The organism is Rhizobium sp. BK008 (assembly GCF_014197345.1).
Lineage (GTDB): Bacteria > Pseudomonadota > Alphaproteobacteria > Rhizobiales > Rhizobiaceae > Rhizobium > Rhizobium anhuiense.
The window spans coordinates 57672-150131 of the sequence record NZ_JACIFK010000012.1 but is presented as its reverse complement, the minus strand read 5'-3'; the positions used below and the strand labels follow the sequence as shown (position 1 = coordinate 150131).

The 92460-nt window shown below is 59.5% G+C and carries 78 protein-coding genes, 7 pseudogenes and 1 riboswitch; of the genes and pseudogenes, 67 read left to right on the top strand and 18 right to left on the bottom strand.

The genetic code is table 11. From position 1 onward, the window contains the following. Window positions 1–137: 137 nt before the first annotated feature. The 3 genes from FHT69_RS34610 to istA form a co-directional block, all read right to left on the bottom strand. Complete coding sequence (locus FHT69_RS34610; protein WP_281413890.1) at window positions 138–1028, bottom strand: LysR family transcriptional regulator; 891 nt, start codon at window positions 1026–1028, stop codon at window positions 138–140. Window positions 1029–1194: 166 nt separating this feature from the next. Continuing rightward, window positions 1195–1932: an IS21-like element helper ATPase IstB gene (gene istB / locus FHT69_RS32080; RefSeq protein ID WP_183845825.1), complete on the bottom strand. Its 738-nt coding sequence runs from the start codon at window positions 1930–1932 to the stop codon at window positions 1195–1197. 12 nt (window positions 1933–1944) lie between these two features. After that, window positions 1945–3474, bottom strand: coding sequence for an IS21 family transposase (istA, locus tag FHT69_RS32075; protein WP_107010529.1), 1530 nt, complete (start codon window positions 3472–3474; stop codon window positions 1945–1947). 289 nt (window positions 3475–3763) lie between these two features. Between istA and FHT69_RS32070 the strand changes: the two genes are divergently transcribed. The 9 genes from FHT69_RS32070 (at window position 3764) to FHT69_RS32030 (ending at window position 11422) form a co-directional block, all read left to right on the top strand. After that, window positions 3764–4612, top strand: coding sequence for a transporter substrate-binding domain-containing protein (locus FHT69_RS32070; protein ID WP_183845306.1), 849 nt, complete (start codon window positions 3764–3766; stop codon window positions 4610–4612). 101 nt (window positions 4613–4713) lie between these two features. Continuing rightward, a complete protein-coding gene (locus tag FHT69_RS32065; RefSeq protein WP_183845307.1) occupies window positions 4714–5019 on the top strand; it encodes a (2Fe-2S)-binding protein in 306 nt (101 codons plus the stop codon). Continuing rightward, window positions 5016–6563 carry an NAD(P)/FAD-dependent oxidoreductase gene (locus FHT69_RS32060; protein WP_183845308.1) on the top strand — a complete coding sequence of 516 codons (1548 nt, stop codon included), beginning with the start codon at window positions 5016–5018 and terminating at the stop codon, window positions 6561–6563. The genes FHT69_RS32065 and FHT69_RS32060 overlap by 4 nt, the downstream gene beginning before the upstream one ends. Next, complete coding sequence (locus FHT69_RS32055; RefSeq protein WP_183845309.1) at window positions 6556–7719, top strand: FAD-binding oxidoreductase; 1164 nt, start codon at window positions 6556–6558, stop codon at window positions 7717–7719. The genes FHT69_RS32060 and FHT69_RS32055 overlap by 8 nt, the downstream gene beginning before the upstream one ends. Then, entirely contained in the window at window positions 7716–8429 is a 714-nt protein-coding gene (locus FHT69_RS32050; protein ID WP_183845310.1) for an ABC transporter permease, read from the top strand. Before FHT69_RS32055 ends, FHT69_RS32050 begins: the two co-directional genes overlap by 4 nt. Before the next feature lie 2 nt (window positions 8430–8431). Beyond that, window positions 8432–9124, top strand: a complete 693-nt coding sequence (locus tag FHT69_RS32045) for an ABC transporter permease (protein WP_183845311.1) — start codon at window positions 8432–8434, stop codon at window positions 9122–9124. Window positions 9125–9147: 23 nt separating this feature from the next. Further along, a complete protein-coding gene (locus FHT69_RS32040; RefSeq protein WP_183845312.1) occupies window positions 9148–9957 on the top strand; it encodes an ABC transporter ATP-binding protein in 810 nt (269 codons plus the stop codon). 49 nt (window positions 9958–10006) lie between these two features. Next, a complete protein-coding gene (gene ocd, locus FHT69_RS32035) occupies window positions 10007–11068 on the top strand; it encodes an ornithine cyclodeaminase (protein ID WP_183845313.1) in 1062 nt (353 codons plus the stop codon). 162 nt (window positions 11069–11230) lie between these two features. Continuing rightward, the gene (locus tag FHT69_RS32030) at window positions 11231–11422 is read left to right on the top strand and encodes a hypothetical protein (RefSeq protein ID WP_183845314.1); all 192 of its coding nucleotides are present in this window, start codon (window positions 11231–11233) and stop codon (window positions 11420–11422) included. A 145-nt stretch (window positions 11423–11567) separates the two neighbouring features. Here the strand turns inward: FHT69_RS32030 and FHT69_RS32025 are convergent, their stop codons facing one another. Further along, window positions 11568–12728, bottom strand: coding sequence for an ROK family transcriptional regulator (locus tag FHT69_RS32025; RefSeq protein ID WP_183845315.1), 1161 nt, complete (start codon window positions 12726–12728; stop codon window positions 11568–11570). Between the two features lie 176 nt (window positions 12729–12904). Between FHT69_RS32025 and FHT69_RS32020 the strand changes: the two genes are divergently transcribed. From FHT69_RS32020 to FHT69_RS31985, 8 genes are read left to right on the top strand one after another with little or no spacing between them, the layout of a single operon-like run. Continuing rightward, window positions 12905–13978, top strand: a complete 1074-nt coding sequence (locus tag FHT69_RS32020; RefSeq protein ID WP_183845316.1) for an ABC transporter ATP-binding protein — start codon at window positions 12905–12907, stop codon at window positions 13976–13978. Beyond that, the gene (locus FHT69_RS32015; protein ID WP_183845317.1) at window positions 13975–14838 is read left to right on the top strand and encodes an ABC transporter permease; all 864 of its coding nucleotides are present in this window, start codon (window positions 13975–13977) and stop codon (window positions 14836–14838) included. Before FHT69_RS32020 ends, FHT69_RS32015 begins: the two co-directional genes overlap by 4 nt. Then, the gene (locus FHT69_RS32010; protein WP_183845318.1) at window positions 14838–15680 is read left to right on the top strand and encodes an ABC transporter permease; all 843 of its coding nucleotides are present in this window, start codon (window positions 14838–14840) and stop codon (window positions 15678–15680) included. Before FHT69_RS32015 ends, FHT69_RS32010 begins: the two co-directional genes overlap by 1 nt. After that, window positions 15677–16846, top strand: coding sequence for an extracellular solute-binding protein (locus FHT69_RS32005; protein WP_246780782.1), 1170 nt, complete (start codon window positions 15677–15679; stop codon window positions 16844–16846). The genes FHT69_RS32010 and FHT69_RS32005 overlap by 4 nt, the downstream gene beginning before the upstream one ends. Window positions 16847–16866: 20 nt before the next feature. Beyond that, window positions 16867–17688 carry a glycerophosphodiester phosphodiesterase family protein gene (locus tag FHT69_RS32000; protein WP_312865385.1) on the top strand — a complete coding sequence of 274 codons (822 nt, stop codon included), beginning with the start codon at window positions 16867–16869 and terminating at the stop codon, window positions 17686–17688. Window positions 17689–17697: 9 nt separating this feature from the next. Further along, window positions 17698–18456: an inositol monophosphatase family protein gene (locus FHT69_RS31995; protein WP_183845320.1), complete on the top strand. Its 759-nt coding sequence runs from the start codon at window positions 17698–17700 to the stop codon at window positions 18454–18456. Then, window positions 18440–18655 carry a hypothetical protein gene (locus tag FHT69_RS31990; protein WP_183845421.1) on the top strand — a complete coding sequence of 72 codons (216 nt, stop codon included), beginning with the start codon at window positions 18440–18442 and terminating at the stop codon, window positions 18653–18655. The genes FHT69_RS31995 and FHT69_RS31990 overlap by 17 nt, the downstream gene beginning before the upstream one ends. Before the next feature lie 57 nt (window positions 18656–18712). Next, window positions 18713–19264, top strand: coding sequence for an NUDIX hydrolase (locus FHT69_RS31985; protein ID WP_183845321.1), 552 nt, complete (start codon window positions 18713–18715; stop codon window positions 19262–19264). A 369-nt stretch (window positions 19265–19633) separates the two neighbouring features. Here FHT69_RS31985 and FHT69_RS31980 read toward each other — a convergent pair. From FHT69_RS31980 to FHT69_RS31970, 3 genes and pseudogenes are all read right to left on the bottom strand, one after another. Then, window positions 19634–19816 (bottom strand): annotated as a pseudogene (locus FHT69_RS31980) (Tn3 family transposase); the annotation flags it as partial. A 179-nt stretch (window positions 19817–19995) separates the two neighbouring features. Next, window positions 19996–20311, bottom strand: a pseudogene (locus FHT69_RS31975) (Tn3 family transposase); the annotation flags it as partial. A gap of 630 nt (window positions 20312–20941) precedes the next feature. After that, entirely contained in the window at window positions 20942–21880 is a 939-nt protein-coding gene (locus FHT69_RS31970; RefSeq protein WP_183845322.1) for a LysR family transcriptional regulator, read from the bottom strand. 95 nt (window positions 21881–21975) lie between these two features. Here FHT69_RS31970 and FHT69_RS31965 point away from each other — a divergent pair, with 95 nt between their 5' ends. The 12 genes from FHT69_RS31965 to FHT69_RS34415 all read left to right on the top strand — a co-directional run bounded on the left by FHT69_RS31965 (window position 21976) and on the right by FHT69_RS34415 (window position 33669). Next, window positions 21976–23436, top strand: coding sequence for an amidase (locus FHT69_RS31965; RefSeq protein ID WP_210299129.1), 1461 nt, complete (start codon window positions 21976–21978; stop codon window positions 23434–23436). Next, window positions 23436–24284, top strand: coding sequence for a branched-chain amino acid ABC transporter permease (locus tag FHT69_RS31960; RefSeq protein WP_183845323.1), 849 nt, complete (start codon window positions 23436–23438; stop codon window positions 24282–24284). Before FHT69_RS31965 ends, FHT69_RS31960 begins: the two co-directional genes overlap by 1 nt. Next, a complete protein-coding gene (locus tag FHT69_RS31955) occupies window positions 24281–25303 on the top strand; it encodes a branched-chain amino acid ABC transporter permease (RefSeq protein ID WP_246712984.1) in 1023 nt (340 codons plus the stop codon). The genes FHT69_RS31960 and FHT69_RS31955 overlap by 4 nt, the downstream gene beginning before the upstream one ends. Further along, on the top strand, window positions 25300–26010 hold the full coding sequence (locus FHT69_RS31950) for an ATP-binding cassette domain-containing protein (protein ID WP_183845324.1): 711 nt from the start codon (window positions 25300–25302) through the stop codon (window positions 26008–26010). The genes FHT69_RS31955 and FHT69_RS31950 overlap by 4 nt, the downstream gene beginning before the upstream one ends. Beyond that, complete coding sequence (locus tag FHT69_RS31945) at window positions 26010–26708, top strand: ABC transporter ATP-binding protein (RefSeq protein WP_183845325.1); 699 nt, start codon at window positions 26010–26012, stop codon at window positions 26706–26708. Before FHT69_RS31950 ends, FHT69_RS31945 begins: the two co-directional genes overlap by 1 nt. A gap of 37 nt (window positions 26709–26745) precedes the next feature. Continuing rightward, a complete protein-coding gene (locus FHT69_RS31940; protein ID WP_183845326.1) occupies window positions 26746–27930 on the top strand; it encodes a substrate-binding protein in 1185 nt (394 codons plus the stop codon). An 18-nt stretch (window positions 27931–27948) separates the two neighbouring features. Beyond that, the gene (locus FHT69_RS31935) at window positions 27949–29256 is read left to right on the top strand and encodes an amidase (protein ID WP_183845327.1); all 1308 of its coding nucleotides are present in this window, start codon (window positions 27949–27951) and stop codon (window positions 29254–29256) included. Window positions 29257–29300: 44 nt separating this feature from the next. Beyond that, complete coding sequence (locus tag FHT69_RS31930) at window positions 29301–31445, top strand: methyl-accepting chemotaxis protein (protein ID WP_183845328.1); 2145 nt, start codon at window positions 29301–29303, stop codon at window positions 31443–31445. Window positions 31446–31672: 227 nt separating this feature from the next. Continuing rightward, window positions 31673–31861: a LuxR family transcriptional regulator gene (locus tag FHT69_RS31925; protein ID WP_183906456.1), complete on the top strand. Its 189-nt coding sequence runs from the start codon at window positions 31673–31675 to the stop codon at window positions 31859–31861. Between the two features lie 415 nt (window positions 31862–32276). Further along, window positions 32277–32474: a hypothetical protein gene (locus FHT69_RS31920; protein ID WP_183845329.1), complete on the top strand. Its 198-nt coding sequence runs from the start codon at window positions 32277–32279 to the stop codon at window positions 32472–32474. A 210-nt stretch (window positions 32475–32684) separates the two neighbouring features. Continuing rightward, the gene (locus FHT69_RS34420) at window positions 32685–33341 is read left to right on the top strand and encodes a substrate-binding domain-containing protein (protein ID WP_246780781.1); all 657 of its coding nucleotides are present in this window, start codon (window positions 32685–32687) and stop codon (window positions 33339–33341) included. Window positions 33342–33348: 7 nt separating this feature from the next. Further along, window positions 33349–33669 (top strand): hypothetical protein, encoded by a 321-nt coding sequence (locus FHT69_RS34415; protein ID WP_246712986.1) that lies wholly within the window; start codon window positions 33349–33351, stop codon window positions 33667–33669. A gap of 292 nt (window positions 33670–33961) precedes the next feature. Here the strand turns inward: FHT69_RS34415 and FHT69_RS31910 are convergent, their stop codons facing one another. The 6 genes from FHT69_RS31910 to FHT69_RS31885 form a co-directional block, all read right to left on the bottom strand. After that, window positions 33962–35200 carry a D-amino acid dehydrogenase gene (locus tag FHT69_RS31910; RefSeq protein ID WP_183845330.1) on the bottom strand — a complete coding sequence of 413 codons (1239 nt, stop codon included), beginning with the start codon at window positions 35198–35200 and terminating at the stop codon, window positions 33962–33964. Between the two features lie 132 nt (window positions 35201–35332). Beyond that, window positions 35333–35422, bottom strand: a riboswitch (glycine riboswitch). A gap of 159 nt (window positions 35423–35581) precedes the next feature. Beyond that, entirely contained in the window at window positions 35582–36091 is a 510-nt protein-coding gene (locus tag FHT69_RS31905) for a heme-binding protein (protein ID WP_312865386.1), read from the bottom strand. Window positions 36092–36161: 70 nt separating this feature from the next. Then, window positions 36162–37316: an iron-containing alcohol dehydrogenase gene (locus FHT69_RS31900; RefSeq protein ID WP_183845331.1), complete on the bottom strand. Its 1155-nt coding sequence runs from the start codon at window positions 37314–37316 to the stop codon at window positions 36162–36164. Continuing rightward, window positions 37313–38698 (bottom strand): aldehyde dehydrogenase family protein, encoded by a 1386-nt coding sequence (locus FHT69_RS31895; protein WP_183845332.1) that lies wholly within the window; start codon window positions 38696–38698, stop codon window positions 37313–37315. The genes FHT69_RS31900 and FHT69_RS31895 overlap by 4 nt, the downstream gene beginning before the upstream one ends. A gap of 72 nt (window positions 38699–38770) precedes the next feature. Continuing rightward, the gene (locus FHT69_RS31890; protein WP_183845333.1) at window positions 38771–40141 is read right to left on the bottom strand and encodes a glutamine synthetase family protein; all 1371 of its coding nucleotides are present in this window, start codon (window positions 40139–40141) and stop codon (window positions 38771–38773) included. Between the two features lie 57 nt (window positions 40142–40198). Continuing rightward, window positions 40199–41035: an N-formylglutamate amidohydrolase gene (locus FHT69_RS31885; protein ID WP_183845334.1), complete on the bottom strand. Its 837-nt coding sequence runs from the start codon at window positions 41033–41035 to the stop codon at window positions 40199–40201. 358 nt (window positions 41036–41393) lie between these two features. On the opposite strand from FHT69_RS31885, the gene FHT69_RS31880 reads away from it, so the two are divergent. From FHT69_RS31880 to hisN, 10 genes are read left to right on the top strand one after another with little or no spacing between them, the layout of a single operon-like run. Further along, window positions 41394–42863, top strand: a complete 1470-nt coding sequence (locus tag FHT69_RS31880) for an amidase (protein ID WP_210299130.1) — start codon at window positions 41394–41396, stop codon at window positions 42861–42863. After that, the gene (locus tag FHT69_RS31875) at window positions 42836–44401 is read left to right on the top strand and encodes an ABC transporter substrate-binding protein (RefSeq protein WP_183845335.1); all 1566 of its coding nucleotides are present in this window, start codon (window positions 42836–42838) and stop codon (window positions 44399–44401) included. Before FHT69_RS31880 ends, FHT69_RS31875 begins: the two co-directional genes overlap by 28 nt. A gap of 60 nt (window positions 44402–44461) precedes the next feature. Next, window positions 44462–45442 carry an ABC transporter permease gene (locus FHT69_RS31870; protein WP_183845336.1) on the top strand — a complete coding sequence of 327 codons (981 nt, stop codon included), beginning with the start codon at window positions 44462–44464 and terminating at the stop codon, window positions 45440–45442. A 1-nt stretch (window position 45443) separates the two neighbouring features. Continuing rightward, the gene (locus FHT69_RS31865) at window positions 45444–46361 is read left to right on the top strand and encodes an ABC transporter permease (protein WP_183845337.1); all 918 of its coding nucleotides are present in this window, start codon (window positions 45444–45446) and stop codon (window positions 46359–46361) included. After that, window positions 46361–48172, top strand: a complete 1812-nt coding sequence (locus FHT69_RS31860) for an ABC transporter ATP-binding protein (protein WP_246712992.1) — start codon at window positions 46361–46363, stop codon at window positions 48170–48172. The genes FHT69_RS31865 and FHT69_RS31860 overlap by 1 nt, the downstream gene beginning before the upstream one ends. Beyond that, window positions 48162–48920: a DeoR/GlpR family DNA-binding transcription regulator gene (locus FHT69_RS31855; RefSeq protein ID WP_183845339.1), complete on the top strand. Its 759-nt coding sequence runs from the start codon at window positions 48162–48164 to the stop codon at window positions 48918–48920. The genes FHT69_RS31860 and FHT69_RS31855 overlap by 11 nt, the downstream gene beginning before the upstream one ends. Further along, on the top strand, window positions 48913–50178 hold the full coding sequence (locus tag FHT69_RS31850) for a Zn-dependent hydrolase (protein WP_183845340.1): 1266 nt from the start codon (window positions 48913–48915) through the stop codon (window positions 50176–50178). The genes FHT69_RS31855 and FHT69_RS31850 overlap by 8 nt, the downstream gene beginning before the upstream one ends. Further along, entirely contained in the window at window positions 50168–51097 is a 930-nt protein-coding gene (locus tag FHT69_RS31845) for a phosphotransferase (RefSeq protein WP_183845341.1), read from the top strand. The genes FHT69_RS31850 and FHT69_RS31845 overlap by 11 nt, the downstream gene beginning before the upstream one ends. An 11-nt stretch (window positions 51098–51108) precedes the next feature. Continuing rightward, a complete protein-coding gene (locus tag FHT69_RS31840; protein ID WP_183845342.1) occupies window positions 51109–52047 on the top strand; it encodes a choline kinase family protein in 939 nt (312 codons plus the stop codon). A gap of 3 nt (window positions 52048–52050) precedes the next feature. Next, a complete protein-coding gene (hisN, locus tag FHT69_RS31835; RefSeq protein WP_183845343.1) occupies window positions 52051–52848 on the top strand; it encodes a histidinol-phosphatase in 798 nt (265 codons plus the stop codon). A gap of 55 nt (window positions 52849–52903) precedes the next feature. Here the strand turns inward: hisN and FHT69_RS31830 are convergent, their stop codons facing one another. Next, window positions 52904–53662, bottom strand: coding sequence for a DeoR/GlpR family DNA-binding transcription regulator (locus FHT69_RS31830; protein WP_183845344.1), 759 nt, complete (start codon window positions 53660–53662; stop codon window positions 52904–52906). 1556 nt (window positions 53663–55218) lie between these two features. Between FHT69_RS31830 and FHT69_RS34410 the strand changes: the two are divergent. Then, a pseudogene (locus tag FHT69_RS34410) lies at window positions 55219–56454 on the top strand (methyl-accepting chemotaxis protein); the annotation flags it as partial. A 259-nt stretch (window positions 56455–56713) separates the two neighbouring features. On the opposite strand, the gene FHT69_RS31820 reads toward FHT69_RS34410, so the two are convergent. Together FHT69_RS31820 and FHT69_RS31815 are read right to left on the bottom strand one after the other, a co-directional pair. Beyond that, the gene (locus FHT69_RS31820) at window positions 56714–57802 is read right to left on the bottom strand and encodes an ROK family transcriptional regulator (RefSeq protein ID WP_183845413.1); all 1089 of its coding nucleotides are present in this window, start codon (window positions 57800–57802) and stop codon (window positions 56714–56716) included. An 81-nt stretch (window positions 57803–57883) separates the two neighbouring features. Next, the gene (locus tag FHT69_RS31815) at window positions 57884–58525 is read right to left on the bottom strand and encodes an SGNH/GDSL hydrolase family protein (protein WP_183845414.1); all 642 of its coding nucleotides are present in this window, start codon (window positions 58523–58525) and stop codon (window positions 57884–57886) included. Between the two features lie 313 nt (window positions 58526–58838). Here FHT69_RS31815 and FHT69_RS31810 point away from each other — a divergent pair, with 313 nt between their 5' ends. The 17 genes and pseudogenes from FHT69_RS31810 to FHT69_RS31735 all read left to right on the top strand — a co-directional run bounded on the left by FHT69_RS31810 (window position 58839) and on the right by FHT69_RS31735 (window position 81129). Further along, window positions 58839–59909: an ABC transporter substrate-binding protein gene (locus tag FHT69_RS31810; RefSeq protein WP_312865388.1), complete on the top strand. Its 1071-nt coding sequence runs from the start codon at window positions 58839–58841 to the stop codon at window positions 59907–59909. A gap of 85 nt (window positions 59910–59994) precedes the next feature. Beyond that, window positions 59995–61491 (top strand): sugar ABC transporter ATP-binding protein, encoded by a 1497-nt coding sequence (locus FHT69_RS31805; RefSeq protein ID WP_183845346.1) that lies wholly within the window; start codon window positions 59995–59997, stop codon window positions 61489–61491. A gap of 90 nt (window positions 61492–61581) precedes the next feature. Next, complete coding sequence (locus FHT69_RS31800; RefSeq protein ID WP_246712988.1) at window positions 61582–62478, top strand: ABC transporter permease; 897 nt, start codon at window positions 61582–61584, stop codon at window positions 62476–62478. 1 nt (window position 62479) lies between these two features. Further along, window positions 62480–63433 (top strand): ABC transporter permease, encoded by a 954-nt coding sequence (locus FHT69_RS31795; protein ID WP_183845348.1) that lies wholly within the window; start codon window positions 62480–62482, stop codon window positions 63431–63433. 19 nt (window positions 63434–63452) lie between these two features. Next, the gene (locus FHT69_RS31790; RefSeq protein ID WP_183845349.1) at window positions 63453–64136 is read left to right on the top strand and encodes an SGNH/GDSL hydrolase family protein; all 684 of its coding nucleotides are present in this window, start codon (window positions 63453–63455) and stop codon (window positions 64134–64136) included. Between the two features lie 80 nt (window positions 64137–64216). Beyond that, the gene (gene glpK, locus FHT69_RS31785; protein ID WP_183845350.1) at window positions 64217–65719 is read left to right on the top strand and encodes a glycerol kinase GlpK; all 1503 of its coding nucleotides are present in this window, start codon (window positions 64217–64219) and stop codon (window positions 65717–65719) included. A 17-nt stretch (window positions 65720–65736) separates the two neighbouring features. Then, a complete protein-coding gene (glpD, locus tag FHT69_RS31780) occupies window positions 65737–67272 on the top strand; it encodes a glycerol-3-phosphate dehydrogenase (protein WP_183845351.1) in 1536 nt (511 codons plus the stop codon). 65 nt (window positions 67273–67337) lie between these two features. Next, window positions 67338–69296, top strand: a complete 1959-nt coding sequence (acs, locus tag FHT69_RS31775; protein WP_183845352.1) for an acetate--CoA ligase — start codon at window positions 67338–67340, stop codon at window positions 69294–69296. A 23-nt stretch (window positions 69297–69319) separates the two neighbouring features. Then, window positions 69320–69904 carry an adenylate kinase gene (locus FHT69_RS31770; RefSeq protein WP_183845353.1) on the top strand — a complete coding sequence of 195 codons (585 nt, stop codon included), beginning with the start codon at window positions 69320–69322 and terminating at the stop codon, window positions 69902–69904. Window positions 69905–70548: 644 nt separating this feature from the next. Then, window positions 70549–72090 (top strand): annotated as a pseudogene (locus FHT69_RS31765) (methyl-accepting chemotaxis protein); the annotation flags it as partial. A 213-nt stretch (window positions 72091–72303) separates the two neighbouring features. Beyond that, window positions 72304–72849 (top strand): annotated as a pseudogene (locus FHT69_RS34405) (hypothetical protein); the annotation flags it as partial. 25 nt (window positions 72850–72874) lie between these two features. After that, a pseudogene (locus tag FHT69_RS31760) lies at window positions 72875–72982 on the top strand (ornithine cyclodeaminase); the annotation flags it as partial. A 49-nt stretch (window positions 72983–73031) separates the two neighbouring features. Continuing rightward, window positions 73032–73220 (top strand): LuxR C-terminal-related transcriptional regulator, encoded by a 189-nt coding sequence (locus FHT69_RS31755; RefSeq protein WP_246712989.1) that lies wholly within the window; start codon window positions 73032–73034, stop codon window positions 73218–73220. Window positions 73221–73807: 587 nt separating this feature from the next. Further along, window positions 73808–73984: a hypothetical protein gene (locus FHT69_RS31750; RefSeq protein ID WP_042119556.1), complete on the top strand. Its 177-nt coding sequence runs from the start codon at window positions 73808–73810 to the stop codon at window positions 73982–73984. A gap of 198 nt (window positions 73985–74182) precedes the next feature. Then, window positions 74183–75214, top strand: coding sequence for a DUF3991 and toprim domain-containing protein (locus FHT69_RS31745; RefSeq protein ID WP_183845355.1), 1032 nt, complete (start codon window positions 74183–74185; stop codon window positions 75212–75214). Window positions 75215–75277: 63 nt separating this feature from the next. Further along, window positions 75278–75883 carry a DUF1419 domain-containing protein gene (locus tag FHT69_RS31740; RefSeq protein ID WP_183845356.1) on the top strand — a complete coding sequence of 202 codons (606 nt, stop codon included), beginning with the start codon at window positions 75278–75280 and terminating at the stop codon, window positions 75881–75883. A gap of 146 nt (window positions 75884–76029) precedes the next feature. Then, window positions 76030–81129 (top strand): helicase-related protein, encoded by a 5100-nt coding sequence (locus FHT69_RS31735; RefSeq protein ID WP_183845357.1) that lies wholly within the window; start codon window positions 76030–76032, stop codon window positions 81127–81129. A 267-nt stretch (window positions 81130–81396) separates the two neighbouring features. Here FHT69_RS31735 and FHT69_RS31730 read toward each other — a convergent pair whose 3' ends face one another. After that, window positions 81397–83100, bottom strand: a complete 1704-nt coding sequence (locus tag FHT69_RS31730; protein WP_183845358.1) for a phospholipase D-like domain-containing protein — start codon at window positions 83098–83100, stop codon at window positions 81397–81399. A 395-nt stretch (window positions 83101–83495) separates the two neighbouring features. On the opposite strand from FHT69_RS31730, the gene FHT69_RS31725 reads away from it, so the two are divergent. From FHT69_RS31725 to FHT69_RS31695, 7 genes are all read left to right on the top strand, one after another. After that, complete coding sequence (locus FHT69_RS31725) at window positions 83496–85235, top strand: ParB/RepB/Spo0J family partition protein (protein WP_183845359.1); 1740 nt, start codon at window positions 83496–83498, stop codon at window positions 85233–85235. Window positions 85236–85333: 98 nt separating this feature from the next. After that, on the top strand, window positions 85334–85810 hold the full coding sequence (locus FHT69_RS31720) for a hypothetical protein (RefSeq protein WP_183845360.1): 477 nt from the start codon (window positions 85334–85336) through the stop codon (window positions 85808–85810). Further along, window positions 85807–86691 (top strand): DUF7007 domain-containing protein, encoded by an 885-nt coding sequence (locus tag FHT69_RS31715; RefSeq protein ID WP_183845361.1) that lies wholly within the window; start codon window positions 85807–85809, stop codon window positions 86689–86691. Before FHT69_RS31720 ends, FHT69_RS31715 begins: the two co-directional genes overlap by 4 nt. Continuing rightward, window positions 86688–87041: a hypothetical protein gene (locus tag FHT69_RS31710; protein WP_183845362.1), complete on the top strand. Its 354-nt coding sequence runs from the start codon at window positions 86688–86690 to the stop codon at window positions 87039–87041. The genes FHT69_RS31715 and FHT69_RS31710 overlap by 4 nt, the downstream gene beginning before the upstream one ends. After that, window positions 87038–87445 (top strand): hypothetical protein, encoded by a 408-nt coding sequence (locus tag FHT69_RS31705; RefSeq protein ID WP_183845363.1) that lies wholly within the window; start codon window positions 87038–87040, stop codon window positions 87443–87445. The genes FHT69_RS31710 and FHT69_RS31705 overlap by 4 nt, the downstream gene beginning before the upstream one ends. Before the next feature lie 362 nt (window positions 87446–87807). Further along, entirely contained in the window at window positions 87808–88395 is a 588-nt protein-coding gene (locus FHT69_RS31700; RefSeq protein ID WP_183845364.1) for a hypothetical protein, read from the top strand. A gap of 307 nt (window positions 88396–88702) precedes the next feature. Continuing rightward, complete coding sequence (locus FHT69_RS31695; RefSeq protein WP_183845365.1) at window positions 88703–89626, top strand: ArdC family protein; 924 nt, start codon at window positions 88703–88705, stop codon at window positions 89624–89626. A 6-nt stretch (window positions 89627–89632) separates the two neighbouring features. Here the strand turns inward: FHT69_RS31695 and FHT69_RS31690 are convergent, their stop codons facing one another. Continuing rightward, on the bottom strand, window positions 89633–89809 hold the full coding sequence (locus tag FHT69_RS31690) for a hypothetical protein (RefSeq protein ID WP_183845366.1): 177 nt from the start codon (window positions 89807–89809) through the stop codon (window positions 89633–89635). 418 nt (window positions 89810–90227) lie between these two features. Here FHT69_RS31690 and FHT69_RS31685 point away from each other — a divergent pair. From FHT69_RS31685 to FHT69_RS31675, 3 genes and pseudogenes are all read left to right on the top strand, one after another. Continuing rightward, window positions 90228–90538 (top strand): annotated as a pseudogene (locus FHT69_RS31685) (DUF736 domain-containing protein). A 194-nt stretch (window positions 90539–90732) separates the two neighbouring features. Then, a complete protein-coding gene (locus FHT69_RS31680; protein WP_246712990.1) occupies window positions 90733–91737 on the top strand; it encodes a Fic family protein in 1005 nt (334 codons plus the stop codon). A gap of 350 nt (window positions 91738–92087) precedes the next feature. Beyond that, complete coding sequence (locus FHT69_RS31675) at window positions 92088–92396, top strand: DUF736 domain-containing protein (protein ID WP_011427400.1); 309 nt, start codon at window positions 92088–92090, stop codon at window positions 92394–92396. Window positions 92397–92460 lie beyond the last annotated feature (64 nt).

Here is a 92460-nt window from a genome sequence, read left to right as displayed (position 1 = left end):
TCCGCTGGAAACCGGTGGCGACGATAGAGAGGATCACGTGCAGAATGCCGACAGATCCCACATCTTCTTCGCTTCGCGGTTAACGTTACAGTACCATCTATAGACCTGAACCCTTGGGCGAGATCGCATGTTGAACGTCATGTGCCACGCAACGATGCCTGGGCGGCGGCTTGAAGTGCGCGTTCGAGTTGGAGTACGGCAGAGCGTTGCGGCCTGTTTACTGGTTGCTCGAGATAGTAGTTCCCCGGCCCCGGAGTTTTGGGGACGAGCGGGCAGATTTCCAATCCCAGCGATGCAGCGAGCGGACCGCATACCGGGATATGGCCTATTGCAAGGCCTAGTCCTTGGCTAACCATGATCAGCGCCAGCGGAGTAGTATCGACGGTCTCAAGTCTGAGATTCCGCCCTCGCATCGGCCCGAAGTTATGATTCATAAGCGCGGTCCATCCCATCACATGCGCTGCTACGTCAAACAATCGAAATGACAACAGATCTTCCAGGCCCTCCATTCTGTCGAGATCTTCCTTCCGACCCATAACGACATGCGACATCCCCATTAGCCAGCTTGGATGGCGCACAAGGTGCGGTTCCTCCCCGAAGCGGATTGCGAGGTCGGGGTCTGCCTTACGCTGCGTGCCCTCCATTAAAAGTTCAACACGGATCAACGGATTCTCGCGCTCAAAGTCAGCCAGCACGCGAGGGAGCCAACTCATTGCCATCAATTGACTGGCAAGCAGGGTGACCCGTTCGACGCGCTGCCGCGCGAAAAGAGATGCGGCCTTGCTCTCGATTGCCCCAAGCGAAACCTGGACCGTGGGAAGGAAATCGCCTCCTTCCGTCGTCAAATTTATCCGGTTTGCAGCACGTTCGAACAGAGGGCGACCCAGATGGGTCTCCAACGCAAGGACTTGCTGACTGACCGCGGCAGCCGACATGTTCAGTTCTTTCCCGGCGCGGGCAAAGCTCTGGTGTCGTGCGGCTGCCTCGAACACGCGCAGCCAGTTTAATGAAGGGATCAGCGCTGACATCATCCTCTCAGCGTAAGTTCAACTTAGCCTAAGGTCAATCTGCCGATTCCGATGAAGCCGCCCCTTTGTTCCGAGATGATTGCGCCCCCGGTTTCCGGGATGATCTCGCCCCCTGTTTAGTGGGGTCTGCAGGCGATGATTGTTGTCAGTTCATTCAGGCGAGGTGTCAAGCTTTGCGCGGTAGATTTCGGCGCAGACTATCACCGCTCAATTCGATGCGGTGGGCATTGTGGACCAACCTGTCGAGTATGGCATCGGCGTAGGTTGGGTCGCCAATGACGCCGTGCCATGCGGACACGGGAAGTTGGCTGGTAATGATCGTTGATCTGCGTCCATAGCGATCTTCGAGGATTTCCAGCAGGTCGTGGCGGGCCTGTTCGTTGAGCGGCTCGAGCCCCCAATCATCCAGTATCAGGAGCTGAACATGGCCTAAGGTCCGTTGCAGCCGGGCATACCTGCCGTCACCGCGCGCGAGCGCAAGCTGGGCAAACAGCCTTGGGACACGCTGATAGAGAACTGAGCGATCGTCTCGGCAAGCCTTGTGGCCGAGAGCGCAAGCCAACCAACTCTTTCCGACACCCGAGGGGCCGCAAATGGCCAGATTGTCATGGGCGTTGATCCAGTCGCCACCGAGCAGCTTCATGAAGAGAGCACGGTCGAGGCCGCGGTCGGCGCGATAGTCGACATCTTCTGGGGTGGCCTGGTGGCGAAGCTTGGCAAACCTGAGGCGTGCCGCAAGCTTCCGATCGTAACGGGAGCTCCATTCCCGTTCGAGCAGCAGTCCGAGCCATTCGGCGTGCGAGAGATGTTCGGCTTCGCCGTTGGCAACAAGTTCGCAAAAGGCCTTTGCCATGCCGGCCAGGCCCATGGCATTCAATTTATCCAGTGTTGGATGGGCAAGCATCTTTCGTTCTCCTTAGTGGTAATAGCGAGGTCCGCGGATGTTGGCGTGATGGATCGGTTCATGCGGCGCCGCTCCATTTGAGGCAGCCGTCCGGTCAAGGTGATTGTCGAGGATGGATCGCACCGAGCCATAGGTTCGTGCGCCAATCTCCAACGCACGGCCGCAAGCGGCATTGACCCTGTCGCGGCCGAAGCTCTTGTTGAGGCGGATGATGCCGAGGCAAGCTCGAAAGCCCTGCTCGGGATGAGGCCTGTCGGCAAGAATGCGCTCGCACAACAGCGCAACATCCGGCCCCATCGCAGAGGCTTCGCGTTGAATCCGTTCAATCGTCCAGTCGGCAAAGCGGCGATGCGCAGAGGGCATATGATCGGGGATCGTCGTGTGCTTGCCGTTGCCGCTGGAGCGCCGGTGAGCGGCAATTCGCTCGCCCTTGTGGAAGATCTCGATCGTATTGGCGGTGATACGAGCCTCGACCTGCTCGCGGGCAAAGCGATAGGGAACGGAATAATAGTGCCGCTCGATCTCGACGTGATAATCCAGCCCGGCGCGCCGGATACGCCATTCGGCAAAGACATAACGTTCGACAGGCAGCGGTCGCAAAGCCGGACGATCAAGCTCCTCGAACAATTGGCGGCGCGTGGCGCCGACACGGCGCAGAACGCGCTTATCATTGAGATCATGGAGCAATTGGCCAATCGCCGCATTGACCTCGGCCAAACTATAGAAGATGCGATGGCGCAGCCGGCCCAACAGCCAACGTTCGACGATACGAACCGCAGCTTCCACTTTCGCCTTGTCCCGCGGGCGTCGCGGCCGCGTCGGCAAGACGGCGCTGCCATAATGGGCCGCCATCCCGCAATACGTCCGGTTTACCTGGGGATCGAAGTGGCAGGCCTTGATGATCGCTACCTTGGCATTGTCGGGAACCAGCAAGGCTGGCGCACCGCCAAAGAACTCCAGCGCCAGGATATGGCATTCAATCCAGTCGGGAAGCGTCTCGCTCCAACGTGCCTGCGCATATGAAAGGCTGGATGCTCCCAGAACCGCCACGAACAGGTGCGCCTGCCGTGTCTTGCCGGACAGCCGATCAACGACAACCGTGACCGTGTCGCCGGCGTAGTCGACGAACAGCTTGTCGCCGGCCGCGTGATCCTGCCGCATCGTCACAGGCAACTTCATCGCCCAGCCGCGGTAGAGGTCACAGAAGCGACTGTAACGATAGCCCTCCGGATAACGGCTGATGTATTCGTCCCAAAGGATCTGCAGCGTCATATGCTTGCGCTTCAGCTCGCGGTGGACCTGCGTCCAGTCCGGCTCAGGGCTCCGACGATGACCCGTCTTCGTCCCGCCTGCCTTGTAAAGCGCCGCTTCCAGGACTGCATCGCTGATGTCGTCACCCAACGGCCACGATAGCTCCGCAATGGCCGCACGCCGAAGCGTCTCGCGCACCGTCGATGGCGCAGCTCCAACCCGAACCGCGATCGACTTGTGGCCAAGTCCTTGTTCGAAGCGATATCTCAATATCTCGCGGACACGCCGCATCTCCAGTCTCTCCGCAGGCATCCCGTTCCTTCCTCGTCACGTCGAAGGAAGAAACTTCACACCAGCAGAACACCCACGCCAGATGCTTTCCGATGGGGGCGGCATCATCTCGGAATCAGGGGGCGACTATTTCTCGGAATTGGGGGGCGAGATCATTTCGGAATCAGGGGGCGGATTGCCTCGGAATTTGCAGTCAATCAGATACTGTATCCAAATAACCCTGGTGCGATGGCATATTAGCCAGCGGGCTTTGGAAAGCCCGTAACAATAAGACAAAGGGAACGAAGAGATGCTTAGACGCAGTATGCTGCTTGCCCTTGCCACAATGCCGCTCCTGGCCTGCGTGGCAGCCGCCCAAAATCTACCGGATCACATCACTATCGCGACCGAAGGTGCGTATCCTCCGTGGAACTTCACTGCCGCTGACGGCTCCCTCAATGGCTACGAAATTGAACTGACTCAACTTCTCTGCGAGCGAATGAAGGTGAAATGCGACCTCATCGCCCAAGAGTGGAATGGCATTATTCCCGGCCTGACCGTTGGGAAATATGATGCGATTATCGCTTCGATGGGTGTGACCGAAGAGCGCAAGAAAGTTGTCGCCTTCTCCAAACCCTATGCGAAGGCGCCGAACGGGTTCCTGACTGGGAGCGACAACACCCTCAAAGACTTGCCAGATGCAGGTCAATCCTTCGATCTGGCGAATTCTCCCAAGGAGTCCGAAGGTGCCATCGAAGCGCTGAAGGCGAAGCTTGCCGGAAAGGTAATCGGCGTACAAACCGGTTCCACAGCGGCGACCTTCACAGGACAATATTTCAAAGGACTGGATATCCGTGAATATCCTTCGTTCGAGCAACTAGGTCTGGAACTGACCGCCGGACGCATCGATCTGGCCGTCGCTAACGTCACGGCTTTCAAGGCTGTCATTGACGCCAACCCTGAGGGAACGCTCGTCTTTACTGGCCCAACCTTTGCTGGGGGCGTTCTTGGCCTCGGCACGACCAACGTTGCCTTGCGCCCCGGTGATGATGCGCTGCGGGCCGCGTTCGATGAGGCGATTACGGCCATCAACAAGGATGGCACAAACAAGACCCTCACCGAAAAGTGGTTCGGGACGGATATCTCCATCCACGAATGATCGGCTCTATCCCCTCCTGTCAGAGAGGAGGGGATCATCAGCGCACGGCCTAGGATGATCGTGTCGAAGCGATCTGGCAAAACAATCGAACAGGGGCTGGCATGTTTACGTCCATCGGGTCAACCGAGGCAACGATCACTGTTTTTCTCGACGACAAGCCCATCCAGGCCCGCGAAGGGGAAACAATAGCGGCGTGCCTTTTGAGGGCGGGCGTTCCCTATTTCCGCACTACACCAGTCAGCGGTGCCGCCAGACTGCCCTATTGCATGATCGGTCATTGTTTCGACTGTCTGATCGAGATCGACGGCATTGGAAGCCGTCAGGCCTGCCTCTCGCAGGTCCGGCACGGCATGAGGCTTCGGACACAAGAAGGTGCCGCGGCCATTGCTGGAGAATATCTGCAATGAACACCCCGACAAATCCGGCACCGCATGGCCAAGGGCGGGACAGGCCTGCGCCCGACGCGGATGTAATCGTTATCGGCGCAGGCCCCGCCGGTATGTCCGCTGCGGTCGAATTGGCTTCCGCAGGTCGCCACGTTATCGTGCTCGACTTGCAGCCTGCACCCGGCGGCCAGATTTTCCGCGCACTCGAAGCGAACCTCGAGGCGCGTCCAGGCACCGACGACCTGCTGGCCGCTCTTGGTTCCACATACAATGCTGGTCGGACACTGATCCAACAATTCCGGGCAACGCCTGGCATCGACTATCGGCCTGAAACCACAGTCTGGGATCTGCGCGCCGACGGCACAGTCGGTTGGCTTAAAGACGAGTCGGCGGGCTATTTGCGTGCCCGGCATGTTGTCGTCGCCAATGGCGCAATGGAGCGGCCGGCGCCATTTCCAGGCTGGACCCTACCAGGCGTGATGACCGCGGGAGCCGTGCAGACGCTCATCAAAGCGGGTCGCCTCCAGCCCGAAGGCCGGATCGTGCTGGCCGGTACTGGTCCGCTGATTTTTCTCCTCGCCGATCAGTTGCGGCGCCTCGGCGTCAAGCCAGCCCTCATTGCCCGCACGGACCAGCTTAAAGACAAATTTCACGCCCTACCTCATCTACGCCCGGCAGGCATACCGGCACTGTTGAAGGGATTGGGCTGGCTTTCCCGACTGCGATTGGCGGGTATCCCGATGCGGACCGGGGTCTCCGACCTTAGGGCACGGGGCCAGAACCGCGTCGAAACCGTAAGCATGAGCATCGCGGGCGGGGAACTGGAACTTCCCTGCGATCTGCTGGTGGTGCATGACGGCATCGTTCCATCCACCGATTTGGCGCATTGCGCAGGCCTCGCGTTGGAATGGCAGCAAGCGGATGCAAGCTGGCGACCAAAAACATCGCAGGACGGTCAGGCACAAATGGCGCCAGGTCCGTCGTTGACGTCGGAGGCTTGCTGCATCCACATCTCGGGCGATGCTCGCCAAATTGGAGGAGCGGACGCCGCCATTGCACATGGTCGCCATGCTGCAAAAGCCATTCTCGCCAAACTTAATCGTGCATCAGATAAGCCCGTGACCGGCGCAGCCGGGCGAACTGCGGCCGCGGTCAAACGCACCATGGCCGGTCGCCCGTTTATCGACGTGGCCTTCGCACCGGGCCTCGCCAAACAACTTCCCGATGACGCGACGATCGTCTGCCGTTGTGAGGAGATCACAGCCGGTTCGCTCCGTAAAAGCATTCGTGGAGGCGCCACCGACATGAATCTGATCCGGGGTCTCCTTCGCTGTGGCATGGGTCCTTGCCAGGGTCGAAGTTGCGCCGTCACGGTGGCCCGCCTGCTTGCGGAAGCAACCACGCAAACACCGACATCGCCAGCCCCCTTTCGTGCGCGGCCGCCGCTGCGACCTCTGCCGCTTGGGGCGCTTGCCAACCTCACCGGCCTTGACCCTGAGTTGGCAAAAGTCGTGTCGCTCGACGATAAGCCCCAAACTGCCGGGGGAGGCGACGATCATGCGTAAGCAGGTTGACGACGTTCTGATCATCGGTGGCGGCTTACAGGGCTGCGCGATCGCAATGTTCCTCGCTCGGGCTGGCTGGCAAGTAACTGTCGTAGAGAAAAACCTTGCCGGTCGACATGCGTCGGGTGTGAACGCCGGTGGGCTTCGCCTTCTGATGCGGGATGTGCGGGAATATCCGCTGTCTCTACGCGCAATGGAGATGTGGGCCAATCTCTCGGACCTGGTGGGGGCAACTGCCGCCGAAGCCTGCGAAGTTGGTTTGGGAACATCGCAGATCGCGCTGGCAATGGATGCGGCGGAACTCGAATGGGCCAGCGCGCGAATCCGGGACATGCAAGGTCGTGGCATCTGTTCGGAAGAGTTGATCGGCCCGGAAGAATTGCACCGGCTATTGCCCGGCCTGGCGAGCTCGGCGCTCGGTGGTCTTATTTCTCGTCGCGATGGTCACGCAAATCCCGCCAACGCTGCTCGCGCCTTCCGCGATGCAGCCGAGGCAGCCGGCGCGCGAATTCTCGAACGCTGTGCCCTGCGTGAGCTAAAACCCAAACCCGTGGGCGGTTGGTGTGCTGACACCGATGCGGGCCTTATCGAAGCCGAATGGGTTGTCAATTGCGCCGGCGCATGGGGCGCGAATGTCGCCGCCCTGCTCGGAGAAACGCTGCCAATCAAGGTTCTGGCATTGACGATGATGGTGACGGCGCGGGTAAAGCCCTTCATCACACCGGTAGTGATCGGCATCGATCAGCCGCTGTCGTTCAAGCAGAGCGCCGTCGGCTCATTGGTCATCGGCGGCGGCATCTCGGGCAAACCGTTCTTGGATCAGGACACCTCTTTCACAGTCATGGACCGCATGGCTTCAAGCGCCGCCGCCACTGTCTCAGCCTTTCCTGCATTGGCCGGAGTGCCCGTCCTGCGGACCTGGACCGGACTGGAAGGTGCGATGCCAGATGGAATTCCGATTATCGGTCCTAGTCGCCAGCATCACGGTCTGTGGCATGTGTTTGGCTTTTGCGGTCACGGCTTCCAGCTTGCCCCGGCAGTAGGAGAGATTGTCGCCCAATCGCTGATCGACGGAATTGTCGATCCAAGGCTTGCACCGTTTGCCGCGGACCGTTTTGCCCCCCGATCACCGCGCAACGATGAGGCCTTACAATGACACCGGGTATCATAGACTTGTTGGGCTTCGGGTCGCAGGGTTGGGGGGTGCCTTTGCTGAAAGCGGCGGGAGTAACCCTTGCAGCCGCGATCTGTGGATTTCTTCTTGGGAGCCTGCTTGGGGTCTGCGGCGCAAACCTGAAGCTCGCACGGTCGCGCCTGCTGCAAGCAATTGGCCAGTTCTACACGACGGTCTTTCGCGGTGTCCCGGAAATCCTGGTCGTCTACCTCTTCTACTTTGGCGGAAGCGTCGTCCTGACAAAAGCAATGAACTCTGGCGGCTTGCCTGGCTTCTATTCGTTGCCAGCCTTCGCGATCGGCGTGATTGCTGTGGGTGTTGTCTCTGGTGCTTACCAAACGGAAGCCTATCGGTCAGCGTTCCTGCGGTTGGACCGCGGGCAGATCGAAGCTGGCGCCGCCCGTGGCATGTCGAAGCTTCTGCTATTGCGGCGGATCATTGCTCCGCAAACGCTGCGTATCGCGTTACCCGCGCTTGGCAACATCTGGCAGTCAGTGCTGAAGGAAACATCCCTTCTGTCAGTCATCGGCCTGACCGAGTTGCTGCGCCAGGCTGGCACTGCAGCCGGTTCGACCCGCCAGCCACTTCTGTTCTACGGCGCCGCCGCTGTGATGTTCCTGATCATCGGACGGACGACAGGCTTTGCCTTAACGCGGATGGAAAACCACCTCGCCAAACCCTGGAGGCGCTGATCATGGATTGGCCTTTTCTTTTGGACGTCCTCCGTCAACTCTTGTCGGGCTTGCCGCTAACGCTGCAACTCGCGGCGCTGTCTCTCACGATGGGCTTTGTTTTGGCGGTGCTAGTAGCCGCCGCCGCTAGTAGCCGGGTTCTTCCATTGCGATGGATCGCACGCGCTCACGTCGAATTGTTTCGCGGGACACCGCTACTGGTGCAGATCTTCCTGATCTACTACGGACTTGGACAGATCACACCGCTGCGGCATTCCTTCCTGTGGCCTTTCCTGCGCGAACCCTATTGGTGTGCGATCCTGGCTCTGGCCCTCAACACGTCCGCTTATACCGCCGAGATCATCCGGGGTGCCGTCCAGGCGGTGCCAGCCGGTGAGATTGAAGCCGGTCGCGCGTGCGGCATGTCGGGTTTCTTGCTTCGTCGCCGGATCGTCTGGCCGATTGCCTTGCGCCAGGGTCTTCCCGTCTACGGCAGCGAAGCGATCCTGATGATCAAGGCAACGTCGCTGGCCAGCATCATCACCCTCACCGAGGTCACCGGTATCGCCTACAAGATGATTTCCTCAACCTATCGCGTACTCGAAATCTTCGTTGTCACCGGCGCGATCTATCTGACGCTGACCTTTCTCCTCAGCTCAGCATTTTCGCTGGCCGAATGGCGGCTCCATGCACACCACGCCCATCGTCGCGCCTGACTGGGCATAAATCGGAGATTCTCATGGCTTCCGCCTCTCACTTCGCTGTCGCGGACAGTATCGCAGCAATTCCTGCCATCTCGACCGAAGGTCTTCACAAGCACTTTGGCAACCTTGAGGTCTTGAAAGGCATCGACTTCCGCGCAAATGACGGGGAGGTGGTCTCAATCCTTGGGGCATCGGGCTCGGGCAAGTCCACATTTCTGCGGTGTTTAAACCTGCTGGAACTGCCTTCGGCCGGACGACTGCGCGTCTTTGACGAAGAGGTGAAGCTGCGGCCGGGCGGCGGCAATCTTCGCATTGCCGATCGGAAACAGGTCGATCGCCTTCGCACGCAAGTTGCGATGGTTTTTCAGAACTTCTGCCTCTGGAACCATATGACCGTTCTCGACAACTTGCTGGAGGCGCCCGTCCACGTGCAGCGCCGAAGCCGGGCAGAGGTGCGAGACGAGGCTGAGACGGTCTTAAAGCGCGTAGGGCTGTTAGACCGAGCCAAATTCTATCCGGCGCAGCTATCGGGTGGCCAGCAGCAGCGTGCAGCAATTGCCCGGGCCTTGGTTATGAAACCGCGTGTTCTTCTTTTCGATGAGCCGACATCTGCCCTCGATCCGGAACTGGTTGGCGAAGTCCTTAAAGTCATGCGGGATTTGGCGGCAGAGGGACGCACGATGTTGATCGTAACCCACGAAATGGCCTTCGCACGTGATGTATCGAGCCGGATCTTGTTTCTGGAAAAGGGGCGGGTCGAGGCTGAAGGTTCGCCGCAACAACTGTTCGGGGGCGGCGTGAACGAACGTTTCGATCAGTTCATCTCCCGATTCAATCAAGGCTGAAATACCGCGTTTGCCATCTCATGAGGGGCTCAATTTGCCTGGAGGAAAGATGCCTGTTGATCCGAAACTGAATGTCGTCCCGTTCATCAGCGTGGACCACATGATGAAGCTGGTACTCGCGGTGGGTATCGACAGGTTCCTGACGGAGCTCGCAGCCGCCATCGAAGAAGACTTTCGGCGTTGGCCGGTGTTCGACAAGACGCCCCGCGTTGCATCCCATTCTAAGGAAGGGGTCATCGAACTGATGCCGACCAGCGACGGTACGCTCTACGGCTTCAAATATGTCAACGGCCATCCGAAGAACACCCATGATGGCCGCCAGACGGTGACTGCGTTCGGTGTGTTGTCGGATGTCGGCAACGGCTATCCGTTGCTGCTATCGGAGATGACGATCCTGACGGCTCTTCGCACGGCAGCGACATCCGCGCTGGCGGCCAAGTATCTGGCTCGACCCAATTCGCGAACGATGGCCATCATCGGCAATGGCGCGCAGAGCGAATTCCAGGCGCGGGCTTTCAAGTCTCTCCTCGGAATCGACGAACTCCGCCTCTTCGACATCGATCCTGCAGCGACCCGGAAATGCACCCGCAATCTCACTGGCCTTGGCTTCAACATCGTTGAGTGCCGTTCGGTTGCGGATGCCATCGAGGGCGCCGACATCATCACGACGGTGACCGCGGACAAGCAATACGCCACCATCCTCTCCGACAACCATGTCGGCCCGGGCGTCCATATCAACGCCGTCGGCGGCGACTGCCCTGGCAAGACCGAGATCAGCAAGGACGTTCTGCTGAGATCCGATATCTTCGTGGAATACCCGCCGCAAACGCGCATCGAAGGCGATATCCAGCAACTGTCGGCGTCTCATCCGGTCACCGAGCTCTGGCAGGTCATGACCGGCGAAGCCCGTGGCCGGATCAACGACACCCAGGTCACGCTCTTCGACAGCGTCGGTTTTGCGATCGAGGACTTCTCCGCCCTTCGCTATATCCGCGACAAAATCGTGGACCTCGGCATGTTCACCGAACTCGATCTGCTGGCGGATCCGGACGATCCCCGCGACCTCTACGGCATGCTTCTGCGCTGCGAAAAGACCTTGGAAGCGGCCTGAAGGATCCATGTTCATGGGCCTGAGACGAGGACGAGGGAAACACTCTTCTCGAGCACCTGAACCGCGGCGGCACCGCTGCCAAACAGCGCGTGCCGCCGTTGGCTCTGAGGGCCGTGATCAACTTTCCTATTGTAAGAACAGGTTGGGACCTGGCACGGCGAAATGAAACTCTCGACGGCCCAAACGATATATCTTCGATGGATTGCTCAGGGCAAAATCCTAGCCGATATCGCTGAGATCGAGAAGAAACATGTGAGCGAGATTCAGAAGCAGTTGGACCTTTCCCTGGTGGCACTCAACGTGACCTCCGTCGCCGCCGCTGTTGAGAAAGCTGAAGTTCGCAAGCTCATTTAGCGGGCTAAAGACACTCTGCTCAGGCTCCGGCTTTGGCCTCAAACAACTGCCGCGTATTGTGCGATGATTTCACGCTCAAGATTTGGGTCGCCTTCGGCAGGTCCAATATTGTGCTTGTTCATCGTAGCCATCGAATGCAGCCAGATCAGAAGTAAGTGGCACGAAACGGAACGACAGCCGCACCCATTGCCGACGCGTCGCTTGCGATTTCGGTGATCATCAGCTTGGGGACGGGCCTTGAAACTCCATAGCGCGAACGTTCGTAGATGCGCGTTTCCGCAATTAACATTTGTGCAAGACCTTCCGGAATCTGACCACCGAATACGATTGCTTGAGGATCGAAGATTGCGCGCAGAGCATTGACAAGCCGATTGTAGCCCGGCGCGATTTCGTCGATCCATTCGCTGACGCCCGGCCAGTTTCGATCGAAGTTTTTTCGCATGTATTCTATCGATGGAACCTCAACTCCCTTCTTATTGACGAGTTCCATCAGGAACTGCAGCGCAGGCCGGCGTTTCGACTCGTCATCGTCGTACATCTGCGAAAATGAGCCAGCATTGCCGTTGCCGCCAAGCAACAACTCGCCATCGCTGATCAGGCCGCCGCCAAATCCATAGTTAAAACTGAGATAGGCAAAGTTCCGCACATGCCGGCCGACCCCGAACATGGATTCCGCGACAGCGGCGGTGTTCGCATTGTTGTTGACCCAGACAGGTAACTGGAAGAAGTCCGACAATAGCGGCCCGAGTTCAATCAGGGACCACTCGTGTAGAGGAAGCGGTCCATTGTATCGGGTGCCTCCGACATGGAAGGCGGCAATCGCGAACCCTATCCCGAAGAAGTTCTTGGCGGACAGACCAGCGGTTCCCTGCAATCGGGCGATCTCCCCTCGGACCTGTTCGAGAGCGCGTTGCATATCCTGCCCGCGAAGTAGAACACTCCCTTCGGCGATAACGTCTCCAGCGAGATCGATTAGGCAAATTCCAACGATGTCGGTGTTTAGTGAAATTCCGCACGCATAAGCGAACTCGCCATTTAGTTTCAGAGTTGGGCTTGGTTGGCCGCGCCCTACTCCTGGCTTTGGAGTTCCTATCGACACCAATCCGCGTTCGGCGAGTTGATCGATTATTCTGTAAACTGATTGCTGGGAGAGGTCGGTGAACGACGTGACCTCTGATCTGGCGAGATGCGGCTGATTCCACAGAAGCTTCAAAATGGCCCGTTCACTGGGATGAACGACCTCGCCATCTCCACGCATAAACTGCGAGCCGATCAAAGCTTGGGGGCGATAATTTCCGACATACATGACCAAAATCTACCTTCGGCGAGTATTTTATGCGGAGTCTATCCGACGAGAGGGGACTAGAAAAGGATTTTTGCGGCGACCATCTTGCCAAATGTCATAAATTTGTTACTCATGATGAGTAGTAATCGTCGCGATGCAAACTTCAAGGTTTTCACCGCGGCGACGTGGGAGGGAAAATGAGCGTATTGAATATCGAAGGAGCCAGAATCCGTTTTGGCACCTATGAAGCCCTAAAAGGTATTTCCGTCGCGGTGCAGGAGGGTCAACTGGTTACCCTGCTTGGCCCTTCGGGATGCGGCAAGACCACACTGCTTCGCGCCATCGCGGGCTTCATTTCTCTGGACGAAGGCTCCATCACTATTGATGGAGCCGACATGCGCAACGTCCCACCTGAGCGCCGCAATACGGCAATGTGTTTTCAGTCCTACGCTCTGTTCCCTCACCTGACGGTTTTCGAGAACATCGCTTTCGGGCTTCGCCAGAAGGGGGTTCGCGCAAGCGAGGTCGAAAGCCGTGTGCGGGAAGCGGCGGCGCAGGTTTCCCTCGAGGCCCAGCTTCAAAAGCTCCCGACGCAACTTTCGGGCGGTCAACAGCAACGGGTGGCCCTGGCGCGAGCGCTTGCCGTTCGTCCGGGCGTGATCCTTTTCGACGAGCCCCTGTCGAACCTCGATGCACGGCTGCGCGATCAGGTCCGCTTCGAAATCCGTCAGTTGCAGCGCGCCCATGGCTTCACCGCGGTCTACGTGACGCACGATCAGGCGGAAGCCCTGGCGATGTCGGACTTGGTGGTCGTGATGAATGCCGGCCAGATCGAACAGGCGGGAACGCCGCACGAAGTGTACTACCGACCGGTCAGCCGGTTCGTGGCGGACTTCGTGGGAACCGCGAACATCATGCCGGTCCAGGTCAGACAGCGAGACGCCGGGAAAGACGTCTATCGCGTGGATAGCCCAATGGGCGAAGTGGAAATCCACTCCGATGAACCGCCGGTTTCCGACTACGTTTATGCAATGTGGCGGCCGGAAGACGCCATGGCCTGTGAACAGGATGGATCGGCAAATCGGTTTGATTTCACGATCAAAGCCCAGAGCTTCCTTGGCAATCTGACCGATCTTTCAGTGGCCGCAGCGAACTCCAACACGGCGTTACGGGTGCAGGTTCTCGGCCAGGCGGCCGTCAGCGAGGGCAGCACCCGGACCTTTCGCATTGACCCCAAAAAGATTCGTTTCCTGAAGGAGAGCGTCCAATGAATGCGCGCGCCTCCATGCATGCCTATCTCCTCCTCATCCCCGGCCTTGGATTGATCGTCGCGTTCACAGGCGTGGTGATCGGAATGGCCATCTCGCAGTCCTTCGGCTATCTCAACTTTTCCGGTGAAGGTCGCTTCTCAACGCAGTTCTGGCAGGCGACCACTGCAGACCCACAGCTCTGGAAGGCCTTCCGGTATTCGGCGAGAATCGCTTTGATCAGCACTATTCTCGCGGTCGCGCTCGCCTACCCGCTCGCCCTGTGGCTGCGTAAGCCATTTCCGGGATCGAGCCTGATCAGCGCCGTACTCAAAGCGCCCCTGCTGGTGCATGGCCTCGTTGTGGCGTTCCTGTTCATCAACTTCATATCCTTTCAGGGCTTTTTCAACCTCGCGCTTGTGAAGCTCGGGATCGTGGCACGGCCGTTGAGGTTGCAAAATGATCCCTACGGGATTGGCGTCGTCGTCTTGCAAGTCTGGAAACAGATGCCGTTCGCGCTTCTCATCTTGACGGGAGCGGTTCAGGCGATCGGCGATGACATTCTCAACGCCGCCCGCGATCTGGGCGCTGGATCCTGGTCCCGCTTTAGAAAGGTCATCGTACCGCTCACGCTGCGGTCGCTGCAGGCGGCACTGATCCTCATTTTCATCGGCGCTGCGGGCGACTTCTCGTTTCAGGTGGTCGCCGGTCCCACGAATGTAAATTCCATGGCGCAGTTCATGTTCCAGGTTCAGGAGGCCGGGAATGAAGGCTGGAACACGGCGGCCGTGGTCGCTGTGCTTCTGATGTCTCTTTCGCTATTCGGGTGCGTAATCCTGGCAGGCGTCACCCAGCTTGTGGCTCGGCTCGGGAGGGGCGCTTGATGGGTTACGCAGAATCCACTTCCAGCATATGGACCAATCGGGTCCTGCTCTCCGTTCTGTTCGTCGTCGGCCTATTGTGGCTGGTGATGCCATTTGCGCTGGCAGCGCTATGGTCCCTCGTGGATGTAAACCACCCTTGGGCTTATCCCGCCATGTTCCCGCCGGTTCTCTCATTCTCGAGGTGGATCGAGGTCTGGAACACAACGGCGCTCCCCCAGGCGATGATCAACAGCTACACGCTCGCACCATGCGTTGCCACACTGGCTTTGATCCTCGCAATGCCGACCGCCTATGCCTTCGGGCGGATGGAATTTCCAGGTAAATCCGTCATGCAGGTGTTGACACTGCTTCCTCTCGTTTTGCCCGGCTTTGTTGTCGCGATCTTCTTCTCGTCGCTCCTCATCAAGCTTGGGATCTATTCGAGGTTTCTGGGAATTCTCATCGGCCACACGGTGATGTTCCTGCCGTTCGCAATCAGGCTGCTGACCGTCTCCTTCACACTGATCAGGCAGGATCTCATAGATGCTGCGCGGGACATGGGGGCGTCACCCATTGGTGTATTCCGCGCCGCCTATCTTCCGATCCTCAGGCCGGGCGTGATCGCCGCCTTCATCATCGTGTTCATTCAGTCGATCGAGGAATTCGCCTTGTCCTATGTGATCGGCGCCCCGGACTTCACGACGGTCCCGACGATCCTGTTTTCGTATCTCGGTTACAACTTCATTCGACCGAATGCCGCGGTCGTTTCCCTGATCCTCGTCGTCCCGAACGTGCTGCTGATGCTGCTGGTCGAGCGCTTCCTCGGAAGGGCGAACCCGGCCGCGATCACGGGCAAGGGATGATGGCGATGTTCGCATACTCCAACCACAACGCAATTCGTAGGAAACACCTCATGTTGAAGAAAATCGCGATAATGAGCTTGGCGGCGATTGCTATGGCGCTGCCCGCACACGCCCAGGACCTGACTTCGATGTCCTGGGACCAGATCGTCGCCCAGGCGAAAACAGAAGGGCAGGTGAACTGGTTTCACTGGTACTTTCAAGACCGCTTCCGGGAACAGATAAAGGCGTTCGAGGCCGAAACAGGCATCAAGGTCACCATCCCCGATGGAAGCCACGATGCCAATTTCAACAAGCTACTCGCCGAAAAGGACCGTGCGGAGGGAGACATCGACGTCCTCTCGCTCACCGGCGCCGATCTGAAGAAGCTGGATGTTCAGAACTTCCTTTACGGCCCGATCAAACAAACGCTGCCCGAGGGCGCGAAGCTTCGTTACGAGATCGACGGCGGCGACAGCAAGGGATATGCACCAGCCTTCTGGGGCAACCAGATGTGCATTGCCTACAACCCCGATCGGATCAAGGAATCCGACCTTCCCCGCACGCTGGAGCAGTTCGAAGCCTTCTTCGAGAAGAACCCCGGCGAGTTCGGCTTCAACGCCTCCTCGGCAGGAGGTGGCTCCGGCCCAGGTTTTATCGAGGGTGTCACGCGCGCACTCGTTCCTGGCGTCGACTATACGGACGGAACCGTCAAGCCGGAAGTGCTCGCAAAATTCGGTCCTTCCTGGGAATGGTTCAAGAAGCACAAGGACCAGTACGTCGTCACCGCGTCCAATGCGGACAGCATCACCCGCCTGACGTCAGGCGAGTTCATGATGGTCACCACCTTCGAAGATTTCCTCGCAGGCTTCCAGAAGAAGGGCGAGGTCCCGACGACGTTCAAAGTCTATGTGCCTGACTTTGGGATGCCGCGTGGCGGCAACGTCGTTTCGATCCCTGCCAATGCCAAGCACAAGGCGGCGGCACTGGTTCTCATAAACTGGCTGACCAGTGGCAAGACCCAGACGGCCTTCAGCCGCGACTTCGGCGCTGCCCCGCAAAACCCCGACGCCGACACCAGCGCAACTCTGATATCGGACGCAGATCGTGGCAAGGGCTTCACCCGCGCTGCACGGCCCCTTGGCGACGAGATTCCCAAGGAGTTCATGAAGAACGTTCTCCAGCAATAGCCTCCCAAGGCTCCCGGCGAGTGGCCGCCAGCATTGGCGCGCCCTCGCCCCTTCTATTTCCAGGAACCACAATGCAAGCATCACATGCACTTCGCTCGGCCGCGAACGGCCGCAAACCAGTCGTAACAGAGTCAATCATCGCACATCGCGGGGCACCCCGGCTGGCGCCGGAGAACACGCTCCCCGCAATGCGGGCCGCCGCAGAGCAGGGTGCGAATTGGGTTGAGATCGACGTCAAGATCACCAAGGATTCTCGTCCTGTTATCATCCACGACGACAAGGTTGATCGCACCACGAATGGAACCGGCTACGTGGCCGGACTGACCTTCGATGAGATCCGGGCGCTGGATGCGCGCAACGGTTTCGGCGAGCAGTTCGCGGGAGTCCAGATCCCGACGCTCGAAGAACTGATCGAAACAGTTCTCGCGCTCGACGTGGGCCTCCAGCTCGAATTGAAGCCGACGCGCGGAGATGACATCGAAACCGCCGAAATCGCCTTGAAGGTCCTCAAGGACCTCTGGCCGCGCAACCGGGAACGTCTGTTCATCAGCAGCTTCTCGATCCGTTCGATACATGCGGCTGCCCGCCTGCTGCCGGACGTTCCGCGTGCCTTCGCTGTGGTTGTTCCCCCACGCAATCCGATCGCTCTTCTCGAAGAGTCGAGGTGCCAGGTCCTGCACGTAACGCAGGCGCTTCTCACCGATGTTGCCTCGAAGATCCTGGCAGATAGTGGCGTCGAATATGCGGTTGCTGTCGTCAACGATCCGGATCGTGCGCGTCAGTTCCTCGAAAGCGGCGCCCAGACGATTTCGACAGATATTCCTACCCTTCTGGACGCCTGAGGAAGACCGATGATCACTCCTGAGATTCGCCTGCGCGGCGCTAACGAGCTTATGATTGAGGCTGAGGCCTTGGCGCTAGAATTCTTCAACGAGCGTGATCGCTTCGTCCTGGAAGAGAAGAAGGCCAATGAGTTCGTCTCTGAAGCCGATCGCGAAGTCGAGCAGTTGATCCGCGGCCGGCTGGAAAGTCTGTTCCCCGGCGACCCTGTGATGGGTGAGGAAATGGGCGGCGATGGCGCGGAGGCATTCTGGTCTATCGACCCCATCGATGGCACCGCAAACTTTCTCCGCGGTACGCCACTATGGGGCGTGTCGCTCGGGTTCGTCGAAAACGGCAAGTCGACTGTTGGCGTCATTTCCTATCCCTCGCTCGGTCTCAGGCTTAGCGCCGGCACGGGGCTTGGCGTCTCGAAGAATGGCGAGCGCTTCGATCGCAAGGTCCATTTTCCCTCGGTCCGCGTTGCCGCCGTAGGAGAGAGCCCGCGCTGGTCTGCGGAAGGCATTGCCGAAGTCGAGCTGGCGCTGCGCAAGGCGGGCTGGGGCGTTGCGGAATACCGGTGCGCAACGATCGGGCTGGGCTTCGCCGCCCTCGGCTACACAGATGGTTACGTCGAGAAAAACACGAGCATCTGGGACATTGCCGCTGGCTCTGTGATCTGCGCCGAGGCGGGACTCGAGGTGTTCTCCGAAGGCACCTACGAGGTTGCCAGCCAGAACATCATTGCTGCCACACGAGAGGTCCACGAGGTGGTTGGCCGCTTGTTCTGAACTGCCGTCCTGGGAGCTGCCGCATAAGGCAAGCTCTATCGGGTTGGGGTGTGGTGGAGACAGCCTGCAGACGAGTTCCCTGCATCTCGACATGCTGCGCGACCTGAAGCGCATTAACGCCCACATTGTCTCGGTCGCCCACCCGATCATGGACGAGCATGGCCTGCTGGTCGAAAGCCGCCTGAAGGACGTGAACTGACTAGTCACGAACCCGCAATTTTCACGCAAAGAATCCAAAGGATAGACGGACACCACAATGGGTCACGCGAGAAATTCGAGTCTTTCGGAAAAGAAGAAATCGGGTAATCGGCTGCCGATCGCGGACAACGCCGTGCAGTACGGAGCTATCTGCTTCCGGTTTTCCCCGAACTCCGAGCGTGCAATTGAGGTCTTGCTGATTACCAGCCGTGACACGGGTCGTTGGGTGATTCCAAAGGGATGGGGTATGGCGAAGAAAAGGTCTTTCGAAGTCGCCAAGCAGGAAGCCTGGGAAGAGGCAGGGATGAAGGGGCGCGTATGGAAGAGATCATTGGGTTCCTACAAATACCCGAAAGTCCTGGAGGGCGGCGATGTCGTTCTCGCCTGCGTCCGGGTTCATCTGATTTTGGTCACGCGGATTGAGGAGTTCTTCCCGGAGAAAGGACAACGGACATTGCGTTGGTTTGTGCCGGCGGAGGCTGCGGAGGCAGCCAACGAGCCGGACTTGAAAAACCTACTGGGAAAGGTGCCGGACGAGATAGCGAAGTTGCTGCGACGCGGCTTTAAACACGGTCCAAGCGAGCTGCCTGTCACCCAAGCAGTTCAATAAATCGTCTGATCCGATTTTATCGGTCAATTTCAGTTACTTAACGACGATGAGTTGTGTGTGAAGACATCGGTACTCCCACCGTTTGAAATGACGTGTCTGCGCTGGACTGCACGAGGCAAAACCCTCGCTGAAATCGCCCTGCTGGAGGGTAAGAGCGTCACGGAGATCGAACTTAGCCTGGAGCGTGCCCGCGGCTTGCTCCAGGCAAATTCGAGCCAGGAGGCTATTGCAAAGACGAACGTCTCTCATTCTGATTGATGTTGCGCAGCCAATTTGTCGCGATGTCCGTGCAGCCAATCATGAGCATCCTGATTTAGGATCGACCGTCGCGGCTGTGGGGTCGGTTCCGGCTGGGGGCGAAATGACACTCTAAGCGCTTGCGGCGTCGGGCCAGAGATACTCGCCGGTCAGTAATATATGTGCCCAACCCAGCGGAGAGATATGCGCCAGAAGTTCGGGCGGCACATTAAGTCCTTCATTCCGGCGCTCTGCGACCACGTGGCCGAGATGGAGGGTGTTCCAGTGGATGATGATTGCGGTGAGCAGCTTCAGCGTAAGACCGTATGTCCGTCCTCCTGTGATGAGGATCGGCTCGGCCTATCCGAGCAACCCTCGGAAGAGCAGTGTAGGGCGAGCCACCTCCGCCACGAAGACGGTCATACGGTCTTACGCTGAAGCCCGGCGACGGGGTAATGCTGGCCCTCGGTGGTGCGGTCACGGATTTCACCCTAGCGACCGATACGCAGCGCATTCTTGAGAGCATGGTGGGCCTCGCCCTTGTTGAGGCCGATCTGGGCACGCCGCTGCATGTCCGTGTCGAGGATCCACTCTATAATAAAGAGTGTCCGTTTCACGCGGCCAACCTCCCGCAGCGCAACTGCTAGATCGTTCTGGCGCGGGTAGGAGGCAAGCTTACGGAGCAACTGGCTCGGCTTGATCTTGCCGCCAACCAGTTTGCGCAAAATCCTTCGGCGTACCTGCGGGATTGAACACGTAAAGGCGCTTTGAAGGAAGATCGCGGATGCGCAGAACAAGGTGATATCCGACGAACGTGATTGACTCTCTGACAAGACTCTCGGCGACCGGGTTGGCCGATCGTAGCCGCACTGAGGAGTTGCGCGTTCAAATAGGCAGGCGGGACGATGCCTTGCGCTCAACCAGAACCCTGCTTCCACTGCCACACCCGCTCGAGTTCGAATGGCGGTTTTGTCCAGATACCTCTCAGCACTTGCTTGAACTAGCTTAGATAACGAGTTGGCTCCCGCGAGAACCCCGATCGTGTTGTTTGGCACGCCTGGCATCGCGGTCGAGGCCCTTCATCTGCCTATCGCGCGCAAGCTTACCACACCTGCCGCCGACCGCGGCGCAACTGAGTGCGATTTTTGTCATGAAGGAATGGATACTTTCGCCCCTTGAAAAGACCTGCCTTCGGTGGATATCCCGAGGCAGGACCGTCGGGGAAATTGATTCGATTGAGGGCAAAAGCGTCGCCGATATCGAGAGCTGCCTGCAAAGTGCGTTGGTTGCATTGAAGGCAAAATCGATAAAGGAGGCCCTTCAGAAAGCGGACCTCAGTGAGTCCGATTGACTTGATAGATTTCTACAGGTTCTGAGAGAGTTCCATCTGAACAGTTTCTGCTCCGGTCCTTAAAAAAATTATGGTGTAACAAACTGAGCTTACTTCGATTTGCTCGGCAGGGTGACCGTGAACTGTTTCGGTCCCACACTATCGAAGAACTCGTAAGCCATTTTCGTGAAACGTCTGAGGAATGCCGGCTTTGCATCCCCGTATCGGTCGGCAATCGTCAACTGCGGTGCTGGCAGGTCATCGATCAGCGGTCTACGTACAAGTTCCTCACTATCGGGGCTGCCGCGACCGACCGGTCTCATATTGAGTATCGAGAAGCCGAAGCCACAAGCCACCGCTGCACGCACGGAATCATAGCTGCGTGTGCGGAAGGCGACTTTGGGCCGCTGGCCGGCAATATCGAACAAAGTCAGGAGATACGCGGAAGTTTGTGGGAGGTCGAGCAGAACGAAGGGGATTTTAGCAAGCTCGGCCAGGCTAACAGCGGGCTTCGACGCCAGAGGGTGAGAGGCATGCATGAGCGCGTGTGCCGGCACTCGCGCGAGCACGGCAGCGTCCTCGGGAAGACCTGTCCCGATGTCATAAGTAACAATCGCGTCCACCGTGCTGGCCTCCAGCCAAGCGAGAAGCTGCAGTTGTTCACCTTCATAGAGTTGAACTTCAATGTCCGCACCCTCCGTAAACCGCCGCAAGAGTTCTGGCATGAACAGCGCACCGAACGGCTCGAAACAGCCGATGCGAAGGACAGGAGGCATCAGCTGATTGTGGCGGTCCATAGTCCTCTCGAATTCAGCCTCAGCTACGAGCAGGCGCCGGGCAGACGCGAGGAAGCGGCCGCCGGCGGGCGTCGCGACGACCCCGCGGGATGGCCGACGATCGAAAAGTCGAGCCCCCATCTCCACTTCGGCTTGGTCGAGAGCAGCAAGAATGGAGGATTGGGCGATCCGGCACTCTCTTGCAGCGGCGGCGATCGAGCCGCTTTCCGCGACTGCAGAAATATAGCGAAGCTGACGGAGCGTAAGATTCATTGATCTACTTTATAGACTAATTCTCTTCATATTTTGCATTTTATATAATCCTTGCCGCGGTGCATAGTGTGCAAAACTAAATAAAGGGAACTAAATTGAGTACCGACCGTAATTTCGCTGGATTGGCTTCGGCGGCTTCAGACCTATGTTTTCTCGACTGTCACGCACTGACGGCTGCCTATCAAACCGGCGTCCTGTCGCCAGTCGATGTCGCTCGCGCAGCCCTGGCCCGCGCCGCGGAGATTGAGCCGTTCAACGCATTTACTTTTCTGGACGCTGACGGTGCTTTGGCGGCAGCCGCAGCTTCAGAAGCGCGGTGGCGCGCAGGGGCACCAGCATCACCAGTCGATGGCGTGCCGGCGACTCTCAAAGATATCGTTCTCGTTGAAGGTTGGGCCGTACGATATGGCAGTAGCAGCACCGACGCCGCTGTCGGCAGGCAAGATGCGCCATCGGTTAGCCGGCTTCGTCAGGCCGGCGCAGTGTTCATCGGACAAACCACCACACCAGAATATGGCTGGAAGGCTCTGACCGACAGCCCGTCTTTTGGCATTACTCGGAATCCCTGGGACATTTTGCGAACACCAGGCGGCTCCTCGGGTGGTGCTGCCGTTGCAGCGGCCTGCGGCGCAGGCGTACTGCATCTGGGCACGGATGGCGGCGGTTCGATCCGCATCCCCGCCGCTTTCACCGGCATTGTCGGACACAAGCCGACTTACGGCCGCGTCGCGGCCAACCCACCCAGCTCCTACGGTACGGTCGCGCATATTGGGCCGTTGACGCGGACAGTCGCCGACGCCGCTCTTATGCTCGAGGTCATGTCTGGGCGCGACATCTGCGATTGGACGCAGGCGCCAACACCAGTTTCACCCATCACGGCCTCTCGCATCGAATGGTCCGGCAAGCGGATCGGCTACTGGAAAACGCCGTGCGTCGGTGGCGTTGATGCCCCAGTCCAGGTTGCTGTCGAAAGTGCTCTTTTAGACCTTGAGGCAGCCGGTGCAAGCGTCATGGAAATTCAGCTTCCCCACCAGGACGACCTGTTGGAGATTTTCTATCGCCATTGGTACATTGGCGCTGCCAACCGGCTATCTTTGATCGACGCGGCAAATTATCCGACGCTTGATCCAGGCTTCCTTCAGGCCGCCCGTCTCGGACAGGGCTACAGCGGCGTGGAGCGAATGGCGGCGGAGGTCCAGCGCAGTCGATACGGCGCAGCGATGGATGCGCTTCTTGTCGACTTCGACTTCATTATATCGCCAACAGTTCCCATCTTACCGTTTGAAGCGGGTTACGATGTTCCGCCAGGAAGCGGGCTGGGAAGCTGGGTTGAGTGGTCTTCATTCAGCTTTCCGATCAATCTTAGTCAGCAGCCTGCTTGCTCCGTACCCTGCGGACTGACGCAGGATGGCTTGCCAATTGGTCTGCAGATCATCGGCGCGCGTGGAGCCGACAGCGCGGTTCTCAGTGCAGCCATGACCTATGAGAAGATGTTCCCGGCAAGGTTCCCCATATCTCCAGCGAAGTGGCCAGTCGCATTCGGGGGGAACGCCTGATGCAAACCGCGATTCCCTTCCTGCTCAACATGATGACCCTGGTCGGTATTCTTCTCATCGTATCCATGGGGCTTGCCATCATCTTCGGACTGATGAACGTGATCAACCTCGCGCATGGCGAATTCGTCACAATCGGTGCATTCACGCTCGTGGCAGTCGAGGCGGTGGGCGGCAGTTTCTGGCTAGCTCTTTTTGTCGGGCCGGTCGTCGGATATTGCATCGGGCTTGTGATCGAGCGGGTGTTGATCGCCCGCGTCTATGCCAGCCCGCTGCATGCGATCCTCGTAACCTGGGGTCTCAGTCTGATCATTCAGCAGCTTCTGGTCCTGACGTTTGGGGCAGCCCCCCAGCGGGTCACCGGTCCCTTCGAAGGTGCGATCGATATTTTTGGCGCGACCTATCCGGCCTATCGGTTATTCCTGATCGGTTTCGTCCTGACCGTTTTCATCGCCACAATCGTCGTGTTCAAGACGACCAACTTCGGGCTCAATGTCAGAGCGGCGATCCAGAGCGGTGAGATGGCAGCCGTGATGGGTGTCAATGTCGAGAAGGTCAACGCGCGGGCATTTGCGTCCGGTGCTGCAATGGCCGCTCTGGCAGGCGTCCTTATCGCCCCGATGACGGCGGTGACTGCCTATATGGGCGTTAACTACCTGGCACGCTCCTTCTTCGTGGTTCTGGTCGGAGGTGCGGGCAGTGTGGCCGGCGTTGCAGCTGGAAGCAGCTTCATCGGCGGTCTTGAGACAGCGCTTTCCTACCAGATACCCACCACCGTCGCCCAAGCCCTCGTGCTGGTGCTGGCAATTGTCATCCTGCGTTTCCGTCCAAATGGGGTGCTGCCCGCATGAGTATCAATCAACCGACAGGCGTTGCCATGGTAAGCCGCACGATCAGGGCTTACCGCCCTTCGACGATCATCGCGCTCATCATGCTGGCGATCCTCGTCATTCTTCCCCTCTTCGTCAAGAGCTTTACGCTATCGACATATCGCGACATTATGCTGCTTGGTCTGTTCGCCCTGAGCCTCGACATTTTTTGGGGCCGAACCGGCATCCTGAGCTTCGGCCATGCCACTTTCTTCGGGCTCGGTGCATACGGCATGGCAATCGCCTCGATCCGGTTCGGCCTCGATCCGCAATGGAACAGCTTGGTGGGCCTGCTGTTCGGCGTCGGCCTTGCTATGCTGGTCGCGCTCTGCGTCGGCTATTTCATTCTCTATGGTGGCGTCCGCGGCGCCTACTTCACGATCGTGACGCTGGCCCTAACGCTGATTGCTAACCAAATCGCGATCGGCTGGTCGAGCATGACAGGAGGTGACTCCGGGCTTATCGGCGTTCCGCCCCTGTCGATCTTCATCTTTGATTTCTCCGGCACCCTCGCTTCCTTTTATCTGGCATTTGGCGTTCTTGCCGTCAGCCTGCTCGTCGCATTGCGGCTCATGCACGGCCGTCTCGGACTGCTTCTGACGGCAATCCAGGACAACGAGACGAAAGTCAGGACGCTCGGCTATCCGACGCAGCGCATCTTACTTTTCACATTCGTCGGCTCTGCCGCGATGGCGGGTCTCGCAGGCGCCCTTTACGCAAGCTGCACCGGCTTCGTTGCGCCGGACCAGATCGCGCTTCTGCTGTCGACCGAGGTGATCATCTGGGTCGCCGTTGGCGGCAGCGGGACGCTGACGGGCGCGGTGATCGGCACGTTCGTCGTCTGGCAACTTCAGCAGAAGATCAGTTCCATCAGCGTCGCGGCATGGCCGCTAGCGATCGGCGCCTTCTTCATCCTGCTCGTTCTCGTATTTCCGAAGGGTATTCCAGCTTTCTTTCTCGATCAGGTAAAACGTTGGAAAAATGAGGGAGCTTCCCGATGAGTGCCTCGCCGATCCCTATCCTTACACTCGAAAACGTCAGAAAGCGCTTCGGCATATTCACGGCGATCGATGGCTTCTCCGAAGCATTTGCACCCGGCGAGTTGATCTGTGCGATCGGGCCGAACGGTGCAGGCAAGAGCACGCTTCTCAACATGATCTGCGGAACGCTTCCGGTCAGTGAGGGTAGGATCCTGTTCGGAGACAAAGTGATCAACGGCCTGTCACCGGAAAGGATCGCCAATCTCGGCATTGCCCGCAAGTTTCAGGTGCCTAGCGTCTTCGAAAGCCTGACCGTTGCGGAAAACCTGATGCTGGCCGGCGGACGTACGATGCATAAGGACGAGCGCGAGGCGCTCATCGACAAGATACACCTGACGGCGGAACGAGATGTTCGCGGCGCCAACCTTCCGCATGGCCGCAAGCAATGGCTCGAGATCGGCATGGCATTGGCCATGAAGCCGAAGGTGCTGCTTCTCGACGAACCGACGGCTGGCCTTTCGGTCGATGAGACCCGCGACACCGCCCGGTTCCTAAGACAGTTGCGCGGCGAGGTCACGGTCATTGTGATCGAGCACGACATGGCGTTCGTGCGAGAGCTGAATGCTCGCACCATCGTTCTTCACCATGGTGCACTGATTGCGTCCGGATCCTTCGAGGAAATCGAAAGCAATGAGACAGTTCGCGACGTCTATCTGGGGCGACACTGATGTTGAAGGTTAAAGCACTCAAATCGGCCTACGGCTCGGCGCAGATCCTGAACGGCATCGATCTCGACGTCGGCGAAGGCGAAGTCGTGGCCCTGCTCGGACGCAACGGCGTAGGTAAGACGACGCTGATGAAAACGATCATGAACCTGGTTCCGGCAACAGGAGGCGATGTTCACCTGAAGGATCGCGCCATTACCGGAATGCCGACGTATCATATCGCAAGAAGCGGTATCGGCTATATCCCACAGGGTCGCGGCATCTTCGACAAACTTACCGTCGAGGAAAATCTCCGTATGGGACTGAGAGCGAATACCGCTGCTGCTGCCGCAATACCGGACTTTGTGTTCGAGCGCTTTCCAATCCTTGCCGAACGACGTCGGCAGCTCGCCGGCACCATGTCCGGAGGTCAGAAACAGCAGCTGGCCATTTCGAGGGGCATTTGCGGCGATCCGAGGGTCTTGCTGCTCGATGAGCCCTCGGAAGGCATCCAGCCCAACATCGTTCAGGACATCGGGCTCTTCCTAAAGGAGCTCGTCAAAACCCGAAGGATATCCGTCCTGATGGTCGAGCAAAACCTCGAGCTCGTGAAGGCTGCGGCCGATCGCTTCGTAATCATGGTCAAGGGAGAAATCGTCTACGGCGGCCATCCCGCCGAACTTGAGAGTGAGGAACTTCTTCAGCGGTACCTGTCCGTCTGAAGCCGGAATAAATCAACAACAACGAAAGGGGAATGACATGACTTCAAGATTGATTACACGCCGCGCGACGCTGAAGACCTTTGGTGCGGGCGCAGCCGCGGTCGCCTCGATGTCTCTGGGCTTGCCGAGCATCCTGCGCGCGCAGGAGGGACCGATCAAGCTCGGTTTCCTGTCAGGCTTGACGGGTTTGGAAACCATCCTCGGCGAAACCCAGCTCAACTGCTTCAACCTTGCGATCGCTGAGATCAACAATGCCGGTGGTATTGCCGGACGCCAGATCGATGTCACCGTGGAGGACGACCAGACAACGACCCGCGGTGCTATCGACAAGGCAAGAAAACTCGTCAACGACGACGAGGTCGATGCCATCATCGGCTTGATCGCGAGCCTGACCCATGTCGCCGCGCGTAGCGTCACGACGCCTGCGAAGAAACTTTTGATGTACACGACTTATTACGAGGGAGGCGTCTGCGAGCCCTATTTCTTCTCGACCGGCCAGGTGCCGAACCAGCAGATCGTGCCGTCTGTCGAATGGTTGACCGCCAACGAAGGAAAGACGACCTACATCATCGGCTCGGATTACGTCTGGCCGCGCAAGAGCGCCGAGGAAGTCCAGGTCGCGCTCGAGGCGAAGGGCGGCAAGGTGCTTGGCGCGGAATTCCTGCCGTTCGGTACGCAGGATTTCGGCCCGGTCTTTGACCGGCTGAAGGCGGCAAACCCGGATTTCGTCTGGATCATGGTTGCCGGCAACGATCTGATCACTTGCCTGAAGCAGTACAAGAGCTTCGGCTTTAAGCAGCAGCTGTTTTCCAATGGTCTGGACGAAACCTTTTCCTTCTTCCACCCGGAATTGACGGCCGGAGCGCTCTCGAACCAGGCTTATTTTATGGGTCTCGAAAGCGAACGAAACACCGCATTCAAGAAGGCTTATGCCGACATGTTCGGTGCAGACAAGCCTATCAACGCGATCGGCGAGGCTGCCTACGACGCAGTCTATCTCTACAAGGCTGCCGTCGAGAAGGCCGGGACGACGGAGACGGAAGCCATCAGGGCTGCCTTCCGCGAGGTGGAGTTCGATGCCCCCCAGGGTAAGGTGAACTTTGCGGCGAACAACGTCATGCGGTCGAATAGTCTGCTTGCACGCGGAAACGACAAGGGCCAGTGGGACATTGTCAAGAACTACGGCCAGATCGATCCGGAAATTGCCCAGTGCAGTCTTTGAGCATCGGGCGGAGATGCCATGAATACTCCGCTTTCTAGCATGGCGACGGCAAGCGTCGCTCTTAGTCGTCGCGATGTCAGCTTTGAGGAACTGACGTCGCAGTTCCTGGCGCGTATCACCGAGAGTAATTCCGTGATCGGTGCCGTTCGCTTCGTGACGGCTATGGAAGCGCTGGACACTGCACGGACGTTAGACAGGCGGTTGGAGGCTGGCGGACCATTACCGCCTCTGGCTGGTATGCCGGTCGTAATCAAGGAAAACTGCGATACGACCGGCATTCCTTGTTCGGCCGGCCTTCCGTTCCGGGCAGGATATATTCCCACTAGCGATGCGCCGGTGGTCAAGCGTGTGCGGGATGCAGGCGCCATCATTCTCGGCGTTTCGGTTTCCGATCCGGGGGCTTTTGGCGTCCGGACCGTAGAAGTCACCCATCCACGCGACCCGGCGCTGACTGTTGGGGGATCGAGCGGCGGCTCGGCGGCAGCACTTGCCGCCGGCTACTGCCTTGGAGCTATCGGAACAGATACGGGAGGATCGGTCCGGATTCCATCGGCCTGTTGCGGGACGGTCGGACTGAAGCCGAGTTTTGGCGCCTGGTCGAAAGACGGCGTCTATCCTCTGGTTCCGTCGCTTGATCATATCGGTCCTATGGCAACGACCGTGGAAGACGTGCGTCTCATGTGGAACGCACTTTCCGAAAGAGGCACCAAAATTGGCTATGTACGATCCGTCGGTTTCGATCGGCGCTGGATAAGTGACGCAGATTGCGTCATTGCCGATGATTTCGCCGCTGTATTGGATCGTCTTGCCCGGACCGGAACAACCGTCAGGGAAATTCAGCTTCCGCATCTGGATGAGATACTGGAGATGCATGGGCGCATCTTTTTCGTGGAAGGTGCAGCGTATCACCGGGCTCATTTCGGCAAGGACATTTCGAACTACCCCATCATGGCCCAGGAATGGTTCGAAGCCGCGGGTAGAATGCAAGTTGGCAGCTATATCAGTGCCTGCGAGCAACGTACCTTCTTCACCCGCTCGATCGATCACATTCTTGACGACGTCGATCTCATTTTGACGCCCACATTATCGGTCCTGCATCCGCGCAAGGACGCGGCCAAATTGTGCGTGTCAGGTGAGGAACTCGATTTCACGCTCGCATTGGTCCGCCAGACCTGCCTGTTCAATCATACAGGTCACCCAGCCCTGACAATGCCGATGAAGAAGCAATCTGCGATGCCGCCGCCGAGCCTGCAGATCGTCGGTCGCCGCGGATACGAAGCCACCATGCTCGATTTTGCGACGTCGCTCGAACAACGCCTGATCTAGCGGTTCCAAAAGGCGCGAGCCAATACTTTTGTTAGGAAAAGAATATGGCCTTTGGCAATCTCTTGGAAAAAGGTCGAATTCAGACCAAAATCGTCCTGATTGTCATGCCGCTGCTCCTGGGCATGATTTCGCTCGCCGTCGTCAATGCCGTCGCGGGATCCATGTTGAACGATCGTCTGCACGGGACGAATGCCGGTATCGTCACGCTCGGTGGCTATAAGCAGACCTATGAAAAAATGGCGGGATTTCTCGAAAAATCCGATCATGTCAATCGCGATGCGGTGAAGCGGTTGCTTGGAGAACAAATTCTCCAGCTCGAAAAGAACATGATGCTCGCCTCTCTGCCGCAAGAGATGGCCGATCTGCGTGAAGCCAGAACCATCACCATCTTCATGCAGGCCAAGATTTACCAGCTTTGGGTGTTGCAGCTTGGTGAAGAAAGTGCGCGTCGCACGATTATCGACGGATTGAGGACGCTCCTCCAAATCAGGGCCAATATGTTGGGCCAGGTTACGATGATCGGCGAGACAAGTCCCACCGATGTGAAGAAAACCGCTCAACTGAGCCAGAAAATGGAGGGCGCACTTCTCGAATTACGTCTATCAGCCGCTGACTTTCTTGCGCAGCCAGATGACGCAAGTTTGCAGAAGTTCCAAGGCAGAATCAAAGGTGCGGGCTTTTACCTTTCGCAGTACCGGCCATTGTCGGCTTTGAGGCCCGGCATCACTGGACTTGTGACGCAGTCGAGTGTGCTGATGCGGGATTTCGACCATCAGGCAAGCGCTCTGGTCAGGGTCGCTGAAGACAGGCGTCGGTCCTATGGAGCCATCGCTGCGGACATAAATAAGGCCTGGGAAAGCATCGTTCGTTTTGCAGACCAGCAACGGGAAGGTGCCGCAGCCGTTCAGGCACAAGCGCAGACACTGTCGATCGTTGCGTCGATCACCGCTCTTCTCGTCGGTATGGCGGCAGGAATCCTGCTCATCTTTGCGCTCAAGACCCCAATCCAGGCGCTGACGCAACTGATGATGAAGCTCGCGGGTGGGGACTTATCGATCGACGTCACCGGGGCACATAGAAAAGATGAGATCGGCGAAATGGCCCGAGCCCTGAAAATCTTCCGGGAAAACGCTCAGAAGAAGCTCGCAGCGGAGCACGAGGCCGGCGAGGCGCGCACGCTTGCGGCCGAACAGCAGCGGACAATCCAGGCAGAAAAACAAGAGGATGCAGAGACGACACGGTATGCCGTGCAGGCGCTCGCGCTCGGCCTGCGCAAGGTCGCGGAAGGCGATCTCGCAGTCCGCTTGCAGCAACCGTTCAAGCAGGAACTGGATCAACTCCGGCTTGATTTCAACCTGTCGATGGAAAGACTTGGCGCGACCTTGAAGGAGGCCAATGATAAAGCCACGCTCATAAGCCAGGATATGCTGGATTTGCAGACCGATACCAATGACCTTGCGAAGCGCACGGAACAGCAGGCTGCGTCGGTAGAAGAGACATCAGCCGCGCTCAACGAAATCGTGACGGTCGCAATCAATGGAAGCCAGTTGGCCGCAGATGTATCTCAAGCTGCACAGCGCGCAAACGAACAGATCCAAAAGTCCGGAGAGGTTGTCGTCCAGGCTGTTGATGCCATGAACCAAATCGAAAAATCATCCCTGAAAATTTCGACGATCGCTGACATGATTGAGGGCATCGCGTTTCAGACAAACCTTCTTGCTTTGAATGCTGGTGTGGAAGCGGCGCGGGCTGGTGAAAGCGGAAAAGGCTTTGCAGTTGTCGCGCACGAGGTCCGCGAGTTAGCTCAAAAGGCCGGGTCGTCGGTGCTGGAAATCCGCAATCTCGTCTCGGAGTCAAGAAGAAACGTCGTCCATGGTGCGGAACTCGTTAAGGCGGCGCAGGAGCGGCTCAATGAAATTATGGGAAGCGTGTCCTCGATCGCCATGAATATTGATTCAATCGCAGAGGGTGCGAACGCCCAGAATGCGAGTATTCAGGAAACCAATGCCGCGGTTGGATTGATCGACAAAATTACACAGCAAAATGGCATAATGGTCGAAGCGACAAACCACATCGTGAAATCCGTCGCCGTAGAAGCAGAAGATCTTCGCAAGCTTCTTTACCAATTCCGTCTGCGTGACGAGGAAAGTCCCACGATTACTGAGCGATTGAGCTGTGCGGTTGCGTAGTCAAAATTGGCCTCGACCATCGCCACACTCGTTCGATGTGGCGCGACGACAAAGGAACTTTCCCGTTATTGGGCGGAGGCAGGACAGCCGGCTATTTGCGCGTGGTGCCGCTATCGTTTGCAAGATCCTTTATTGGCCATCTTTTGCTGAGCTTGCGGATATGAGTTCCATAATGAAGCTTAATGGTTGCTGCGGATATAACATAACACGCAATTGGAGATTTTGTCATGGAAACGCGGATGCTTTCGCCACTCGGAATGATGTGCCTGCGATGGGTTTCTCAATGCAGGACCATCGCCGAAATCGCTTTGCTTGAAGGAACCACCGCAAATAAGATCGAGAAGAGCCTGGAGACCGCACTTCTCACATTGGAGGCAAAAGCGGCAACGGAGGCGCTGGCAAAGGTACGCCAGTGAAGCGCTGCAACCTTTATCGTGGGATGTGCGCAGCGACCCGGGGCAACCTTTCCGATTTGCCGCATTTTTGCTGAGATGACCGCAGCGCCCTTGCGCTGGCGAATTTAAGATTACTCCAAGGCGGCGAAAGATCTCGCTCGTTCGAATTGCCGGCGCAAGATTCACCACTCACGCGGATGCCAGCACCCGACTTCATTTGGCCCGTCGCTAGCGCCGACTGCGGACCCATCCCTGTTTTAGTCCTCCCCAAAGTTCGGAGCTTGCAACCCGCCAACGTCGAGACGCGGCGCTGACAGAGCTCAAAACAGGGTTAATCTAATATTCATTCTCTATGAATAACTATTTCAATAAGACGTTTTGAGGGCACATTTTTGCCCGGCTGCGTTTTGGTCGGCGGAAGAAGGAAAGCTCAGTCATGGCCGAAATCGTTCATTTCCCCAGGGAGCGGAGGGTTGGTGCGCATGTCAGCCCATCCGATGGAAGCCCGGAGTCAGAAGCTGACCGGTATCTCCGCGCCGGCGAGATCTTGGTCAATCTCTTGCAGCAGGCCGAACGGACCCAAGCGGCAATTCTGGCCTATCAGACAGAGACCGCAACGAAGAAAACTGAATAGCCAAAATCCCTCGACAGGGCATCGCAAGAAGCCTTCTCAGCAATTTCGGCAATCCTGAATCACCTTATGCGGCGCCCGCCGTCTGACCATTACCTAATCACGGGACACAGAAAGCGCATATTCACCATCCGAAGCCACATATTGCGGTGTTTGTTCTGCTCGACGGTATTATTTCTCGGTCATGTCGCGTACGCCGAAGACGTCGACTTGATGTCCGGTGTCGTTGCCCGCCCTGGCGACGAGCAAACTGTTCCGGCCGATCAATTCAAGAAGGCGAGCCCCTGGAAAATCGGCATGAGCCATTTTGGCGTGAATGCCAATACCTGGGCAACGCAGATGGCGGCGGAAGCGCAGGCGGTCGTGAAAGCCGACCCACGTATCTCGCAATTCGTGCTTCTTGACGCCAATCTTAGCCAGGCCAAACAGATCTCCGATATCGAGGAACTGATCGCACAGAAGGTCGATGCCATCATCGTGACCCCGGTGTCGCCCACTTCCGCCGATGCCGGTATTGAAAAGGCCGTCGCCGCCGGAATTCCGGTGATCGTGCACACCGGCCTAACCGAGACCGACAAGTTCACGGTCGACATCCAGGGTGGCGGGGAGAATTTCGGGAAGGTCTCGGGCGACTTCCTGGCGAAAGAACTGGGTGGAAAAGGCAATATCTGGGTCTTGCGTGGTCTTCCGACCCGCCCGGAAGACATCAATCGGTATAAGGGTTTGCTCGAGGCGATAAAGGGAACGATATCAAGATCGTCGCCGAAGACGCCGGTCTTTGGAGTTACGACTACGGCCACAAGGTTTGTGAGACATTCTATCTCGAAAATCCGGCGGTTGACGGCATCTGGTCATCTGGAGCCGACATGAGCCGGGCATGCATCGATGTGTTCCAAAAGTACGGCGCCAAAATTCGCCGATCACTGGTGAAGCGAATAACGGCTTTCTCAAGCAATGGATCGATAGCGGGGTCGATGCTGTCGCGACCGAGTACGGTCCCGAGCAAGGAGCCGCCGCTGTACGCGCCGCTGTTGCCCTCCTTGAGGGCAAGGCACTCCATAAGCGCTACGTCTATGAACCTGACGGCTGGGACATCGCGAAGGCGAAAGCGAACTTTCGCGATGATCTCAACGAGAAATTCTGGATGCCCAGCAGCCTGACGGAATCCGAGCGCAAGACCCTTTGCGGCAAGCCATGACGGCTTCGCCTGTTTGTGGACAATCGTTCCGTCGCAGCGCTGCCCCGGATCGTCTGTCCGCGATGCCATCATTCCACGTTGGGCTGCTGTGTCCCCGCTCGCCCTAAATCCGAGGAGCCGCCTCCCATGACTTCCGCAGCCACCAAACCGGTTCTGATGCCCATCTGCATCCAGAACATGCCGAGCAGCCTCTACGATAGGGCCGAGGATCTCGAGGTGAAAGACAATCACCCTTGGCCCATGCATCTTGCGGACGCTCGGAAAGGTCGCCACCCACCTCTCCTATTCGATGTCATGCGACTTTTGTCTTATGTTTCAGGATCATTTCGGCTACCAACTCCGCGGTGGCCGCTGAAAGCGTCCAACCAAGGTGGCCATGACCGGTATTATAAAACACCCCCGGCCTGCTTCCTGACCTGACCCTCGGCATCATGTTCGGCATCATTGGACGCAGACCCGCCCACGGAACGACGCGTGACGTCGCAACTTTGGGAAACAGCGTTCTCACCCATTCGGTCAATGGATTGATGCGGTCCTGCCGGATATCACGGTTCACGCCATTGAATTCTGCTGTTCCTGCCACGCGGAACCGATCGACCCCGAGACGGCTCGTGACGATCTTTGCGCGATCGTCGAGCAGGCTCGTCCAGGGCGCGCCGCTCTGGCTCTCGCGATCATCGAGATGGACGGTGATCGAATATCCCTTTACCGGGTAGACGTTGATGCGGTCACCGAGCATATCGGCAAAACGCCGGCTAGCGACACCAGCACATATCACCAGTGAATCTGCGTCAATGATGCTTTGCTTCCCGTCCTCCGAACCCGTCGGTTTCCAGATGACCTTCACGCCGCCTTGCGAAACGAGCCGATCGACATTTGCATCAAACACGAATTTCACACCGCGTTTGACGCAGGCTGCCGCAAGGCCTCGGGTGAATTTGTGAATGTCGCCTGTCGAGTCCGAGGGCGTAAAGAACCCCCCGAAAAAATCCCCCACCAACGCAGGTTCAATCGTCCGGATCTCACTGGCCGTCACCGGTTTGCGATCGAGCCCGGCTTGGACCAACATCGCATTTACCTGTGAGGCGTGATCGAAGCTGGCTTTGTCGTAGTAGACGTGCAGAATTCCGCGCTTCTCGAGGTCGAACTCAATCTCTTCTTCGTCGGCGATCTCGAACATATGTTTGCGAGCCGCAATCGCCAATCGGGTTGTCTCTATCGTATTTGATCGGTAGTTGCCAATGTTGCCAAGAAACTCCCCCATCCATGAATATTTGTGCCAACTGGGCGTCGGGTTGAGGAGCAAAGGAGCATCGCTCTTCAGCATCCACTTGATGCCTTTGGCAACCGTAGACCAGTGATTCCAGACTTCAGCGTTGCTCGCGGACAGTTGCCCCCCGTTCGCGAAGGAGGTTTCCATCGCGGGGTAGCGATGCCGATCGATGACAGTGACATCAAATCCGCGGCGGGACAGGGCATAAGCGGTGGTGACGCCGGTAATTCCAGCGCCCAAAACGACGATGTGGGGCACGTATTCTCTCCAACATTGGTTCGGGAACGTTTGCCAGTCCCATAGCCCCCATCTGTCTTTTTACCTGAGAGCTTCTCCCTCTCCTGAGGGTCCCCTTCGGTGGACACACGCCGTGCCTCTCTCCAGATTGTAATCGAGCCTGCAGTCTTCTTTACCTGAGAGTTTCCTGGGGGGTTGCTCCTTCGGCGTGGCGCAACGCGCCATCTCTCCTGCACGACCGTAGTATCTTGCCACCGAAGCTTGCGAGGAAGCTTGCCTGCCGCAAAGATCTCGTCTTGCGGAAACCAACGTCGCCAACCCTCGCCATTCGTCCCGCGAAATCAGGTGATGGTACCGGTTTGCGTCTGTCGGTTATTCACCGCAGCATCGGTGGAATGTGAGTCACTTGTGGCATTTTAGGAGGTGTTCGATGCCGGCTTGCGCACACTCAGTATCCTGGGCCGGGGTTCCTGAGCTAAGTCCGATGGCACCGACAACCTCGCCGTCCACAATGACTGGCAGACCGCCTGCAACTACCATCAATCGACCACCGATTGCCGAGTTGATCCCATAGGCCGGTGAACCTGGCTGGCTGGCAGTTCCGTAGCTTTCAGTCGTGCGCTTGGCGCCAGCAGCCGTGTAGGCTTTGTCTTGAGCGATGATCGCACTTGTTATCTTGCCACCATCCATGCGTTCGAAAGCGATCAGTTGCCCGGACTCATCAGTGACCGCAATGCACATCGGGACGCCGATATCCTTTGCTCTGATAGCGGCGCCTTCGATGAGCAGTTTGGCATCCGCAAGCGCCAGCCGCTTAATTGTCAACATGCCTTGGAAATCCTCAGTTTTTCCGTCCGCCTGGTCCAGGAGCGCCGTATCGCCCTGCCCTGGTAGGACTGTCAGGAAAGTCATTGTTCGAACTTAAAAAAGGGCCCGGAAAAGACCTGTTTTTTCCGGGCCAGTTGGGGAAGCCGTATCTGGTTCAGAAGCAGTCCTTGAACAGCGCCTTGGTATTTTCGAGGGTCATCACAACAGGGTTGCCGCCGGCGCTCGGATCTTCGATTGCCATGGCCGACAATTCGTCGATGCGGTCTGCGGCGATTCCCATTGCTGTCAGAGTTTCCGGTACGCCGAGGTCGGAGCGAAGCTTCAGCACATAGTCGTAGAAGCCGTCGAAACCGCCGGAAATGCCGAGATAGGCGGCAGCCCGGCCGATCTTCTCCTCGATCGCGGCGCGGTTGAAGCGCAGCACCGCCGGCATGACAACCGCATTGGTCATGCCGTGATGGGTGTTGTAGACCGCGCCGATCGGATGCGACAGCGCATGAATGGCGCCGAGCCCTTTCTGGAAAGCGACCGCGCCCATGGCGGCGGCTGCCATCATGTTGGCGCGGGCTTCGAGATCGGTGCCTTCCTTATAGGCGCGCGGCAGGAACTCCTTGACAAGCCGCATGCCTTCCAGCGCGATGCCGGCCGACATCGGATGATAGAAGGGCGAGGAATAGGCCTCCAGGCAATGGGCGAAGGCATCCATGCCGGTGCCGGCCGTGATGATCTTCGGCATGCCGACCGTCAGCTCCGGATCGGAAATCACAACGCCGGGCAAGAACTTCGGATGGAAGATGATCTTCTTCACATGCGTTTCGGAATTGGTGATGACGCTGGCGCGGCCGACTTCCGAGCCGGTGCCGGCCGTCGTCGGCACGGCGACGATCGGCGCGATGCCTTCGAGGCTCGCCCGCGTCCACCAGTCGCCGATATCCTCGAAATCCCACACCGGCCGCGTCTGGCCGACCATGAAGGCGACGCACTTGCCGAGATCGAGGCCCGAGCCGCCGCCGAAGGCGACGACGCCGTCATGACCGCCGTCTCGGAACGCCCTGACACCGGCATCGAGGTTCTTCTCGTTCGGGTTCGGATCGACCTCGGCGAAGATCGCCCGGCCAAGACCGGCGTCCTCCAGAATGTCGAGCGCATTCTTGGTGATCGCCATCGATGCGAGGCCGCGATCGGTGACGAGCAGCGGCTTTTTCATGCCGAGGCTCTTGCAGGCGTCGGGCAACTCCTTGATGCGGCCCCGGCCGAGCTTGACCGATGTCGGATAGCTCCAGTTTGCGGTGATGTTGCTGCTGCTCATGCTGTGACTTTCTTCAGGTGGTAGGATTTCGGACGCGTCAGATTCTGGAAGCCGATGATCGACAGCGAGCCGCCGCGGCCGGTCTCCTTGACGCCGGTCCAGCAGAGCGCCGGATCGAGATAGTCCGCGCGGTTCATGAAGACGGTGCCGGTTTCGATCTCGCGGCCGAGCCGCGCTGCCCGTTCGGCATCCCTCGTCCAGAGCGAGGCGGTCAGCCCGTAGCGGCTGTCGTTCATCAGGGCAAGCGCTTCCTCGTCGTTCTTCACCTTCATGATGCCGACCGCCGGACCGAACGTCTCTTCACGCATGAAGGCCAAGGAATGGTCGACATCAACGAGGATCTGCGGCGCGAGATAGGCGCCGCCGTCATCCTGCGGAAAGAGCTTCGGGTCGACAAGCGCCTTGGCGCCCTTGGAGACCGCATCGGCGATCTGCTCGCGCACCACCTTGGCGAAACGCTTGTTGGCCATTGGGCCGAGCGAAGTCTCGGGATCGAGCGGATTGCCGAGCTTGTAGTTCGACACCCAGGCGACCGACTTCTCGACAAAGGCGTCATAGAGGGATTCGTGCACATAGACGCGCTCGATGCCGCAGCAGCACTGGCCGGAATTATAGGTCGCGCCGTCCATCAGCGTATCGACGGCCGCCTCGAGATCGGCGTCCTCCATTACGTAACCCGGATCCTTGCCGCCGAGTTCAAGACCGAGGCCGGTGAAGGTGCCGGCGGCGGCACGCTCCATCGAACGCCCGCCTTCGACCGATCCGGTGAAGTTGACGAAATTGAAGCTGCCGGCGGCAATCAGCGCCGAGGTCGTTTCGTGATCGAGGAACACGTTCTGGAATACATCCTCCGGCACGCCGGCCTCGACGAAGGCCTGTACCAGCCGCTCGCCGACCAGCAGCGTCTGCGAGGCGTGTTTCAGCACCACCGTATTGCCGGCCATCAGCGCCGGCGCGATCGTGTTTATCGCCGTCATATAGGGATAGTTCCAGGGCGCGACGACGAAGACGACGCCATGTGGTTCGCGCTCGATGCGACGTTCGAACCGCTCGCTCTCCTCTACGACAAGAGGCCCCAGCGCATCGGCCGCGATCGAGGCGACATAGTTGGAGCGCTCGTTGAAGCCCTTATACTCGCCGCCATAGCGGATCGGACGGCCCATCTGCCAGGCGATCTCGGGCACGACGACGTCGGACATCTCGTTGAGACGCGCGACACCCTTCAGCACCATCTGAATGCGGTCTTCGAGCGAACGCTTCGCCCAGGCCTTCTGTGCCTTGCGCGCCCGCGCCACGGCTTCCTTCGCAGCCTGGAGCGGCAGCGGCGGACGCTCCGCGTAAACCGATCCGTCGACCGGCGATATGCATTGGATCATTGGCATGATCAGGTTCCCAGTTGTGAATTTTGATTCGGATTTGAATGACTCTCGTCAGGAGCGACGGTCGCTGTTGGGCTAAGCCCTCTCGAAACCGCGAGCCACCTCCCAGTCGGTGATGCGCCGATCGTATTCTTCCTGCTCCCATTCCGCCGCACGCGTGTAGTGGTCAATAACGTCGTCTCCGAACGCGCTGCGCAGCATCTTCGAGTTTGACATGGACTTGGCAGCGTCGCGCAGGGTCTTCGGAATTTCACGAATGTCCTTGCCGCTATAGGCATCGCCGACGAAGGGGGCTTCGAGCTCTAGGTTGTTCTCGATCCCATCGATACCGGCTGCAATCAGTGCTGCCATGCCAAGATACGGGTTAATGTCAGATCCGCCGACGCGGCACTCGATACGAATGCCTTTGCTGCCCTCGCCGCACAGTCTGTAGCCAGCCGTCCGGTTATCCTTAGACCAAATCGCCTTGGTTGGGGCGAACGTACCGGCGACGAAGCGTTTGTAGGAATTGATGTAAGGTGCCAGGAAATAGGTAGTTTCACTGGCGTGTGCGAGGAGCCCGGCCACATAATTGCGCATCAGCTCAGACATGCCAAACTTGGCCGATTTTTCGAAGAACTTCGGCTCTTTGCCGTCCAGGCTCCAGAGCGACTGGTGGATGTGCGATGAGGAGCCAGCGGAATTACCGTTCCATTTCGCAAGGAAGGTGACAGACTTGCCGCGCTGCCAGGCGATTTCCTTGCATGCGTTCTTGATAATCACATGCCGGTCGGCCATCACAAGCGCATCGGCATAGCGGACATTGATCTCTTCCTGGCCGGGCGACGCCTCGCCCTTGGAATTCTCCACCGGGATTCCGGCGCCCTGTAGGCCGTTCCGCAATGCCCTCATCACCTCCTCTTCCTTGGTCGTCTGGAAGATGTGATAGTCCTCATTATAGCTTCCGGCTGGACGAAGATCGCGGTAGCCGGCCGCCTGCGCGCTTTCGAATGTCTGGTCGAAAAGATAGAACTCCAGTTCGGTCGCCATAAAAGGTTTGAGGCCCATAGCCTCAAGACGCTTGACCTGCTTCTTAAGGACGGCGCGCGGCGAGTGCGGCACCTCTTCGTGGGTATTGTGGTCGAGGACGTCGCAGAGCACCAGAGCGGTGCCCTCGAGCCAGGGCACCTTGCGCAAAGTCGAAAGGTCAGGCTTCATCGTATAGTCGCCATAACCGGATGCCCAACTCGTGGATTTAAAGCCGGGCACGGTTTCCATTTCGAGGTCCGTCGCGAGCAGGTAATTGCAGCTGTGCGTTTCTTCGTAGGCACCGTCCAGGAAGAATTGGGCGTGAAAGCGCTTGCCCATGAGGCGTCCCTGCATGTCGACGAGACAGGTGAGAACGGTATCGATACGGCCTTCGGCCACATCCTGTTTTAGATCGTCAAATGTATATGTTGAGCTCATGAAGATGCCTCAGAATGGAAAGCGGAGTTGCCTGCCGCGATTTGGACGGTTTTCGAGTCAGGCCTTGATCGCCGCCTCGGCGGCAATCAAGGCAGAAGCCAGAATGGCTTCGTTCTCGCGCTCTGGACGAACAGCGTTAACGGCAGCTTCGATCAGTGACGAGAGGTATGCCGCGACTTGTGGCAGGCGTTGGCTATCTGTGAGAAGATCGTTGCGGACCTCGATCATAACGTTCGGTAAGCCTCGCGCGATCGCATGCTCCACAAGCGTGTGAGTGACGCCATCCACAGGGCTGTATGGTTGGTTCCGCAGGATCAGGAATTCTTGATGACGAGACTGCGCCTCTGACAGCATTGCGTCTGCCAGACGGCTGTCGCTGTCGTGCAAGATACCGATTTCGACATCGCGCTTCTTGCCGAAATAGACCGGCGTATAGCTGTGGACGGTGACCAGAACCGAATGTCGCCCTGCAGCCGCCCGTGAGGAAAGTAGCGAGGAAAGGCCGTCTCGGAAGGGCAAGTAGATTTCGTCCACACGCGCTTGGCGCTCAGTTGGCGCGATGTTCTTGTTGCCAGGGACGTCGTAGATTTCGCTCTTCTCTATCATTGCGGAGGGGGCTTCCGGCGGGCGATTGCAGTCATACACAAGGCGCGAAAATCGCTGGACATAGAGGCAAGCATCGAGCGAAGCGGATAGGCACCGCGAAAGCTCCAACGCGCCAGGGTCCCAAGCGATATGACTTTCGAGCGCCGCTGCATCCAGACCGAGATCGCCGAGCTTGGCAGGGATGGCTCTCGATGCATGCTCGCAGATAATAACGATATCCCCCGACCCAGCGGCGTTTTCGATCGCAACTGGTGACTCCGCCGGGCTCAGAAGTTGATATTCCTGCATGAATCCCTCCGTTGATTTCCACATCATATCAACAAAAACAATAAACGCAACACAAAGTCAACATAACCAACGTTGTCTAATTTCTAAGTGACGCCTGAAGCTAGGCGCGGTCAAAAGTTCGTACTGTGGAGTTTGGCGGAATTGCTAATTGCTAGGAAAATGCCTGCATGTAATGCCTTTTTGCGCGGTATTATCTCTTCCTAGATGTATTTATCCGTCGCGTGTACCGGTGCTTGCCCTTCCCGACTTCTCGGGGTGGGCTATCGATCTTCATCTCGTGAAACACAAAATACCCTCGCTGACGTGTTGACAAACGCAATAAATCAACATAAATCCACATTCTAAGGAGATCACAATCGTGGATTTTTCAGTTCTTTCGCTCAGCTCAGCAATCGCTTCCGGCAAGCTCACGTCCGAAGCGCTCGTTAAGGAATGCCTGGCGCGCATCGCGCGGCTGAACCCCATCGTAAATGCCTTCAGTCAGGTGTTTGAAGAACAGGCTCTTGACGAGGCGCGAGCCTGCGATCGCGAAGCAGCCGAAGGTCGGTTCCGCGGCCCTCTCCACGGTATCCCGATGGGCGTCAAGGATCTCTTCTTTGTCGAAGGGCAGCTCTGCCAGCGCGGATCTCATGCCTATAAGGATTTCGCTCCCAAGGCGACGGCGCCGATCGTCCAGCGGATGATTGACGCCGGATCTATTATCATCGGCAAGACGACGACCACCGAAATGGGGTGGTCCGGTTCCGGCTTTTCCGAATTCTATGGTCCGACACGCAATCCCTGGGACCCTAAGCTCACCAGTGGTGGTTCGAGCTCCGGTTCGGGTGCTGCGCTCGCGGCTCGGATGGTTCCCTTCACATTGGGGTCCGACGGTGGTGGTTCCGTGCGCATCCCGGCGGCATTCTGCGGTGTGTTCGCCATGAAAGGCTCGCTGGGGCGCGTTCCGGCATGGCCCTGGAGCGCGACGGAGATGTTGTCCCACGCTGGCCCGATGAGCGTCTCGGCAAAGGATAGCGCTTTCTTGTTCAACATCGCCAAGGGGCCCGATCCGCGAGACCATCAGGCGCTGCCGGACGACGAAGCCGATTACACCGAAACGCGATCGACAAAGTCGCTGCGGATTGGTTTTGCTCCAAGCCTCTTTGGGTTCAAAGTCGCGCCGGAAATCGATCGGGTCGTGCGCGAAGCAGTCGATACCCTCACGCAGGCACTCACAATCGATGTTCGTTCGGTTTCCCCGGACTGGGAAGATCCGATCCGGATCTTCGAGACCCTTTGGGTTGCCGGCCGGGGCGTCGCCTATGGCTCCCAGTCCGACCTGTCCGATTTCGGCAGCGGTTTCCGCGCCCTTGTCGAAGCTTCGGCGGGCTACAATCTCAATGATTATCTTTCGGCCGCGAAAGCGCGCGCGGAATTTGCTGGTCGCGTACACGCACTCTTCGAAGACATCGACCTGCTCCTCTTGCCAACTATCCCGGTCGAGCCGTTTTCGGCGGATCGGGAGGCGCCCGAAGGGTTCCAGTCGCCCTCGGAGGTCCTCGCGTGGACGGGCTGGACGCCCTTCACATATCCGTTCAATCTTTCCGGCAATCCGGCGGCATCGATGCCTTGCGGCCTGACTGCCAACGGGCTGCCCGTTGGCCTGCAGGTCGTCGGCCGCCGTCACGCCGATGCACTTGTCATGGCGTTCTGCCAGCAAGCCGAAGACCATCTTTTCAAAAACAACAATCCTCCGCTTGTCGTTGCTGGCGACAAGATGGGGTGGGGAACGCCCAGCAAATCAACTGTGGAGATGTCGTCATGGAGTTCAATAGAAGATCACTCTTAAAGAGTTCGGCGCTTGCGGGCATCGCGCTCGGCATGCCTGTTCTCAATACCAAGTTCCTGGTCAACCCGGCCAATGCCGCGGAAAACAAGGTTCTTAAATTTCTCTCGGCCGAAACTCTGACCGGCAATTGGGACCCCTCGTCTCATACGACGCTGGCGCAGATCAACCTTGAAAGCTTTGTGTTCGGCTATCTGACCCGCGCACCGATGACGCCGGAAAAACCTGACGAGTTCGTCATGGAACTGGCGACCGAGATGAAGCTGATCGACGAGCACACGCTCGAATTCAAGCTGCGCGAAGGCGTCACGTTTCACGACGGCAAGCCGTTCAGCGCCGAAGACGTCAAGGCGACGTTCGAATATGCCAGTCGCCCGGACCGGCCGGCTGCCTGGTATCCCGGTCCATGTGAAGTCGAAGTCGTCAGCGATTACGTCGCGCGCGTCAAAACCGACAAGGCCGGCTACCCCGCAAGCCTTTTCTGGTTCCTTTCCTCGTTTCTGCCGATCATGTCGGCAAAGGACGTTGCCGACCCCAAGACGCTCTCTGCCCGGCCGAACGGCACCGGTGGATTCAAGTTCGTCAAACAGGACGGCAACACGACCGTCCTCGAGGCCTTCGATAATTTCTACCTCGGCAAGCCGACGATTCCCGGCATCAATTTCAGCTTTGTCGGCGATGCGACGACCCGGACACTGGCACTGTTGAACGGCGAAGCCGACCTTATCGAACGCCTTGAAGCGGAACAGGTCGAAACGATCGAAAAGACCGGAGGCTTCCAGCTTCACAAGGCGATCTCGGTCGAAAATAAGTATCTCTGGTTCCGTTGCTCGAAGCCGCCCTTCAACGACTGGAGACTGCGTCGCGCCGTCTGCCACGCGATCGACCGATCGGTGATCGACGATATTCTCGGCGTTTCTGGTCATGCCTCGAACTGCTATGTGTCCCCGGTCAAGTTCGGCTATGTCGATATCCCGAACTATCCGAAGTACGACCCGGACCAGTGCCAAAAGCTTTTGGCGGAAGCCGGTTTCCCGAAGGGCGAAGGACTGCCCGAACTCGAATATATCACATCGGTGGGCTTCTACCCGAAGACGAAGGAATATGCCGAGGCCATCACGGCCATGCTTCAGGAACAGGGCTTCCCGGTAAAGCTCAACGTCATGGAAGTCGCGGCCTGGGGCGACGCGCTCTACGATCGTCCCGGCGGCGGGCCTGGCCATATGATCGACTGCGGCTGGTCGACCGGTTCGCCGGAGCCGGACCTCGTGCTGCGCACGCATTTCCACTCGACGACGCACCGCATCTGCGGCATCCAGGATCCGGAAATCGATGCTGCCCTCGATAAGGAGCGCAACGCCTCGAAGCCCGAGGAGCGCAAGAAGGTCATTCAGACCGAGCTGATGCCGTTGCTGGCGACCAAAACGCCTTCGTTCTCTCTCTTCACGTCGGTTTTCATACACGGCATGCGTGATGGCTTAAGTGGTCTGTACATCTATCCGAATGGTATGATGGACGCCAATAAGGCGACATTGGCCTGATCCACCGCTGCGGCCGCTGCCTCGCTGCGGCCGCCTTCCCCGACAGACTAGGGTAAGTTCATGTTTCTTCTATCATTCCTGTTGAGACGGCTTCTGCAGGGAAGCCTGATCATCCTTCTCGTCATATTCATCATCTTCACGTTGTTGCGTGTGGTGCCGGGTGACCCCGCGCGCCTTATCGTGGGCGGCATGGCCCCCGATGCGGTGGTGGCGATGAAGGCAAAGGAACTTGGTCTTGATCGGGCCATACCGCTGCAATTTGTATCCTATCTTGGCCATTTGGCGACCGGTGATCTCGGCACGTCGTTCGTCAGGCCGAAGAGCGGTGCAAGCCTGGCCGGTTCGGCCTACAACGACCCGACACGGGAAGAGCGGGCGAGAGTTCTCGACCTTATTCTCGGCACATTGCCAATGACCCTGCAACTCGCTGCCGTCGCATTGGTCATCGCCTTGCTCGTTGCTGTTCCACTGGGCCTCGCCGGCGGGCTCTATCAGGGCCGCTGGCCTGACAAACTCGCCCTCGCATTGGGGTCGATCTTCGTCTCGACGCCGAATTTCTGGCTTGGAATTGTTCTGACGCTTTTTCTCTCGGTGAAACTCAGGATACTGCCTGCGATCGGGTATAACGGCTTCGAGTACACCATTCTCCCGGCAATCGTGCTGGCGGTGGAGATTGCGCCTTTCATCCTGCGTACGCTGACCGTTTCTGTTGCGCAGGTGTTGCGCGAGGACTTCATTCAGCTTGCCCCGGTGAGAGGGCTCAGCCGTGGACGCACCATCTTCTCGCATGTGCTTGGCAACTCGGCGGTCCCGCTGATCAACCTGCTCGGCGTACAACTCGGCATGCTTCTGGGCGGCGTTCTGGTGGTCGAGTTCATCTTTGACTATCCCGGCTTGGGGCTCTTGACGATCAATGCCGTTCAACAGCGCGACTTTCCGCTCATACAGGGCGTCGCGATTTTCATTTCCGTGATGTTCGTGGTGATCAACATCCTGGTCGATCTTATCGCGATGACTATCGATCCGAGACTGGAATATTAAGATGACCGATATCGTAGAACAGAGCGCCGGCGAGCGCACCATCGTCAAGCGGGGCACCACACCGACCCGGCGCATGTTGCAGATTGCCGTGGCGCGCCTCGACTTTCGCATTGGCCTCATTGGCTTCGGATTGCTGCTTGGACTTGCGATTCTCTTGCCATTTATCAGTTCGGTTGATCCGCTCAAGATGGCGTACAGCCACAAGTTCGTCCCACCCTTCCCTTCCGAAGGCTGGCAATGGCCGTACGTGCTCGGTACCGATCAGCTCGGCCGGGACGTCCTCATGCGCTGTCTCGTCGGACTGGGTTATTCGCTGTTCATCGGCGCGACGACCGTGATCCTCATGTTCATCGTAGGCTGCAGTCTCGGTCTTCTTGCCGGTTTTCGTGGCGGTTGGCTTGATACGGTCATCATGCGACTGACCGATGCTCAGCTCTCAATTCCCATGATCATTCTTGCCATCACGATCCTTGGTGTGTCCCGCCCAACAGTGCCTGCGATCATCCTCGTGCTTGGTCTTTCAGGATGGCCGCTCTATGCGCGTGTCGCCCGTTCAGTTGCTCTCGGCGAGCGCAGCCGTGGTTACGTTCTCGGCGAGCGTGTGCTCGGCGCATCCGATCTCCGAATCATGCTCCTCTTCGTGGCTCCCGTTGTGCTCCCGCCGATCGCGTTCGTTGCGGTTCTCGACATCGCCCGCATGATGATCTTCGAGTCGATCCTCGGCTTTCTCGGTCTCGGGGTTCAGCCGCCGACACCAACATTCGGGAACGTGATTGCGGATTCACGAAAGTATTTGCTGAACGCTTGGTGGATCGCGACGATGCCCGGTCTGTTCATGCTGATATCGCTGACCTGCCTCAATCTGATGGGTTCGGCATTGGAGCGCGCGCGCAATGCGGTTCTGAGAGGGGATGCGTAATGAGCGATCCAATTCTCACTGTCTCCAATCTCTCAGTCGATCTCCTGCGCGATGGCAGCAAAAGGCGCATCGTCGACAATGTGGGCTTTTCCCTCCAGCCAGGCGAAGTCCTCGGCCTTGTCGGCGAGGCCGGATCGGGCAAGTCGGTGCTTGCGCGCGCAATGGTGAACTCCATCCACGCACCACTTGAAATCTCTTCGGGGAAGGTGATCTTCGAAGGAAAAGATGTCCTCTCGCTCGATGCCCGGGGGCTCAGGTCGATCAGAGGGAACCGCATTGGCTTCATTGGTGCAAACCCCATGGGCTCGCTCGATCCGCGGCTGCCAATCGGCCATCAGATCATCGAGAAGCTTCGATCTGTCCGGCCTGATATCGGTAAGGCGGAAGCTAAGGAAAAGGTTCTCGATCTACTTGGCCGGGTGCATATTCCCTCGCCGCGCTCTCGTTTCCATGAGGCACCCTTCCAATTCTCCGGCGGCATGATGCAGCGTGTAATGATCGTCGATGCGCTCGTTTCCGAGCCATCGCTTGTCATTGCGGACAATATTACGCAGCCGCTCGACGTTACGGTCGCTGCCCAGATTATCAGGCTCATCGACAATCTCAGGGAAAGCCTCGATACGGCATTCCTGTTTATCTCTTCGTCGTTACCCGTGGTGTCACAGATCGCCGAGCGAACGCTCGTTATGCAAGGCGGCCGCATCGTCGAACAGGGCAAGACTGCCGATATTACTGCCGATCCGCAGCAGGCCTATACGCGCGTGCTTCTTTCCCGCATTCCATCGATATGGAAGAACGTATCGGCACCGGAAGCAAAAAACGGTGAGGCTGTCCTGACTGTCGAGAATGCAACACGAACCTATAGGGTACGCCGGCGCGATGCGTTCAATGCATTCAACGAAGTCAAGGCCGTACGAGACGTGTCCTTTACCGTCAAGGCAGGCGAAAATTTTGGCATTGTCGGTGAAAGCGGTTGCGGCAAATCCACGCTTACGCGCCTGCTTGCGTGGCTCGAACAGCCGAACGCCGGACGCATTGCGTTCCTAGGGAAAAACCTCTCGAGTCTCTCCGCTCGTTCGCTGACCGAGATGCGCAAATCGTTCCAACTGCTGTTGCAGGATCCCTACGGATCGCTACCGGCGGGCATGTCGATCATCCGCATGATCGAAGAGCCGCTTCTAATCCACGGGGTCGGCCGGCGCGATGCGGAGCAACGCGCGCGGGAAGCCATGCGCGAAGTGGGTCTTCATGCGGAACTTGCCGATCGATTGCCGGTGGGCCTTAGCGCCGGTCAGCGCCAGCGCATCAACATTGCCCGGGCGCTGGTGCTCAAGCCGCGTCTGTTAATCCTTGACGAGACCTTGTCGGCACTTGACCAGGTCGAGCAGGCCGAGCTTCTCGATCTCTTCAAACGGCTTCAGGCGGCGCACGGGTTTTCCTATATTTTCATATCTCACGACCTGGCGCTGGTCCGTCGGATCTGTCACCGCGTTGCGGTCATGTATCTTGGGCGCATCGTCGAACTGGCGGACAATAAAACCCTTTTCGAACATCCCCAACACCCGTACACGCGGGCGCTGCTCAGCGCCATGCCAACGTTGGAGGAAAACCGTTTCCCGGGCGCGGAATATCTCTTGGATGGCGAGCCACCGAGCCCTATTCATCTACCTGTCGGCTGCTCGTTCCGCTCGCGCTGCCCGCGCGCGCAGACCGATTGCGAAAAGACCGATCCGATGCTGCAGGGTTCCGAGGGCGGCAACTACGCAGCCTGCCTGCATCGGCACGAGGACGAGGCGGTCCATGTCCAGTGAGATCCGCAAGGAGATCATCCTGGAGCGCCTCGGCCGTGATCAACGCGTCAGCGTTGTCGAGCTATCTGCCGAATTCGGTGTCTCGGGTGAAACCATTCGCCGCGATCTGAAGAACCTCGAAGCAGAAGGTGCCGTGCGGCGCGTGCATGGCGGCGCAATTCCAGCAGGTCGTACGGCCGACACGCCGATCACCGAGCGCATCAAGCTCAACTCGGTCGAAAAGGATGCGGTCGCCGGCGTGGCGCGTAACCTGATCAATGACGACTGTGTGATCTTCCTTGATACGGGCACGACGACACTTGCGCTTGCTCGCCGGCTGATCGGCTTCAAAAAGCTGCGGCTCTACACGAATTCCCTGATGATCGCGCAAGCGGCCTGCCAACATTTCGGCGTGAGCGTGCACGTGACGCCCGGAAATCTGCGGCCGATCGAACAGGACCTGGTGGGCTACGACACGCTGTCTTACATCCAGCAGTTTCACTTCGACATGGTCTTTATGGGCGCAGCGGCGATCAATGTGGAATATGGGTTCATGGACTATGAAGAGGACGAGGCGCGAATTCGCCAGATCCTGATCAGAAGATCGTCACGAAGCGTCATGCTGGCCGATCATTCCAAGTTTGGAAGGGTCGGCAATGTGATCACCGCTCCATTCGAAGAAATCGGCACGCTCGTTACAGACCGGCGTCCGCCGGAAGATATCCTTGGCGCCGTTCGGGCTGAAGAATTGGAGATTATTCATGCTTGATGCAGGGACAATCCCGCGTAACGATTTCGATGCGATCTTCGACCGGATCTCTGCCATCGGCGCTGAGCCTGGAGTAGGTGTCACACGTTTGGCGGCAAGCGCCGAGGACGGCATGGCGCGAGGCGTTTTTGCCGTGTGGATGGAGCAGGCAGCCATACAGCTCGCGCACGATGCGATTGGCAACCAGTTCGCCTGCTTCGAATGGGCCGGTCAGGACGCCCCCTGGATTTTTGCGGGCTCCCATCTCGACACCCAGCCGAGAGGCGGCCGTTTCGACGGCACCCTTGGTGTGCTGGCCGCCGGACAGGCGGCACTCGAAATTCACGCCGAGGTTCTCCGTGGGCGTTGCAAGCCGCGCTATAACCTCGCGGTCGTCAACTGGACAAACGAGGAAGGTGCTCGCTATCAACCGAGCCTGACCGGCAGCGCGGTCTATTCCGGCGCACTGGCACTCGATGATGTACTTGAACTGCGCGATGGTGACGGCATATCCCTCAAGGACGCCCTCGCGGCCATAGGTATCAACGGCAGGACAGGAACTGTTCCCCCCTCCCCCAAAGCCTACGTCGAATTGCATGTCGAGCAGGGACGGAAACTTCTCGAAGCGGGCCGACGCATCGGCATCGTCGAAGGAACCTGGGCGGCGCGCAAGACGACCGTGCGCTGGATCGGGCGCGCGTCGCATACCGGCCCGACGCCGATGGCCGATCGCCGCGATGCGCTTCTTGCCGCGGCGCGAGGGATTGCCGCCTTCGAGGCTGTTGTCGCGGCGAGCTATCCCCACCTCCATCGATCGGCGGCGCGCCTCGTGGTCGAGCCCAACTCGCCGAACGTTGTGGTCGATCGAGCGACTGTCTGGTTCGAGCTCAGGGGGCCTGACGTGTCCGAACTGGACGCAGCCGGCGAACTCGCCCTTGCCGCGCTTCGAAAGGCGGCAGCCGATACGGGCACGCAGCTGGAAATCGTCGCCGATACTTTGCGAGATCCTGCCAGCATGGATGGCCGGCTGATGGCGCTTGTCGACCGGGCGGCGCGCTCTTGCGGTTTCGAGCCGTTGACCATGCGTTCCGTCGCAGGCCATGATGCCGTTGCCCTGCAAAACGGCGGCATCCCGTCCGCCCTGATCTTCATTGCGAGCGTCGATGGCATTGCCCATCATCCCGACGAACTGACCGAGCCGGAGGACGTGCAGGCTGGTCTGACGGTGCTGACGACCACGCTTCGCCACCTCGTTGAGGGAGAGTTTCATGCAGGATGATGTTTTAATTCAGGGTGCGCTCGAAGCTGTCGGCCTTTCCGGCGCGAGCCTCTCTGCTCCGATTGGCGGGGTTGTGTCGCCCATTCACCGCGCTGTCGAAAATCTCTGCTTTTTTGCAAGCAAGGCTAATCAGCCGCGGTTCTTCGTCAAACGTCTCCACGATGACATGTCCCAATTTATCGCGCTGGACGGCGTTGTGGAGGCCAGCCGTAAGGCGGGCGAACTGGGCATTGCCCCGCGACTCATCCAGGCCGATCCCGAGGGCGGCGTCCTGGTATTCGAGGCGCTTGATGATGAATGGGACTGGGGCCATGCCGATGTCCTTCGCCGCCCGCGGGTTCTCGAAAATCTTCTGACGGCGAAACGCACCTTCCAGAAAGCGCAGCCGCTTGCGGAAGTACGCAGCGTTTTCGATCTCATTGCCGCCTACCGGCAAGTTGCCGAAGGACCGGGTGTCCTCCTGCCAGCGCCGGTATTCACGGTATCGGCTGCTGTCCAGCGGATTGCCGGCGCCATCGGCGCCGCGGGTGTCGATACGGTCCCATGCCATGCGGACGGCGCCTCGTCGAACGTCATGGTCGGGCCGGACGACGGAGTTCGGCTGGTCGATTTCGAGTGGGCGCGCCAGGCGGACCCCGCGTACGATATCGGAACCGTGCTGGCCGAACTCCTCCCCTTCGATGGCGACGCGCTCTTGGCGATCGAGATCGCAACCGGAAAGCCGGATGCGGGTGTGCTTGCACGCGGCCGTCTCTACGGTGCGGCCGACGATCTCATGTGGGCGCTTTGGGGCTTCATCAATGCCGCCCACTCGCCACGCAAGCATGTTGAATTCTTCAAATATGCCGAATGGCGGCTTCTGAGAGCCCGCACGGTCATCGAAGGACCACGCTTCGAGACATGGCTGAAACAGGTCTGACGGAGAAAGCGATGAGACGCAGATTAGGCGAAGGCGCGTCGCAGGCGGAACGGGCGATCGAGCAGGCGATCGCAGCCGTGGCGGATTGGCGGGGCCTCGATGTTTCCTACGAACCGGTGCCCGGCGGCATCAGCAACCCCAATTGGCGCGTCTACGTCTTCGGTGCGCCACACAGCTTCTTCGTGAAGATTCCCGGTGCTGGAACCGAAATGTTCATCGACCGAAGAACGGCGAACGAAGCGGGCCGCAAGGCGCATGAAGCGGGCGTCGGGGCCCGGATCATCGACTTCTTCCCCGAAACCGGGGTCGAGGTGAGTGAATTCGTCGAAGGGCTGAGAACATCAACCAATGCCGATTTCCTGGATCCGGTCATACGCCTGAATGGTCTTCGCGCGCTGAAAGCCTTCAACGATACCGCCCCGCTTTCGCAGCAAAAGACAACCTTCGACATGATCGACGAACATTTCCAGCAGGCTCTGGATCTGGGCGGCGAATTTCCGAGCGACTTCGGCTGGATGAACGCGCGCTATCGCGAGGCGCGCAGCGCACTGGAGGCGTCAGGTCTCGATCTGGCACCGTGCATGAACGATACGCTGGCTGGCAATTTCCTCCTCCATTCCGATCGCCGGGTCATGCTCGTCGATTTCGAATACGCGTCGACCAATGATCGCGCTGCCGAACTGGCGCTCTGGTTCTGCGAGATGTGCTTCTCGCCCGAGATCGAGAAGGAACTGATCGAGGAATATTATGGTCGGGCGGACCCGAGCATCCTGGCGCGGATCTCACTATTCAAGGCGCTCGTCGACCTCAAATGGGCGACTTGGGCCATGGTGCAGAACGAAGTCTCACGTCTGGATTTCGACTTTTTCAAATATGGATTCTGGAAACATATGCGGGCACGTTTCGTGATGAGCAATCCGCTATGGTCGCAGTGGCTGAAGGCGGTCTGACACATGCCTATTCAAACCAACGAAAACCTGGTCTCGCCCGATTTTTTTCGCCGCCTGGCAGTTGTAGCGAGGCGTGAGGCATTGCCGCGGTTTCGATTGCCAGGCGCGGTTGTCAACAAGGCCGCCGGAGGGTTCGATCCGGTCACCGAAGCCGACCGGGAAACAGAAAAAGCCATTCGAAAGCTCATTCGTACCGAGTACCCGGATCACGGCATTCTGGGCGAAGAATTCGGCAATGAAGGTGCGGATGCTCGCCTGGTCTGGGTCATCGACCCGATCGACGGAACAAGGTCATTCATATCAGGTATCCCGCTCTGGGGGACTCTTGTTGGCCTGACCAAGGATGGTGGCGCAGTTGCCGGCATGATGGCGCAGCCCTTTATCGGCGAGTTGTTCTATGCCACCGGCAACGGTGCTTTTTATGAGGGTCCGCATGGTCAGGCGCAGCTCTCAACCAGCGCCACGAAGGACCTCTCTGAGGCGACGCTGTTTACGACTACGCCTGCCATCTTCGAAGCGGCCCGCAGAGCACGCTACGACCAGCTTGAGAAAAAGGTCCGTTTGGCTCGTTATGGAACGGATTGCTATGCCTATTGCATGCTTGCAGCAGGCCAGATTGACTGCGTTGTCGAAGCTGGCCTTTATCCCTACGACATCGTCGCGCTCGTCCCGATCATTGAACAGGCGGGCGGCGTTGTGACCGACTGGGATGGGGGGCCCGCCGAGCAGGGCGGCGGTATCGTCGCTGCTGCAAATGCCGCGCTTCACACTCAAATCATGGGCGTTCTGCACGGAGAGTGACCCCGTCTCTCCTTCAGGTGGCGGATATTACCAACCTGATGCTTTCAGCGGACTGTCAACCGTGGATGATTTCAAGATCGGCCCTTTTTGCCGCCGCCAGGATATCCGTCGGCGGGCGCTGATCGGTGACCAATGTGTTTACGCTGGAAAACGCGGCGGTAATGACATTGCCGGTTTTGCCGCACTTTGAATGGTCGGCCAGCATGATGCTTCGGGCCGTCTGCTTCAGTAGAGCTTGGCGGATTCTCGCTTCATCCTCTTCATAGTCCATGAAGCCATATTCCGCCTTGATCGCCGCCACGCCCATGAAGACGATGTCGAAGTGGAACTGCTGGATGTAGGACAGCGTGTCGTAGCCGACCAGGTCCTGTTCGATAGGGCGGAGATTTCCCGGTGTCATCTGGACCCGGACGCCAAAATGCTGGCAGGCGGCTTGCGCCACCATTAGGGAATTCGTGTAGAGCCTTAGCTTCTTGAAGCCAACCAGGTGCCGCGCAAGGGATAAAGTGGTGGTGCCAGTATCTAGAAAGATGGCACAGTCATCGTTGATCAGGTTGCGCGCCATCTGCGCGACCGCATCCTTTTCGAGCGCATTAAACCTGATGCGATCGGTGATCGGCACATCAGCGGTGCGCCCGGCCGGTATAGCTCCTCCGTGAACACGCCGGACGGCCCCCTCGGCCTCGAGGTCCTTCAGATCGCGTCGAATGGTTTCACCCGAAACACCGAACTCCGCGGAAAGCTCGACAACGCTGACGCGTTGGTCACGATCCAGCCGTTCCAGAATGACTTCCTTGCGGACTTCGCTCGACATCGACGGCTTCTTCCTCGGGTCGGTGCGGGCCGACAGCAACGTTGATGCTGACAGTCCCTGGAGTGGCGGATCTATGCGTTCGTAGTTGGATGACCGCGAACCCGGAAGCCCACGACGTTGTCCTTGGAATTGTGTATTTATGTGGTGTTTGCGCATCTTTCAAACGAAATGCCCTGATTTCCACGGACGAGAATTCTGAAACGCCACCCTGCCCGCCCGCGGCTCGCTTCCGATGTGACGAGCAACGTGTACACGTTTCATAGGTTATTTCAGTACCAGTCCCGGTGGTGACAACTCCAGCCCAGATCGCCCGTATGTGGATATGTTGCAATATTTAAGCGATATCATCAACGAATTGGCCTTAAAGCCACAAAAGCAACATTGGAAAACCTCAAAAGATCCGAGCAGGATTCTGTGCAAGGCATTGAAAATAGTAAGAAACTTTCGGGTCGTAACGGATTTTTTAGAAGTATCGTCAATGATGATTTGCAACTGTTTGAACTCGAAATGGATTCAAAATGCAGATGTCCCACAATTCTTTGCGACTCTTCCACCGCATGCGGTCCATCAAAGCCAAGTTTGCGGCCGTGATCATAGGAACAGCAATCGTTTCTTGCGCGTCTGTCGGGGCATTGAGCTATCAGATCGGAAAGAACGGTTTGATAGAGGCAAGCAAGATCCGCCTCGAGGCAATCGCAGCAAATCAGTCGAAGGCGCTCAGAGCCTATGATGAACGGGTAGCGCAGACGCTGACCGAAATTGCACAGAGCCAGTCGCTCGGCGAAATGACGGAGCAGGCCGGAAAGGCCATCGCGATGTCTGACCAAAAGGTACGCGAGGCGTTCCAAGACATGTCGAAGACTCCTGAACAAAGAGCAGCTTTCGACGGATCGACGGTCAAGATGCTCTATTCCGTCAAGCATAGCTCGGTGCATGGGCCACTGTTCAGCGCCTGGAAGAATGCCGATCTGAGCGATATCTTCGTCATCGATAACAATGGCCAGCTGGTCTACACAGTGACCAAGGGACCGGAGTTCATGGCGACCGTTCAGGATCCGAAGAACGCGTCCCTGAGGTCGCTGTTTGATTCATCCGTCGCCGGCCCCGCCGATCAGGTGTACCGGACGGGGTTCATACCGTTCAAAAGCGAGGAAGGCGACGTTTCGGCTTTTCTTGCTAAGCCCCTTGCCAACGTCGTCTGGGGCTCAGTTGTCAAACGTGGCACCGTCGTGATCCGGATCGCACCAGCCAAGCTTCTGGCGCTCATTTCGCCCGAAGGGCTGGGCCGGGCTGTTGACGAGGCTTTTCTTATCGGCGCCGATGGCACATTGCGGGCCGGCAAGGTAGCGGAAGGCGGCTTAGCGCCGCAACTGGTTCAGGCTGCCAGAGACCAAAAGAGTGGTTCCATCTTCGCCGACGCCGCCAACGGCGTGAATTTTTATTCCTATGTGCCGGTGACGCTTTTCGGGCAACCGCACCTTCTGGTCATTGGCCAGGATAAGGCGAAGGTTCTCGCCTCAGCGGATGAACTTGCGAAGTGGGCTGGTCTGACCACCTTGGCGGTGCTGTTCGGCATGGGGATCGTGGGTTACATTTTCTCGTCTCGCCTCACGAAACCCTTGAAAGACATCACAGGCTTGATGAACCGCCTAAACAACGGTGATCAGACGATCGAGATCCGATCCGTGTCGCGTACCGACGAAATCGGCGTTATGGCGCGTGCGCTCGAATCCTTTCGTCAAAGCGCCGTCGACAAGGTGCGAATGGAGGATGAGGCGATCCACCGCAATGGGCTGCTCGAACAGGAGAGACAACTGCGCGAGACCGAAAGGGCAAGAAGCGCGGCAGAGTTGGAAGTGGCCATGTCAGCGCTGGCGACCGGTCTGAAGGATCTTGCCGAGGGGAAACTGGATCATCGCATTGAGCATCCTTTCGCCCCGTCGCTCGACCAGCTTCGACAGGATTTCAACGGTTCGATGACGCGGCTGCAGGCGACGATGCGCCAGATCCGCGACAATGTCGAAATGATCCAGGGCAATGGCAACCAGATGGCGGAGGCGGCTGAAGACCTTGCCAAGCGGACCGAGCAGCAGGCTGCCTCGCTCGAGGAAACGGCGGCCGCCGTCGACGAGATCACGGTCACGGTTCGCTCGTCAGCGGAGCGTGCCAAGGACGCCGACCAGATCGTTCGCCAGGCCAAGCGGAGCGCAGACGACTCGGCTATCGTCGTCAACAATGCGATCGACGCGATGGGCCGCATCGAAGAAGCCTCCCGCGAGATCGAACAGATCACCGGTGTGATCGACGAGATCGCCTTTCAGACCAATCTGCTGGCGCTCAACGCCGGCGTCGAGGCAGCCCGTGCCGGAGAGGCCGGCAAAGGCTTTGCCGTCGTAGCCCAGGAGGTGCGCGAACTCGCGCAACGTTCCGCCAAGGCAGCCAAGGAGATCAAGGTCCTCATCAACAAGTCGACAGCCGAGGTCAACACAGGCTCGCACCTGGTTCAGGAAACCGGGGCGGTGCTGGCGAAGATCAGCACGCAGATTGTCACGATCAGCCAGCATGTCGAGACGATTGCCCGCGGCAGCCACGATCAGTCGAGCGCGCTGCAGGGCGTCAACGCGACCGTCAATCAGATGGATCAAATGACACAGCACAATGCGGCCATGGTCGAGGAGACGACGGCCGCGAGCCGCGAACTCGCCTCCCAGGCCGACAGCCTGCTGGCCCTGGTCCAGCAGTTCAAGATCGAAGGAAATGGACGAGAATTCGGGTTTTATAGGGCCGCCTGATTTGCGGCAGTCCAAATGGATTTAGCACCCTCATCTTCGTCGAAGTCAGTTCTAGGGCCGGCAACCAATGTTGCCGGCTGGACGACAATTCGCCGGGACGCCGATGACGTACCGCCCCACAAACAGAAGGCGCTCATCAGGCTTAGATCACGGCTCTGCTGCACGCGAAATGTCAGTTCGTTTTATAGCGAGTTGGTGACGTGAGAAGTCTGTCGCAAGGTCCCAGCCTTTAGAAGCAGCCTCTAGCCGCTGCGATCAGCTAGACACCACTCTCGACCATGAACCTTGACATGAACGGCAGACTTGCAGCGCCGACCGCCTTTGGTGCGCTCAGAATGCTTGTCGGCATGACCGGGACCGCGGGAACCAATTTCTGCAGCAAGAGACAAACATTCCGAGAAATGTTGGCCGGCACAAACGAAGATACGATAACGGCTTCCAGCTCGACAAACTGGGTAAGCGACTTGACGATGCGGTGCATCTCTTCCGCGAGCCTGCCTTCCCATTCGAGAACCAGGCCGTTTTCGGGCCATGGTGCAAGCGGCTGCCAAAGATGATCCGTCGGGGCACCTGCGGAGGTCAACTTGGATTCCAATGACGCCACCCCCACATCGAAACTGACCACCGAATTGCCGTGATGAATCTGGTGGTTCAGCACCAGGCGGCTGTGGAGGTTTGCACCGATGTAAAAATAGAGATAGTCGGAAAACGGCTTGGCAATGCCAAACATGCTCTCGCCGCTGGCCGCAGCGGTGATGTCGTTCTGCACGAACACCGAGTATCCGGTCAGTTCCTCGACTTCCTTTTGCAGGGAGTCGAAATAGGCTTTCGCCTCACGACCCTCCGATGCGCTCGACGGCAGAGCGAGACCAATACCGGCCAGCCGCTTTTGAGCATTCTTCGGAACAATGTTCACCGCCTGACGAATGGTGTCGATGAACATCGTCTGGTTGCTGTCGCGCTCGGGTCGCGGGTTGGGCAACTGCATGTGATAGCGAATGGCGCCCACGAAATCGATCAGCACGACGTCTGTCCGCTTCAGGCCAACGCTGATGCCAATCGAAAAAGCCCCCTCGGGATTGAGGGCTACAGGGACGGTCGGCGGGCCCACACGCCCCTTTTGGGCTTCTCCCTTTGAAACCAGCCCCTCCTGTTCCAGCGATCTGACGAGCACCGAGATCGTCTGGGCTGAGAGGCCTGTCCGTTCGCCGATCTCCAGTCTGGTAATCTCACTGTTTTGAAGCAGCAGCGACAGGAGCAGGCGCTCATTGTAGCTGCGCACGCTAACGGCGTTCAGGCCGGTTGCCCGATCGGCAATACGCAGGGGATTGGGTGGTGCAAAACGCATATCAGGCATCAATGCAATCCTCGCCGAGTAAGGCATAAAGATGAACTGGCATCCATTTGTCGTGTCGTTGCGGCAATATCATCATCTCCAACCGATCGCCTCGACTTCCCTGGCAATCGCTGTTCCCAAGGCTTCATGCGCTTCCCGGTTGATGTGAAAACCATCCCGCGGATCACAGGCCGCGACGGTAGCGGCGTCAAAGAAATGGACTTCGAGCGAATCGGCAATAATTTCAAACTCGAGGGCGAGACGCCGGGATTTCTCCTGGGCGCCAGAAAAAATAGGTTCCCATTCCTTGATATCGTCCAGCATCGGCGGTGGTGCAACGACCATGATTTCGGGGGGCTTGCCGCCCGGGCCGGGCGCAAGTTCCCTGATATCGTAGACCAGGCAACCGATCCCCATCGCCACTTCGGAGGGTGGTTGACCGAAGCGCGCCTTCAGGTCGTTCGTCCCGAGCATGATGATGACAAGGTCGAGGATCGCATGGCTCATGAGGCACGGCCGCAGGTAGGTCCGGCCGTTTTTCATCGATCCCTCGATCGGATCGTCGCGAACCGTCGTGCGGCCACTTAGACCCTCCTCGATTACGTACCACTGGCTTCCAAGCTCCCGCCTCAAAACGCCAGGCCAGCGCTCGTTTGGCCCATATCGGTCGAGCGGCGAGCCCCCCGGAATTTGGCCATGCGTATTCGAGTCGCCGTAACATAAGACTGACCGCATTTCCTCCCCACCTTTATGGCAAATCATAAAGACGCATGAACATTCTGAGGTGATTATGGCCTTTGTCGATCTGTGGCGCAAGTTTATTGATATTCATTCAGTCTGAATAATTATTGACAGCGTTTCAGAGGTGTGGCATTTCTGTGAATGGGAGAGCAAGATTTCCAGGAACTGAACATAGCCAACCCCCGTCATCCAATGGCGTTGGCCCGCGACTAAAGCCGCTTCAGCGGCCTGGATAAGTGCGTCTCCGTGTCAATGGAGATCCGACGTCGATGAGGACGACGGTGTTTGTGCAAGGGAGGAATTCTCAGTGAACGGCTATCTGAAATCTATTCTCGGGGCGACGCTTGTGGTGGCATCCACCGCGGGCCCGCTTTGGGCTGATGACGTCAAGTTCATGGACGGCATCACGCCGCGAGTTGGCGACAACCCGCAGACCGAAGCTGGCAAGTACAAGAAGGATTGCGGCTGGGTCATCGGCATGAGCGACTTTGGCGTCAACGCCAATACCTGGACGGTCCAGGTCGCTCACGAGTCCGAGGCTGCTGCTGCTGCCAACAAGTGCATCAAGAAGTTCATCCTGCTCGACGCCGGCTTTGACCAGAAGAAGCAGGTTGCCGACATCGAAGATCTGATCGCGCAGAAAGTCGACGCGATCATCGTCCAGCCGGTCACGTCCACCTCCGCCAACGCATCGATGAAGAAGGCGATTGCTGCTGGCATTCCGGTCATCGTCCATACCGGCCGCGTTGAAACGGACGATTACACGACAGAAATCCAAGGCGGTGCCGAGCACTTCGGCAAGGTGATGGGCGACTGGCTCGTCAAGACGGTCGGAAACGACGGCAAGATCTGGGTGCTGCGCGGTCTTGCCGGCCATCCGGAAGACACCAACCGCTACAATGGTCTTCTGGAATCGCTGAAGGGCACAAACGTCAAGATCGTCGCCGAAGAGCATGGCGATTGGCAGTATGACAAGGGCAAGAGCGTTTGCGAGACCCTCTACCTGAACAACCCGGATGTGAACGGCATCTGGTCGTCGGGCGCCGACATGACGCGCGCCTGCGTCGACGTCTTCAAGCAGTTCGGCGCCAAGATCCCGCCGATCTCGGGCGAAGGCAACAACGGGTTCTTCGGCCAGTGGATCAACGACGGCTTCGAGTCGATCTCTGCAGAATACTCGCCGGCCCAGGGTGCCGAGGGCGTGCACGCTGCGATTGCTCTGCTCGAGGGCAAGCAGCTCTACAAGCACTACGACTACAATCCTCCGGGATGGGATCTCGAGAAGGTCAAGAAGTATTACCGCGACGATCTCTCCGCGAACGTCTGGTGGCCCTCTCAGCTCTCCGAAGACGATCTGAAGAAGTATTATAGCAAGTAATCATTCTCCCGCGGCGCGTCCGCCGGTTTCGTTCCGGAACCGGCGGATGGCCACCGGAACGGAATTGCGTGATTGGGAGGAAGCAATGGCCAACCTTGTAGAAATGTCGAACATTTCAAAGTCGTTTGGCGGAAGTCTGGCACTTGATAGAGTGTCGCTGGAGCTCTTGCCGGGTTCGGTGCATGCCCTGATGGGCGAGAATGGCGCCGGTAAATCGACCCTCATGAAGATCCTTGCGGGTGTTCATCGGCCCGACAGCGGCGATATCTTCAAGAACGGCCACAAGATCTCCTTCGTCAATCCGAAAGAGGCACTTGATTTCGGCATATCGACCGTCTTCCAGGAAATGACGCTCCTGTCAAACCTCACGATCGCCGAAAACATGTTTCTCGGGCGTGAGCCGGTCACGCGCTTCGGCACTGTCGACTACAAGCGCATGAATGCCGAAACCAGCAAAGCGCTGAAGGAGCTTTCGCTCAACCTCGATCCGCGGACGCTGGTTTCGAATCTCAGCATCGCCGAACGGCAGTTCGTCGAGATCGCCCATGGCATCAAGGCCGATGCCTCGATTTTCATTCTCGATGAGCCGACGGCTGCTCTTAATGCCGCCGATGTCGAGATCATGAACAAGCATATCCGGCGACTGCGCGATGCGGGCAAGGCGATCGTCTATATCTCGCACCGGATGGATGAAATCTTCCAGATCTGTGACACGGTCACGGTCCTGAAAGACGGCAAGCTGGTGGGCACGCGCCCTCTTTCCGAAATGACGCCGACATCGCTCATCGCAATGATGGTCGGCCGGGAATTGAAAGACCTTTTCCCGGAAAGAAACAACTCGGCAGCCGGCGAGCCGATGCTCGATATAAAGCACTTCAAGATCGGCGCGTCGACGAAGCCTTTCTCGCTGCATGTTTTCAAGGGTGAGATTGTTGCTCTCGCGGGGCTGGAAGGGCAAGGGCAGCAGAAACTCATGCGCTCGCTCGTTGGCCAGTTCCAGCCGTTTTCCGGCACCGTCACATTCCAGGGGAAATCACTTGCCTTGCCCGTGCCGAATGAGAACGGCATCCGCAAGCTGCAGCAGATGGGTGTGGGGTTCGTTCCTGAAGATCGCAAGGAAGAGGGTCTGTTCCTGAACCTTCCGATTGCCCACAATATCGAGATTGCCCTTCATTCGGCACGGAGGGGTTTTTCCCCCGCGAAGAACTATCGGAAGGTCGTTGCCGACACGATCCAGCGGCTGAATGTGCGGACGATCAATGCGTCCGCGCCCGTTGGCGCTCTTTCCGGCGGCAATCAGCAGAAGGTTCTGCTCGGACGCTATATCGCCGCCAATCTCGACATCCTGCTGATTGAAGAGCCGACACGCGGCGTCGACATCGGCGCCAAATCGGAAATCTACAAGCTGCTTCGCGACTTCACGCAGAACGGTGGGGCCGTGCTGGTCCTGTCGAGGGAAACCGTGGAACTCATCGGTCTATGCGATCGCATCTACGTCGTCCATGGCGACACCGTTGTCGCCGAGATGCCCGCCGCAAAGGCCACCGAGCACGACATCCTCGACGCCGCCTTGAGCGCGTGAACGCCAAATCTGAGAGTCAAACCGATGACTAAGGCCCTTGCAAGACTATTTACGGGAAGTCAGAACCGCCAAGGTCTCTGGATTGTTCCCTTGCTGATCACCATCGTCTTCAGTATTGCACTGATCGTTCAGACAGATCAGTTCCTGAACCGTGAAAACCTGTTCAACCTGATCGCCCAGGCAATGCCGCTGATCATCACGGCGGTCGGCCAGCTGTTCGTAATCCTCGTCGGCGGCCTCGACCTTTCCGTCGGATCGCTGATCAGCTTCACGACAGCCATACTGGCGTTGGACGCCCCGGGCTACATTACGATACCGGCAGTCTTCCTGCTGGCGGCCCTGCTCGGCCTGACCAACGGCATCGTGATCACTCGTCTCAACGTCCATCCGATCATCGCGACGCTGGCGATGCAATATATCGTGCTCGGAGCTGCGCGCATCTTGCGTCCCGTCTCCGGGGGAACAATTCCGGATGTCGTCATCCGCTCGGTCTCCGGGTCGTTCCTGGGGATACCCATGCCGATATTCTGGGGCATCTGTGTCGCCCTGGTTGCCTGGAAATTGCTCTACGGCTCGCGGTTCGGACTTCACCTCTTCGCGATCGGCGGCGGTATTTCCAGCGGCGTAGAAGACGCCACACGCAACTTCGGTGTCGCCGACAAGCGCAATGTCGTCCTTTCCTATGTCGCCTGCTCGTGCTTTGCGGCTCTTGCCGGCGTGTTCCTGGCCGGCCGCATCGTGTCCGGAGATCCGAATGTCGGACTTCTCTTCGAGCTCGATGCGATCACGGCCGTCGCCATTGGCGGCACGCAATTGTCCGGCGGCGTCGGCAGCCTTCAGGGCACGATTATCGGAGCCCTGGTGTTGGCGCTCCTCTCCAACGGCATGAATCTGGTCAACGTTTCGCCGTTTATTCAGACGGCGATCAAGGGCGGCATCCTGCTCCTTGTCGTCGGTTTCCAGACACGCAAGAAGATGGGGCTCTAAGATGTCAGCCTTCGCGAACAATCCCGCAATTCAGCGAATGCTCAGGGTTGCGCCCGCATACTATGTCTTTGCATTGCTACTGATCGTCTTGTGGGTTTCGCGCCCGCAGATGCTGAATGCAAATGTCATGGGCATCTTCATTCGCCAGGTGGCGCCTCTCGGTGTCCTCGTCCTTGGTCAGTTGCTCGTCATGCGCGTCAAAAGCATTGACCTCGCAGGCGGCGGCATCATCCTGCTCGTCAACTACTTCATTTCGTCGAATCTTCTTCCCGGAATGTCGGCGACAGGTTTCGTCCTGCTCGCTCTGTTCACGGGCACGGCAATCGGTCTGTTCAACGGTTTCATGGTCGGCAAGCGGCGTGTCTCGGCGGTTATCGTGACCCTTGCAGTCAGCATCATCCTTGTCGGGGCCGTGCAGTTTCTGTCGAGCGGCAAGCCGCCGGGCAACGTGCCGACCTACTTCAACACCATCTACAATGTGAAACTTGGTCCCCTGCCGCTCCCGGTTCTGTTCTGGGTCGTGCTGACGGCGCTGTTGTCCCTGCTTCTGTCGAGAACGGTGTTCGGGCGCTACGTCACCTCGGTGGGTGCCAATGCGGAAGCCGCGCACTTCTCAGGCGTTCCCGTCGAACGCACGGTTGTCGTGGCGCACACACTCGCAGGCCTTATCGCCGGCATCGCCGCCCTCGTTCAAACGGCGTCGATTGCGGTCGGAAGCGTTCGTGTCGGCCTGGATCTCCCGATCCTGTCCGTTGCGGCGACCATTCTCGGCGGCGTGGTGTTCGGCCGGGGGGAAGGTGGCGTCTGGGGGCCGTTCTTCGGTGTCCTTTCGTTCGCGCTCCTCTTTGTCGTGATGACGTCCTTCGGCGTCAGCGACTCCGGGAAACTCATCGCGCAAGGTCTCATCATCCTGCTTGCGGCCATTTTCTACGGCCTCAAGGCACGCAACTCGTAGTTATCGGAGGAATAACGATATGGCAGAGAGCCGCTCAATACTGTGTTTTGGGGATTCACTCACCTGGGGATGGATTCCGGTGCCGGAATCGTCGCCGACCCTCAGATACCCCTTTGAGCAGCGCTGGACCGGCGCCATGGCAGCGGCGCTGGGTGACGGCTATGCGATCATCGAGGAGGGCTTAAGTGCCCGCACAACGAGCGTCGAGGACCCCAACGATCCCCGGCTAAATGGGAGCGCCTATTTGCCGATGGCGCTCGCCAGCCACCTGCCGCTCGATCTTGTGATCATTTTGCTCGGCACCAACGATACCAAGTCCTACTTCCGCCGCACGCCCTACGAGATCGCCAACGGCATGGGCAAGCTTGCAGGCCAGGTTCTCACCTGTGCCGGCGGTATCGGCACGCCCTACCCTGCGCCGAAGCTCCTGATCGTTTCGCCGCCGCCGCTCGCTCCCATGCCTGACCCATGGTTCGAAGGCATGTTTGGTGGTGGCTACGAAAAGTCCCTCGAACTCGCAAAGCAGTACAAGGCGCTCGCCAATTTCCTGAAGGTCTACTTCCTCGACGCCGGTGAGTTCGTAAAGACCGATGGCTGCGACGGGATCCATTTCTCTGCCGAGACGAACATCACGCTCGGCCGGGCAATCGCGGCGAAGGTCGAAGCGATTTTCTCACAAGAGGCGAAGAACGCTGCAGCTTAGCAGTCTTCCGCCGCCGGCCGCCAGCGTCTCCCTCCCAGGACGCTGGCGGTCCCCTTCTGTCAACAAGATTTGAGGCTTCCATGACCGGCTATGTTCTGGCGATCGACCAGGGGACAACGTCCTCCCGTGCCATCGTTTACGGCCCCGATGCCCAGCCGATCGCGATCGATCAAAAAGAGATATCGCAGTCGTTTCCGAAGTCCGGCTGGGTCGAGCACAACGCCTCAGAAATATGGGAGTCTGTGCTTGAGACCTCTCGCAATGCTCTGAAGCGGGCAGGCATCGAGGCGCGGGACGTTGCGGCAATCGGCATCACAAACCAACGCGAAACATGCCTTGTCTGGGAGCGGTCGACGGGAAAGCCGATCCATCCTGCAATCGTCTGGCAGGACCGGCGGACCTACGGCGCCTGCGAGGTCCTGCGCGCAGATGGGTTTGGTCCGCTGATTCAAGAAAAAACCGGTCTTCTGCTCGATCCCTATTTTTCCGCCACGAAGATCGCCTGGATCCTCGACAATGTCGGGGGCGCGCGGCGCGCGGCTGAGAATGGCCAGTTGCTGTGCGGCACGATCGACACGTATCTGACCTGGATGCTCACAGGCGGCGCTGTGCACGCAACGGACGCGACCAACGCGTCACGCACGGCCTTGTTCGACATCCGCGAGAACCGCTGGGATGATGAATTGCTGGGCGCCTTCAGAGTGCCGCGGGCTCTCTTGCCTGAAGTCAAGGATTGTGCTGACGATTTCGGCCAGACGATTGCCGGCCACTTCGGCGCTCAAATTCCGATCCGGGCGCTTGCGGGCGACCAGCAGGCCGCCTTGATCGGCCAGGCCTGCCTCAAACCCGGGATGCTCAAATCGACCTATGGCACGGGATGCTTCGTGGTCCTGAATACCGGCGATCAGATCGTCCGGTCGTCCAACCGCCTCCTCTCGACCATTGGATATCGCCTCAATGGCAAAACGACCTACGCGCTTGAGGGCTCGATCTTCATGGCGGGTGCTGCGGTTCAATGGCTGAGAGATTCCTTGAAGCTTATCAAGGAAGCCGACGAAACCGGCCGACTTGCGCATCTGGCTGACGAACAGGAAGACGTCTATCTGGTGCCGGCATTCACCGGCCTTGGCGCGCCGCACTGGAATTCGCAAGCCCGTGGCGCGATTTTTGGCCTGACGAGAGGCACAGGGATCGCAGAGCTTTCTCGGGCGACCCTGGAATCCGTCTGCTACCAGACGCGCGACCTCCTCGAGGCAATGGCCTGCGACTACCCGATGGAGGTGAGGGGCGCGACCCTTCGCGTCGACGGCGGCCTGTCGGGTAGCGATTGGGCCATGCAGGCTTTGGCCGATTGCCTGGGAAGCGTCATCGAGCGATCGCAAAGCCAGGAAGCGACTGCATACGGTGTTGCGGCACTGGCTGGCTCGCAGGCCGGCGTCTGGCCCGACCTTCAAAACTTTGCCGCGAACTGGAAGGCGAAAAGCAGGTTCACCCCCAACCTCAACACTGACGAGCGCGCACGACGCTATCGGAAATGGCGCGCTGCCGTTGCAAGCACGCTTTCCTACGCGGCAACGGCGTGACGTCACGGGAGATCGATATGGAAGATAAGATCCACGACCTGTTCGTGATCGGTGGCGGTATCAACGGCTGCGGGATCGCACGTGATGCGGTTGGTCGCGGCTATTCGGTGGCGCTGGCGGAGATGAACGACTTCGCTTCCGGCACCTCGTCTGGCGCCACCAAGCTCATCCATGGCGGCTTGCGCTATCTCGAACACTACGAGTTCAGGCTGGTGCGTGAATCGCTGATGGAGCGCGAGGTGCTCTGGGCGATGGCGCCGCACATCATCTGGCCGATGCGCTTCGTGCTGCCCTACCAAAAGGGCGGCATCCGTCCGGCCTGGCTGATCCGGCTTGGGCTCTTCCTTTATGACCATCTTGGCGGCCGCAAGCTGCTGCCGCCGACTGCGGTGCTTGACATGCGCCGCGACGAGGCGGCCAAACCGCTGAAGGCGCTCTTCACTAAGGCCTTCGAATATTCTGACGGTTGGGTCGACGATGCCCGCCTCGTGGTCTTGAACGCCCGCGATGCTGCCGACAAGGGCGCGCTGATCATGCCGCGCACCAAGGTGGTCTCGGCACGGCGCGAGAATGGGCTCTGGACGATCGAGACGGTGGATACGGTCTCCGGGATCGCGACGGTTCACCGCGCGCGCATGCTCGTCAACGCGGCCGGTCCCTGGGTCGACCATGTCATCCGAGGCGCCTTCGGCAAGAACGAGTCCCGCAATGTGCGCCTCGTCCAGGGCAGTCATATCGTCGTCAAAAAGAAGTTCGAAGGGCCGCGCGCCTACTTTTTCCAAAATCCCGACAATCGCATCATCTTCGCCATTCCCTATGAGGACGAGTTCACGCTGATCGGCACCACCGATCGCGACTTTAGCGGCGATCCGAAGGATGTCAGAATCTCACAAGAGGAGACGGACTATCTCTGCAAGGCGGCCAGCGAATATTTCAAGGAGCCAGTCAGGCAGGACGATATCGTCTGGACCTATTCAGGGATACGCCCACTTTTCAACGATGGCGCCACGAAGGCGCAGGAGGCGACGCGCGACTATGTGCTGAAGCTTGATGGCTTCGTCGGCAGCGAGGTCAACAGGGCTCCGCTCCTCAACATCTTCGGCGGCAAGCTCACCACCTACCGGCGTCTGGCGGAACATGCGCTGGAGAAGGTCGGCGAGGCGATCGGCGTCAAGGGCGCCCCCTGGACCGCCAAGAGCCATCTGCCGGGCGGCGACTTTCCGGTTCAAGGCTACGAGGCGGAGGTCACCAAGCTTCACACGGCCTATCCGTTCCTCGCGGCTTCACATGCGCGCCGGCTTGTCCGCCGCTATGGCACGAAGGCATCCGTCCTTCTCGGCACTGCCAAGAAGATCGAGGATCTCGGCCGGCATTTCGGGTCGGACCTCTACGAAGCCGAAGTGCTTTACCTGATGGAGCACGAATGGGCACGCACAACGAGTGACATTCTCTGGAGACGCTCGAAGAAGGGGCTGCATCTCAGCCACAGCGAAGTGTCCCTTCTTGATAGTTTCATCTTTGAGGTCGTCCAGCGGCAGGTTGCCGCGCAGTGAGATTTTTTGGCGGGCAATGGCGCATCGATCCTGTCGGCCGGCCGACTGACGTTTGAGGAGTTTTAATGTCGGAAAAGATATACCCGGTTACCAAGCCGGTGCAGAGCTATGCGCTGATCGACAAGGCCGAGTACCAGGAATGGTACGAGGAAAGCGTCGGCAGCCCTGAGCAGTTCTGGGGCAAGCACGGCAAGCGTATCGACTGGTTCAAGCCCTACACCAGCGTAAAGGACACCTCGTTTACCGGCGACGTCTCGATCAAATGGTTCGAAGACGGTGAGACCAATGTCGCCTACAACTGCATCGATCGGCACCTGGAGACGAGGGGCGATCAGGTCGCCATCATCTGGGAAGGCGATGATCCCTCTGTCGATAAGAGGATCACCTATAACGAACTTTTCGAGCAGGTCTGCCGCTTCGCCAACGTGTTGAAGAAGCATAGTGTCCAGAAGGGCGACCGCGTCACCATCTACATGCCGATGGTGCCGGAAGCGGCCTATGCGATGCTCGCCTGCGCCCGTATCGGCGCGATCCATTCCGTGGTCTTCGGCGGCTTTTCGCCCGAGGCGCTGGGTGGCCGCATCGTCGATTGTGAATCGACCTTTGTCATCACGTGCGACGAGGGCCTGCGCGGCGGCAAGCCGGTTCCGCTGAAGGCCAACGTCGACAAGGCGATCGATATCGCCGCGCGCGGTCATGTCCTGGTCAAGAACGTCCTGGTGATCCGCCGTACCGGTGCGGCGATCGGCTGGGCGCCGGGCCGCGACCTCTGGCATCACGAGGAAGCAGCCTCTGTTTCGGCGGAGTGCCCGCCCGAGCCGATGAGGGCCGAGGATCCGCTTTTCATCCTCTACACCTCCGGTTCGACCGGCAAACCCAAGGGCGTTCTCCACACGACCGGCGGCTATCTCGTCTATGCCTCGATGACCCATGAATATGTGTTCGACTACCAGCACGGCGATATCTACTGGTGCACGGCCGATGTCGGCTGGGTCACCGGCCACTCCTATATCGTCTACGGGCCGCTTGCCAATTGCGCGACGACGCTGATGTTCGAGGGAATTCCGACCTTCCCGGATGCCGGCCGTTTCTGGGACGTGATCGACAAGCACAAGGTCAACATCTTTTACACCGCCCCGACGGCAATCCGTTCGCTGATGGGCACCGGCGATGATTTCGTCAAACGCTCAAGCCGTTCAAGCCTGCGGCTTCTCGGCTCGGTCGGCGAGCCGATCAATCCGGAAGCCTGGGAATGGTATTATCACACTGTCGGCGACGGGCGCTGCCCGATCGTCGACACCTGGTGGCAGACGGAAACCGGCGGCATCATGATCACGCCGCTGCCGGGCGCGACCGACCTCAAGCCCGGCTCCGCCACCCGCCCCTTCTTCGGCATCAAGCCGGAGCTCGTGGATGCGGAAGGCAAGCTTATCGAAGGTGCCGCCGACGGCAATCTGTGCATCGCCGACAGTTGGCCCGGTCAGGCACGTTCGGTCTATGGCGACCACGCGCGCTTCATCCAGACCTACTTCTCCACCTACGAGGGCAAATATTTCACCGGCGACGGCTGTCGCCGTGATGCCGACGGCTATTATTGGATCACCGGTCGCGTCGATGACGTTCTCAACGTCTCAGGCCACCGGCTCGGGACGGCGGAAGTCGAGTCCGCTCTGGTTTCGCATTACCTTGTCTCCGAGGCAGCCGTCGTCGGCTTTCCACACAACATCAAGGGCCAAGGCATCTACTGCTATGTCACGCTGATGGCCGGCAGTGAGGGGTCCGAGGAGTTGCGTCAGCAACTGGTCAAGCATGTCCGCGCGGAAATCGGACCGATCGCTTCGCCGGACAAGATCCAGTTCGCGCCGGGCCTGCCGAAGACCCGCTCGGGAAAGATCATGCGCCGCATCCTGCGCAAGATCGCTGAGGACGATTTCGGTGCACTGGGGGATACCTCGACGCTTGCCGATCCGGCTGTCGTCGATGATCTGATCGCCAACCGGCAGAACAGGGTCGAGGCAGCGTGAGACCGAAGGAAAGGACTTATCCCATGAGATTGATACTGATGGGCCCGCCCGGGTCCGGCAAGGGCACCCAAGCCAAGCGCATCTGCGAAAAGCTCGGCATCCCTCATCTGTCGACGGGCGACATCCTTCGGGCCGAGGTAAAGGCGGAGACGCCTCTTGGGTGCACGGTCGCGGCGACCATGGCAGCCGGCGGCCTCGTTTCCGACGATACCGTCTCGGCGATCGTTGCCAACCGGCTTGCCGGTCCGGAAGCTGAGCGCGGCTTTGTGCTCGACGGGTTCCCGCGCACGATCGTGCAGGCTGCCGCGTTGGATCAATCGCTCGGGGAGCGTTCCTTGACGGCCGTCATCGAACTCGTCGTCCCGGAGGAAGAACTCTACGACCGCATCTGCCGAAGAGCGGCACAGTCCGCCGGCGCGCAACGCGCCGATGACAATGCCGCGACGTTGGAACTGCGCCTCCAAGCGTATCGGGCCGAGACCCTTTCGGTCAGTGAATTTTACAAGGATCGGTCGCCGTACTTTCAGGTTGACGGTCTTGCCGCTCCTCAGGACGTGACCGCCCGGATTCTGGAAATCCTGGAGACGGCCGCGACGGAATATTCATGAAACATTACTAATTCGAGATCGATTTTACCGGATATTCATTCACTCAGAATAATTATTATTGGACTCGTTATCTTGGGTGGAGAATCATGAGCATTCATTTTGACTTCCTGCTATTGCGCGGACCGATCCGGACCAAAATCTTCTGCCTGCTGACGCCGATACTTGTCGGCATCGCGGGCTTGAGCCTCGTCAACTATCTTTCCGGCAACATGCTGAATACCCAGCTTGCGAGCAGCTCGAGCGGGATGGTCACGCTGTCGGCGATCAAGCAGGCTCAGGACGGGATGAACTCCTTCCTGCTCGAGGCGACGGAGGCCAAGCGCGATGCGCTGAAGGCGCTGCTCGCCGACCAGAGCGCCAAGATATCGACGAGCTTGTCCTTCGCTCAGGAACCGGATGAACGACAGAGCCTGCTTGCCGCCGGGACGATTGCCGAAGAGGTTTCAAAGACGATCGACGGTCTCTGGGAAATGCACAGCGACGAAAGGCAACTTCGGGAGGGGATTTCCAGCGATCTCTCAACCTTGTCGGATGTGCAGTCCAAACTGCAAACCTATTTGAACATCCCCGCTGACCAAGCGGCAGCACAAGCGGCGACGGCGGAAACGCTGAACAAGATCAATTCCATGAACTATGAACTTCGGATCGCCTCCTCCGATTTTCTAGGTGGCATGAATGAAGACACGCTCAAGAAGGTAAAAGGTCGCCTCAAAGGGCTAGGCTTGTATCTCGGTAAGGTGAAAGAACAGCACGCGGCCAACGGTCCCATCCAGGAATTGTCCGATAAGGCCGTTGCGGTGATTGGTCAGGCGCAGGAGGCATTCGATCAGTTCCTCGTCAAGGTCGGGGCTCGTGACGCGGCATTCAAGGCGGCGAGCGCCAGGATGAACGACTCTTGGAACAAGATCCTCGAGTTCGCTCAAGTCCAGCGTGATCATGCCTCCGCCGCACAGGATCAGGCGCAATATATATCCGTCGTGACGACCGTGCTTGCCCTGCTCTTCGGTTGCATCGCTGCTTTCCTGCTGCTCAGAACCCTCAAGTCTCCGATCGAAGCGCTGACTGCATCGATGAAGGCGGTTGCGTCCGGAAAACTCGACGAAAAGATCGGCAGCGTCGAAAAGCGCGACGAGATCGGCGAAATGGCAAGAGCGTTGGACGTATTCCGTAACAACGCGCTCGAAAAGATCCGCATCGAAAGTGAGGCGGAACAGTCGCGGTCGCTCGCGCGGCAACAACGCCAAGAAGACGATTTGCGAAAGAGCCGCGATGCGGCTGCGATCAGCAGCGCGGTCGAGGCGGTTGCGTCCGGCTTGCACAAACTCGCGAGCGGAGACCTGACGGTGACCATCGCTCGTCCTCTCGACGGAGAGCTCGACCAGCTTCGACAGGATTTCAACGGTTCGATGACGCGGCTGCAGGCGACGATGCGCCAGATCCGCGACAATGTCGAAATGATCCAGGGCAATGGCAACCAGATGGCGGAGGCGGCTGAAGACCTTGCCAAGCGGACCGAGCAGCAGGCTGCCTCGCTCGAGGAAACGGCGGCCGCCGTCGACGAGATCACGGTCACGGTTCGCTCGTCAGCGGAGCGTGCCAAGGACGCCGACCAGATCGTTCGCCAGGCCAAGCGGAGCGCAGACGACTCGGCTATCGTCGTCAACAATGCGATCGACGCGATGGGCCGCATCGAAGAAGCCTCCCGCGAGATCGAACAGATCACCGGTGTGATCGACGAGATCGCCTTTCAGACCAATCTGCTGGCGCTCAACGCCGGCGTCGAGGCAGCCCGTGCCGGAGAGGCCGGCAAAGGCTTTGCCGTCGTAGCCCAGGAGGTGCGCGAACTCGCGCAACGTTCCGCCAAGGCAGCCAAGGAGATCAAGGTCCTCATCAACAAGTCGACAGCCGAGGTCAACACAGGCTCGCACCTGGTTCAGGAAACCGGGGCGGTGCTGGCGAAGATCAGCACGCAGATTGTCACGATCAGCCAGCATGTCGAGACGATTGCCCGCGGCAGCCACGATCAGTCGAGCGCGCTGCAGGGCGTCAACGCGACCGTCAATCAGATGGATCAAATGACACAGCACAATGCGGCCATGGTCGAGGAGACGACGGCCGCGAGCCGCGAACTCGCCTCCCAGGCCGACAGCCTGCTGGCCCTGGTCCAGCAGTTCAAGATCGAAGGAAATGGACGAGACATGGGTTTTGTAACGGCGAGTGTCGCTGAGGCCGACCAAACGTCGCACCCGGTTTCCGGCGGCGCCGGCACGCTGGTGCAGTTTCCACCCACCCAACGCTCCGCATGAGACAGCCGCTGTGCTGCGAATGGCGCATGACAATGGCGTTCGCAAACAGCGGTGAAACCAATTCACTAGTCAAAGACAGGCCGAGTATCGACAATGACGATAACACTGGACATGGAACTGGGCGCCTATCTACGCGAGAGGAAGGTCGATCCCGCTCTTGCAGCCTTGATGGAAAGCATCGCCGCCTCTGCGGTCGTGGTGGCCGACCAGCTCAAGGAAGCGGCGTTTCAGAACCAGGTCGGCAGCGCCGGCACTACGAACGTCCAGGGTGAAGATCAGAACCTCCTAGACGTTCTGGCCGACCGCGTGTTTCGGGAAACATGCGCCAGCGCCAACTCGCTTGCCGCATATGTTTCCGAGGAGGTCGAGGACGTCGCGTGGCTGAAGACCCCGTCCGCGGGAGACCTCATCCTTTATGTTGATCCTCTCGACGGTTCGTCCAACCTCGAGGTGAGCCTCTCAGTCGGTTCGATCTTTGCCGTCGGCCAGGTCCTGTCGGATGACGATCGCAATGTCTTGCGAAAGGGCCGCGACTATCTCTGCGCGGGATATGCCATCTACGGTCCGTCGACGCTGCTGGTGATCACGTTCGGCCTCGGCGTCGTCGGCTTCACGCTCGATCCGTCCGACGGGCAATTCAAGCTCACCCATGCACGCATGCGCATATTCGCCGCAGACCTGGATCGAAGGCGATATTCAGCAGCTTCCACGTTCGCACCCCGTTACCGAGCTTTGGCAGGTCATGACCGGTGACGCGACGGGGCGCGCCGGTGTCTAAGAGCAACCTTGATAGGGCGAGGGTTTTGCATATGAAAATGCGAATGCTCTCGCCGCTCGAACTGACATGTCTACGATGGGTTGCACAGGGTAAGGCAGCGGCCCAAATTGCACAGATCGAAGGGAAAAGCATCAACGAAATCGAGGGGTATTTTGAGCGGGCAGTCCGGTCGCTCGGCGCCACGTCAATAGAAGCGGCCGTTGAGAAGGCAAACCTCAAGAAATCCGATTGATACGAATTGAAACCGGCTTCAGGCTTTGCAAGCCGCCTTCCACGAGTTCAAAGGCACGGTCCACCGTAGGGTCATCGCCGAACGATCCGGCTCAAATTTGCTCGAAAGGCTTCGCTCTGCATCCCAACTCTCGTTGATGCCGATGACGCAGGTAGTGTTGGATAACCCACATGGGACATCCTGTCGGCAAGCCTACGCGAAAACTTCGTCAGGACCCCTCAGGATGCGCCGCGAGTGAGGGTCCAAGAGCATCGCGCAGAAAAGATCCGTGAGCGAGCACCATTTGCCCTCCTGTGCCTTAGTGTCGCCATCGGCGATCCCATGATCAAACCGGTCTACAGCAGCAAGCAGGCGGGACATGCAAGAGAGATAGTGCCGAAACGTATTGGCCATCGGAAGCAAGCCAATCCCGCTCTCTTTTGATGGCGTCCTGGCTCGGTTCCGGATCTTCCACGATCAACCCATAAAGGGTCCGCTAGCAAGCTGCGGCCGCCGCCGCTTCGCGTCGCGGTGATCGCGCCCGGACCCCGAGCCTTTTGAGGAGCCATCGAGCGGGAATTGGCCCGCTCCCGAAGGAGCCCTCTCAAATGTCGCACGATCTATCTCTCGCCCAGTCCCACGCCTTCCAGCTGTCCCGTGACCTGATGGTCCCGGTCACCCTCTTCGAGGTCGACGGCGAATACGGCGTCCTTCCGTCCGACGAGATCGACGCCGACGACGATCTGGCGATCGTGCACGAGTATATGCCCTGGCCGGCTCATTGAGCCGGCGCCGCCTGGGTGCCCCTTGCGAGCGGCAGGCCGCAAGGGAAGCTTCGCCGCGTCCGATGTCAGCTTGCATGATCCGACAATTGTCAGCCGCGCCCTTGCAGTCTTTGCTCTTCGGGGCCTGCCGAAAGGCGTGCGTGAACCTACGGGCAGGCAAGGACTATGGAGGCCGATCGCCGGGCGATCGGAAGGAAAATGAAGAGAAGAGAGATAGAAGGGCTCCGCGAGCGGGTCAGTTGTGCGGCAGTGCTTGAGCATGCCGGGTTTGCAATAGACGCGAAGGAAAGCACGCGGCGGGCGGTCAAGTTCCGCCGCGGCGGCGAGATCATCATCGTCACCTGTGAAGGGCGCGGATGGTTCGATCCTTTGTCCGAAGCGAAAGGCGATGTGTTCCGGCTCGTCGAGAATCTCGATCGCGTCGGTTTTCTCGAAGGCGCAGAACGGGTCGCGGCTCTGGTCGGCTTTCAGATCACGGAGCCGGAGTGGCAGCCGGCGAAAGATGGCGCGAGATGCGACCTCTCTCTTCCCGATCGGTGGCAGTCCCGCCGCCGTCCCTGGCCGGGTTCCGCGTCATGGCGATATCTCAACGGCGAGCGCTGCCTGCCAGCGAACGTGCTGCGGACGGCGATCAAAGGCGACCTTCTGCGCGAAGGTCCGCAAGGTAGCATGTGGGCGGCGCACCGGGATAAGGCCGGGGTTTTAACCGGCTGGGAAGCGCGCGGTCCGCAATACCGGGGTTTTGCGTCCGGAGGAACCAAGGTTCTTTTTCGTTTCGGTTCGGATAGCGCAGTGCGCCTGGCTGTGACGGAAGCCGCGATCGATGCCATGAGCCTCGCGGCGATCGAAGGTTCGCATGAGGGCACGCTTTATCTCAGCACCGGCGGCGGATGGTCGCCGGCGACGGAGGCAGCGTTGCGCGAGTTGGCCGCGAAACCGGGCGTCCAGATGGTTGCCGCAACGGACGCCAATCCACAGGGCGACATGTTTGCCGAACGGCTGCGGACGCTTGCCGACGATGCAGGTTGCGACTGGTCGCGCCTTCGCCCCCCGGCGGACGACTGGAACGAGGCCCTGAAGATCAGGGAAAAGGAAAAGAGGGAAACGATGGAAGGAGGAGGCGTGCCGCATGCGCGCCGTCCGCGTCAAGGGAAGCTTTGCCCGGCGGAGCCGGCCCTTGACCCCGGCAGCTGCGATGCCGGCGGCCCGGAAGTGGTCATGAAGGACTGACGAGGAAGGCAAGGTCGAGAGGACCGTGCCACGCTTCGGTCCGAAACCCCGAAGGAGCCGCAGATGAACCCCTCTCCCGCAATCCGAAAAGTCTTCCAGGGCGTCGCAAGCCGACCGCAGATGTTCCGCATGTTCGACCGTCATCATCAACGACTCAACCGCTGGGACGGCGACGCGACGCGGCGCTACGCCGGCGAATGGTTCGAGATCGGCGAGGCCGAGCACGACTACATGTTCGAAATCCTGCCGCCGCTCTGGATTCGCGGCTCGATGTTTGCGATGCGCGAGTTCCTGACCGGCTCGGTGACCTCAGTGTTCTTCGCACTCCGGATCGACGAGGCGATCCGCTATTTTCACGGCTATTGCGACCTTGCCGATCAAGCCTCCGTCGAAACCATCCGCCTTGCGATTATCGAGCGCGAGAGCCGCCCGGTTCGGGCCATGACGCGCGCGGAACGCCTCGAGCACATCTGGAGCAGTACGGCGGACGACTATCGCGGCTTTGCGGGCGAGCGCTGGCCAGAGGCTTCGCGCGGCAAGCGCACCCTGATGATCTACGGCGGTAAAGGCGGCGCCGTTCGAAAGCTGCTGGAAGACCTCAGCGACGACGAGATCGCCGCCAAGCTGCCGGTACAACTGCGCCACCTCCCCTCGCCGATAGCGGCTTGAGAGTTTCCGATTGCATCCGGGCGCGAAGCAATGGCGCTCGGCCAGCGATAGCCGCGCAGCCCATGCCGGCGGTCCCTTCCACCCCTTCGCGTTCCTCGACTGCCCCTTGCGGCAGATCGATGACGCTCGCTTATAAGGAGCTTTCGATGAGCACCGATCCCTTCACCCTCGATATGTTTGGCAGCAGCGCTTTGTCGTCAGGACTTGGTCTTGGCGTCACGGCGTTCGGCGGTTTTGCCGCCAACGACGACGAGCCCGATCCGACCCCGCCCTCTCCTGCGCCGGCGCGGGCTCTGCCGGCGACCAACCGGCCGGTCCCGCGAAAGCAGGGGCAGCGCGCCAACTTCTATCTCGACGATGGCGACCGCGACCTCGCCGCGACCTGGAAGGAGCGGGCACGCATCAACGTCGCGGCCATCCTCACCGCCAACGAAATCGAGAAGATGAACCTGCCGGCGACCGCGGCCGTGCAGGCGAGGCTGATCCGGTTCACCGGTTTCGGCGCCGGCGAGCTGGCAAACGGCATGTTCCGGCGGCCGGGCGAAACTGATTTCCGCACGGGTTGGGACGACCTTGGGAGCTCACTGGAATCGGCCGTCAACGAGGGCGAATACGCGTCGCTCGCCCGCTGCACCCAATATGCCCACTTCACCCCCGAATTCGTCATCCGGGCGATCTGGAAAGGCTTGCAACGGCTCGGCTGGCGCGGCGGCCGCGTGCTCGAGCCGGGGATCGGAACTGGCCTGTTTCCGGCGCTGATGCCGAAAAAGTATCGCGAAGTAAGCTACGTTACCGGGATCGAGCTCGATCCGGTCACGGCCCGCATCGCGAAACTGCTGCAGCCGAAGGCGCGCATCATCAACGGTGATTTCGCGCGCGCCGACCTCAATGCGATCTACGATCTTGCCATCGGCAATCCGCCCTTCTCCGATCGGACGGTTCGCTCCGACCGGCAATATCGTGCGCTCGGTCTTCGGTTGCACGATTACTTCATTGCCCGATCGATCGATCTCCTGAAGCCGGGCGCCCTGGCCGCCTTTGTCACCAGCGCCGGCACGATGGACAAGGCGGATCGCACCGCATGCGAACACATTGCCAAGACCGCAGACCTGATCGCCGCAATCCGACTGCCCGAAGGCAGTTTTCGGCGTGACGCAGGGACCGACGTCGTGGTCGACATCCTCTTCTTCCGCAAGCGAAAGGCAGGTGAACCGGAAGGCGACCTTTCGTGGCTCGAACTGGAGGAGGTCCGGCCGGCTGCCGAAGACGAGGGAGTGATCCGCGTGAACAGGTGGTTCGCGCGGCATCCGGACTTTGTTCTCGGCGATCATGCCCTGACCTCCGGTCCCTTCGGGGAGACCTATACGTGCCGGCCACGCGCTGGCGAGGAACTAGACGCGGCGCTGACGGCAGCCATCGCCCTTCTTCCGGAAGGCCTTTATGACGGCGAGCCGACCGCCATCGACATCGATCTGGAGGACGAGCTTGCCGAGATCGTCGATCTCAGTCCCGACAATGCCAAGGTGCGCGAAGGCAGCTATTTCATCGATGTCAGGCATGGCCTCATGCAGGTGGTCGACAGCGAGCCTGTTCCGGTTTATGTGCGCAAGGCCCGCAGCGCCGAGGGAATTTCGGAAAAACACGTCCGGATCATTCGCAAACTGATCCCGATCCGCGATGCCGTGCGCGACGTCCTGAAAGCCCAGGAACTGGACCGGCCGTGGCGCGACTGCCAAGTGCGGCTGCGCATCGCCTGGTCGAACTTCGTGCGCGACTTCGGGCCGATCAATCACACCACGGTTATGATCATCGAGGATGAGACGACGGGCGAGGTTCGTGAAACCCATCGCCAGCCGAACCTTTTGCCATTTCGCGATGATCCGGACTGCTGGCTGGTCGCCTCCATCGAGGACTATGACCTCGAAACCGACACCGCCAGGCCCGGGCCGATTTTCTCCGAACGTGTCATCGCGCCCCCTTCTCCGCCCGTCATCACCTCTGCAGCCGATGCCTTGGCCGTCGTCCTCAACGAGCGCGGTCGGGTCGATCTGTATCATATCGCCGAGCTTCTCCATTGCGACACGGATGCGGTTCTCGATGCGCTCGGTGACACGGTTTTTCGCGATCCGGCCGACGGCTCCTGGCAAACTTCGGACGCCTATCTATCCGGCGCTGTGCGCACCAAGCTTGGCGTTGCAGAAGCCGCGGCCGGCCTCGATCCCGCTTATCAGCGCAATGTCCGTGCGCTTCAGGCGGTGCAGCCGGCTGATCTCCGCCCGTCTGATATCACCGCCCGGCTGGGCGCACCGTGGATTTCCGCGGCCGATATCGTCGACTTCGTCCAGGAGACGATGGGCGCGGAGATCAGGATCCATCACATGCCGGAACTCGGCTCATGGACAGTCGAGGCCCGGCAACTCGGATGGACGGCGGCCGGCACATCCGAATGGGGCACCGACCGACGCCACGCCGGCGAGTTGCTCGCCGATGCGCTGAACAGCCGGGTGCCGCAGATCTTCGACGTCTTCAAGGATGCAGACGGCGAGCGGCGCATGCTGAATGTCGTCGATACCGAAGCCGCTCGCGACAAGCTGCAGAAGATCAAGACGGCCTTCCAGAATTGGGTGTGGACCGACCCTGATCGCACCGATCGGCTGGCGCGGGTCTACAACGATCGATTCAATAATATCGCGCCTCGAAAGTTTGACGGCTCCCATCTGAACCTTCCTGGCGCCTCCGGCGCCTTTATTCTTTATGGACACCAGAAACGGGGCATCTGGCGCATCATCTCGTCCGGCTCGACCTATCTCGCCCACGCCGTCGGCGCCGGCAAGACGATGACGATGGCGGCCGCGATCATGGAACAGCGCCGGCTCGGGCTGATCGCCAAGGCGATGCTGGTTGTACCGGGACATTGCCTGGCGCAGGCGGCCCGCGAGTTTCTCGCGCTCTATCCGAACGCCCGCATACTCCTCGCCGACGAGACCAACTTCACCAAGGACAAACGCGCTCGTTTCCTGTCGCGGGCGGCGACGGCGACATGGGATGCTGTTATCATCACCCACTCGGCATTCCGGTTCATCGCTGTGCCGCCGGCGTTTGAACGGCAGATGATCCAGGACGAGCTCGAACTCTACGAGGAACTGCTGACCAAGGTCGACAGCGAGGACCGTGTCTCCCGCAAGCGGCTGGAGAGGCTCAAGGAAGGGCTCAAGGAGCGGCTGGAGGCGCTGTCCACGCGCAAGGACGACCCGTTGACCATTTCCGAAATCGGCGTGGACCAGATTATCGTCGACGAGGCGCAGGAATTCCGCAAGCTTTCCTTTGCCACCAACATGTCGACCCTGAAAGGCATCGATCCGAACGGTTCGCAGCGTGCCTGGGACCTCTATGTCAAGTCTCGCTTCATCGAGACGAGGAACCCCGGCCGCGCTCTGGTTCTCGCCTCCGGCACGCCGATCACCAATACGCTTGGCGAAATGTTCTCGGTCCAACGCCTGCTCGGCTACGCCGCACTGGCCGAACGCGGGCTGCATGAATTCGACGCCTGGGCCTCGACCTTCGGCGATACGACGACGGAACTGGAGATCCAGCCATCAGGCAAATACAAGCCCGTCAGCCGTTTTGCTTCTTTCGTCAATGTGCCGGAGTTGATCGCGATGTTCCGGTCCTTCGCCGACGTGGTTATGCCCGCGGATCTCCGCGACTACGTCAAGGTGCCCGATATCTCGACCGGCCGCCGGCAGATCCTGACGGCCAAGCCGACGCAGGCGTTCAAGAACTACCAGGTGATCCTCGACGCCCGTATCAAGGCGATCGAGATGCGCGAGGGACCGGCACAGCCCGGCGACGACATCCTACTCTCGGTCATCACCGATGGGCGACACGCCGCCATCGATCTCCGCCTGGTCGATGCGAACAATGACAACGAGCCGGACAACAAGCTCAACCTGCTCGTCCAGAACGCCTTCCGTATTTGGCAGGAGACGTCGCAAAGCACGTTTGTGCGACCGGACGGCAAGCCCTTCGATGTCCCAGGCGCGGCGCAGATGATCTTTTCGGATCTCGGCACCATCAATGTCGAGAAAAGCCGCGGCTTTTCCGCTTACCGCTGGATCAGGGACGAGCTCGTCCGCATGGGCGTTCCGTCCAACGAAATCGCCTTCATGCAGGACTACAAGAAGACCGAGGCGAAGCAGCGTCTGTTCGCCGACGTCCGCGCCGGCAAGGTCCGCTTCCTGATTGGCTCGTCGGACACGATGGGGACCGGTGTCAATGCCCAGCTTCGCCTCAAGGCGCTGCATCACCTCGATGTTCCGTGGCTGCCCTCGCAGATCGAACAGCGCGAGGGCCGGATCGTGCGCCAGGGCAACCAGCATGACGAAGTCGATATCTTCGCCTATGCCACCCAGGGCTCGCTTGACGCCTCGATGTGGCAGAACAACGAGCGCAAGGCCCGCTTCATCGCGGCGGCACTCTCAGGCGATACTTCGATCCGCCGGCTCGAAGATCTCGGCGAAGGAGCGGCCAATCAGTTTGCCATGGCCAAGGCGATTGCCAGCGGTGACGAGCGCCTGATGCAGAAGGCGGGGCTCGAGGCGGACATTGCCCGTCTCGAACGGCTGCGTGCCGCCCATGATGACGATCAATACGCTGTGCGCCGGCAGATCCGCGACGCCGAACGCGATATCGAGATCTCGGAGCGGCGGATTGCGGAAATCGGCAAGGATATCGAGCGCCTCGTTCCGGCCGCGGGCGAAGCCTTCGCCATGACTGTCGTAGGCGAGGCCCTCCACGAGCGGAAGGCCGCCGGTCGCGCCCTGATGAAGGAAATCCTCACCCTTGTTCAGCTCCAGCAGGAAGACGAGAGCGTCCTTGCCTCGATCGGGGGCTTCGATCTCGTCTATTCCGGCGAGCGGTTCGGCAGGGACGACGGATATCGCTACACGACCCTTCTCCAGCGCACCGGCGCGGACTACGAGATCGATTTGCCGGTGACCGTGACGCCGCTTGGCGCCATCTCCCGCCTCGAACATGCGCTCGATGGTTTTGACGGCGAGCGGGAGCGCTATCGCCATCGCTTGCAAGATGCGCGCAGGCGCCTTGCCTCCTTCCGTTCGCGCGAAGGCGGCCTGTTCGCATTCGCGGATGAGCTTGCCGACAAGCGCCGGCAGCTTCGCGACGTCGACGAGTCACTGGCCGTCGCAGCACGCGAGGAACACGCAACGGAGTCGAAAGCCGCTTGAGGTTTGCGCCAGTCTGGATCGCCGCGGTTCGCGGAATGGTTTTAGAAGCAGCGCAGCATTCGCATAGCTGCATTGCACAATAAATGGCTTTCGCTTGGTCAAAAAACGTTCATACTGCACGTAGCTGATGCATTGGCGGTCTCCTCCCAGTTCCGCCGCACCAGCTGTTCCCCTCTGGAGGTTAATTGACCTTCACACTTTATGGGCCGCGGTCTTCCGCTGGCCCATTTTTTTGTTCGGCTCATCGTTTGGTCTCCAGACGCAGCCTCAAGCCTCCGGGCGCCAGAAGGCCAGCATACGCTTGGTTTCGCCGGTCGTGCGCCGGCGCTGCCATTTGGGATCGCGCGACAGAAATTGAAACGGATCCCTGTTTTCCCGCTCAGCCTCTTCGAGATAAGCCCGCCAGCGATAGTGGTTATAGGTCTGCACCGCATTGATCGCATAGTGCATCGCGATCTCCCGGTGACCGCGGATCACGATGAAGTTCTCGTCGTTGTCGCGGCTCGCCGACTTCGAAAAGTTGTGCGATCCCGTGACCACGATGGGATCGCCGCTGAAGGGGTCGATCACCAGCACCTTCGAATGCGTGATAGCGTGGCCGATACTGTTCCTGAACTCGTTCGCTGTTCCCTCGACCGCCCATCGGCCGATGGACATGTCCACGCCGGTTGCCTGGGCGGTGTCGAGGAAGAACTGCTCGGGCACCTGTTTCAGCAATTTGAAGTCTTCGAGCCCGTTGCTCGTCAATTGCGTTGCGACCCCGCGAACATAGAGATCCTTCTCGCTCTGCATGCGAAGGAGAGTGCGCACCGGTTCGTTGCCGGGCTGGAACATGACGAAGAAAATGCCCTGGCGCGCGCCCTTTACGAGCTCGATCAGTTCCTTGATATCGATCTCGCGGCCGAGTTTGGAAAACCAGCTGTCGACTTTGGCTGCACCGAGCGCAATGTCGCGCTTCGGACTGTTGTTGGAGTCCAACAGGGCGTCCGTGAAGCCGTTTCCGGCGCCTTTGAGGAGCTCGAACTGCGCCTCGAAACGCGTGGCCAGCTCAACATTTTCGATCAGGATGCCGTTATTGAGCTGGGTGCAAAGGCCGGTGGGCGTCCAGTTGAAGCTGCCCGTCCAGACCTTTGCGGCATGAAACAGGTCTCCCTCCCGCTCGCCGATAACGACGAATTTGTTGTGCGCAAGGCCGTCGGGCGCCAGGAACCGGTCGTGAATGACGCAGCCCGCATCGTTTAGACGGGCGCGAGCATCGACATTTTCATCCTCGCCATCCTGCTTGACGCTCCCGTTCGCAAGAACGATGTGGGCGCGACTGCCGATGGCGGCGAGGCCATCGAGCAGTTCCTCGTCGCTGAGTTCGTAAAGGGCTGCGTGAAGCTCGAGCCCTGGCGTGCGCTCCACTTCGCTCATCATGGCGAGAACGGTTTCGCGCAGCGTTCCACCGAGAAAGTTGCGGACGCTGCGGTCGACTTCCTGGCTGATGATGACTGCTTTTTCCTTGAGCTCCTGAAGGGTGATCCCCTTCTCCTTCATGTAGCGCGCCATGAACTGGGAAAGGACAAAGCCCCGGTTGAAATGGACGCTGACCCCGTCGCCGCAATCGGCCGTCAGCCGCAATGTCGGCGACCAGTCGCTCGCCGGCCCGTCCGTCAATTTTCCATCAGTTCCGACGACCCGCGCGATGACGCGGTAGGATATGACATCGCCAAGATCGGCGGCATGATCGGTCCAGTCGTAGCGCTGAAACGGCCATATGTCGGACGGGCGCGACCTCAAGCGTTTGCCATGCGCATCGACCTCGACGTCGTCCTCGAACCCGACGCGATTGGACAGGAATTTCGGCTGCCCGTCGCCGCGCTTGCACTGGATTGCGAAACCGAGGCATCCGGCGATGTCTTCCTGATGCGACCACACCAGGTGAACATCGTCCGCATTCGAAAATACCTTCAACGCGATTTCTGACATCAGAGCCCTCCCCCTTGTTCGATCCATCGGACCGCCAGCGCCGTCGTCACCCCATAGTATAAGCAAGGAATGGTTGTATGTGTGTGACAATGCGTTACTTCAAAGCGGATTTGAAGAAAGAATATTCAATAAGGGAAAAAGAAGGGGTGGGGAAAAAGTGAACCCGTCGCCGATCCGGCAGCCGGGCGCCGCTGACGCTCAACCGCCGCCTCCGCATCCCGGCCACTCGTCCTTCGCAGGGCTGTCAGCCCCGCTCGTTCTTCGCGGCAGCAATGCTCGGCCGCAGTTGCACCCGGCCGCCCGCTCTGCGGTCCGGGAGGTGTCTTCGAAAAGAATGAAGACGCGACAAGGGCAGGCAGAGGGCCGTGTCCAAATCCCCCGAGAAGGAGCATCCCATGCAACTGATGAAGGTCGATCCACGTGCGTTGAAGGACAACCCTGATAACACCCGCCAGTCGAAGTCGACGCCGCAGGCCGACGCCCTGCTTTTGGCGACGATCAAAGCCGTCGGCGTGATCCAGCCGCCGGTCATTTTCCCGGAAGCCGGTGGCAACGGCTACGTCATCGAAGCCGGTCACCGGCGCACCCGCATGGCGATCGCCGCCGGTCTCGAGGAAATCGACGTGATCGTCGTCGAGGCGGCCAACGACAACGGCGCCATGCGCTCGATGGTCGAGAACATCGCGCGCGAGCCGCTCAATCCGGTCGACCAATGGAGGGGCATCGAGCGGCTGGTCGCGCTCGGCTGGACCGAGGAGGCGATCGCCGTGGCGCTCGCGCTTCCCGTCCGCCAGATCCGCAAGCTCCGCCTGCTTGCCAACGTGCTGCCGTCCATGCTCGACCAGATGGCGAAGGGCGACATGCCGAACGAGCAGCAGCTGAGGACGATCGCGGCGGCATCCTCCGAGGAGCAGAAAGAGGTCTGGAAAGCCCACAAACCGAAGAAGGGCGACACAGCGGCCTGGTGGCAAGTCGCCAACGGCCTCTCGAAAACCCGCATGTATGCTCGCGATGCAAGCTTCGGCGACGATCTTCGCCTCGCTTACGGTATCGAATGGGCCGAGGACCTGTTCGGCCCTGCCGATGAGGACAATCGCTACACGACCAACGTCGAAGCCTTTCTCGGCGCACAGCAGGAGTGGATGGCGAGCAACCTTCCGAAGAAGGGGGCGATCGTCGAGGTCAACAATTGGGGTCAGCCGGAACTGCCGAAGAGGGCCGAACGCGTCTACGGCAAGCCGGCCAAGGGCGATTGCACCGCGATGTATCTCGATCGCGACGGCAAAGTGCAGAGCGTCCACTACCGGATGCCGGAGCTAAGGAAAACCGAAGGGCGATCCGGTCTCGCCGGTGCTTCGACGGAGGCCGATGACGGCACAGATGCCGTCGGCAAGACCAGGCCGGAGGTCACGCAGAAGGGCCAGGACATGATCGGAGATTTCCGTACCGATGCGCTGCATGAGGCGCTCGCCAGGGCGCCGATCGAGGACGACATGCTGATGGCGCTACTGGTCATGGCTTTTGCCGGCACCAATGTTCGGGTCGATTCCGGCGCCAACGACACCGTGTTCGGGCCGAAGCGTTTCCAGCGTCATGTCGCGCGCCTTTATTCCGCAGACGGAAGGTTGTCGTTCGACATGGACAGCCTACGTGTCGCCGCCCGCTCCGTTCTGATCGACGTGCTCTCGTGCCGGCGCGGCATGTCGAACAGTGGCATCGTCTCGCGCATTGCCGGTAACGCAATCGGCGCGGATGGTTTCCTTCCGAATATGGGGACCGAGGATTTCCTGCTTTGCCTGTCGCGTCAGGCGCTTGAAGCTGCCGCCAAGTCGGTCAATCTCGTCCCGCGGGCGCGGGTCCGCGAAACCCGTGCGGCACTCGTCGATCACTTCGCGGCCGATGCTGCCTTCGTCCTTCCGGCGGCGCTGTTTGCGCCTGACCCGAAGGACATCGCAGCTCTCATGAAGCACGCCGACGATCTCGCCGGCGACGACAGCGACGGTGCTGAGGGCGAGAGCTTCGTTGTCGACGAGCGCGATCCAACGGAGACGGGGCATGACGATCCCGCCGCCGACCCGGTGAGTGATGCCGCCTCCGACGAGGAGGAAACCGCCTACGGCATCGCGGCGGAATAGCCGCCGCCCCGTCCTTCTCCGCGTGATCTTCCGCCGCCGGTCTTCCCGGCGGCGGTTTCGTTTCCACCACTCGCAAAAAACTAGAAGGAGGATGCGCGATGTCCGCGTCTCTGATTTATGACCTCGCCCCGATCGGCGCCATTGTCGCCTGGTCGGATGGTACTCCACAACCGCCCGAGTGCCACAAGAAGAAACTGTCAGCTTGGCAAACGCGCAATAGCCAGGGTCGGCTGATCCGCAAGGAAGGCAAGCGCGGCGTCGGCAACACCAGCCTGACACCGTGTTTCACGCTGCATGAAGGCGATCTCGGCGCAAATGGCATCATCACCGTCCGCATCCACCGGACTTTTTCGCTCGATAGCGGCCTGACGTTCAAGGTCGTCGAGCGGCCCGCCCTTGGATCTGTTCGCGTCTTCGACCGCCCCGGCGCCAATGCAGAACTCGTCCACTTGGCGGACAATCTGAAGGCGGCCGCGGAATGGCTCACCCGGCATGGATATCCCCATGCCGTTCTCGAAGAGGTGACTGCCGACGAGGTCGCCGCCGGTCATATCGAGGGGAGGACTGCGGCATGACTGTACTTCCCTCGCAATCCTCCGCGGTCTCCGCCCCTGACGCGTCAGGGGTGGAGTTCGGCAGAAGCGCCGACGATATGGCTGTTGCGCGTGTGGGCGATCTCGTCTTCTCCATGGTTCCGACCCGCGATGGCCAGTATTTTCTTGCCAGCGCCTGGCGCGTGTCCCGGCCGCTTGCCGAACTGAACCGCGATGATTTCTATTCGCACCACGGCTCTGTCAAGGGCGAAGCCGCGTTCCGCAACCGCATGTTCGAACAGGCCGAGCACAGCCGCGAGCTGCGGCTACTTTCTCGCCAGACCGTCCGGGTGACCTGCAGCACGCCACGGGGGCCGTCGCAGGGCGCCACCGTCTACGCAGACGGAATCGTGTGCCACACGACGGCAGGCCATGGTGGCTTCCGGCTCTCCGACGCCCGCAATGCCAAGGTCCACCCGATGCTCAGGACCGGTGGCGGCTGGTATGAAGAGGACGCCGCATGGGCGATCGTTGCGCTGACCTTTCCCGACCTGTTCACGACTTATGAGCGCAAGTGCGCCGACAAGACGATCCGCGACAGCTGGCCGGATGCCTGGGAAACGATCTTCGGTCGGTCGCTCGCACCCGGCGAGTCTCACGAGAGGGACGCCGAGGCGTTCGCGCGGGAACATGCCGGCGACTGGATCGTCACTGCAGCACTTCGTTCGGACCACCACCCTGGTATGACCGAGGTAATCGCCACCATCGGCGGCACACGCGGCGATCACGCGCAGGAGCGCCGCTTTCTGGTGTCAAGCGACGAGTATGCGGTCGGCCGCTTCGGCTTCGTCATCGATGAGACGCGGCATGCCGTCTATGAGGGTCCCTCCAGCTTCGCCGCTTGGCGCGGGAGGGCGGCATGATGTCCAATTCCGAGCAACCCGCCGCACAGTTTACCAGAATGGAATCGGCACGGCGGCAGACGCAGCACCAGCTCGATCTGATAGACCGGCAGATCACGCGACGCATGACCACGATCATTCCCCAGCTTGGTCGCCAGTCCGGATATCGTCGCGGCAAGGCACCGGAGCCAGACGCATTCCTCGAACGCTACCGGTCCAATCTGGCCGCGATCACCGCCGAGCGTCAGCCGGAAATCGATGCGCTTTCGAGAAGACTCGCCCGACAGGATGCGGCAATTGCGGCGCTGCGGGCGCGGGCCGGATCCGACGGCAAAGTCACAAACACCGGTCAGGGAGGCAGGAAGGCATGAGCACGATCGGAGACCTGGAGCGAAGGGCAGGCATCGGCGCGTCACCGGCGGAGCGAACCGCTTTCTGGCTGCAGTTCCATCACCTCGAAGGCGAAGCCTGCCTCAATGCCGGTGTCGCGGAACTCAGGCGGCTGATTACTTCAAGGGAAGCAGGGCCGTATCCCGGACCAAAAACGCGCGCCGTTCGTCGCACGCGCGGAACCCTGCCGCCTTTGACGCCGGAACAGGAGGGAGCACTTCAGGCCTATGCCGCCAGACATGGACGGCGCTGGAAATCGATCCTCAACAACGCCTGGATGGGCGGGCCGCCGCATGATGACTGCGGTCTGCTGCGCGGGCTTCGTAACTCGCACGGTCCGACCTGGCTGCAGGCCTACCAATTGCCCAAGCCGGCTGATCGATAAGCGCTCGACGTCAGCGAGCCGGAAGGGTGGAGACAGGGCGGACCGCCTGTCGTTTCGTTCGAGGACGTCATGATTCCTCTCCTGCCGGATCGCCCTTCGGTTTTGCTGCGGTCTGAACCGGCGGCCGTGCGCTTCAAGGCCGCTGTCGCGCCGCGGGGCGGCCGGACCCAGCCGTCCGTCGCGGAACAGGCCCGCGTGCTGTTTCGAGGGCAGTCTGCCCTCGTCGCACGCAAACCGGCTCCGCTCGTCCAGGCAGGACCGGACCCTGAAACGCCCGTCTTCCGCGGGTTCGGAATGACCGCACCGAAGGGTAAGCCGGCACGGGCCGGAGCCCGATCGGACGACCTCGAAAGGAAACCATCATGGCCAAGTCCGCACCCTCCTCTCGCCAATCCGCCCGCGTCGTGCAGCTGCGCAAGGGCGCCACCGTCGAAATGGTCCGGCTGACGTGCCCCGACGCCAGCCAGGCGCTGAAGATCGCCGAGAGTTTCGGCACCGCCGTCATCGACAGTGACGGCATCCGCGACCTGCACGAACGGCTCGTCATCGAGACCGCCGATGCGCTCGGCGACGGCTTGGGCGACAAGGCTATGCAGATCCACCTGCAGCGGATCGTCGGTGCCTTTGTCGGCTCTGCCCACGGCGCCGGGCAGTTCTACAGCCGCGCCGTCACCGAGGCGCGCGATGCCACGGCCAAGGCTGCCAACGATGCCCGCGACGAGGACCTCGACGGTCCGGTCGGCTATGACAGCGCCGCCCAGCGCAAGCGCGAATTCGCCGCCGACATGGGCATACAGGCCCATTCGCTCAGAATGGCGGCCGAAGGCGCCGTCGCAGCCTATGCCCAGGTGATCGGCGAGACCTGGAAGCCTTTCGACCGGCCGGTCGAACAGCCGGGTCACTCGCTCAGCCGCAAGGCTGCCGAAGCGCAGATCTCGGCCTTCGACTAGGCCTTGCCGGCGGGGCTCTGGCCACCCGCCTTTCGACAAACGCGAATAAGGGCCGGCTCCATGGCGGAGCCGGCCTGTTATGGTGTCGCTGACGTGGTCAATAGGAAACGGAGATCAGGCAGATGGCACGCCCGTCTGCGGCCCGTTCCGTCCGTCGGGTCTGCAGGAGCTGCCGGCAGATGCAACGGCTCTGCCGTCCTCCACTTAAGTTTCGGCCGTTCCGGTGCATCGGCCGGCTGATCGGCTCCTGCCTTCAACCCTCCGCAACGGGCCGCGACGGGCGCGGCCCCAAAACGGAGGCTCTGACATGAGCAATACGGAGAAACGACGGGTCGATCTTTATACCCGCATCACGGACAGAATCGTTGAGGATCTGGCGAAGGGCGTGCGGCCGTGGATGAAGCCATGGAACGCCGAGAACACGACCGGCCGTATTACCCGGCCGCTGCGTCATAACGGGCAGCCGTACTCCGGCGTCAACGTGCTGCTTCTCTGGTCCGAGGGCAACGCCCGGGGATATACGTCATCTACGTGGATGACGTTCAGGCAGGCCCTCGAACTGGGTGCTGCCGTCCGCAAGGGCGAAACAGGCGCCACGGTCGTCTTCGCCAGCCGTTTTACCAAGCCCGAAACCGACGGAAATGGCGGCGAGGTCGAGCGGGAGATTCCTTTCCTGAAGACCTACAGTGTCTTCAACGTCGAACAGATCGACGGACTTCCCGACCAGTATCGTCACCAGCCGGCTCCGGTTCTCGATCCCGTCGAGCGCATCGAGCATGCCGACCGGTTCTTTCGCAACACCGGTGCTGTGATCCGCCACGGTGGGAACCAGGCCTTCTATGCGCCGGCCGCCGACATCATCCAGATGCCGCCGTTTGAGAGCTTCAAGGATGCGGCAAGCTACTATGCGATCTTGAGTCACGAGGTCACGCACTTCACGGCGCCGGCGCATCGCCTCGGCCGCGATCTCAGCCGCTATGCCAAGGACAAAACCGAGCGAGCGCGAGAGGAACTGATTGCCGAACTCGGCAGCTGCTTTCTTTGCGCCGATCTCGGCATCGCTCCCGAGCTCGAGCCCCGCCCCGATCACGCCTCGTACCTTGGCTCCTGGCTCAAGGTCCTGACCGATGACAGACGGGCGATCTTCCAGGCGGCGGCGCATGCGCAGCGGGCCGTAAGTTTCCTGCATGGCCTGCAGCCCGAAATCGCTGGCGAGCGGCTCGCTGCCTGAGGACCATCAGCGTCGGTCGTTGGTCTCGCCAGCGGCCGGCACCTGTTCAGGCTTCAACGCGGAGAGCATGTCAGGATCAGCCTTAAGGTCCAGTTTGCCCCAGATCGAGGTGTTTCGGTCGATCGGCTTGAGCTTCCGGGACGGCTTGATTTCTACGATAAACGGCTTTGTCTGCTGACGCATAGATCCTCCGGGCGACGATTCGCGAGCACGACGATAGCCCGAAGAACGGCCAACGCAACGCCCTTGTTCGGCTGTTCCCGGACGTCTGATTTTGACATGTGGACAGGGCGGTGGATCCACCGTCGCAGGGATCCGGCAGGCAGTCGGGGAGTGGCTGCCATCGCCATATTCCTTTGGCCCTGAGCCATGCCACGTCCTTCGCGGGCTCGATGAGGCATGTCTGACCGGAGAACGGCTTCGCCTCGATCGTCCTCCCGCAACGGCCTTGCAAAACTTTCTTCCCCTGAGCGCGATGCGCCCATTCCTCGCGGAACAACAAAGTTTCTCCTGGCCGCCCTCCACCTTGTTCCGGCCCTCCGGGTGCGGTCCGATCGTCCCCGATCCTGCGACAGCCCGAAACAGCAAAAGGAATGCGACAATGGCAACCATCGGCACCTTCACCACCTCCGAAGCCGGCTTCAACGGCTCGATCCGCACGCTCGCCCTCAACGTCAAGGCCCGCATCGCCCGCGTCGAAAACCCCTCCGACAAGGGCCCGCACTACCGCATCTACGCCGGCAACGTCGAGCTGGGTGCCGCCTGGCAGAAGCGCTCCCCGAGCAGGACCGCGACTACCTGTCGGTCAAGCTCGACGACCCGAGCTTCCCCGCCCCGATCTACGCAACGCTCACCGAAGTCGAGGGCGAGGACGGTTACCAGCTGATCTGGTCGCGCCCCAACCGGGACTGAGATCCGGACGGCCCCGCCACCAAGGCGGGGCCTCTCCCGTGCTCTGACTTTTTTCCGCCGTTCTCTTTATTGGATGAAAATGGATGGAAAAATGGAGTCCGGTATGTCATATCCCATTCGGATGGAAACGGATGGGATAATGGATGACGGCCCTTGATCTGGCGAAACTGCGTATCACGCCTGAGATCCTATCGTTGATCGCCGAGATCGACGAATTCAAAGGTGCATGGCGAGCGCTCGGTCGTATCGCGCCAGACCGGCTCTCCAGCTTGCGCCGGGTCGCGACGATCGAAAGCATCGGCTCTTCGACCCGTATCGAAGGCGCAAAACTGAGCGACCGAGAAGTCGAAAGGCTGCTCTCGAACCTTCGAATCGGCTCGTTCACCAGCCGGGACGAACAGGAGGTCGCAGGCTATGCCGAGGTAATGGAAACTATCTTCTCCGCCTTCGACACGATCCCGCTTGACGAAAATCACATCCGCCAACTCCATCGGGATCTGCTCGCTCACTCGACCAAAGATGAGCGGCACAGGGGAAACTGGAAAACCCTTGTCAACAACGTCGAAGCCTTCGACGAAGATGGGCGAAGCCTGGGCGTCGTCTTCGCGACAGCATCCCCCTTTGATACGCCGGGCCGGATGTCGGAACTGGTGTCCTGGCAACAGGCCCAGGAGAAGGATGGGACGTTTCACCCTCTGCTCATCGTCGCTGTCGTCGTGGTGGTCTTTCTGGAAATCCATCCTTTCCAGGACGGCAATGGCCGCCTGTCGCGAGCCTTGACCACTTTGCTGCTCCTTCGGGCGGGCTATACCTACGTGCCATACAGCTCCCTCGAAAGTGTTGTCGAGCAGAACAAGGAAGCCTATTATCTCGCGCTTCGTCGAACGCAGGGCACGATCCGGACAGATCAACAGGACTGGAATCCGTGGGTCGAGTTTTTCCTCCGGAGCCTGCAGCGCCAGAAGCAGCGGCTCGAGCGCAAGATCGAGCGTGAACGTATCCTGCTGGGCGACCTGCCGGAGTTGTCGGTCTCGATCCTCGAACTGGCGCGTGAGCGCGGGCGCGTTACGGTGATGGACGCGGCCAAGGCCACAGGCGCGAGCCGCAACACCGTCAAGGATCATCTTCGGGTGTTGACCGAACAGGGGCATCTGACTCTTCATGGAGCGGGTCGCGGGACCTGGTACGGCCTGAACTAAAGACGGAGTGATTGGTCCGCCGATGCGCCGGGATCGGAGCCATGGCCCAACTGCGCGCGGCCGCCATTGCCACGTCCCTTTGCCAAGGGTCAGCGGCGCTCCATTCGCGGGCTCGATGGGGCATGTCTGACCGGAGAGCGGCTTCGCCTCGATCGTCCTCCCGCAACGGCCTTCCAAAACTTTCTTCCCCTGAGCGCGGTCGCGCCCATTCCTCGCGGAACAACAAAGTTTCTCCCGGCCGCCCTCCATTCCATTCCGGCCTTTCAGGTGCGGTCCGATCTTCCCCGATCCTTGCGACAGCCATCGAGGCCGCGATGGGCGCGGCCCGAAACAGCAAAAGGAATACGACAATGGCAACCATCGGCACCTTCACCACCTCCGAAACCGGCTTCAACGGCTCGATCCGCACGCTCGCCCTCAACGTCAAGGCCCGCATCGCCCGCGTCGAAAACCCCTCCGACAAGGGCCCGCACTTCCGCATCTACGCCGGCAATGTCGAGCTGGGTGCGGCCTGGCAGAAGCGCTCCGAGCAGGACCGCGACTACCTCTCGGTCAAGCTGGACGACCCGAGCTTCCCCGCTCCGATCTACGCAACCCTCACCGAAGTCGAAGGCGAGGACGGCTACCAGCTGATCTGGTCCCGCCCCAACCGCGACTGAGGCCCGGACGGCCCCGCCGGCCAGGCGGGGCCAACAGGCCACAAAGACAAGCAGGCGGCAGGCA

What these genes read in the sequence shown, in the direction of transcription:
- FHT69_RS31950 (WP_183845324.1), top strand. Translation starts at nt 25,300, where the DNA reads ATGAGTGCCTCGCCGATCCCTATCCTTACACTCGAAAACGTCAGAAAG.
- FHT69_RS31725 (WP_183845359.1), top strand. Translation starts at nt 83,496, where the DNA reads ATGCAACTGATGAAGGTCGATCCACGTGCGTTGAAGGACAACCCTGAT.
- istA (WP_107010529.1), bottom strand. Translation starts at nt 3,474, where the DNA reads ATGCGGCGTGTCCGCGAGATATTGAGATATCGCTTCGAACAAGGACTT.
- FHT69_RS31905 (WP_312865386.1), bottom strand. Translation starts at nt 36,091, where the DNA reads ATGACTTTCCTGACAGTCCTACCAGGGCAGGGCGATACGGCGCTCCTG.
- FHT69_RS31710 (WP_183845362.1), top strand. Translation starts at nt 86,688, where the DNA reads ATGATGTCCAATTCCGAGCAACCCGCCGCACAGTTTACCAGAATGGAA.
- FHT69_RS31995 (WP_183845320.1), top strand. Translation starts at nt 17,698, where the DNA reads ATGATCACTCCTGAGATTCGCCTGCGCGGCGCTAACGAGCTTATGATT.
- FHT69_RS31940 (WP_183845326.1), top strand. Translation starts at nt 26,746, where the DNA reads ATGACTTCAAGATTGATTACACGCCGCGCGACGCTGAAGACCTTTGGT.
- FHT69_RS31855 (WP_183845339.1), top strand. Translation starts at nt 48,162, where the DNA reads ATGTCCAGTGAGATCCGCAAGGAGATCATCCTGGAGCGCCTCGGCCGT.
- FHT69_RS31960 (WP_183845323.1), top strand. Translation starts at nt 23,436, where the DNA reads ATGCAAACCGCGATTCCCTTCCTGCTCAACATGATGACCCTGGTCGGT.
- FHT69_RS31850 (WP_183845340.1), top strand. Translation starts at nt 48,913, where the DNA reads ATGCTTGATGCAGGGACAATCCCGCGTAACGATTTCGATGCGATCTTC.
- FHT69_RS32040 (WP_183845312.1), top strand. Translation starts at nt 9,148, where the DNA reads ATGGCTTCCGCCTCTCACTTCGCTGTCGCGGACAGTATCGCAGCAATT.
- hisN (WP_183845343.1), top strand. Translation starts at nt 52,051, where the DNA reads ATGCCTATTCAAACCAACGAAAACCTGGTCTCGCCCGATTTTTTTCGC.
- FHT69_RS31675 (WP_011427400.1), top strand. Translation starts at nt 92,088, where the DNA reads ATGGCAACCATCGGCACCTTCACCACCTCCGAAACCGGCTTCAACGGC.
- FHT69_RS31955 (WP_246712984.1), top strand. Translation starts at nt 24,281, where the DNA reads ATGAGTATCAATCAACCGACAGGCGTTGCCATGGTAAGCCGCACGATC.
- FHT69_RS31895 (WP_183845332.1), bottom strand. Translation starts at nt 38,698, where the DNA reads ATGCCAATGATCCAATGCATATCGCCGGTCGACGGATCGGTTTACGCG.
- istB (WP_183845825.1), bottom strand. Translation starts at nt 1,932, where the DNA reads ATGCTTGCCCATCCAACACTGGATAAATTGAATGCCATGGGCCTGGCC.
- FHT69_RS32060 (WP_183845308.1), top strand. Translation starts at nt 5,016, where the DNA reads ATGAACACCCCGACAAATCCGGCACCGCATGGCCAAGGGCGGGACAGG.
- FHT69_RS31755 (WP_246712989.1), top strand. Translation starts at nt 73,032, where the DNA reads ATGCTCTCGCCGCTCGAACTGACATGTCTACGATGGGTTGCACAGGGT.
- ocd (WP_183845313.1), top strand. Translation starts at nt 10,007, where the DNA reads ATGCCTGTTGATCCGAAACTGAATGTCGTCCCGTTCATCAGCGTGGAC.
- FHT69_RS34610 (WP_281413890.1), bottom strand. Translation starts at nt 1,028, where the DNA reads ATGTCAGCGCTGATCCCTTCATTAAACTGGCTGCGCGTGTTCGAGGCA.
- glpD (WP_183845351.1), top strand. Translation starts at nt 65,737, where the DNA reads ATGGAAGATAAGATCCACGACCTGTTCGTGATCGGTGGCGGTATCAAC.
- FHT69_RS31795 (WP_183845348.1), top strand. Translation starts at nt 62,480, where the DNA reads ATGTCAGCCTTCGCGAACAATCCCGCAATTCAGCGAATGCTCAGGGTT.
- FHT69_RS32020 (WP_183845316.1), top strand. Translation starts at nt 12,905, where the DNA reads ATGAGCGTATTGAATATCGAAGGAGCCAGAATCCGTTTTGGCACCTAT.
- FHT69_RS31715 (WP_183845361.1), top strand. Translation starts at nt 85,807, where the DNA reads ATGACTGTACTTCCCTCGCAATCCTCCGCGGTCTCCGCCCCTGACGCG.
- FHT69_RS31840 (WP_183845342.1), top strand. Translation starts at nt 51,109, where the DNA reads ATGAGACGCAGATTAGGCGAAGGCGCGTCGCAGGCGGAACGGGCGATC.
- acs (WP_183845352.1), top strand. Translation starts at nt 67,338, where the DNA reads ATGTCGGAAAAGATATACCCGGTTACCAAGCCGGTGCAGAGCTATGCG.
- FHT69_RS32015 (WP_183845317.1), top strand. Translation starts at nt 13,975, where the DNA reads ATGAATGCGCGCGCCTCCATGCATGCCTATCTCCTCCTCATCCCCGGC.
- FHT69_RS31705 (WP_183845363.1), top strand. Translation starts at nt 87,038, where the DNA reads ATGAGCACGATCGGAGACCTGGAGCGAAGGGCAGGCATCGGCGCGTCA.
- FHT69_RS31865 (WP_183845337.1), top strand. Translation starts at nt 45,444, where the DNA reads ATGACCGATATCGTAGAACAGAGCGCCGGCGAGCGCACCATCGTCAAG.
- FHT69_RS31930 (WP_183845328.1), top strand. Translation starts at nt 29,301, where the DNA reads ATGGCCTTTGGCAATCTCTTGGAAAAAGGTCGAATTCAGACCAAAATC.
- FHT69_RS31815 (WP_183845414.1), bottom strand. Translation starts at nt 58,525, where the DNA reads ATGCGGTCAGTCTTATGTTACGGCGACTCGAATACGCATGGCCAAATT.
- FHT69_RS31920 (WP_183845329.1), top strand. Translation starts at nt 32,277, where the DNA reads ATGGCCGAAATCGTTCATTTCCCCAGGGAGCGGAGGGTTGGTGCGCAT.
- FHT69_RS32010 (WP_183845318.1), top strand. Translation starts at nt 14,838, where the DNA reads ATGGGTTACGCAGAATCCACTTCCAGCATATGGACCAATCGGGTCCTG.
- FHT69_RS31985 (WP_183845321.1), top strand. Translation starts at nt 18,713, where the DNA reads ATGGGTCACGCGAGAAATTCGAGTCTTTCGGAAAAGAAGAAATCGGGT.
- FHT69_RS31695 (WP_183845365.1), top strand. Translation starts at nt 88,703, where the DNA reads ATGAGCAATACGGAGAAACGACGGGTCGATCTTTATACCCGCATCACG.
- FHT69_RS31860 (WP_246712992.1), top strand. Translation starts at nt 46,361, where the DNA reads ATGAGCGATCCAATTCTCACTGTCTCCAATCTCTCAGTCGATCTCCTG.
- FHT69_RS32045 (WP_183845311.1), top strand. Translation starts at nt 8,432, where the DNA reads ATGGATTGGCCTTTTCTTTTGGACGTCCTCCGTCAACTCTTGTCGGGC.
- FHT69_RS31745 (WP_183845355.1), top strand. Translation starts at nt 74,183, where the DNA reads ATGAAGAGAAGAGAGATAGAAGGGCTCCGCGAGCGGGTCAGTTGTGCG.
- FHT69_RS31900 (WP_183845331.1), bottom strand. Translation starts at nt 37,316, where the DNA reads ATGAGCAGCAGCAACATCACCGCAAACTGGAGCTATCCGACATCGGTC.
- FHT69_RS32005 (WP_246780782.1), top strand. Translation starts at nt 15,677, where the DNA reads ATGATGGCGATGTTCGCATACTCCAACCACAACGCAATTCGTAGGAAA.
- FHT69_RS31935 (WP_183845327.1), top strand. Translation starts at nt 27,949, where the DNA reads ATGAATACTCCGCTTTCTAGCATGGCGACGGCAAGCGTCGCTCTTAGT.
- FHT69_RS32055 (WP_183845309.1), top strand. Translation starts at nt 6,556, where the DNA reads ATGCGTAAGCAGGTTGACGACGTTCTGATCATCGGTGGCGGCTTACAG.
- FHT69_RS31790 (WP_183845349.1), top strand. Translation starts at nt 63,453, where the DNA reads ATGGCAGAGAGCCGCTCAATACTGTGTTTTGGGGATTCACTCACCTGG.
- FHT69_RS32050 (WP_183845310.1), top strand. Translation starts at nt 7,716, where the DNA reads ATGACACCGGGTATCATAGACTTGTTGGGCTTCGGGTCGCAGGGTTGG.
- FHT69_RS31720 (WP_183845360.1), top strand. Translation starts at nt 85,334, where the DNA reads ATGTCCGCGTCTCTGATTTATGACCTCGCCCCGATCGGCGCCATTGTC.
- FHT69_RS31730 (WP_183845358.1), bottom strand. Translation starts at nt 83,100, where the DNA reads ATGTCAGAAATCGCGTTGAAGGTATTTTCGAATGCGGACGATGTTCAC.
- FHT69_RS31890 (WP_183845333.1), bottom strand. Translation starts at nt 40,141, where the DNA reads ATGAGCTCAACATATACATTTGACGATCTAAAACAGGATGTGGCCGAA.
- FHT69_RS31875 (WP_183845335.1), top strand. Translation starts at nt 42,836, where the DNA reads ATGGAGTTCAATAGAAGATCACTCTTAAAGAGTTCGGCGCTTGCGGGC.
- glpK (WP_183845350.1), top strand. Translation starts at nt 64,217, where the DNA reads ATGACCGGCTATGTTCTGGCGATCGACCAGGGGACAACGTCCTCCCGT.
- FHT69_RS31970 (WP_183845322.1), bottom strand. Translation starts at nt 21,880, where the DNA reads ATGAATCTTACGCTCCGTCAGCTTCGCTATATTTCTGCAGTCGCGGAA.
- FHT69_RS34420 (WP_246780781.1), top strand. Translation starts at nt 32,685, where the DNA reads ATGTCCGGTGTCGTTGCCCGCCCTGGCGACGAGCAAACTGTTCCGGCC.
- FHT69_RS31820 (WP_183845413.1), bottom strand. Translation starts at nt 57,802, where the DNA reads ATGCGTTTTGCACCACCCAATCCCCTGCGTATTGCCGATCGGGCAACC.
- FHT69_RS31870 (WP_183845336.1), top strand. Translation starts at nt 44,462, where the DNA reads ATGTTTCTTCTATCATTCCTGTTGAGACGGCTTCTGCAGGGAAGCCTG.
- FHT69_RS31700 (WP_183845364.1), top strand. Translation starts at nt 87,808, where the DNA reads ATGGCCAAGTCCGCACCCTCCTCTCGCCAATCCGCCCGCGTCGTGCAG.
- FHT69_RS31690 (WP_183845366.1), bottom strand. Translation starts at nt 89,809, where the DNA reads ATGCGTCAGCAGACAAAGCCGTTTATCGTAGAAATCAAGCCGTCCCGG.
- FHT69_RS31740 (WP_183845356.1), top strand. Translation starts at nt 75,278, where the DNA reads ATGAACCCCTCTCCCGCAATCCGAAAAGTCTTCCAGGGCGTCGCAAGC.
- FHT69_RS31805 (WP_183845346.1), top strand. Translation starts at nt 59,995, where the DNA reads ATGGCCAACCTTGTAGAAATGTCGAACATTTCAAAGTCGTTTGGCGGA.
- FHT69_RS32030 (WP_183845314.1), top strand. Translation starts at nt 11,231, where the DNA reads ATGAAACTCTCGACGGCCCAAACGATATATCTTCGATGGATTGCTCAG.
- FHT69_RS32070 (WP_183845306.1), top strand. Translation starts at nt 3,764, where the DNA reads ATGCTTAGACGCAGTATGCTGCTTGCCCTTGCCACAATGCCGCTCCTG.
- FHT69_RS31945 (WP_183845325.1), top strand. Translation starts at nt 26,010, where the DNA reads ATGTTGAAGGTTAAAGCACTCAAATCGGCCTACGGCTCGGCGCAGATC.
- FHT69_RS31750 (WP_042119556.1), top strand. Translation starts at nt 73,808, where the DNA reads ATGTCGCACGATCTATCTCTCGCCCAGTCCCACGCCTTCCAGCTGTCC.
- FHT69_RS31845 (WP_183845341.1), top strand. Translation starts at nt 50,168, where the DNA reads ATGCAGGATGATGTTTTAATTCAGGGTGCGCTCGAAGCTGTCGGCCTT.
- FHT69_RS31770 (WP_183845353.1), top strand. Translation starts at nt 69,320, where the DNA reads ATGAGATTGATACTGATGGGCCCGCCCGGGTCCGGCAAGGGCACCCAA.
- FHT69_RS31925 (WP_183906456.1), top strand. Translation starts at nt 31,673, where the DNA reads ATGGAAACGCGGATGCTTTCGCCACTCGGAATGATGTGCCTGCGATGG.
- FHT69_RS31885 (WP_183845334.1), bottom strand. Translation starts at nt 41,035, where the DNA reads ATGCAGGAATATCAACTTCTGAGCCCGGCGGAGTCACCAGTTGCGATC.
- FHT69_RS32025 (WP_183845315.1), bottom strand. Translation starts at nt 12,728, where the DNA reads ATGTATGTCGGAAATTATCGCCCCCAAGCTTTGATCGGCTCGCAGTTT.
- FHT69_RS32065 (WP_183845307.1), top strand. Translation starts at nt 4,714, where the DNA reads ATGTTTACGTCCATCGGGTCAACCGAGGCAACGATCACTGTTTTTCTC.
- FHT69_RS31735 (WP_183845357.1), top strand. Translation starts at nt 76,030, where the DNA reads ATGAGCACCGATCCCTTCACCCTCGATATGTTTGGCAGCAGCGCTTTG.
- FHT69_RS31830 (WP_183845344.1), bottom strand. Translation starts at nt 53,662, where the DNA reads ATGTCGAGCGAAGTCCGCAAGGAAGTCATTCTGGAACGGCTGGATCGT.
- FHT69_RS34415 (WP_246712986.1), top strand. Translation starts at nt 33,349, where the DNA reads ATGCATCGATGTGTTCCAAAAGTACGGCGCCAAAATTCGCCGATCACT.